Here is a 114124-nt window from a genome sequence, read left to right on the forward strand (position 1 = left end):
TTCGTTGATCGCCTGCATCTCCTCGTTGGAAGCCTTGAGCTCTTCGCTGGAGATTTCCGACTGTTCGATGGTGTCCTGCAAATGCAATTTGGTGCGTTGCAGCTCACGTTCCAGATTCGAGAGCACTTGGCTTTCAGTCTGCAGCACCGTGGTCAGCGCCTGCTCGTGCGCGTCGATCTCCGTTTCATCGAAGGTCACCAGCACGCACTCGCTGTCGAAGTCGTCGTCCTTGTATGGCTGCGCAATCAGCGTGATGCGGTACTGACGCTCCTCGCGCTTGAGCAGCACTTCACGCGAGCGCACGGTGAGGTTGCTTTGCTGCACCTGGAACAGCGTCGTGCGGATTTCCAGGCGCAGTTCCGGCAGGATCAGCGTCAGCAAGTTGCGTGACAGCTCGCCGCCGACATGCCGCAGGAAGCGCCCGGCGGCTTCGCTCATGTGAAGGATATCGGCGTTGGTGTCGACGATGATGCTCGGCGGGGCGAAGCGTTCTATGGCGCGGCGGTGGATATCGGCAAACGAGAGCTTGACGGGCTCGATGGCTTTCGATGGCGGTCGGGAAACGCTGGTGCGCATGTAACCGCCACGTGGCATGGTCGGGGTGCGGCGGCTGTTCGCGGTACCGGTCTTGGCGCGGAAGATGCGGTTGCGCTTGTCCACTGGCGCGAAAAGTTCATGGCAGGCATCGGCGCTTTCCGAAGTGCCGAGAAACAGGAAACCACCCGGTCGCAGGGCGAAGTGGAACATCTGCAGGATTTCCCGCTGCACCTCGCGATCCAGGTAAATCAGCAGATTGCGGCAAACGATCAGGTCGATCTGCGAGAACGGCGGATCGGACAACAGGCTGTGCTTGGCGAACAGCACTTTCTCGCGGATTTCCTTGCGGATCCGGTAGTGGTCATCGTCTTTGACGAAATAATGCCGAAGGCGTGTTGGCGGTACGTCGGTGACGATGGCTTGCGGATAGGTGCCGGCGCGGCCAGTGGTGATCGCGCGTTCGTCGATATCGGTGGCGAACACTTGCAGGTTGGCCTTGCTGCTTTGTACCTGCATCTGATCATCGAGCAGGATTGCCAAGCTGTAGGCTTCTTCGCCGGTCGAGCAGCCGGCAGACCAGACGCGCAGTTCTTCTTTTTCCGACGAGTCGGCAACCGATTGCACCAGTTGCGGCAGCACATCGCGCTCAAGGGCTTCGAAGGCTTCGCGGTCACGGAAGAAGTTGGTCACGCCGATCAGCATGTCGCCGAGCAGGGCCTTGGATTCTTCCGGGGTATTTTGCAGGTAGTCGTAATAGGCGCCGAGGTCAGACTGGCTGGTGACCTGCATGCGCCGCTCGATGCGGCGCAGCACGGTGGCGCGCTTGTAGTGTTTGAAATCATGGCCGGTGCTGCTGCGCAGGTACAACAGGATTTCATGCAGGCGTTGTTCGGCGATCGACGCTTCGTGTTCGTTTGCAGGCTTCAAGGCTTTCAAGTCGGGATCATTGGCGCTGGGTAATTTGATGTTCTGAGAGTTGCGCCACAGCTCCATCAGTTTCTGCGGCATCTCGACCACTGGCAGTATCAGATCGACCATGCGCGTCTCGATGGCGGCGCGCGGCATGCCGTCGAACTCGGCGTCTTCCGGCACTTGTACCAGCGTCACGCCACCCTGTTCCTTGATTCGCGACAAGCCCACCGCACCATCGGAACCGGTGCCTGAAAGCACCAGGCAAAAAGCCCGCTCGCGATGCACATCGGCCAGATCGCGGAAGAACAGGTCGATGGCAGTGTGGCGCGCTTGCGGTGAGCCAGCGGGGCTGACGCGCAGGTAGCCGTCATTCATCGTCAGCGAGTGCGCCGGAGAAATCACGTACACGCAGTTCTTTTCGATCAGCACCGGCTGCGTCACTTGCAACACCGGCATGCGCGTCGATTCCTGAATGATCTGGTCGGCGATGCTCTGGTGATCGGGCGACAGGTGCAAAATGATCACGAACGCCATGCCGCTGTCCTTCGGCATATGCTCGAAAAACAGCTTGATTGCTTGCAGGCCGCCCGCCGAGGCGCCGATGCCCACCACCGGGAAATTCAGGTGGCTGGGGGTCAGGTCCTTGCGTTCGGGCGCAGAGGGCGAGGCAGGGGTTTTCGAGGTCATCACTTCGGCCTTTTTTTGTGGCGTTACAAGCGTATCGCGGACGTCCGGGGGCGCAGGCAATTGAGCAGAATAAACCTCATTTGCGAATCTGCCTGCACTTTTGAAGGACAAATGTGCTGCCTGTGTTTTTGACATCCGGTGATTGGCAACCGTGCCGATTAATTTGCCGGCGTGATGATCGGTGGTCAGTCGTCGTTGATTTCGACTTTGCCAAAGCTCCCACTGACCTCGGTTACATGCCGACGGCCGAAGACTTCGTAGGTAGTCCCGCTGGCCTCTACGCCCGGCTTGCGCACGGCCAGTTGGGCGAATAACCCAGTCTTTTCGCTGTAACTGCCGAACCAGTCAATCAGCGCCCCGATGTAGCATTCGCCGCCGATCATTACCGGCAAATCGGCGATCTTTTCGATGGTGTAGTGCCCTGGACCGTAGCTGTAGTAATCGTCTTCGCCGGCGCCCGTCGGAGGAATGGGGCAAAGGGGCGCGTCAGGGTTTGAGCCCGATGCGACTTTCATTGCCTGAGTGATGGCGTGGTCGAGTGCCGCGCGCAAATCCGCTTCGAGCTCATAGGTGCTGGTGCCGTCTTCCGTATGTTGCGTGGTTGGCACTTGCAGGGAGTAAGCGTAACGCACGGACACCGTCGGTACCTGACGGTTGATCTTCAGCGGATTGAGCAGGTACAGATTATCGACACCATAGGCGCCGTTTCGGTAAGCGGCATAAATTCTGTCGTGAAGCCTGATCCAGCTGATTGCCTGATTAGCGCCACGGTCGTTGGTGTAGAACAGCGAGCTTTCCGGCTCGACCGATCTTTTGACGAACCGCTCGCCCGTGCGGCGCCAGGTTTCCACGTAGGTGAACAAGCCGGTGCCGCCTGCGTATGTGTCGACGATAAGGTCGCGCTGGCCATCATTGTCCAGATCCAGCAGTGCGTAAGAAGTCCGTCCGGTCTCGGCGGCGCCTCCGATGCTTGAGGCTTTCAATGCTTGCCACTCATCCTCGCTCACGCCTTTGGGACGCGACTTGGGGAAGTTGGTTTGCTCGCCGTAACTGTCGACTGGATCGCCCGCGAACGATGTCTGCGAAGACTCGAAAGCCCGTGCGGCCAAGGCATGTTCCAGCGCAAATTCCGGGTGGTTTTTGCTCTCGGCACGAATGCTTTCCTGCAGATCGTTCATCGCCTGAAGATCCACGGCGTCCGGCTGCCACATTGCGGCTTGCGTCCACTGTGCCTGCAATGCTTGCAGGCGCTGGCGGTAGCTGCCATCCAGGCAAGCGACATCGACTGCGCAGGCATTGCGGGTTTTTAGCCAGGCGCGCTGGGTGCGCTTGAGCTCAGGTTGCGTCGCTGTGGCAGTTGTCATCAGTTGGCGATACAGCGTGCCCATCTGCGCGTCTAGCTCATACAGCGATGTATTCGCGCAAATCGTGTTTTCCACGTCGTTCGCCGCTTTTTTGCAATCCATCGCCGCCGCTGTCGCTTGCTGGATAAAAACAAGCAAACACGCTGACATGATGTAGCGTCCCTTGATGTACACGATTCAGTCCTTATGCAAATCCTTGAGCAGGCGCGCAGAGTAATACTCCAGGCAACATTCTTGAAGCACCACCCTCAGGCCCGGGCATTTTTGGCCGATAACCCGAACGGTGAGTTCAGACTCCAGCGAAATCGCTTGATGGCGCATGGCCTCCGGCTATCATCTGCGCGCCTGAAATCGCCTCGGTTCGTTTTCTTCAATTGCCTGGAAATCTTCGATGTCGTCGTATCACCAAAAAAGCTTTCTGATCGTCGATGATTTTTCCGATTTCCGCAGTTCCGTGCGTTCGATGTTGCGTGAGCTCGGCGTCAAGGATGTCGATACTGCCGACACTGGCGAGCAGGCGCTGAAGATGTGCTCGCAGAAGTCCTACGATTTCATTCTTCAGGACTTCCACCTCGGCGACGGCAAGAAGAACGGCCAGCAGGTGCTCGAAGACCTGATGTCGGAAAAGCTCATCAGCCACGAAGCCGTTTTCGTCATGGTCACCGCCGAGACCAGTCAGGCGATGGTGCTCAGTGCGCTGGAGCACGAGCCGGATGCCTACCTGACCAAACCGTTCAATCGTTCCGGACTGGCCCAGCGCCTTGAGCGTCTGGAGCAACGCAAGACGTTGCTCAAACCGATTCTGCAGGCCCTTGATCGCGGTAAGCCGGTCGAGGTGCTCAATGCCTGTATTGCCCTGTGCAAACAGGACATCCGCTATTCGCCGCTGTGCCTGCGCTACCGCGCCGATGCGCTGCGCGACATGAATCAGAACGAAGCGCTGGAGCGACTCTACGACGGCATCATTGCCGACCGTCCGTTGCCGTGGGCCTTCGCTGGATTGGGCAAGTTGCTGTTCAAACGCGGGCAGGTCTCGCAGGCCAAAGAGGTCTATGAAAAGGCCTTGAAAGTGTTCCCGATGATGCCGGCGCTGTATGACGGCATGGCTGATGTGCTGGTGGCCGAAGGCGACAGCAAAGGCGCGCAGCGGGTGCTGGAAGAAGCGATCCGGCTGTCGCCGCTGGCGGTGCGCCGTCAGGCTTTGCTCGGCAAACTGGCGATGGCCAACGAAGATTTCGAAACCGCCTCGCGGGCTTATCGTCAGGCCGTGGCGCAGGGCGCGCAGTCGCGTTTCAAGGACCCGGAAAGCAATCTCGGCCTGGCTCATGCGCTGATCAGCAAGGGCAGCGATCGCGGCCTCGACACGCGCACGCGGCTGGAGATCAACACCACCCTCAGTGCCGTGGCCAAGGAGAACCCGAGCGATCCCGGCCTGCAAATTCGCGCGCGGCTGATGAAGGCCACCAGCCTGTTGCTCAACGACGCCGAAACCGCCGACAAGCTCACCGAACAAGCACTGATGCGCCTCGATGGCATGGAGCAATTCATGAGCCCCGAGGCGGCGTTGCTGGTGGCCAAGCAGTTGCAGATGCTCGGTCAGGCCGAGGCGGGCACTTCGATGCTCAAGAGCTGCGCGGAGATTTACGGTGATGACCCGGCGGTGATGAAAGACATCGCCAAACTCACCGACGATCCGACCATTCTCAGCTCGAGCAACGCTGCGGCCGATCTCAACCGCCAGGGCGTGCGCGTGTACAAGACCGGCAATCTGGTCGAGGCCCGCGAGGTGTTCCGCAAGGCGCTCAAGCTGCAACCGAAAAACATCAGTATCGCGCTGAACCTGGCCCAGTCGCTGCTGCACGGCACCGACACCAGTGTGCCGTCGGCGGAGCTGGAAGAATGTCGGGCCTGCCTGAAACTGGTGGGCCTGATGCCCGACACCGACGCGCGGTTTGCGCGTTATCAGAAGCTGAAAAGCAAGGCGTTTGGCGAATGAACCCAATTGATCCGGCGCTGGATTTTTCCACGGTGATTGCCTCCACCGTCCACGACATGAAGAACTCCCTGGCCATGCTGATGCAGGCGCACAGCCAATGGCTCGCGCGTCTGCCGAAAGAGCTGCGCGACGGCTCGGAGCAGGGCGTGATCGACTTCGAGTTCGCCCACCTCAACGGCATGCTGGTGCAGTTGCTCGGGCTGTACAAACTCGGCGTCAACCAGTTGCCGCTACAGCCGGCCTATCACGAACTCGACGATTTCATCGAGGCGCAACTGGCCGCGCATCAGGAAGTGTTTGCCAGTCGCGGCATCATCGCCACCTATGAAGTCGATCCGTTGAGCCCGCTGGGTTTCTTCGATCGCGAGCTGATCGCCTCGGTGCTTGGTAACTGCATCAACAATGCGATCCGTTACGCCCGCGAGTCGCTGCTGATTACTGTCAGTGATGAAGCCGGGCAACTGGTATTGAGCATCAACGACGACGGCGACGGCTATCCAGCAGAGATGCTCGAGCGTCAGGCCGATTATGTGCAGGGCATCAATCACAGCAGCGGCAGCACCGGGCTGGGTCTGTATTTCGCCAATCGCATCGCCGCGCTGCACCAGCGCAACGGCGTGGAAGGGCGCACCGAAATCAGCAATGGCGGGCCGTTGGGTGGTGGGGTGTTCAGCCTCTACTTGCCCTGAGGTCTGGTGTAGGAGCTGCCGAAGGCTGCGATCTTTTGATTTTAAAAAGCAAGATCAAAAGATCGCAGCCTCGTTGCACTCGTCAGCTCCTACGGCTCCTGCACAAGATCGGGATTTTTGTGGGCGCTGCTTGATATTCCGAACAGCCGCAGCCTATTTTGTCCGGGTCGCCGTTCGCGGCTCGCACAACAACAAGGATTGCGTCATGACAACCGATGGCCAGGGTTCACTCGCGCAGCGATTGACCGGCATTGATGAGATTGAATGTGTCACCCCGGATCTGAACGGTGTGCCACGGGGCAAGGTGATGACCGCCGAGGGTTTCCTCGAGGGGCGGCGTTTGCAGTTGGCGCGGGGTGTGCTGCTGCAATGCATCATGGGCGGCTATCCGCCGGCGCGGTTCTACGGCAGCGATGACGGCGATCTGGCGCTGGTCGCCGATCCTGCGCAGATTCACCGTTTGCCCTGGAGCGACGAGCCGCGCGCCATGGCGATTTGCGACGCCGACGAACTGAGCGGGGGGAGCTCAAGTCTCTCGACCCGTGGCCAGCTCAAAGCGGTCATCGCCCGTTACGCCGCGCACGGTCTGGCGCCTGTTGTGGCGACCGAACTGGAATTTTTTGTCTTCGCACCGAACACCGATCCGACTCAGCCGTTCCGTCCGCCGGTAGGCCTCGACGGCCGTCGCGAGGATGGCCAGTCGGCGTTCAGCGTCAGTTCCAACAACGGTCTGCGGCCGTTCTTCAGCGAAGTGTATAAATGCATGGCCGCCCTCGGCCTGCCACGCGACACCTTCATGCATGAAATGGGCGTCAGCCAGTTCGAGATCAATCTGCTGCACGGCGACCCGCTGCTGCTGGCCGATCAGACGTTCCTGTTCAAGCACCTGCTCAAGGAGGTCGCGCTCAAGCATGGCCTGAGCGTGGTGTGCATGGCCAAACCGCTGGCGCACACGCCGGGCAGTTCGATGCATATTCACCAGAGCATCGTTGAGATCGGCAGCGGCAAGAATGTCTTCACTGACTCGAACGGCGAGCCGACGTCGATGTTCCGCCACTTCATCGGCGGACAACAGGCAGGCCTCGCCGATTTCACCGCACTGTTTGCGCCCAACGTGAATTCCTATCAGCGCCTGTGTCATCCGTACGCGTCGCCGAACAATGCCTGCTGGTCCCATGACAATCGCGCCGCCGGCTTGCGTATTCCCGCCAGCTCGCCGGTCGCACGTCGGGTCGAAAACCGTTTGCCGGGCGCCGACGCCAACCCTTATCTGGCGATCGCCGCCAGTCTGGCTGCGGGTTTGCACGGCATCGAACAGGAACTGGAGCCGAGCGCGGCAATCCAGGGTGAGTTCGCCGTGCCGGATAATCTGGCCTTGCCGTGTACCTTGCACGCCGCGCTGGAGCGTCTGAAACGTAGCCAGTTGGCGAGGGAACTGTTCGGGTCGGAGTTCATCGAAGGCTACATCGCTTCGAAGACCATGGAGTTGACCAGCTTCTTTGATGAAATCACTCCCTGGGAGCGCCGTGTGCTGGCCGCCCAGGCCTGACGTATCGCTGTTGCCGGGCTGTCGTTCTGACCGCCCGGTATTTACTGCAAGGAGCCGCTCGGAACGCCGATGCGCCAAATCTGGAAATCCTTTCGAGCGCTGTATTTCGCCTCGCTGATGATGTTGATCGGCTCAGGCCTTCTTTCTACTTATCTGGCTTTGCGTCTGGCTGCCGACAACGTCGACGGGCTGTGGGTCGGTGCGCTGATGGCGGCCAACTATTTCGGTCTGGTGCTGGGCGGCAAGATCGGCCATCGCCTGATTGCCCGGGTCGGGCATATCCGTGCCTACTCGGCGTGTGCCGGGATCGTCGGCGCGGCGGTGCTCGGCCATGGTCTGGTGGACTGGCTGCCGGCGTGGCTGGTGCTGCGGACGATCGTCGGTCTGGGCATGATGTGTCAGTACATGGTCATCGAGAGCTGGCTCAACGAGCAGGCCGACGCCAATCAGCGTGGACTGGTGTTCAGCGGTTACATGATCGCCTCTTATCTGGGCCTGGTGCTGGGCCAGCTGATTCTGGTCATGCACCCCGGCCTCGGCCTGGAACTGCTGATGCTGGTGGCGCTGTGCTTTGCCCTGTGTCTGGTGCCGGTGACGCTGACCCGACGGATTCACCCGGCGCCTCTGCACCCCGCGCCGATGGAGCCGCGCTTCTTTATCAAGCGTGTGCCGCAATCGCTGAGCACGGTGCTCGGCGCCGGTCTGATCATCGGTTCGTTCTACGGTCTGGCGCCGCTGTATGCCTCGCAACAGGGGCTGTCGACCGAGCAGGTCGGTCTGTTCATGGGTAGCTGCATTTTTGCTGGTCTGCTGGTGCAGTGGCCGTTGGGCTGGTTGTCCGACCGTTATGACCGCGCGCTGCTGATCCGCTGCTTTGCCGGGTTTCTGGCCGTGGCGGCGTTGCCGTTGGCGATCATGCCGCAGGTGCCGCTGGAGGTGTTGTTCGTCGTTGGTTTCTTCTGTTCGCTGGTGCAGTTCTGCCTGTATCCGCTGGCGGTGGCGTTTTCCAACGACCACGTCGAAGGCGATCGCCGCGTGTCACTGACCGCCATGTTGCTGGTGACTTACGGTGTTGGCGCGAGCATCGGGCCGCTGCTGGCGGGTGTGCTGATGAAGTTTCTCGGCAGTCAGAGCCTGTATGCGTTCTTCAGTTTCTTCGCGCTGGTGCTGGTCTGGCGGATTCGTCCGAAAGCGGTGACCAACCTGCACCAGGTCGACGACGCACCGCTGCACCACGTGGCAATGCCGGACAGCATGTCGAGCTCGCCGCTGGTGGCGGCGCTTGACCCGCGTGTCGATGAGCAGGTGGTGCAGGAGCAGATGGTCCAAGACCCGGCGCCGGTCACTCCTGAGCCTGAGCCTGAGCCCGAAGCGCAGCCGGAAGCAGTCGTTGAAACCGAACTGGACAGCGGCAATGAAGACAAGCCTGCGCCGGATATCAGCGGTGGCAGGCCCTGAGTCGAAGGTAAACATCGGCGCATAAAAAAGGGCAGTCCTGTGCGGGACTGCCCTTTTTATTGGTCACTGCGACTCAGAGATCGTCTTTGTCGAAACGCCGTGCTTCACGCTGCAACTGGTAAACGAAACGCTCGACGTTGCGCGCAGCCTGGCCACTGATGTTGTGGAAGCGCAGACCGGCGAAGGTGATGTTGAGTTTTTCTTCGAAGTGCAGGTAGCGCAGTTCGACCGATGTTGGCTGGTTGCCGAACAGCGGCGGGGCGATCAGGCGATCGTAGACCTGGCCCAGTTGCAGGCGATCAGTGATGTCGCCTTCGAAGCGGAATTTGCAGCCAGTGGCGGAGATATCCAGCAGCTTGCCGTGCAACGGCGTCTTGAGCTTTTCGCCGCCCAGTTCAACGCTGACCAGATCGGTGAGCTTCAACGCAGCGCGGAAGGCGTTACGGCGCTGGTGGTAAACCACTTCAGTCGGCAGGTCGCCGGTGTAGAAGCGATCACCGTCGGATTCTTCGATGTTCAGCGTGCCGTTGCATTCCCAGGCAATCCGCACGCCGTCATGAAAGCCTTCGACCTTGAACGGTTCGCCCGCTTGCAGGAAGCGCTCGCCATCGCGCGGGATCATTTCGTCCAGCGCGATCGTTGCGGTTTCGCGGTCGACCTTGATCAGGTAACTCTGAAAACGCTGGCTGCGTTCATGGAAGGTGATGATCAGCGGATCATGGCTGTCTTGCAGCTGGCGCAGGTTGCTGGAGATTTCCAGTGGCGTGGTGAGCACCTTCGGAGGCTGCGGAGCATCATCCGCGCTTAGGGTGTTGGACACGGTTCTTTAATCTCCAGACAAAATAAGACTACGACTGGCCAGTATTTTGCCAGCATGTTGCGCAAGTGGATAGTGCAGGGCCAGCGAATGGCTCATGCCTGGCTGAGCGTTCGCGGCTTGACCGGTTTGGCAAAGGTCCCGCTGGCGTCGTACAGCGCTGGCGGCTCACCGCCGGTGAGGATCTTCAGCTGGTTGGCCGTGGTCGCCTGCTGGATCTGGATCGACTGGCCGTTCTTGATGTTGGCCGCCTGGCATTGGGCGATCAGCGCGGTCAGGGCATCGCCCTGGGTCAGCAACTGGTCGCCAATGCTCGACTGGCTGGCCAGTTGCTCAAGACCTGTGCGGTCGGTCGGCAGGTTGAGGCTGGCGAGGATTTCGCTGCGCTTGCGGCCATGCTGCTCGAGCAGAATGATCAACGCTTGCTTGGTCGCCAGAATTTCTTCCAGCAACGGCATGTCGCGACCATGCAAAGCGAGGGATTCGGTTTGCAATAACTCCAGCAATTGTTGCGCTGGAGCAAAGTCGTCGTTGATCAGTTGCAATAAGTTAGTGTCGTGCATGGCTGGCCTTGGGGTTTAAGCGTCCAAAAGCCTGGCGCCGGCAAAAGCCTAGCGCTGGGCTTCGAAGTTGAGCAGTTTGCTGGCTACACGGTTGCTGTCGACTTTATAGCTGCCATCGGCAATCGCGGCTTTCAACTCGGCCACTCGGGCTTTGTCGACAGCAGGCTGATCGCGCAGCTTGTCAGTGACCTTCTGCAACTGTTGAGCCTCATTGCTGAGGTGTACCGACTCCCCGCTTTTGGCGACATTGGCCTGTTCGGCCTGGGTATTCAGCGGCGCGGAGGGGCTGTTTTCAGCGCTTTCCTTGGCGTTGCTGGTACGTGTGCTGCCGGTTAGTGACGAGGAACTGTTCAATCGGTTGAAATCGATAACCATGATAAAAAACCTCTGGGAATTTGGACGCTTGCCATGTTTTCGGCTATCCCCTGAAAAACTTTAGGCCCAATCAACCATAAGCTTGCATGCGCCGTTGCGAGACCTGCTGCGGCACAGTTTAGGGAAGCGACGGGATCGGCGCCAGTTTTCTCCACGAGGCTTTTACATGGCCACTTCGACCTGTCCCGGCGCAATCACCTGCGCCTTGATAACTCTTTGAGAATTAAGGTTTTTTACTCGAATCTGTTCTTTCATGCCGCCATTGGAGAGCGCTTCGCCCGGCATGCGTACGGCAAGGGTGCCGCTGCGCGCAGTGATCACCACCTGGTCACCCTTGCGCACCACTTCGGCCTGTTCCAGATGCACCAGAGTGATGACCTGATCGGCGACCGTTGGTCGGGTAAGTTTCTGCCCGATCGCTTCGTCGACCGAGGTCAGGAAACCCTGGTTGATCGTACTGACGTCGCGCTCGCGCAAGGTCACATCCTGCGGCTCGATAATGCCGGCGCGTTTCAGCGGACGAGTGGTCGTCACGATCTCGCGAAACAGGCGGACTTGAGCGGGTACGAACACCGTCCAGGGCGAACTGCCTTCGCAGCGAACCTTCACCGTGACGCGGCCCAGCGGGCGTGCCGGGCTCTCCAGCGTGGCTGTCAATTCCTTGTCGCACATTGGCATGCGCATGCGCGGGTCGAGCTGGTTGACTTCGATTTCGTAGCGGCCTTCGGTTTGACTGGAAGCCAAATAGTCTTCTACGGTGAATTCAAGAAAGCCCTGAGTCACGCCGATAAGCATATCAGGCAAGGTAACCGCATCTGCATGGGCAGGACTGCCAGCAAGCAAGCAGCAAACGGCGGACACCGCGCAAAGCCCTTTGCGAAGGGAGGATGTCAGGCGTCGGGAAAATGTCGTTTGAGCGTTCATACGAGTTAAAAAGCAAGCGCCGTGCCGTTTAGCAATGAATGTGCGTCGCAACAACACTTGGCGTTGGTGTAGGAGTCTGGGCATGGCTGGTGTAATGGATTCGGTGAACCAGCGCACGCAACTGGTAGGGCAGAATCGCCTCGAGCTGCTGCTGTTCCGTCTCGACGGGCCGCAGCTCTACGGGATCAACGTGTTCAAGGTACGGGAAGTGTTGCAATGCCCGTCCCTGACGTTGATGCCCAAATCCAGTCCTGTCGTGTGCGGGGTAGCGAATATACGGGGAGCGACCATTCCGATCCTGGATCTGGCAATGGCAACGGGCTCCGGTGCGTTGAAAGACAAGAACAGTCCGTTCGTGATCATCACGGAGTACAACACCAAGACCCAGGGTTTCCTGGTCCGCTCGGTGGAGCGCATCGTCAACATGAACTGGGAAGAGATCCATCCGCCACCCAAGGGTACCGGTCGCGATCACTACCTGACCGCTGTGACCCGGGTCGACAATCAGTTGGTCGAAATCATCGACGTCGAGAAGGTGCTGGCCGAAGTGGCGCCGACGCCGGAAGCGATTTCGGTGGGCGTGGTCGATGTCGAGACGCAGACCAAGGCGTTGTCGCTGCGGGTGCTGACGGTCGATGACTCGTCGGTGGCGCGCAAGCAGGTCACCCGTTGTCTGCAGACCATCGGTGTCGAAGTGGTGGCGCTGAACGACGGCAAGCAGGCGCTGGATTACCTGCGCAAGCTGGTCGACGAGGGCAAGAAGCCGGAAGAAGAGTTCCTGATGATGATTTCCGACATCGAGATGCCGGAGATGGACGGGTACACCCTGACGGCGGAAATCCGCGGCGACGCACGCATGCAAAAGCTCCATATCATCCTGCATACTTCGTTGTCGGGGGTATTCAATCAGGCGATGGTGAAGAAAGTCGGTGCTGATGACTTCCTGGCCAAATTCCGTCCTGATGACCTCGCATCCCGGGTAGTCGACCGGATCAAAGCAGCAGATATCAGCTAGGGGCCTTCTGCCCCTGGCGGTCAACACGATTTAAGAGGCGGCATCATTGTCTACGGGTAATTTGGATTTCGAACAGTTCCGGGTCTTCCTGGAAAAAGCCTGTGGCATTCTGCTCGGTGAAAACAAGCAGTATCTGGTCTCGAGCCGTCTCAACAAACTGATGGAGCAGCAAGGCATCAAGTCCCTGGGTGAGCTGGTACAGCGCATCCAGACCCAGCCGCGCAGCGGTTTGCGCGAGCAGGTGGTCGATGCCATGACGACCAACGAAACCCTGTGGTTTCGCGACACCTATCCGTTTGAAGTCTTGAAGAACAAGGTACTGCCGGAAGCGATCAAGGCCAGCCCCAACCAGCGTCTGCGGATCTGGTCAGCGGCCTGCTCGTCGGGGCAGGAACCGTACTCGCTGTCGATGTCGATCGACGAGTTCGAGCGCAGCAACCTGGGCCAGTTGAAGATGGGCGTGCAGATCGTTGCCACTGATCTGTCGGGCCTGATGCTCAACAACTGCAAGACCGGCGAGTACGACAGCCTGGCGATCGGTCGCGGTCTGTCGCCGGAACGCCTGCAACGCTACTTCGACCCGAAAGGGCCGGGGCGCTGGGTGGTCAAGGCGCCGATCAAGAGCCGGGTGGAATTCCGCTCGTTCAACCTGCTCGACAGTTACGCAGCGCTGGGCAAGTTCGACATCGTGTTCTGCCGCAACGTGCTGATCTACTTCTCTGCCGAAGTGAAGAAGGACATCCTGTTGCGCATTCACAGCACGTTGAAGCCGGGTGGGTACCTGTTCCTTGGCGCTTCGGAAGCGCTGAACGGATTGCCGGATCATTACCAGATGGTTCAGTGCAGCCCGGGGATTATTTACAAGGCGAAATAAGCGGTTCGCGGCAGTACAAAAAACGGGAGGCCCCAAAAGGCCTGCCGTTTTTTTATGCCCGAATTATTTCCACGAACACCACAAACCCCCTGTGGGAGCGAGCCTGCTCGCGAAAGCGGTCTGTCCGTAAGACAGTTGGCGCCTGACACGCCGCCTTCGCGAGCAGGCTCGCTCCCACAGGGATCTGCGCTGACCTGGCAAGGACGGCAAGCGGCAGAAAAGCGGCATCCGGCGGTAACCGGTTGCCGCTTTTCTGGCATTGCCGCTTAGCCTGTTTGGCGCAAAGCCCCGGAATACGGGGCTTTGTTCATTTGGCACGGCGCTTGCTAAAGCTCAGATACGAAAAACCGGTCACCTGAAGGTTCCCGACATGAGCATCAGCTTCGACAAAGCGCTGGGCATTCACGAAAAGGCACTGGGCTTCCGCGCCCAGCGTGCCGAAGTGCTGGCCAACAACATCGCCAACGCCGACACCCCGAACTACAAGGCGCGGGATCTGGATTTCTCCAAAGTGCTCGAAGCACAGACCGAGAAGACCAAGACCGGCGGCCACTTTGCCCTGAACATGACCAACAGCCGGCACATCGAGGCTGAAGGGCTGGGCAATGGCGACGAGTCGCTGATGTATCGCACGCCGATGCAGCCTTCGATCGACCAGAACACCGTCGACGCTCAATTGGAACAGTCGAACTACGCAGAAAACGCCGTCGGCTTCCAGGCCAGCTTCACCTTGCTCAACAGCAAATTCAAAGGGCTGGTGTCAGCCCTGCGCGGAGAATAATCCATGTCCCTGTCCAGCGTTTTCAACATTGCCGGCAGCGGCATGAGCGCGCAGACCACGCGTCTGAACACCGTGGCGTCGAACATCGCCAACGCCGAAACCGTTTCGTCGAGCATCGACCAGACCTACCGCGCCCGTCATCCGGTATTCGCCACCATGTTCCAGGGCGGCCAGGCAGGCGGCAGCAATTCGCTGTTCCAGAACCAGGACGCTGCCGGGCAGGGCGTGCAGGTGCTCGGCGTTGTCGAAGACCAGAGCAATCTTGAAGCGCGCTACGAGCCGAACCATCCGGCCGCCGACGCCAAGGGCTACGTCTACTACCCGAACGTCAACGTGGTGGAAGAAATGGCTGACATGATTTCCGCGAGCCGCTCGTTCCAGACCAACGCGGAAATGATGAACACCGCCAAAACCATGATGCAGAAGGTACTGACCCTCGGTCAGTAATAAGGGGCGACTGCCATGAGCGTTACGGATACCACCAGCAGCCTGAGCATGAACGACATCCTGGCCAACTCGTCGAAGAAGGCCAGCAGCACTACGTCGGGCGGCATCGCTTCGGCGACCAACAGTGCCACCGGCGGCCAGGCGCTGGGCAAGGATGCTTTCCTGCAATTGCTGGTCACCCAGCTGAAAAACCAGAACCCGCTCGACCCGCAGGACAACAGCGCTTTCGTTGCGCAACTGGCGCAGTTCAGCAGCCTTGAAGGCATTACCACGCTGAACTCCACCGTCAGTGGCCTTGCCGGCAACTACAACTCGTCGCAGGCGCTGCAAGCGTCGTCGCTGGTCGGTCGCAACGTGATCGTGCAGACCAACACCGCGCAGCTCGATGACCCGAGCAAAGGCCTGACCGGTTCGGTCACCGTGCCTTCGTCGATTGCCGGCGGCACCGTGACCATTACCGACAAGGACGGCAAGACCGTGCGCACCATCGACCTGGGCAGCCGCGCTGCCGGCGATGCCAGTTTCACTTGGGACGGCAAGGACACCGCCGGCACCGTGGTTCCGGTCGGCACTTACACGTTCAAGGCCAACGCACCGATCAACGGCACCGCGACCGACCTGGCGACCTACCTGCCAGCGACCGTCAACAGCGTGACGATCAGCCAGACCGGTGGCGAGCTGATGCTCAACCTGGCCGGCAAGGGCACCGTTGCCCTGTCCAAAGTACAAACCATTGGTATATAGAGCCGACTAACCCGGCACGAAGGAGTGGAACATGTCTTTTAACATCGGCCTTAGCGGTCTCTATGCCGCCAACAAACAACTCGACGTCACCGGCAACAACATCGCCAACGTCGCCACCGCCGGTTTCAAATCCTCGCGGGCAGAATTCGCAGACGTGTACTCGGCCACTCGTTTGGGTACCGGTACCAAAGTGATCGGCAACGGCGTGCGCCTGGCCAATGTGTCCCAGCAGTTCACCCAGGGTGACATCAACAACACTGGCAACGTGCTGGACATGGGGATCAACGGTTCCGGCTTCTTCACCATGAGCAACAACGGCTCGATCTCGTACACCCGTGCCGGTACGTTCAAGGTCGACGACCAAGGTTTCATTACCAATACCGACTACACCTCGCGTCTGCAGGGTTACGGTGTGGATGCCAATGGCAAGATCATCAACGGTGTGCTGACCGATTTGAAGATCGATACTTCGAACCTCGCGCCGAAATCCACTTCGGCGGTGACCTCGAGCATCAACCTGAATTCGTCGGCACCGAAAATCATCGATACTGGCGCCACTGCCGTCGTGTTCGATCCTTCCAAGCCTGAGACTTACACCAAGTCCTTCAGCACGCCGATCTATGACACTCAGGGCAACTCGCACGTCATGGATCAGTACATGGTCAAGACCGGCGACAACGTCTGGAAGGTCTACACTCTGGTTGATGGTCGCAACCCGGACGCTACCGGTACCAACCCTGTCACCACGCCGCCGGTGGCTTCGACGCTGACGTTCGACAGTTCAGGCAAACTGGTTCAGGTGAGCACGCCTAACCCGGCTGATCCGACTAACCCGATCATTAGCAGCGATCTCACGTTGAAAAACTGGGTGCCGGGCACCGTGACCAATGGCAACTTCACGCCTAATGGCGCAGCGGCGAACCCGAATGGCGTGACCATTTCCATGGCCAGCACCACCCAATACAACGCCGACACCTCACGCACGATCCCGACTCAGGATGGTTACGCTACCGGCCAGATCACCAACCTGACCATCGACGGCACCGGTACCCTGTTCGCTAACTTCAGCAACAACCAGAACAAGGCCATCGGCCAGGTCGCATTGGCCAGCTTCACTAACGAGCAAGGTCTGCAAGCTGTCGGCGGCACCAGCTGGAAGGAAACCTTTGCTTCGGGTATCCCGGGTTATGACGCTCCGGAAACCGGCACGCTGGGCTCCATTCAATCCAACTCGCTGGAGGAGTCGAACGTCAATCTGACCAATGAGCTGGTTGATCTGATAAAAGGCCAGAGCAACTATCAGGCGAACGCCAAGACCATTTCGACGCAGAGCACGATTATGCAGACCATTATTCAGATGACCTGATTCGGGTTTCTGAGCTGGTTTTTTGGGCCCCTCGGTTTTGAGGGGCTTTTTTTTTGGCCGTGTCGGCCTTTGGGCCGACCAGGTTCTTGGGGTTTTGGGGGTATATCCGTTTTTGCGGGTGTTGCGGATTACGGTTCCGCCCTTACGGCGGGTCACCTTTTTCAAACGCCAAAAAGGTAACCGAAAAGGCTTGCTCCTGCGTTCGGCCCTCGCAGGCTCGGGTTCCTTCGCTACGGGATCGATCCGGGCGCAGCGCCTCCGGTTTGCTTCGCTGCACCTCCCCTCGCTGTGTCTGGCTGCGCCAGACGGTCGCTGCGCTCCCACGCCCGGATCAAGCCCTCCGCTCAGCCTTCCGACGTCGCCCGTGGATCAAGATCAAAGGCACTCGAGCTTGCGCTCATTGTTGAGTGGTGAAGAGCGTGTGGTCTGCTTTGGATCTGTGTTGGATTCGCCCCTCACCCCAGCCCTCTCCCGAGGGAGAGGGGGCCGATCTGTGTGGTGTTCAAAACCTGCATTCGACTCGGTGTCTCAGGTCGGCGTACCCGCCTGTACAACTCGGTCAGTCCCCTCTCCCTTCGGGAGAGGGCTAGGGTGAGGGGCTTTTGATCTTCTGCATATTTGCATTCGACTCGGTGTCTCAGGTCGGCGTACTTCGCCTGTACAACTCGGTCAGTCCCCTCTCCCTTCGGGAGAGGGCTAGGGTGAGGGGCTCTTGATCTGGCTTGCTTTGGCTCCGGCTTTTGACCTTCCGCCCCTTCGGCAGGCTTCGTTACGGGATTGATCCGGGCGTGGGAGCGCAGCCAAACACAGCGAGAGGAGGTGCAGCGAAGCAAACCGGAGGCGCTGCGCCCGGAGCGATCCCGTAACGAAGGTACCCCGAGCCCCAGCGAGCGGGCCGTACGCCGGGACAAAGCCTTTTGGGTTACCTTTTCGCTGGGCCGGCACTCCGGCGTTTGGAAAAGGTGACTCGCTGTAAGAGCGAAACCATAAGAAGCCGTTACCGCAGCAACGGATATTCACCCGAACCCCAAACCCCCAAAAAACAAAACCCCCGACACACCAGCAGTCTGTCGGGGGTTTCTTTTGCCTGAAGATTTCAGGCGTCTCGCAACGCCTGATCTCAGCTCAGCTTATTGGCAAGCTTCGCAATCCGGCTCGTCAATCGCGCAGGCCTTTGGCACTGGCGCCGGACCTGCCGGAGCGGCCAGGACCGAATCGTCGCCGTGGTTGCCGCCGCTGGAAACAGCGTTCAGCTTACCGGTGTTGATGGTCGACTTCTCGGTGCTGGTCGCGGCCAGGGCACGGAGGTAGTAGGTGGTTTTCAGACCACGGTACCAGGCCATGCGGTAGGTCACGTCGAGCTTCTTGCCCGATGCGCCGGCGATGTAGAGGTTCAGCGACTGGGCCTGGTCGATCCACTTCTGACGACGGCTGGCGGCGTCAACGATCCACTTGGTGTCCACTTCGAACGCGGTCGCGTAGAGCTCTTTGAGTTCTTGCGGGATGCGCTCGATCTGCTGCACCGAACCGTCGTAGTACTTCAGGTCGTTGATCATGACCGAGTCCCACAGACCGCGAGCCTTCAGGTCGCGAACCAGGTACGGGTTGATCACGGTGAATTCGCCCGACAGGTTCGATTTCACGTACAGGTTCTGGTAGGTCGGTTCGATCGACTGCGAAACGCCAGTGATGTTGGCGATGGTCGCGGTCGGTGCGATGGCCATGATGTTCGAGTTACGGATGCCTTTCTGTACACGGGCGCGAACCGGTGCCCAGTCGAGGGTTTCCTTCAGGTCGACATCGATGTACTTCTCGCCGCGCTGCTCGATCAGGATCTGTTGCGAATCCAGTGGCAGGATGCCCTTGGACCACAGCGAACCGTTGAACGTCTCGTAGGCGCCGCGCTCGTCGGCCAGGTCGCAGGAAGCCTGGATCGCGTAGTAGCTGACCGCTTCCATCGACTTGTCGGCGAACTCGACGGCAGCGTCGGAGCCGTAGGCGATGTGCTGCAGGTACAGAGCGTCCTGGAAGCCCATGATGCCCAGACCGACCGGACGGTGGCGGAAGTTGGAGTTCTTCGCTTGCGGCACCGAGTAGTAGTTGATGTCGATCACGTTATCGAGCATGCGCACGGCGGTGTTCACGGTGCGTTGCAGCTTGGCGGTATCGAGCTTGCCGTCGACGATGTGGTTCGGCAGGTTGATCGAGCCCAGGTTGCAAACGGCGATCTCGTCCTTGTTGGTGTTCAAGGTGATCTCGGTGCACAGGTTCGAGCTGTGGACCACGCCGACATGCTGCTGCGGGCTGCGCAGGTTGCACGGGTCTTTGAAAGTCAGCCATGGGTGGCCGGTTTCGAACAGCATGGAGAGCATCTTGCGCCACAGGTCTTTGGCCTGGATGGTCTTGAACAGCTTGACCTTGCCCGGGTACTCGGTCAGCGCTTCGTAGTACTCGTAGCGCTCTTCGAAGGCTTTACCGGTCAGGTCGTGCAGGTCCGGTACTTCCGATGGCGAGAACAGGGTCCACTTGCCGTCATCGAAGACACGCTTCATGAACAGGTCAGGGATCCAGTTGGCGGTGTTCATGTCGTGGGTACGACGACGATCATCACCGGTGTTCTTGCGCAGCTCGATGAACTCTTCGATGTCCATGTGCCAGGTTTCCAGGTAGGCACACACAGCGCCTTTGCGCTTGCCACCCTGGTTCACGGCCACAGCGGTGTCGTTCACCACTTTGAGGAACGGCACCACGCCTTGCGACTTGCCGTTGGTGCCCTTGATGTAAGAACCCAGCGCACGGACAGGCGTCCAGTCGTTGCCCAGGCCGCCAGCAAATTTCGACAGCATGGCGTTGTCGTGGATCGCGTGATAGATGCCCGACAGGTCATCCGGCACGGTGGTCAGGTAGCAGCTCGACAGCTGTGGACGCAGGGTACCGGCGTTGAACAGCGTCGGGGTCGAAGCCATGTAGTCGAACGAGGACAGCAGGTTGTAGAACTCGATCGCACGGTCTTCTTTCTGCTTCTCTTCGATCGCAAGACCCATGGCCACGCGCATGAAGAAGATCTGCGGCAGTTCGAAACGCACGCCATCCTTGTGGATGAAGTAGCGGTCGTACAGGGTCTGCAGGCCCAGGTAGGTGAATTGCTGATCGCGCTCGTGGTTGATCGCCTTGCCCAGTTTTTCCAGGTCGAAGGTGGCCAGCACAGGGTTCAGCAGTTCGAACTCGATACCTTTGGCGATGTAGGCCGGCAGGGCCTTGGCGTACAGGTCGGCCATTTCGTGATGGGTGGCGCTTTCGGCGACTTCGAGGAAGTTCAGGCCTTCGGCACGCAGGGTGTCCATCAGCAGGCGGGCGGTGACGAACGAGTAGTTCGGCTCGCGCTCGACCAGGGTACGGGCGGTCATCACCAGGGCGGTGTTGACGTCGGTCAGGGCCACGCCGTCGTACAGGTTCTTCAGGGTTTCGCGCTGGATCAGGTCGCCATCGACTTCTTCCAGGCCTTCGCAGGCTTCGGTAACGATGGTGTTCAGGCGGCCCATGTCCAGCGGCGCGAGGCTGCCGTCGGCGCGGGTGATGCGGATCGACGGGTGCGCGTTGACTGCTGCTTCGGCAGGAGCGTGCGCTGCGCGCTCTTTCGAACGGCCGTCACGGTAGATCACGTAGTCACGCGCGACTTTCTGCTCGCCGGCGCGCATCAGGGCCAGTTCGACCTGGTCCTGGATTTCTTCGATGTGGATGGTGCCGCCCGATGGCATGCGACGCTTGAAGGTCGCGGTGACCTGTTCGGTCAGGCGCGCAACGGTGTCGTGGATTCGCGACGAGGCGGCAGCGGTGCCGCCTTCAACTGCGAGGAACGCTTTGGTGATAGCGACGGTGATCTTGTCATCGGTGTAAGGAACGACAGTGCCATTACGCTTGATCACGCGCAGCTGGCCAGGCGCGGTGGCTGCCAGATCCGAAGTCGAATCGGCGGCCTGCGGCAAGGTGCCCTGCGGGTTCTCGCGAGTTGTGTCGGTTTGCATGGGGGGTGGTCTCCACATTCTCTATGTTTGTTTGGCACCGTCATGGTGCTCACCGTTCTGTACCGAAGCACTGCAACCGACGGGCGTCGGCATTACAAACTTCGGAACAGTAGGAAAAAGGCTGCAACGCCGCATCCTTGCCGAAGTTTTGGTGGCAAACCGAAGCTCGCTACCGAATTCCTTCGCGGGTGGCAGTCATGACTGCAACACCCATACCGTTTTGTCCGTTTCGGACCAAATAAAACGGTGCCATCCGCCAGTGCGGTTTGGGCTTGAAAAAACTCGCTTGTTCTACCGGAAACTGGCCATAAAGCACTTGAGTTTCAGGTCTGAAATGTGGTTGGGCGTTTTAGGTGAAAACCCTATATGTAGGGTCTCCGTTTTCGCCGTGCTACAAGATAATGCGTTTCAGGGGGGGATTGCAACGTACTACCTGTGGATAAGCCTGTGCGTAATTTGTGTAAGAAACAGGGAAAACGCGTGTAGGCCGCGAACCTGCTGAGCCAGACCGTTTGTCACTGTTTTTTTGCCTGGAAAAACGCTTCAGCGGTTTTTTAAGGGCGCGAACCCTATCACAGAATTCCGCCTTGTCCGAACGCATTTACCGACTTGTTTTCCGGGTGAGCGGCGTTTATACAATCGCTGGGCGCATGGGCATTTTTATCCTCCTGAAACATGACAGATGATCGGGAGGTACACGCAGGATTGTGGGAGCGAGCCTGCTCGCGAATCGATTGACCACTGAGCTGGTGCAACAGACGCTTTCGCGAGCAGGCTCGCTCCCACAGGTTTTGTCCGTGTCAGGCGATTGTCTTTCTTCTTTGAATAAAAACAGCAAGCAGAGGTCACCGGTGGAGCAACAAACCTGGCAGGTATTGATCGTCGAGGATGACCAGCGACTGGCCGAGCTCACCCGTGATTACCTGCAAGCCAATGGCCTGCGCGTGGAGATCGAAGGCAACGGCGCGCTGGCGGCGGCGCGGATCATCAAGGAGCAGCCGGATCTGGTGATCCTCGATCTGATGCTGCCCGGCGAGGATGGCCTGAGCATCTGCCGCAAGGTGCGCAGCCAGTACGACGGGCCGATCCTGATGCTCACCGCGCGCACCGATGACGCTGATCAGATCCACGGCCTCGACCTCGGTGCCGACGACTATGTGTGCAAACCGGTGCGTCCGCGCTTGTTGCTGGCGCGCATCCAGGCGTTGCTGCGCCGCAGTGACACACCGGAGCCGGCCGCGGAAAAATCCCGGCGTTTGCAATTCGGTCCGTTGGTGGTCGACAACGCATTGCGTGAAGCCTGGCTGAGCGACAACGGCATCGAGCTGACCAGCGCCGAATTCGACCTGCTGTGGCTGCTGGTGTCCAACGCCGGGCGGATTCTGTCCCGGGAAGAAATCTTCACTGCCCTGCGCGGCATTGGCTATGACGGCCAGGACCGCTCAATCGACGTGCGCATCTCGCGCATCCGCCCGAAAATCGGCGACGACCCCGACCATCCGCGCCTGATCAAGACCATCCGCAGCAAAGGCTACCTGTTCGTCCCGGAAGCCTGCGCAGACCTGGCGCTGTGAACTCGATCTTCCTGCGCATCTACGGCGGCATGTGCGCCGCGCTGATTCTGGTGGCGGTACTCGGCGTGCTGGCGCTGAACCTGCTCAATCAGGTGCGCAGCGAGCAATACCGCGAGCGCCTGGCCCACGGCACCTTCTCGCTGATGGCCGACAATCTGCAACCGATGAACCAGACCGAACGCCATCGCGCGCTGCTGGTGTGGGAGCGGCTGCTCGGTATTCCGCTGACGCTGAAGAAATTCTCTGAAACCGACCTTGATCTGGCCCAGCGCACCCGTGTGCTGCGCGGTCAGGCGCTGGTCGAGCAGACCGGGCCTCACGCGGCCAAGGTCTATCGGCTGATCAGCGAAAAAGAGCAAATGATGCTGGTGGGCGAGGTGCAGCAGATCAGCGAGCAACTGGCCCGGGCGACCATTTACCTGCTGGCCGATGAACTGGTGCGGGTACCGGTCGGCGAACAGCCCAAACGTCTGGCGCAGATAAAACAGGAAAAGGGCTTTGGCTTCGATCTGCGTCTGGTCACGGTAAATGACGCCGACATGGACGAAGACCAGAGCCGCCGCGTAGCCGAGGGCGATACGGTGATGGCGCTGGGCAAGGGCGGCGATTCGATCCGTGTGTTTGCCGGCATGGTTGGCACGCCGTGGGTGCTGGAAATTGGCCCGCTGTATCAGATGAATCCGTACCCGCCGGAGTGGCTGGTATTGATTGCCGCGCTCGGTCTGACCCTGATCGGCCTTATCGTTTATCTGTTGGTGCGTCAGCTCGAGCGACGTTTGCGCGGCCTCGAAGCGGCGGCCACGCGCATCGCCAAGGGCAGCCTGGAAACCCGTGTGCCGGCGCGCGGTGCCGACTCGGTCGGGCGGCTGGCGTTGGCGTTCAATGGCATGGCCGAGCACTTGCAACAGTTGCTGGCGATCCAGCGTGAACTGGTGCGCGCGGTATCCCATGAACTGCGCACGCCGGTGGCGCGGCTGCGTTTCGGTCTGGAAATGATCGGCACGGCCACCACTCCGCAGGCGCTGGAAAAATACCGCGAAGGCATGGATCACGACATCGAAGACCTCGATAAGCTGGTCGACGAGATGCTCACTTACGCACGCCTGGAGCAGGGCTCGCCGGCGCTGACCTTCCAGCGCATCGATCTGGATGCGCTGGTCAATCAGGTAATCGCAGAATTGGCGCCGCTGCGCGCCGAGGTCACGGTACAGCGCGGATTGTGTCTGTCATCGGCCGACAACGACGGCGCCTGGGTCGAGGCCGAGCCGCGTTATTTGCATCGGGCGCTGCAGAATCTGGTGGGCAACGCGATGCGCCATGCGCATTCGCAGGTGACGGTGAGTTATCAGGTCGGTCAGTTGCGTTGCCGGATTGACGTCGAGGACGACGGGCCGGGCGTGCCGGAGGTGGCATGGGAGCGGATCTTCACGCCGTTCCTGCGCTTGGACGATAGCCGCACGCGGGCCTCGGGCGGGCATGGTCTGGGACTGTCGATTGTGCGGCGGATCATTCACTGGCACGACGGCCGCGCGATCATTGGCAAGAGCAAGAGTCTGGGTGGGGCGTGCTTCAGTCTGAGCTGGCCGAGGAATCAGGAGCGCCGCTGAGATTCGGGATACCGCCTTCGCGAGCAGGCTCGCTCCCACATTTGAAATGCAATCCCCTGTGGGAGCGAGCCAGCTCGCGAAGGCGCCATAACAGGCAATGCAAAACTTCAGGCAGGAATGCTGACCAGACTCAGCAACTGCCCATCCTGCACTGCAAACTGCGCCTCCAGCTCCGATCCGTTGCGCCATTCGCTCGACAAATCCGTCAACAACCGCAGCCTGACCTGTCCCGCCTCAGTCCATTCCAGCACTTCGGCATGCTCGAAATAAAAGCGCTGCTGCACGATCGGGTAGAGCGCCTTGAACAAACTCTCTTTGACCGAAAACGTCAGGGTCACCCGCAGCGCCAGTTGCTCCTGAGAACCCGCCGCCATGCGCTGCAATTCCGCCGGGGTGAGAATTTCCCCGGCCAGACGTTCGGCGCGCTCGTGGCTCAACAGGTTTTCCTGATCCATGCCCAAGCCGCGCCAGTGCTGTTTGTTGGCGACAATCGCCGCCGCACGGCCAGTGCTGTGGGTGATCGAACCGCAAATGTGCGCCGGCCAAACCGGCGCGCGGTCTTCGCCGATCGGTGGGACGATATTCAGGCCTTCGAGTTGTTGCAGCGCGGCGCGGGCGCAGATGCGCCCGGCGAGAAACTCGGCTTGGCGCTTGGCCACCGAGCGCTGAATGCTCGGTGGCGCCGGCACAGCGCTGCGCTGGAAGTCATCGCCAAGCAGGCGTGCCGGGTCGAAGTAGGTACTGAGCAGCACGGTATCGGCCAGGACCGTCGGCAACGGCCAATGGCTGTCGAGCGCAGTGCAGCAGGCGGGCAGGGCGGGGGTGGTATGCATGGCGGGCATTTTGCCGGTTAGTCGAGGCAAGGTCGAGAACGGCGGTGAAGCCTTCGCGAGCAGGCTCGCTCCCACAGGGGATCTTCTGCGCGACAGATATCCAGTGTGGGAGCGAGCCTGCTCGCGAAAGCCGCGCCTCGGCGTTACTGACTCAACCGAAAATTTTCTTGAAGAACGCCTGCATATCCGCCCACGACTTCTCGTCCGCCGCCTTGTTGTAACCAATGTCCGGCCCGCCATGCTCGCCATGGCTCAGGCGATCGGCATCCGGATTGCTGAAGCCATGCTTGGCGCCATCCAGACTGACGAACTGGTAGTCCGCCCCGGCCTTGTCCATCTCCGACTTGAACGCGGTGACGTGGTCCTGAGTGACCATGCTGTCCAGCGCACCGTGCTCGACGAGGATTTTCGCCTTGACGCTGCCCGGAGTCGCCGGGGTCTTGGTTGCCAGCGCGCCATGGAAACTCACCACGCCGGCCAGCGGCACACCCTGACGCGCCGCATTCAGCACCACGGCGCCACCGAAGCAATAGCCGATGGCGGCGATTTTGTTCGGGTCGGTCTGCTTTTGCTTCTTCAACAGATCGAGCCCGGCGGCGAAACGTTTACTGGCGGCATCGGCGTCCTTGGTCGCTGCCTGCATGAAAGCCATGGCGTCTTTCGGGTGCTCGGTGTTCTTGCCTTCGCCGTACATATCGATGGCCAGCGCGCTGTAGCCGAGTTCGGCGAGATCCCGCGCGCGGCGCTTGGCGTAATCGTTCAGCCCCCACCATTCGTGGACCACGACAACGCCGGGGCGTGGGCCTTTGATCGCGTCGTCATAGGCGTAGTAGCCGATCAGTTGGCTGCCGTCGGCGCTTTGGTAGGGGATTTCTTCAGTCTTGATCGCAGCCTGGGTGAAGCTGCTGACCGCCAGCAAAGTGAGGGCGAGGAACAGGCGCATGGTCGGGTCTCCTTATTGAAAGTGGTCAGAACAGCCTAGTCGATCCGGTTCAGGTCAGGTTCAGAGACGGTTCAGGGGCCGTACAGGGGCGGCTCAGTAACCTTGCGCCATACCCAAACAGCACTGTGAAAGAGGAAATACCCATGACTCGTTTAAACAAATTGCTGCTGGCTTTTACCCTGTTAGGCTCCAGCATCGCGGCGAACGCCGACGACACCAGCAACTTCGCCGGCCTGACGTTCGGCCAGACCAGCGACAAGATCGACAAGTCCCACGCGCTCAACAACAACCTCGGCAACCCCAACGTCACCGGGGCCATCGACGGCAACAACACCTACGGCATGCGCCTCGGTCAGCAAAACAGCCAGGGCCGCTACTACGCCACTTACGACAACGTTTCCGGCTCGCACAATGGCGTTAAACTGCGCCAGGAAAATCTGCTCGGCAGCTATGACCTGTTCTACCCGGTGGGCGGCAGCACCAAGTTGTTCGGTGGCGCCACGGCCGGTCTGACCAAGCTGACGCAGGATTCGCCAGGTTTCAGCCGTGACAGCGATATCGGTTACGCCATCGGTGGTCAGGTCGGTGTGTTGCAGCAGGTTTCGCAGAACACCTCGGTGGAACTCGGTTACCGTTACCTGCGCAGCAACGCCAGCACCGAAATGAAAGAGAGCGGCGGCAGCAAACAGGGCTCGCTGGACTTGACCAGCAGCGCGCAGACCTACCTGTCGGCCAACTACTATTTCTAAGCGGTTGTCGCAGTTTGAAGTGTGGGGGGCGAGCCTGCTCGCGAAAGGTGTATCAGCCGACACTTGCTTGGCTGATCCACCGGATTCGCGAGCAGGCTCGCTCCCACAGGTAGTTGCCTGGAGAGTTCAAGAGATAGGGAGAAAAGCATGAAACTGTTGGTCGTCGAAGACGAGGCGCTGTTGCGTCATCACCTGCAAACCCGTCTGACGGAGAGCGGTCACGTGGTCGAGTCCGTGGCCAATGCCGAGGAGGCGCTGTACCAGACCGGCCAGTACAACTTCGATCTGGCAGTGATCGATCTCGGCCTGCCGGGCATGGGCGGGCTCGACCTGATCCGCCAGTTGCGCTCGGGCGGCAAAACCTTCCCGATCCTCATACTCACCGCGCGCGGCAACTGGCAGGACAAGGTCGAAGGCCTCGCCGCCGGTGCCGACGATTACGTGGTCAAGCCGTTCCAGTTCGAAGAACTCGACGCACGCCTGAACGCATTGCTGCGGCGCTCCAGCGGTTTCACCCAGTCGACCATCGTTGCCGGGCCGTTGCTGCTCGACCTCAATCGCAAACAGGCCAGCCTCGATGAACAACCGCTGGCGCTGACCGCTTACGAATACCGCATCCTCGAATACCTCATGCGCCACCATCAGCAGGTAGTGCCCAAGGATCGCTTGATGGAGCAGCTGTATCCGGATGACGACGAGCGCGATCCGAATGTCATCGAAGTGCTGGTCGGCCGTCTGCGCCGCAAACTCGAAGGCCCGGCCGGGTTCAAACCGATCGACACCGTGCGCGGCCTTGGCTACCTGTTCAATGAGCGCTGCACTTGATCCGTTCCCTTCGCGTTCGCTTGATGCTCGCCGCCACCACGTTGGCGGTGTTGTTCATGCTTGCCTTGCTGCCGGCGATGCAGGGCGCGTTCAGCCTTGCCTTGCAGGACTCTATCGAGCAACGGCTGGCCTCTGACGTCACCACACTGATCTCCGCCGCGCGGGTGGAAAACGGTCGGCTGGTGATGCCGTCGCAATTGCCCGACGAGCGCTTCAATCTCACCGATTTCCGCTTGCTCGGCTATATCTACGACCGCGACGGTAAATTGGTGTGGCGCTCGAAGGCCACCCAGGAAGAACAGATCAACTACAAACCGCGTTACGACGGCCTCGGCAACGAGTTCGCGCGGATCCGTGAAGCCAGCGGTCAGGAGTTCTTCGTCTACGACGTCGAAGTCAAATTGCTCGGCGGCAAAAGCGCAGCGTTCAGCATCGTCGCTCTGCAACCGGTGCGTGAATACGAAACCACCCTCGAAGGCCTGCGCGAAAATCTCTATCTGGGCTTCGGCGCGGCCTTGCTGGTGTTGCTGGCGTTGTTATGGATCGGCCTGACCTGGGGCCTTAAGGCCTTGCGCCGCTTGAGCCAGGAACTCGACGAAATCGAAGGCGGTACTCGCGAAAGCCTGACGGAAAAACACCCGCGTGAACTGCTGCGCCTGACCGGCTCGCTCAACCGCTTGCTGCTCAGCGAACGCCAGCAACGCAGTCGCTACCGCGACTCCCTCGACGACCTCGCCCACAGCCTGAAAACCCCGTTGGCGGTGCTGCAAGGTGTCAGCGAAGACATGGCCCAGCGCCCCGCAGACCGCGACCAGGCCTGGGTCCTGCAAAGTCAGATCGAACGCATGAGCCAGCAGATCAGCTACCAACTGCAACGGGCCAGCCTGCGCAAAAGCGGTCTGGTGCGCCATCAGGTGCGCCTGCAACCGGTGCTCAAAAGCCTCTGCGATACGCTGGACAAGGTCTACCGCGACAAACACGTGCGCGTGACCTTTGATCTGCCGGAGCACTGCTACGTGCCGATCGAGCAGGGCGCCTTGCTGGAAATGCTCGGCAACCTGCTGGAAAACGCCTATCGCCTGTGCCTCGGCGAAGTGCGGGTCAGCGTGCGCGAGTCACTGGCCGGAATCGAGTTGTGTGTCGAGGACGATGGCCCGGGCGTGCCACTCGATCAGCGCGCGCGGATTCTCGAACGCGGCGAACGCCTGGATGCCCAGCATCCGGGGCAGGGCATCGGGCTGGCGGTGGTCAAGGACATCATCGAAAGCTACAACGCGCGTTTGGCTTTGGGCGATTCACCGATGGGCGGGGCGGCGTTCAGGATTCATTTTCCTGCGGTGTGATTGCGAGCTGCCCTCACCCTAACCCTCTCCCAGAGGTAGAGGGGACTGACCGAAGTGTCTTTGGAAAATTATCGACCTGAGCGATTTGCAGCGAATATGGATTCAATAGAGAGCTTGCAGGTCGGCGTATTTCTCAAGCATCCCCCAATCAGTCCCCTCTCCCTCCGGGAGAGGGTTAGGGTGAGGGGCTTTTGATTTAGCGCCTCATTGCTCCTGTGCCCGATAAGCCCCCGGTGTCAGCCCTGTCCATTTTTTGAACGCCCGGTGAAACGCCGATGGCTCGGAAAATCCGAGCTGCTCGGCAATCTGCTGCAACGACAAATCCGCCCGCCCCAGATGATAGATGGCGATATCCCGCCGCAGCTGATCTTTCAGCTCCTGAAAACTGCTGCCTTCCTCGCGCAAATGCCGGCGCAAGGTCTGCGGGCTGATATGCAAATGCGCGGCGACGGCTTCCAGATCAGGCCAGTGCGCAGCGTCACGACTGAGCAAGCGGCGCAGGCGGCTGCTCAGGCTGTCGCCGTCGTCCGGGCGTGAGAGCAGGTCCGCGGGGGAGCGTTCGAGAAAATGTTTGAGCGTGCGTTCGTCCTGCAACAGCGGCATGGCCAGATAGCGACTGTGAAACAGCAGGCTGCTTTGCTCGGCATCAAAGGTCAGCGGGCAGGGGAACAGCAGGTCGTATTCGCTGCCGTGCTCGGGGCGCGGATAGCTGAAAGTCGCTTGCTCCAAGCGTATCCGCTGGCCGATCAGCCAACTGCCGAGGCGGTGCCAGATCACCAACAGGCTCTCGCTGAGAAAATGATCCGGGTCCCACAACTGCGCGTCGTCCAGGCTCAAACGCACCCAGTCGTCTTCGCGACGCAGGGTCAGGCGTGGGGCGTCGGGGAACAGGCTGTAAAACAACAAGCCACGTTGCAGAGCCTTCTCCAGGTTGCGGCAGTGAATCGAGGCGTGGCACATCATGGCGAAGCTGCCGGGCTTGCTCGGGGCATTACCGAAACCCAGGTATTCGTCGTCCAGCGCCAGCCACAGCCCTTGAATCAGCCGGGTGAACTGCTCCGGGGCAATGCGCGCGCGGGGCTCGTCGAGCAACTCCGGGCTGATCCCCAGTTGCTGCAACAGGCCTGAATAATCCAGGCCGCGCCGGCGTGCGCCGCCAAGAGCGGCACGGGCGAAATGGCTGGCGATGGTGCGTTCGCGCATAAGCGGCAATCCTTGTTCATGCACCGATCGTAATGGCGGGCCGGCAACGCCACAAGGCGGATTTCCGCCAAATTGCAGGACGCCGAACGCTCAGTTGGCGGAAATCCGCCATACCTCAAGTCACTGATTGGTGACAGGAAAATCCCCCAGCCCCTGATATCAAAAGGCTTGCTGCCATTCGCACCAATCTGGCACGACGTTTGCGATACAAGCGACAGAAGCGTGCATTTCTCCCACCGGGAAGAATGCCGTTCCAACAACAAATCCCTCCAGTGCAGGAGGGTTCGCAATTAAGGTTCAGCGCTCGACAGATGGATGTTGCCGCTGGACGCTTGAGGAAACCTGCAATGACGACTCGTCAGCCACTGTACAAATCCCTGTATTTCCAGGTGATCGTTGCCATCGCCATCGGCATCCTGCTTGGTCACTTCTATCCGCAGACCGGTGTGGCCCTCAAGCCACTGGGTGACGGCTTCATCAAGCTGATCAAAATGGTCATCGCCCCGATCATCTTCTGTACTGTTGTCAGCGGCATCGCCGGCATGCAGAACATGAAGTCGGTGGGCAAGACCGGCGGCTACGCGCTGCTGTACTTCGAAATCGTTTCCACCATTGCCCTGCTGATCGGTCTGGTCGTGGTCAACGTTGTGCAGCCGGGCGCCGGCATGCACATCGACGTCAGCACCCTCGACGCCTCGAAAATCGCCACCTACGTGACGGCCAGTAAAGACCAGAGCATTGTCGGTTTCCTCCTCAATGTGATCCCGAACACCATCGTCGGCGCGTTCGCCACCGGTGACATCCTGCAAGTGCTGATGTTCTCGGTGATCTTCGGCTACGCCCTGCATCGCCTGGGTTCGTACGGTCGTCCGCTGCTGGACATGATCGATCGCTTCGCCCACGTGATGTTCAACATCATCAACATGATCATGAAACTGGCGCCACTGGGTGCGTTCGGTGCCATGGCGTTCACCATCGGTGCCTACGGTGTCGGCTCGCTGGTGCAACTGGGCCAGTTGATGATCTGCTTCTACATCACCTGCGTTCTGTTCGTCGTGCTGGTGCTGGGTGCGATCTGCCGGGCTCACGGTTTCAGCGTATTCAAGCTGGTGCGCTACATCCGTGAAGAACTGTTGATCGTACTGGGCACGTCCTCGTCGGAATCGGCACTGCCACGCATGCTGATCAAGATGGAGCGTCTGGGCGCGAAGAAATCCGTCGTGGGTCTGGTGATCCCGACCGGTTACTCGTTCAACCTCGACGGTACTTCGATCTACCTGACCATGGCCGCCGTGTTCATCGCCCAGGCGACCGACACGCACATGGACATCACCCACCAGATCACCCTGCTGCTGGTGCTGCTGCTGTCCTCCAAAGGCGCGGCCGGTGTGACCGGTTCGGGCTTCATCGTCCTCGCCGCTACTCTGTCGGCGGTAGGTCACCTGCCGGTTGCCGGTCTGGCGCTGATCCTCGGTATCGACCGCTTCATGTCCGAAGCCCGCGCCCTGACCAACCTGGTCGGTAACGCTGTTGCGACCATCGTCGTCGCCAAGTGGGTCAAGGAACTGGACACCGATCAACTGCAGACCGAGCTGGCTTCCGGCGGTCGCGGTATCTCCGACGAGCGTGAAGAAGATGACCTGGGTGTGGCTGAAGGCCCAACCCCGAGCAATGTGAAGTAAGCATCGCTTGCACAGAAAAACCCGCTTCGGCGGGTTTTTTCTTGCCCAGGATTTGAGCGCAACGGTCACACCTGCTGACATTTGCGGTGATTGCCGCATCGACAATGGCTGCCTAGGCTGAGTGCATCGCCCAAGGAGTTTGCCCATGTATGCACCGCTGGCCTCACTGAAGATTCTCGATTTCTCGACCTTGCTGCCGGGGCCGTTCGCCTCGTTGCTGCTGGCGGACATGGGCGCCGAGGTGCTGCGCATCGAATCGCCGACGCGTATGGATCTGCTGCGGGTGCTGCCGCCGCATGATGGCGGTGTCTCGGCCAGTCACGCCTACCTCAACCGCAACAAGCGCAGTCTGGCGCTGGACCTGAAACAGCCCGAAGCGCTGCAGATCATCAAGCAACTGCTGGGCGACTACGACATCGTGCTCGAGCAGTTTCGCCCCGGGGTGATGGAGCGTCTGGGCTTGGGTTATGAAGCGTTGAAAGCGATCAATCCAAAGCTGATTTATGTGTCGATCAGCGGTTACGGCCAGACCGGGCCGTACAAGGAACGCGCCGGGCATGACATCAACTATCTCGCGCTGGCCGGGCTTGCCAGCTACACCGGACGCGCCGACAGCGGGCCGTTGCCGTTGGGCATGCAGGTGGCGGACGTGGCGGGCGGCTCGCTACACGGAGTGATCGGCTTGCTGGCAGCGGTGATTGCCCGTCAGCAAACCGGGCAGGGCACTCATTTGGATGTGAGCATGACCGACTGCGCGTTCAGCCTGAACGCCATGGCCGGCGCGGGCTATCTGGCCTGCGGCGTGGAACCGGGTCGGGAAGACCAGATGCTCAATGGCGGCAGCTTTTACGATTATTACTGCACCCGGGATGGGCGCTGGATGTCGGTGGGCAGTCTGGAGCCGGCCTTCATGCAGCAATTGTGCACGGCGCTGGGCCGGCCGGAACTGGCGGCGCAAGGGTTATCGCCCAGGCCTGAGCAACAACAGGCCTTGAAAGAGGCGTTGCGCATCGAATTCGAACGGCATGATTTTGCAGAACTGTGTGAGTTGTTCGCCGGGGTCGATGCCTGTGTCGAGCCGGTATTGAGTCTGGGCGAGGCGCTGCGCCATCCGCAAATGCAGGCGCGGAAGCTGGTGACTCAGGTGCCGCGCGGCGATGGCACGACGCAGGCGCAGATGGCGTGTCCGTTGAAATTTTCTGAGGCGTTGCCGGAGCCAAGGCATGTTGGCGCGGGGTTGGGGCAGCATACGGACGAGGTGTTGGGGGAGTTAGGGTTGAGTGCTGAGCGGATCGCCGAGTTGCGTTCGGCCAGGGTGATTCTGTAGCGCTCATGCCGCCGCCTTCGCGAGCAGGCTCGCTCCCACATTGAAATGCATTCCCCTGTGGGAGCGAGCCTGCTCGCGAAGGGGCCCGCCGATACTCTACAAAACTGTCATTCCACCCGCATTTCACCACTGAACACCAGCGTACTGCGGCAGCGCCGGCACAGATACCGCCGCCCTTGCCGCACCAGGCCATGGCGCTGGGCGGTAAACGGGAAATCACTGTCGGGGCACGGGCATTTGTAGATGTAGCGGGTCACGCTGCGCCGCTTGATTTCATAGGTGTGGCAGCGGTCCGGCGGCAGTTCGTAGACGCCGCGCATGATCAGTTGCCACTCCTCGCCATGCGGCTGGATGCGGTCGCCGAACAGTTGATGCGCGATCAGGTGAGCGACTTCGTGAGCGACGGTCTGCTTGAGGAAGTGCTCGGTGTTTTCCCGGTACAGCTGCGGATTGAAGCGCAGCAGGTTCTCGTGCAGATGCGCGACACCGGCTTTCTGCCCGCGCAGCTTGAGGCTGACGACGGGGCGTTTGAAGGAGCGTTTGAAAAAGGATTCAGCGAGTTGGTAACAATCTTCGACGCGGGTATTGAGTTGCTCGGGCATGCTTGATGGATCTCCAGGGACGCCGAGTATGCCGCAACCCCGGCGACTTGCGAATCGCCGACCTGCCGAATGGTCGTTGCCCAACGAGAAGGCCGCCTTGCGGCGGCCTGTATTGGCAGATGTTGTTTTTCTCAGGCAGGAAACAGGTCAGTTGGTATAGACCGGGCCGACACCCAGGCCCCAGACAATCACGGTGAACGCCATGATCGCCACCAGCACCACCAGGCCGACGGCGAGCACCGAGCTGGAAAACAGGAAACCTTCATCCGAAGGGATGTTCATGAAGGTCGGCAGGCCGACATACAACAGATACACCGTGTAGCAGATGGCCGCTGTGCCGACGATCATCCCCAGCCACATGTGCGGATACAGCGCCGCCAGACCGCCGACGAACAACGGTGTCGCGGTGTATGTGGCAAACGCCACGCAACGGGCCAGGCTTGGATTGGCGTCATAGGTGCGCGCCATCCAGTGCACGAAGGCGCCCATCACCGCGACCCCGCCGAGCATCGCCAGGTACGACATGATGGTCATCCACAAGGCGCTTTCAAACGTGAGCATCACCGGCGCGCGATTGCCGATCACCCAACCGACCTGGGTCGTGCCAATGAACGCCGAGACAGCGGGGATCGCCGCCAGAATCAGCGTGTGCGTCAGGTACATGTGGCTGATGCTTTCCTCTTGGTCGCCACGGATCTCCTTCCATTCCTGATCGGGGTGGGTAAACAGTCCCACTACGTGATGGATCATGCCATTCACTCCTCTTGTCATTGCCATCGCCCCCCAACGGAGCGCCTACGGGCCAAGATGGCCGAGCAAATACAGGTCTTTAGATGTGTGCGACCTTATGTCGCAGTATAGAAAGGACTCCAGCGCACCGGTATGGCCAACTTAGAGCAAATTGCGCTGTAAACATGAGGCTTAATCGCCTCGGGGTCTTGAGGGGAAGGCATTGTTGAGGTCGAAACTCTTTTGTGGCGAGGGGATTCATCCCCGTTCGGCTGCACAGCAGTCGCCAAGCCATTCACCGCGCAGTGCCAGGCATTACGAGTTCTCAGGTTTTGGGGCTGCTTCGCAACCCAGCGGGGATAACTCCCCTCGCCACAGATGCTTCGCGCTACCGGGGTTTTTGCGTAAAATGCCGGCCTTTCGTCACACCTCACGGATTTCGCGTCATGGGCACTCTTACGGTCAACCAGAACAAACTGCAAAAGCGCCTGCGCCGCCTGGCCGGCGAGGCGGTCGCCGATTTCAACATGATCGAAGACGGCGACAAGGTCATGGTCTGCCTGTCCGGGGGCAAGGACAGCTACACCATGCTTGACGTGCTGATGCACCTGCAGAAGGTTGCACCGATCAGGTTCGACATCGTCGCGGTGAACATGGACCAGAAACAGCCGGGCTTTCCTGAGCACGTGCTGCCGGCCTATCTGAAAGAACTGGGCATCGAGTACCACATCGTCGAGAAGGACACTTACTCGGTGGTCAAGGAACTGGTGCCGGAAGGCAAGACCACCTGTTCGCTGTGCTCGCGCCTGCGTCGCGGCACCCTGTACACCTTTGCTGACGAAATCGGCGCGACGAAAATGGCCCTCGGTCATCACCGCGACGACATCGTCGAAACGTTCTTCCTCAACATGTTCTTCAACGGCACTCTGAAAGCGATGCCGCCGAAACTGCGCGCCGACGATGGTCGCAACGTGGTGATTCGCCCGCTGGCGTACTGCAACGAGAAGGACATTCAGGCCTACTCGGACCTCAAGCAATTTCCGATCATCCCGTGCAACCTCTGCGGCTCGCAGGAAAACCTGCAGCGCCAGGTGGTCAAGGAAATGCTCCAGGACTGGGACCGCAAGACCCCGGGCCGCACCGAATCGATTTTCCGCAGCCTGCAGAACGTGGTGCCGTCGCAACTGGCCGACCGCAACCTGTTTGACTTCACCAGCCTGAAGATCGACGAGACCGCGGCTTCGCGTTTCGTCAATGTCGTCAATCTGTAAACACAACCTGTAGAAGCGAGCCCTGTGGCGAGGGGATTCACCCCCGCTGGGGCGCGAAGCGGCCCCAAAATCTCGGGGTCTGCTGCGCAGCCCAGCGGGGATGAATCCCCTCGCCACAGGGGCGTGCTTCTGCAGGTGTTATTCATTTCCAAACCTCAGGAGAGGGCATGCGCGATTACAAGTGGCTGCACGAATACTGTCTGAACCGTTTCGGTTCGGCGGCTGAACTGGAAGCCCATCTGCCCGTTCCCAAGACCCCCGCACAGCTGCGCAAGATCCGCGACGACCGCTACCTCTCGACCATGGCCCTGCGGGTTTTTCGCGCCGGGCTCAAGCACAGTCTGGTCGACGCCAAATGGCCGGCGTTCGAAGAGGTATTCTTCAAGTTCGATCCGGAAAAAGTCGTGCTGATGAGCGCCGAACACCTTGAGCGCCTGATGCAGGACGCGCGGATCATCCGCCACCTCGGCAAGCTGAAAAGCGTGCCGCGCAATGCGCAGTTCATTCTCGATGTGGAAAAGGACAAGGGCAGCTTCGGCGCGCTGATCGCCGACTGGCCGGTGACCGATATCGTCGGCCTGTGGACCTACCTGAAAAAGCACGGCCACCAACTCGGCGGGCTGTCGGCGCCACGCTTTTTGCGCATGGTCGGCAAGGACACGTTCGTGCCGAGCTACGACGTGGTCGCGGCGCTGAATGCGCAGAAGATCGTCGACAAAGTGCCGACCAGCCTGCGTGATCTGGCGACGGTGCAAAACGCGTTCAACCAATGGCACGAACAGAGCGGCGGACGGCCGATGAGCCAGATTTCGATGATGCTCGCCTATACCGTCAACCATTAAAACCGCGTCGCTGCATTCGCGAGCAGGCTCGCTCCCACCCCTGGAATGCATTCCCTGTGGGAGCGAGCCTGCTCGCGAAAGCGGTTGTTCAGGCGACGCTGATCTCGCCTTCGCCAGCCAATTTGCGATTCAACTGATAGCGCCAGCGCACATACAACAGCGCCGAGCAGAACACCGCCAGGCTCGCGGCCATTTCCAGCAGGCCGAACAGCTGCCGGTTGGGGTCGTACGCCGCCAGGGCGCCTTTGATGAAATACAGGTTCACCACAAAACACATCCACGAATGGCCACGGGCGCTGCCCATGATCATCGCCGGGGCGAGGACCAGCCACGGGATCAGCTCGACCAGCAGAATCACCCACGGCCGCGCGCCATGCAGGTCGGCGAACACCAGGTAATAAGCCGCCAGCAAACCGGCGAGGGCGAAAAAGCTCAGCAGGCTGAGCACGCGCATCGCCTTGACCCGTGGCTCAAGCCACTCTATTGAGGGCAGGACTTTCGGCTTCTTCGCCATCAGCCCACCAGTTTCTGCGCGGTTTTCGCCAGGCGCAGACCGAGTGCGCGACACAGCGCCACTTCGTGCTGGTCGAGACCGTTCTTGCCGTCGGCACCGGCGTGATGGCTGGCGCCATAAGGCGTGCCGCCACCCTCGGTTTCGAGCAGGGCCGATTCGCTGTAGGGCAGACCCGTAATCAACATGCCGTGGTGCAGCAGCGGCAACATCATCGACAGCAGCGTGGTTTCCTGACCGCCGTGCAGACTGGCAGTGGAGGTGAACACGCCGGCCGGTTTGCCGACCAGCGCGCCAGTCAGCCAGAGGTTGCTGGTGCCGTCGAGGAAGTACTTGAGCGGCGCAGCCATGTTGCCGAAACGCGTCGGACTGCCCAGGGCGAGGCCGGCGCAGTTCTTCAGATCATCGAGGCTGGCATAAAGCGCGCCTTCAGCGGGAATCTCCGCCGCCACCGCTTCGCACTCAGTGGAAATCGCCGGCACCGTGCGCAGACGCGCTTCCATGCCGGCCTGCTCGATACCACGGGCGATCTGCCGGGCCATCTCGTTGGTCGAACCGTTGCGGCTGTAATAGAGAACCAGAATGTACGGCGTGCTCATGGCAACAACTCCAGCACGTTTTCCGGCGGGCGACCGATGACGGCCTTGTCGCCGACTTCCAGAATCGGCCGCTCCATGAGTTTCGGGTGTGCGGCGATGGCGTCGATCAGCTGCTGCTCGCTGAGGCTGGCGTCGGCCAGGTTCAGGGTTTTGTATTCCTCTTCACCGCTGCGCAGCAGCTGCCGCGCGCTGATCCCGAGCTTGCCGAGCAGGGCCTTGATCTGCGCGGCGCTGAGCGGCGTTTCCAGGTAGCGCACGACAGTCGGAGTCAAGCCGCGGGCTTCGAGCAGTTCCAGCGCGCCGCGGGATTTCGAGCAGCGCGGATTGTGATAAAGCGTCAGATCGGTCATGGCGGGTCGCTTCTGGCGTAAAGTGGCGGCTATTCTAACTGTGCGGCGCGCAATCCAGAACCGTCAGAGGCGATGGGTCGCAGGCGCTTTCGAATTTTCACAAGGAACACGACATGACACGGCGATTGGCAGCGGCATTGACGATTCTTGGGGCGTTGATGCTGGGGGGCTGCGGCAATGATTACGGCATCGACCAGAACGGCCAGAAGGTAGCGTCCGAACGTCTGGACAAACAATGGGTGGTGCTTAACTACTGGGCCGAATGGTGTGGCCCGTGCCGCACGGAAATTCCTGAACTGAATCATTTGGCTGATGAGCTCAAGAGCAGGAATGTCGGGGTGTTCGGGGTCAACTTCGACAACGTGCAGGGCGCGGAGCTGAAAGAGGCGAGCGAAAAACTCGGCATCAAGTTCACCGTGCTCGCGCAGGATCCGGCCGAGCTGTTCGACCTGCCGCGCAGTGAGGCGCTGCCGGTGACGTTCATCATCGATGACAAGGGCAAGGTGCGTGAGCAGTTGCTGGGTGAGCAGACGGCGGCGGGGGTGATGGCCAAACTGGAGTCGTTGCAGGCTACGCAGTAAACCGCCAGAAGCCCCTCACCCCAGCCCTCTCCCGGAGGGAGAGGGGGCCGACCGAGGTGTCTTTCGTCATACGTCGACCTGAGACACCGAGTTGATTATGGACCCGTCATACAGGATCCAGTCGATTATGGATTCGGCGAAGATTTCCACGTCGACGTAACTCTTCAATATCCCCCAATCAGTCCCCTCTCACTATGGGAGACGGCTAGGGTGAGGGGCTTGGCGATTCAAGCGATCAACCCTCTTCCAGCCACCAGCGCAACGGTTTGCCTTCAGCCGGCCAAAAGCGAACCTGCTCGATCGGCGAAATGTCCCAGCGCTCGACTTTTTCCAGCGCCTGCAAGAAGCGTTGTTCCTGCTCCATCAGCGCCGGGGCGCAGAGCTTGCGGGTCTTGCCGATCTTGCCGAAGCTCAGCTTGTCGCCGTCCTGCGTGTACGGCGCGAACCAATGGTTGCAGCCGCCGTTGCCGTAGGCGCGGCCGTCATCGCCGAGGGTCATGGTCAGATGGCTGTAATCCATCAGTGGCCGCTCGCCGATCCATTCCAGAATGTAGCTGCGGTTGTGCTGCAGTTGCACCGGCTCTGCGGCGCAACCGACCAGGCCGACACCGATCAGTGCGGTCAGGGCGAGGCGTTTCATCACGCAGGCTCCTGGCATTTCGGGCACAGGTGCTTGTCGCCGACGGCTTTCCAGCCCAGCTCGGCGATGCGCGCGGTGGCGGCAGGTTTCTCGGCGGTCTTGCCGAGTTTGGCGTCCACGGCGAATTCGAAGCTCAGCTCTTTCGCGCAGCTGTCGCAGTTGACCTGCCAGGTGTGAATGGCCAGTTCGCCGAACACCGGGCCTGTGGTCATCGCGGTCCATTGGCCTGGCGGATTGATCAGGTGGCGCACCGTCTCGACGGTCAGGCGCATGGACAAATCCTTGCTGCCTTTGAGCGTGACCAACAGGGCATCGCCGATACGGATCGAGCCACCGTTGCCGGTCACCTGATAGCGGCCCGGAACCAGGGCGCGGCATTCGGTGAGGGTGTGTTGCGGGTTCATCAGGGTGTAGCGGAAATCGTGTTCGACCATGGGTCCTCCAAATATGCGCGACATGCTAGCACGGGCTCGATTGCAGAATGATGCACGCGTGCGACCTTCGATCCGGTTCAAATGCAGCGACAGTCATGGCAAACTGCCGGCCCCCGAATCTGAAGGAACGGAACATGGCGCTGATCGAATGTTATGAATGCAAGCGGAGCATCAGTTCCGAAGCGCTGGTGTGCATTCACTGCGGCGCGCCGATGGCCGAACATGCCGCCATGCAGGCGCAATCGACGGCGACACCGGTGCAAGCCTCGACGATTTCCTTCGGCAGCCTGCCACGCAACAACGCAGTGCCCGAGGCGGTTGCGCCGCCAGTGTCCGAGCCTTTACCCAAAGTGATGCCGGCAGCGGCGGGGCGCCGACGTCGTCAGCAGGCTGCGGAACAGGCACGCCAGGAACAACAACCGCTCAACGCCGATGGCAGCCGCCCGGTGGAGGGCTGGCTGAAAATCATGGTGTTTCTGCTACCGGCGTTTTTCGTCTGGTTCCTGCTGCGCAACGGCCATTCAAGCAAGCAGCGCCTGCTCGGTTTCGGCTGGCTGGTCTTGCTGATCCTGGCGTCTTCGCTGTCCAAGTAAAACCGTTCAACCCTCGACCTGGTTCTGCGGCGCACCTGCCGCCCAGGTCGCGATGTTGTGCAGGGTGGTCGCGGCAATCGCGCCCAGCGCCTCGCGGGTCAGAAACGCCTGATGCGCGGTGATGATCACGTTGGGAAACGTCAGCAGACGCGCCAACACATCATCCTGCAACGGCAGGTCGGAGCGATCCTCGAAAAACAGCTGCGCCTCTTCCTCGTAAACATCCAGCCCCAGATAACCGAGTTGGCCGTCCTTGAGCGCGTCGATCAGCGCTGGCGTGTCCACCAGCCCGCCACGCCCGGTGTTGATCAGCATCGCCCCGGCCTGCATCTGCGCCAGTGAGTCGCGATTGATCAGGTGCTTGCTCTGCTCGTTGAGCGGGCAATGCAGGCTGATGATCCGTGATTGCGCGAGCAACTCTGGCAGGCTCAGATAACGTGCGCCCAACGCCAGCACCTCGGGATTGGGATACGGATCGTAAGCGAGCAGTTCACAGCCGAAGCCGTGCATGATTTTCGCGAACGTTGCGCCGATCTGTCCGGTGCCGACGATGCCGACGGTCTTGCCGACCAGATCGAAACCGGTCAGGCCATGCAGGCTGAAATCGCCTTCGCGGGTGCGGTTGTAGGCGCGATGCAAGCGACGATTGAGGGCGAGGATCAGCGCCACCGCATGTTCCGCCACGGCATGCGGTGAGTAGGCCGGCACACGCACGACGGCCAGACCGAGGCGTTTCGCCGCGGGCAAATCGACGTGGTTGTAACCCGCCGAACGCAGGGCAATCAGCCGCGTGCCCCCGGCAGCAAGGCGTTCGAGCACCGGGGCGCTGAGGTCGTCATTGATGAACGCGCAGACCACTTCGTGTTGCTCGGCCAGCGCCGCCGTATCGAGGCTGAGCCGCGCCGCTTGAAAATGCAGTTCAAGCCCGGCCGGGCAGTCGGCGGCGAGGAAGCTGTCGCGGTCGTAGGTCTGGCTACTGAAAATGATCGTGCGCATGAATCCTCCTGGAACATCGACGCGGGCCGCAATGGCCCGCGACAACTGTAGCGCTTTGCGCGCGCCGTGCCTTGCCGTGGATCAGGCGCTGATGCGCGCCTGCGCCGCGAGTCGATTGATCGAGCGCTCCAGTTCATCCAGTGCGGCGGCGGCTTTCGGATCGTCCTGCTTGAGCAGGGTTTCGCTGCGCTGGCAGGCGGCGCGCAGTTGTGGCACGCCGCAATAACGGGTCGCGCCATGCAAGCGGTGCACGCGTTCGAGCAGGGCATTCTGGTCGTGGCTGTCACGCGCTGCGCGTATCGCTTCGCGGTCGGCTTCCAGCGACGCCAGCAGCATAGCGAGCATGTCCGCCGCCAGATCCGCCTTACCGGCCGCCAGACGCAAGCCTTCTTCGTGATCGAGCACCGGCAGTTCCTGCTGACTCCCCGTGCTGTCGCCGCTGCGCTCCGGTGCCTGATTGCGCAGCGCCAGTCCGGTCCACTTCAACACCACCTGCGCCAGTTGCCGCTCGCTGATCGGTTTGGTCAGGTAGTCATCCATGCCGCTTTGCAGCAGCGCGCGTTTTTCATTGGCCATGGCGTGGGCCGTGAGGGCGACGATCGGCAGCGGCGTGCAATGCCGCTCGCTTTCCCACTGGCGAATGGTTTCAGTGGTCTGGCGGCCATCCATGCCTGGCATCTGCACGTCCATCAACACCAGATCGAAAGATTCGCTCTGCACGGCTTTGACGGCCGCGTAACCGCTTTCGACCGCGAGCACGCGGGCGCCCATGTCTTCGAGCAGGGTCTGCACCAGCAACAGATTGGCCGGGTTGTCGTCGACACACAGCACGCGCGGCGCACGGCTGGACAGCGGTTCGCCCGGTTCGCTGCGGGTCTGGCGCGGATTGACCAGATCGGACAGCGCCCGGCGCAATTTGCGCGTACACGCCGGTTTGGCTTGCAGCTGGCTGTGCGGGTTGGGCACCGACAGGTGAAACAGCGTCTGCTCGGTGGTCGGGCACAGCACCAGCACTTTGCAGCCCAGGTGTTCGAGGTCCCAGATGTGCTGGTTCAAGCGTTCCGGGAGCATGTCGTTGCTGGTGATGCCGATCACTGCCAGATCGATCGCCTGATCGGTCTGATGCGCGCCGGTGACGCCATTGCTCAGGCTCTCCAGAGTATTGAACGGCGTAACTTGCAGTCCGCAGTCTTCCAGCTGATGTTGCAAGGCCTGACGCGCCAGTTCGTGATTTTCCAGCACCGCCACACGGCGCCCGAGCAGCGGCGCGGCGGGCAGGTCTTCGGCATCGTCGCGGGTCTTGGGCAGGCTCAGGCTGATCCAGAATTCCGAACCTTCGCCCGGCGTGCTGTCGACGCCGATCTCGCCGCCCATCTGCTCGATCAGGCGCTTGGAAATCACCAGCCCCAGCCCGGTTCCGCCGGGTTGGCGCGACAGCGAATTGTCGGCCTGGCTGAAAGCCTGAAACAGCGCGCGGACATCCTGACTCGACAGACCGATGCCGGTGTCCTGAATGCTGATGCGCAGTTGCACGCTGTCTTCGTGTTCCTCTTCGAGCATCGCCCGGGCGACGATGGTGCCTTCGCGGGTGAACTTGATCGCGTTGCTGACCAGATTGGTGAGGATCTGCTTCAAGCGCAGCGGATCGCCGACCAGCGACAGCGGCGTATCGCGATAGACCAGGCTGACCAGCTCGAGCTGCTTGGCGTGCGCGGCCGGGGCGAGAATGGTCAGGGTGTCTTGCAGCAGGTCGCGCAGGTTGAACGGAATGTGATCGAGTACCAGTTTGCCGGCCTCGATTTTCGAGAAGTCGAGAATCTCGTTGATGATTCCCAACAGGCTGTCGGCGGACTTTTCGATGGTGCCCAGATAGTCGAGCTGGCGCGGGGTCAGTTCGCTTTTCTGCAAAAGGTGAGTGAAGCCCAGAATGCCGTTGAGCGGCGTGCGGATCTCGTGGCTCATGTTGGCGAGGAATTCGGATTTGATCCGGCTGGCTTCCAGCGCTTCTTTGCGTGCCAGGTCCAGTTCGATGTTCTGGATCTCGATGGTTTCCAGGTTCTGCCGCACGTCTTCGGTGGCCTGATCGACGCTGTGCTGCAATTCTTCACGGGCGTTTTGCAGGGTGCCGGCCATGCGGTTGATGCCGGAGGCCAATTCATCCAGTTCCTGACTGCCGAGGGGCGGCAAGCGGGTTTCCAGATGACCGTCCTTGAGTTGCGCAACTGCTTGTTTGATCTGGCTCAGCGGACGATTGATGGTGCGGCCCATGCGCAATGCGAGGAGGGCGGCGCCGGCAAGTCCGGCGGCGATCAGCAGCAGGCTGGCGAACAGGCTGCGATAGCCGCGCAGCAACATGCCGTTGTGCGACAGCTCCAGCTCGACCCAGCCGAGCAGGCGTTCGGATTCTTCGGGAATGATTTCGCCGGCGAGGTTGCGGTGCTTGCCGAACACCGGCATCAGGTAGCGCGTCGCATCATTGCCGCTGCGTCGTTGCAGCAGCGCGCTGTCGCCGCTTGGTGCCTGATTGAGCATGGTCGGGCCGGCGTGGGCCAGTGGCGAGCGGTCCGCCGCGAGGAAAGTCACCGCGCGCACGTCGGGTTGTTCAAGGGACTGGGTGGCGATGCGTTCAAGCAGATCGGCGTCGCCGTGACCCATTGCCGGCGCCACCAGCGGCGCCAGTTGCTCGGCGATCATTTCGCCGCGCTGCATCAATTGGCTGTGCAGGTCGGTCTGCTGCGTCCAGGTGAAATAGCCACCCAGCACCAGCGCCATCAGGCTGGTCGGCAACAAGGTCAGCAACAGCACGCGACCTTTGATTCCCAGTTTCTTGAGCACGCCTATCTCCCGCATCCCGCTGATCTGTTGACACATGCGTGCATCCGGCACGCGACATGGGCGCAGTGTAGCGATTTGCAGGCGGGCAATCTTGCGGAAAATGCAGCGCCGCCCACGCACTCGTTCGTCCGACAGGCCAAGCTTGTGTTGCCCGCTGTCGGACAATCTTGAATAATCCGCCAACTGAGAATTACTTGCAGATACTCATGACTCCTGTTTCCGTTGGCCAGCCACGCATCCTTTCCATTGAAGACGATCCGGTCCTCGGCGCGTATGTGCACGAGCATCTGGGCCGCAGCGGTTTTCAGGTGACCTGGTGCCAGAACGGCCAGGAAGGTCTGAACATCGCCCAGCGTCAGCCTTTCGACGTGGTGCTGATGGATATTCTGCTGCCGGGGCTCGATGGTCTGAAGCTGTTGACGCAACTGCGCCAGAGCCACTCGACACCGGTATTGCTGATGTCGGCGCTGGGCGCCGAGGCCGATCGCATCAGCGGTTTCCGCCTCGGCGCCGATGACTATTTGCCCAAGCCGTTCAGCATGGCCGAGTTGCATGTGCGCATCGAAGCGATCCTGCGGCGAGTGGCACTGGATCGGCGCCCGCCTGCCGTGGCCGCTGCGCAGGTCGGTGGAGCCCTGCGTTTCGATGAACAACAATGCGACGTGTTCTTCGGCGAGCAAGCAGCCGGGCTGACCCGCAGCGAATTCCGTCTGCTGGAAACCCTGCACCGCAACAACGAGGAAGTGCTGAGCAAGGCCTTTCTTTATCAGCACGTCCTGCAACGCGGCTTTGCGGCGCACGACCGCAGCCTCGACATGCACATCAGCCAGATCCGCCGCAAACTCAAAGCCATCGGTTACACCGAGCGCGAAGTGCGCACGGTGTGGGGCAAGGGCTACGTCTTGAGCGGCGCCGATGAAACTGTCTGAATTGCCGGGGCGGCATTCGCTGTTCTGGAAACTGGCATGCCTGCTGGTAGCGTTCTGTCTGCTGATGATCTGGTTGAGCTGGTCGTGGGGCCGCTACATGGAGGAGCGCAATCAGTTCCTTTCCAGTGACGCGCGCAGCACCCTCAGCCGTTACGCCGCGCAAGCCGAACAGGCGTGGCAGCGCGGCGGGCGCAATGGCGTCGATGACTGGTTGCAGAGCATGGAGTTGCGCGAGGCCAGTTGGGTCGGTGTGATCGGTGCTGATTTGCAGTCGCTGAGCAGCCAGCCGTTGAACGCCGCGGAGGTGCAGCACCTGACTTTCCTGCGCGGCCTCGACTGGCCGATCCACAAGAAGGGCCGGCCTTGGTTGCGGGTGCCGTTCCCCCAGGATCCGACCGTCGGCATTCTCGTCATTGAATTGCCCGAGCGTTTTGTCCCGGGCAAGTACCGGGTGTTCTGGCGGGTGATCACCAACGGTGTGATTCCCGGGCTGTTCACTCTGTTGCTCTGCGTCGGCCTGTATCGCCTGTTGGTGGTCCCGCTGAACAACCTGCGCGAACAGGCCAACGCCTGGCGCGCCGACCAGTTGAATGTGCGCCTGTCGAGCGGCATCACCCAGCGCCCGGATGAACTCGGTGAGCTGGCGCGGGCCTTCGATTCCATGTCCGAGCGCCTGCAAAGCACAGTCGCCCTGCAACAGCAGTTGTTGCGCGACCTGTCTCACGAACTGCGCACGCCGCTGAGCCGCCTGCGCGTGGCCAGCGAAAGCGAACAGGGCCTGGCGCAATTGCGCGAGCGCATCGGCCGCGAGGTCGACGGCATGCAACGTTTGGTCGAAGACACCCTGCAACTGGCCTGGCTCGACACCGACCGCTCGCCGTTGCCCGATGAAGCGATCCAGATTCAGGCGCTGTGGGAAATGCTCACCGACAACGCCTGCTATGAAAGCGGCTGGCCGAGTCTGCAACTGCAATGCTCGGTCGAGGCATCGTGCTGGGTGCGCGGCAACCTCAATACCCTGGCGCAGGCGCTGGAAAACATCCTGCGCAACGCCATTCGTCACTCTTCCGAGGGCGGCATCGTGCGGCTCGATGCACGGCGCGATGGCGAGTATTGGCATTTGTGGCTGGAGGATCAGGGCGGCGGCGTGGCTGACGAAGATCTGCAGCGAATCTTTTCGCCGTTCATTCGATTGGACGGATCAAGGCCCGGGGATGGTGGCTTTGGCTTGGGCTTGAGCATTGCCCGCAACGCGGTGCAACGGCAGGGCGGGTTGCTCTGGGCGGAAAACACCGGGGCGGGGTTGCGGTTGAATTTGTGCTTGCTGGCGGATGATGGCGTCGCCCATGCGGACGCCTTCGCGAGCAGGCTCGCTCCCACAATGGCTGTGCATTCGCCGCAGATCGCATAAGCAACATTCATCCCCTGTGGGAGCGAGCCTGCTCGCGAATTCCAAGCAGCACCACGAGAACTGAGTGTTGCGCAAATAAAAGTCTCACCACTGGTGAGACTTTTGTTCTTTATTCCCATAAACCATAAGCACCGCACTTTGCGTGATATGGCCTGCGCGGGTTTGCCGGTATGATAGGCGCCCCCGCACGTCTGGATTGCGAATACGCCATGACCTTGCAGTACCCAACCATCGCCGATTGCGTCGGCAACACGCCGCTGGTGCGTTTGCAGCGCCTGCCCGGCGCCACCAGCAACACCCTTTTGCTCAAGCTCGAAGGGAACAACCCGGCGGGTTCGGTCAAGGACCGCCCGGCGTTGTCGATGATCACTCGCGCCGAGTTGCGCGGGCAGATCAATCCCGGCGATACGCTGATCGAGGCGACCTCCGGGAATACCGGTATCGCGCTGGCGATGGCCGCTGCGATCAAGGGTTACAAGATGATCCTGATCATGCCGGACAACTCCAGCGCCGAGCGTAAAGCGGCGATGACCGCGTATGGCGCCGAGCTGATTCTGGTGACTCAGGAAGAGGGCATGGAAGGCGCCCGCGATCTGGCCCAGCGTATGGAAGCCGAAGGCCGTGGCAAGGTGCTCGACCAGTTCGCCAATGGCGACAATCCTGAAGCGCACTACACCACCACCGGCCCGGAAATCTGGCGTCAGACCCAGGGCAGCATCACCCATTTCGTCAGTTCGATGGGCACCACCGGCACCATCATGGGCGTGTCGCGCTACCTCAAAGAGCAGAGCGACAGCGTGCAGATCGTCGGCCTGCAACCGATGGAAGGCTCGGCCATTCCCGGCATCCGCCGCTGGCCGCAGGAATACCTGCCGAAGATTTATCAGGCTGACCGCGTCGATCGCATCGTCGACATGGCGCAAAGCGAAGCCGAAGACGTTACCCGGCGCCTGGCCCGCGAAGAAGGCATCTTCTGCGGCGTGTCCTCGGGCGGTGCAGTGGCAGCGATGCTGCGCTTGTCCAGAGAAGTTGAAAACGCGGTGATCGTCGCGATCATCTGCGACCGTGGCGACCGTTACCTGTCGACCGGCATTTTCGACGCGCCGAACTGATGGCCAAACACGAGAGAGGCCTGCGCTTCCAGCCCACCGGCGGCAGCAAGGCGCCACAGATCCCGACCGGTAAAAAGCAGCGCTTGAGTATCGAGCGCCTGGCCAATGATGGTCGCGGTATCGCGTTTTTTGAAGGCAAAACCTGGTTCGTCCTCGGCGCCCTTGCCGGTGAAGAGGTCGAAGCACGGGTGCTCGGCGCCCACGGCAAAGTGGTCGAGGCGCGCACCGAACGGGTATTCACTGCCAGCGAATTGCGTCGTCCGGCAGCGTGCGCGCACTTTGGTCGCTGTGGCGGTTGCAGCGTTCAGCACTTGCCCCACGACGAACAACTCGCCCTGAAACAGCGCATGCTCGCCGAGCAATTGTTGCGGGTGGCCGGTGTCGAACCTGAAGAATGGGCGGCGCCGCTGACCGGCCCGGAATTCGGTTACCGTCGGCGCGCGCGGATCGCCGTGCGCTGGGACATGAAGGCAAAAAAACTCGAAGTGGGTTTCCGCGCTGCTGGCAGTCAGGACATCGTCGCGATCAGCGAATGCCCGGTGCTGGTACAGCCCTTGCAGCCGATCATGACCCGCTTGCCGGAGATGCTGCGGCGCTTGAGCAAACCGCAGGCGCTGGGCCATGTCGAGCTGTTCAGCGGCTCATCACTGGCGGTATTGCTGCGGCACATGGCGCCGTTGTCCGAAGCGGATCTGAGCATCCTCAAGGATTTCTGCCAGTTCCACGAGGCGCAGTTGTGGCTGCATGGCGAAGGTGAACCGCAACCGGTCGAGGCCGGTCAGAGCCTCGGTTATCGCCTGGAACAGTGGGATCTTGAGCTGGCTTATCGGCCGGGTGACTTCGTTCAGGTCAACGCCGGGGTCAACGAAGCGATGATCGCCCAGGCGCTGGACTGGCTGAAACCGACGGCTGAAGAACGCGTGCTCGACCTGTTTTGCGGGTTGGGAAATTTTGCGCTACCGCTGGCCAAAAGCGTGCATGAAGTGGTGGCTGTGGAGGGCGTGCAGACCATGGTCGAGCGCGCCGCTGCCAACGCCGTCAGTAACAATTTGCATAACACAAAGTTTTTTCAAGCCGATTTATCCCAGCCTTTGAGCGATGCCCAGTGGATCGGAAACGGCTTTTCTGCGGTACTCTTGGACCCACCGCGTGACGGTGCTTTCGAGGTGGTGCGCAAGCTCGCGACCCTGGGTGCCAAGCGGTTGGTATATGTGTCGTGCAACCCGGCCACGCTGGCGCGCGACACGCAGGAATTGATCAAGCAGGGCTACCGGTTAAAACGTGCCGGGATTCTCGATATGTTTCCTCAGACGGCACATGTCGAGGCCATGGCGTTATTTGAAGCGAGCCAGGACGGCTCGTCTGAATCCGTCTGATCTGTCCGCGCAGCGCTCGCCTGAGCCCCGCGAGCGCGAACGGACACTGAGGATCAGCGATTTGACGCATTGAATCTGCGTCGTAGGGAAGGTAAAGCAGCATGGTACAGGTGAGAGCACACCAGCCGATCAACACCGACGGCAGTATCAATCTCGAGGCCTGGCTCGATCACGCGGTCAGTGTCGATCTGGCACTGGATCGCGAGGCCTTGAAAGAAGCCTGCGAGTTCGCTCGCGAGGCCGAACAGCAGTCCAATGCGAAGAAGAACCTGTGGGCCGAAGGCTCCGGCAGTTTCAGCACGGGCCTTGAGATCGCCGAGATCCTCGCCGACCTCAAGCTCGATCAGGATTCACTGGTCGCCGCCGTGTTGTATCGCGGCGTGCGCGAAGGCCAGATCGAGCTGGCGGCCATCGGCCAGCGCTTCGGTCCGGTAGTGGCCAAGCTGATCGACGGCGTCCAGCGCATGGCGGCCATCAGCGCCAGCCTCAGCCCACGGCAATCGATGGTCATGGGCACGCAAGGGCAGGTCGAAAACCTGCGCAAGATGCTCGTGGCCATGGTCGATGATGTACGCGTTGCGCTGATCAAACTGGCCGAACGCACCTGCGCCATTCGTGCGGTGAAAACCGCCGACGATGAAAAGCGCAACCGCGTCGCTCGCGAAGTCTTCGACATCTATGCGCCACTGGCGCATCGCCTCGGCATCGGTCACATCAAATGGGAACTGGAGGACTTGTCCTTCCGCTATCTCGAACCCGATCAATACAAGCAGATTGCCAAGTTGCTCCACGAGCGGCGGCTGGACCGCGAGCGTTTCATCAGCGACGTGATGACCCAGCTCAAGGACGAACTGCAGGCCACCGGCGTCGACGCCGACATCAGCGGCCGGGCCAAACACATCTACTCGATCTGGCGCAAAATGCAGCGCAAGGGTCTGGAATTCAGCCAGATCTATGACGTTCGCGCGGTGCGCGTGCTGGTGCCGGAAATGCGCGACTGCTATACCGCGCTCGGTATCGTCCACACTCTGTGGCGGCACATCCCGAAAGAATTCGACGACTACATCGCCAACCCGAAAGAGAACGGCTACCGCTCGCTGCATACGGCGGTGATCGGCCCGGAAGGCAAGGTCCTCGAGGTGCAGATCCGCACCCATTCCATGCACGAGGAGGCCGAACTCGGCGTCTGCGCGCACTGGCGCTACAAGGGCACCGACGTCAAATCCGGCTCGAACCATTACGAAGAGAAAATCTCCTGGCTGCGTCAGGTGCTTGAATGGCACGAAGAGCTGGGCGATATCGGCGGTCTGGCTGAACAGCTGCGCGTCGACATCGAGCCTGATCGGGTTTACATCTTCACTCCCGACGGGCACGCCATCGACTTGCCGAAAGGCGCGACGCCGCTGGACTTCGCCTATCGGGTGCACACCGAAATCGGCCACAACTGCCGGGGCGCGAAGATCAACGGCCGTATCGTGCCGTTGAACTACAGCCTGCAGACCGGCGAGCAGGTCGAGATCATCACCAGCAAGCACGGCACGCCGAGCCGCGACTGGCTGAACCCGAACCTCGGTTACGTCACCACCTCGCGGGCGCGGGCGAAGATCGTCCACTGGTTCAAGTTGCAGGCTCGCGATCAGAACGTTGCGGCCGGTAAAACCCTGATCGAGCGCGAACTCAATCGCCTCGGTTTGCCGGCGGTGGATTTCGACAAGCTGGCCGAAAAGGCCAACATGAAAACCGCCGAAGACATGTTCGCCGCCCTCGGCGCCGGCGATCTGCGTCAGGCGCATCTGGTCAACCTTGCGCAGCAATTGGTCGAACCGGAGCGTGGCAACGAGCAACTGGAACTGATCCCGCGCAAGGCCACCGGTTACAAGCCGGGCAAGCGCGGCGATATCCAGATCCAGGGCGTCGGCAACCTGATGACGCAGATGGCCGGCTGCTGCCAGCCGCTGCCGGGCGATGCGATTGTCGGTTACATCACTCAGGGCCGTGGCGTGAGCATTCACCGCCAGGATTGCGCCTCGGTGCTGCAACTGGGCGGGCGCGAGCCGGAACGGATCATTCAGGTCAGCTGGGGGCCGGTGCCGGTGCTCACCTATCCGGTGGACATCATCATCCGCGCCTACGACCGTTCCGGCCTGCTGCGTGACGTCTCGCAGGTGCTGCTCAACGAGCGCATCAACGTGCTGGCGGTCAACACCCGCTCGAACAAGGAAGACAACACCGCGCTGATGTCGCTGACCATCGAGATCCCCGGTCTGGATGCGCTCGGGCGGCTGCTGGGGCGGATTTCGCAATTGCCGAACATCATCGAAACTCGGCGTAACCGTACCCCGTGATGCAATTGATTGTTCCCTGTGGGAGCGAGCCTGCTCGCGAAGAGGGCGTGTCAGTCGACATCTTTGTTGCAGACACAGCGCTTTCGCGAGCAGGCTCGCTCCCACAATGGTTTCGTGGTGAGACAGAAAAATGATGTACAGCCTTGAAGACCTGCTCCACCTGATGTCCCGCCTGCGCGATCCGCAGTTCGGCTGTCCGTGGGACATCAAGCAAACCTACGCGACCATCGTCCCGCACACCCTCGAAGAAGCCTACGAAGTGGCCGATGCCATCGAGCGTGGCGATCTCGATCACTTGCAGGGCGAGTTGGGTGATCTGCTGTTTCAGGTGGTGTATTACAGCCAGTTGGCCAAGGAAGAGGGGCGGTTCGAATTCGCCGGGGTGATCGACAGCATCACGCGCAAACTGATCCGCCGTCATCCGCATGTGTTCCCGACGGGCGACCTGTACGCGCCGCTCGACGTGCCGCGCTTGAGCGAAGAGCAGGTCAAGCAGCGCTGGGAAGAGATCAAGGCCGAAGAGCGCGCCGAGAAAGCCTCGGCGCCCGAGCAGTTGTCCTTGCTCGACGACGTGCCGGCCACCTTGCCGGCACTGTCGCGCTCAGCCAAGTTGCAGAAGCGCGCCGGGCAGGTCGGTTTCGACTGGCCGGATGCTTTGCCGGTGCTCGACAAGGTGCGTGAAGAGCTCGATGAAGTGCTCGAAGCCATGTCGGAAAATGATCCTGTGGCGGTGGCCGACGAGATCGGCGATCTGCTGTTTTCCGTGGTCAATCTGGCCCGGCATCTGAAGGTCGATCCGGAAACCGCCTTGCGCGGCGCCAATGGCAAGTTTGAAAGACGTTTCCGTTTTATCGAACAGGCATTGCGCGACACCCACCGTCCCATGGAAGATTGCACCCTCGAAGAGTTGGACGCCCTTTGGGGCGAAGCCAAACGCCAGGAAAAGAATGAGCCCAGCTGCGGCTGAGCCGTTGCCCAAGTGAGTAAGCATTGATGAGCCTTTCCCTTCGCGACCAGTTGCTCAAAGCAGGCCTGGTCAACCAAAAGCAGGCCAAGCAGGTCAGCAAAGACAAGCAGAAGCAACAGCGGCTGGCCCACAAAGGCCAGGCCGAGCTGGACGATTCGCAGCGGCGCGCCGCCCAGGAAGCCATGGCCGAGAAGGTCAAGCGCGACCAGGAGCTGAACCGTCAGCAGCAGGAGAAGGCCGAGGCCAAGGCCCGCGCCGCGCAGGTCAAGCAGTTGATCGAAGTCTCGCGTCTGCCCAAGCTGACCACTGAGGACTACTACAACTTCGTCGACGACAAGAAGGTCAAGCGCATCTCGGTCAACACGCTGATGCGCAACAAGCTCAGCAGCGGTTCGCTGGCGATCGTGCACCACAACGGCGGCTATGAAGTGATTCCCCGTGAAGCGGCGCTGAAGATCCAGGAGCGCGACCCGCAGCGCATCGTCCAGCTCAACGTGCAGACCGAAGAGGTCAGCGCTGAGGACGATCCGTACGCGGCGTACCAGATCCCTGACGATCTGATGTGGTAAATCCACGGCTGTAACAACGACGAACCCCGCTCATGGCGGGGTTTGTCGTTTTCAAATGCTGTGTTGTTTCAGGCGGACTTCAGTTCTCTTTGCTGTTCCTGCACTTCCAGTTCGGCCTTGTAGTTATGGGCATCTATTTCGTTGTGGAACATGCCGACCAGCAAGTCTTGTTGATGCACATCCCAGATACGGATGCCGGCGGCCAAGCCTTCGTGGGACATGTGTGAATCGTCGCGTTCAGTTACTTTTACAGTCATCTGCTAGCTCCAAATCTCAAGTTACTGCACCAAGGCGTGTGCAGGACTCTGTTATAGGATTTGTTAGTCAGCTAAGTAAACCGCCAATTGGCGCAAGGTGTTGTTGCGGATTTCGCAACAAAGCTGGAGGCCGCGTAAGCCGCGACATTCGGTCGCAGGGTAGTAAGTTTCATGACAGAAGTTTCATCTCCCGACACCCCGGAAACCAACTGTGGGAGCGAGCCTGCTCGCGAATTCGGTGAGTCAGACGACGATAGGGTGACTGGAGTATCGCCTTCGCGAGCAGGCTCGCTCCCACAGGGTTTTGCGGTGTACCTGCTATTTTCTGCAGGCCAAAAAAAACGCCCCGAACCAGTCGGGGCGTTTTCATGTGTGGCTCAGCAGCGGGGAATTACTTGCCTTCCCAGCGCTTCAGCACCAGCGTGGCGTTGGTGCCGCCAAAGCCGAAGCTGTTGCTCATCACGGTGTTGATGGTGGCGTTCTCGCGGGTCTTGGTCAGCACCGGCAGATCGGCCACTTCCGGGTCGAGCTCGTCGATGTTGGCGGAGCCGGCGATGAAGTTGCCTTCCATCATCAGCATGCAATAGATCGCTTCGTGCACGCCGGCGGCGCCCAGGGAGTGACCGGACAGGCTCTTAGTCGAGCTGATCGCTGGAGCCTTGTCGCCGAACACTTCACGCACACCTTTCATTTCCGCGACGTCGCCGACCGGAGTCGAAGTGCCGTGGGTGTTCAGGTAGTCGATCGGGGTGTCGACGGTGGACAGCGCCTGTTGCATGCAGCGGATCGCGCCTTCGCCGCTCGGGGCAACCATGTCGTAGCCATCGGACGTTGCGCCGTAGCCAACGATCTCGGCGTAGATCTTCGCGCCACGGGCCAGAGCGTGTTCCAGCTCTTCAACGACAACCATGCCGCCGCCGCCAGCGATGACGAAACCGTCGCGGTCCTTGTCGTAGGCGCGGGAAGCTTGTTCCGGCGTGTCGTTGCGCTTGCTGGACAGAGCGCCCATCGCGTCGAACAGGAACGACTGGCTCCAGTGCTCTTCTTCACCGCCACCGGCGAAGACGATGTCCTGCTTGCCCATCTGGATCTGTTCCATGGCGGTACCGATGCAGTGAGCACTGGTGGCGCAGGCAGAAGCGATGGAGTAGTTCAGGCCCTTGATCTTGAACGGCGTGGCCAGGCAAGCGGAAACGGTGCTGCTCATGGTCCGCGTGACGCGGTACGGGCCGACGCGCTTCACGCCTTTCTCACGGAGGATGTCGAGCGCTTCCATCTGGTTCAGCGTGGAGGCACCGCCGGAGCCGGCGATCAGGCCGGTGCGCGGATTGGACACCTGCTCTTCCGTCAGGCCGGAGTCAGTGATGGCGTCTTTCATGGCCAGGTAGGCGTAAGCCGCTGCATGGCCGACGAAGCGATAGATCTTGCGATCGATCAGCTCTTCAAGGTTGAGGTCGATGGAGCCGGAAACCTGGCTACGCAGACCCATTTCAGCATATTCCGGGTTGAACCGGATGCCAGGGCGGCTTGCACGCAGGTTAGCGGAGACGGTCTCTTTGTCATTGCCCAGGCACGAAACGATGCCCAGACCAGTGATAACGACGCGGCGCATGCGAATAACCCTTAGAAGTTGTCAGTGGAGGTGAACACGCCGACGCGCAGGCCTTCGGCGGTGTAGATTTCGCGTCCGTCGACACTGACCGAACCATCGGCGATGGCCATGTTCAGCTTGCCCTTGAGGACGCGTTTGATATGAATGTTGTAAGTGACTTTCTTCGCGGTCGGCAGCACCTGACCGAAGAATTTCACTTCGCCCGAACCCAGCGCACGGCCGCGGCCCGGCAGGCCTTGCCAGCCCAGGAAGAAACCGACCAGTTGCCACATGGCATCCAGACCCAGGCAGCCCGGCATCACCGGATCGCCTTCGAAATGGCAGGCGAAGAACCACAGGTCAGGGTTGATATCCAGCTCGGCGACCAATTCACCTTTGCCGTACTTGCCGCCTTCTTCGCTGATATGGGTGATGCGATCCACCATCAGCATGTTCGGGGCGGGCAGTTGCGCGTTACCTGGGCCGAACAGCTCACCGCGACTGCAGCGCAGCAGGTCTTCCCGAGTAAAGGCGTTTTGTTTGGTCATGCGAGCTCCTCAATAATCCCATGCGGCAGGTGGGGCAGATCTTCCCGACCGTTCAAGGCATTCATGCCTCGAACCGGCAGCCTACTCATAGACTATTGCGTTGTGGTGAAAGTCACAGCACCAAGGACATGAATGTACACTTGTGCACTGAAATTTTTAATCAAGCCCCTTTTGGGGCTCGTTCGGGTGCCTAAGACTGCCGCACTTTCGCTTTTCACGCCAGTCGCAGATGGTCGAAAGGCCCACACTACGACACCCAGCGCTGCAAAATCTGCTGCAGGTCATTGCGTTTGAACGGCTTGGCCAGGTAATCGTTCATCCCCGCTGCCAGACAGGTTTCGCGATCGCCCTGCAAGGCGTTGGCGGTCAGCGCGATGATCGGCACATCGCGGCGTCCGGGGAGGTCGCGGATCTGCCGCGTGGCCTCGTAGCCGTCGATGATTGGCAGGCGGCAGTCCATCAGAATCACTTCGAATTCGCCGTCCTCGGCACTGCGTACCGCCTGCGCGCCATCGGTCGCCACGCTGACCGCGAAGCCGAGACTGCGCAACATCGCCTCGATCACGGTCTGGTTGACCGGGTTGTCTTCGACCAGCAGCACATGGCGTCCTTCGCCCTGACCGATGCCGTTCAACGCACGCGGCGTAGCCAGCGCTGGCATTGCCTGCTTATATAGCGCCAACGGAATTTCCAGAGTGAACACCGAACCGCGTCCTTCCTCACTCTGCGCGCGCAGGGTGCCGCCCATGCGTTCGGCCAAAGTCCGCGCGATCGGCAGACCGAGACCGGTGCCACCATAACGGCGGGAGATCGAGCTGTCGGCTTGCTGGAAGGCATTGAACATCAGCTCCAGACTCTGAGAAGAAATGCCGATGCCGCTGTCGCGCACCGAGCAGGTGAACCACAGTAGTTCGTGATCCAGCGACTGCCATTGCGCCTCGATGCTGACCCGGCCCTGCTCGGTGAACTTCAAGGCGTTGCCGACCAGATTGACCAGAATCTGCCGGATCCGTGTCGGATCGCCCTGCACCTGCAAGCCGCGCATATCGTCGGGAATGCGCAGATTCAGCGCCAGGCCTCGCTGCACCGCGCTGTGCTGGAACGACTGGGCGCAGGCGCCGATCAGCTCGGCGAGGTTAAACGGGATGTGCTCCAGCTCCAGCTCCGAACGTTCGATCCGCGAGAAGTCGAGAATGTCATTGATGACCTTGAGCAAATGCTCGGTGGACTCCGAAGCGAGCGCGGCGTATTCGACCTGCTCCTCGGTCATCTCGGTGGTTTCGAGCAATTGCAACATGCCCAGCACACCGTTCATGGGCGTGCGCAGCTCATGGCTCATCATCGCCAGGAAATCCGATTTGGCGTTGTTGGCCTTTTCTGCTTCCTCGCGGGTCTGGATCAGTTGCGCCATCGCCTGCTGCTGTTCGCGGCTGGCCTGTTCCAGCGCCTGGGCGAGGTTATTGATGTGTTGCGACAGCGCACCCAGTTCAGTGTCATCGACAATCGGCAGCGGGGTTTTGTAATCGCCTTCCTGAATCGCCTTGACCGCATCGCCGATGTCGCGGATCGGCTGCGACAGACTGCCGGCCAGACGACGGGCGACGACAAAAGTGAAGAGCAGGGCGAACAGCGCGAGAATTCCGGCCTTGAACAGGATCTCCTGCTGGCGCTGACTGAACGCATCGTTGGACAGGCCGACGATCACTCGCCCCAGATAATCCTCGCCGGCAGCGCTGTTGCTGACCTTGCCGTCCTGGAAAAAATCATTGTGCAGGGCGATCCGCTGCAAGCGCACCGGCGCTTGGAACACTTCAACCTGATGCGGGCGGCTGTGGCTATCAGCCGGTTGTTCGACATACACCAGAATCCGGTTGGCGCTGTCCTGCACTTCGAGAAAACGCACGTTGGGCGTGGCCAGTGTCGCCTTGAGCAGGCTTTCCAGCACTTCGTTGTTGCCGGAGATCACCCCGTATTCCGTGGCCGGGGCGAGTTGGTTGGCGATCAGTTGGCCGGTGTGGTTCAGCTCCTGGCGCAAATCCTGGATGCGCACGAAGGTAAAGAAGCTGATCAACAGCAACGTCAGCAACAGCGCCGGCCCGAGGCTGATCAGCTGCGTGCGGGTGTTGATGTCCCAACGGCGACGGAAATTCATGGGCGGCGCTCTCCTTCGGCCAAGGCACTGGCGACAGATGCTTCATTCAGCGGTTCGATGCCTAAGGAACGAGCCACCTGCGCATTACTTGAGACTTTGAAACGAGCGGGGTAAAGCGTTCGCGGCCATGCGCTGGTGGGCTGATCGAGCAAATGGTCGAGGACCGCCAGCCAGTCGCTCTGGTCGCTGTAGGTACTGGCGAGGCTGCCAGCGCGAACGAATGCAATGTTGGGGCCGATCAGCGCAACCTGCCGCGAGTAGCTGCTGAGCAGGAGGTTTTTCGCCGTTTGCGAGTTGTACAGATCGGGGTCATCCAGGCCGAGCAAGACGTCGCTGCTTTTCAGCACCGCTTGCAGCGGACGGCTGTCGTGGATGTTGTCCCAGCGCTGGCTGACAATCTCCAGGTTCAACGGCCGTGCAGCCGCGCGCAATTCGTCAATGAGGAATTCGCCGTGCTCATCAAACAGCACGCCGACCCGCCGCGCCTGCGGCAAGATCCGCCGGATCAGTTGCAGTTGCCGGCTCAGCGGCGGGTCGCTCCAGAGCAGGCTCAGGCGCGCCGGTTGGGCATCGGCGAAACGCTGGCGCGCCTGCAAGCGGCTGATGCGCAACACCAGCGTCGACGGGCCTTGTGAGTCTTGCAGACGCCAGTCGAGGCTGGGCAGATCGAGCAGGATCAAGCGCAGACTGGCTGGCAGTTTGCCCGGAGCCGGCAAACTGGCCAGCGGCTGAAACCGCACATTGTCGGTCGGGCGCAGTTCACTCAGCGCTTGCACGAAGGCCTGCACGCCGGGGCTTTCCTCGGCGCCGGTCAACAGAATATCCGCCGCCTGCACCGCGACGCCGTGCAGCCACGCGGTCATGAACAGGCAGAGCCCGGCCAGCCAGTGGCCCAGGGTGGGCGTCTTCCGTGACGGGCCGGTGCGCATCCTAGAACTCCAGCTCGGCACTGAAATACATCACCCGGCGTTCATCGTAATTATTGTCGACGAAGGTGTTCGGCTGATGGTCGAGGCGCTGTTGCAGCACGCCGGCCAATTGCAGCTGAGCTTTGCCAATGGCGATGCGTTTGGCGATGCGCGTGTCGACGCGTTCGAAGCGATAGCCGTTGAGCGCGTTGTCGCCGTAATAGAAGAGGGCGCTGTTCCAGCCATGCCCCCAGTTGTGCAACCAACCGGCGGAACCGCTGTTGCGCGAGGTGAACTGTTGGTCCAGCGGATTGCTCGCCTCGGCGTCGACGAAGGCGTAGGTCAAACGCAAGCGGTCGGCGCTGCTAAGGCGCCAGTCGAGTTGCGTTTCGGTGCCGCGAAAGCGCGAGCTGTTGGCGTTGCTGGCGATGTACTGGTTGTTGCGCAGCGGTTCGCTGATCATCCCGGTGATTTCGTCGTAGAACAGCTTCACGTCCACGGCCAGCCCGAGCTCGGCGAAGTAACCGTTGTAGCCCAACTCGCGAGAACGCATGTGTTCCTGATCGAGATCGCCGGGGCCACGGGTCTTGACGAAATAGCGCGCCGACGACTGGCCGTAGGCCGAGGGTCGCAGGTTGTTGACCTGATAGCTCCAGTTGACGTTGTTCTCGAACATGTCCGGCGAGCGGATCGCCTCTGAGTACACCGCGCGCAGGCCGTGACGCGGGTTGATCAGGTAGTTGACCGCGAAGCGCGGGGTCAGCGAACTGCCGATCAGTTGCGTGTCCTCGAACATCGCCCCGCCCTGCACCAGCCAGTGCTCGGTGGCGCGCCATTCCAGTTGGCCGAAGGCGCGCCAGGTGGTGTCGTCAAGGGTGCCGTTGAAATAGGTCTCGGAATCGGCGCGGTCGTAGCGGTAATTCAGGCCGCTGACCAGGCGCAGGCTGTCGGACAGGCTGAGGGTGTCCTGCAGCTCGAGGTCGTAGCGCGATTCGCGGGCGCTCTGGTCGATATCGCCGCATAAGGTCTGACTGGCGCCGTTGCGCCATTGCTCGAGCACCTGATTGGCCAGCGCCATTTCCTGCGGCGTGCCGGGTGCCGCGCCGGGGCCGGTGAACTGGTTGATGTTGCGCGCCAGCCGTTCGGTGTAATTCGGGTTGAGCTGCCACAACTGCGCCAGCTCGGGGCTGAACGACACCTCGGCATCGCAGGCGCGCCAGACTTGCTGGCGATCCCAGTGCTGCGCCGAACCTTGCACATAAAGGCTGTGTTCGGGGTTGATATCGAGGTTCCAGCGCACCGAACCGGCGTAATCCTTGGCCACCACGTCGGAATTGTTCCCGGCGTCGGTAATCCCCGAGAACACCGGGCGGTAGGTATAAGGCCGCTGATTGCTACCGTCCTTGGCGTTGAGCTGCCAGTCGAGGCTTTGATCTTCATTGAGATCATGGCTGACCGCCAGACTCAGACGATTCAAGCGCCGACTGTCGCGATAATCGGCGCCGTTACGGTCGCTGTCGAAACCGTCGTCTTCCTGGCCGGACAGCGACAGGCGCAGATCGCCGCCATCCCAACCGGTGCCCTGACTGGCATAAAAGTCGTTGATGCCACGCTGGCCGCGAGTGATCTTCAAACGCGTGCCATGGCTGTCGGCCGGGTGGCGGGTGATGATGTTGATCACCGCCATCAGCGCGTTGGCACCGTAGCTGACCGTGTTCGGGCCGCGAAACACCTCGATCCGCTCGATGTCTTCCATCGCTACCGGGATATCGCTCCAGTCCACCGTCGCCAGGCCGGCGCGGTACACCGAGCGGCCATCGATCAACACCTGCATGCGCCGTGCTTCGCTGGCGTTGGTGCCGTGGTAATTCACCGCCGGCTGATTGCCGTTGATGCTGCCGACCATCATCCCGGGTACCAGTCGCAGCAATTCGCTGATGTCGCGGGCACCGCTGGCGCTGATCAGTTCGCTATCGAGAACGGTCATGCTTCCGGGCACTTCCGCCGGCGTCTGCTTCAGTCGCGTGGCCGTCAGCACCTGCGGCAGCGTCTGGCTGTCGACGAACAGGTCGTCCGCCAGCACTAGCGGGCTGAACAGCAGCGCCAGGAGCAGCGGCGAGCGCGGGGGAGGAGGGCCAGAAAACACGACACAGCCTGCAGAGAGAAGAATTGGCGCGCATGTTAACCGAGGGCGGCGACTTTTCCAGTGACGTTGCAGGCATTTTCCTAGGTTTTATTGGTCTTCTTCCTACAAATGTCGGTAATTGTTGCTGGGGCTGGCCGCCACCGGGTCGCCCCGTATAATGCCCGGCATCGCCACTGGTATGGATTAACGGATTGCATATGACTGAACAGCGCCCGATTGCGGTCCTGGGAGGCGGAAGTTTTGGTACCGCCGTGGCCAATCTGCTGGCCGAGAACGGCCATCAAGTCCTTCAGTGGATGCGTGACCCCGAGCAGGCCGAGGCCATCCGGGTCAATCGCGAAAACCCGCGTTATCTCAAAGGCATCAAGATTCTCCCGGGCGTGACTGCTGTCACCGACCTGCAAACCACTCTCGATGCCTGCGATCTGTGCTTTGTCGCGCTGCCATCCAGCGCCTTGCGCACGGTACTCGCCGCCCACGCCGAGCGTTTGAGCGGCAAGATGCTGGTCAGCCTGACCAAAGGCATCGAAGCGCAGACCTTCAAGCTGATGAGCCAGATTCTCGAAGAGATCGCCCCGCAGGCGCGCATCGGCGTGTTGTCCGGGCCGAACCTGGCGCGGGAAATTGCCGAGCACGCACTGACCGCCACGGTGGTCGCCAGTGAAGACGAAGAACTGTGCAAAGCGGTGCAAGCCGCCCTGCACGGGCGCACCTTCCGCGTTTACGCCAGCGCCGACCGTTTCGGTGTCGAGCTGGGCGGTGCGTTGAAAAACGTTTACGCGATCATCGCCGGCATGGCGGTGGCGCTGGAAATGGGTGAGAACACCAAGAGCATGCTGATCACCCGCGCCTTGGCCGAGATGACCCGCTTTGCGGTGAATCAAGGCGCCAACCCGATGACCTTCCTCGGTCTGGCCGGGGTTGGCGATCTGATCGTCACCTGTTCGTCACCCAAGAGCCGCAACTATCAGGTCGGCTTCGCCCTCGGTCAGGGTTTGAGCCTCGACGAAGCGGTGTCGCGTCTTGGCGAGGTCGCCGAAGGGGTCAACACCCTCAAGGTGCTCAAGGCCAAGTCCCAGGAAGTCGGCGTGTACATGCCGCTGGTCGCCGGGCTGCACGCGATCCTGTTCGAAGGACGCACGCTGGAGCAGGTCATCGGTCTACTGATGCGTGCCGAGCCGAAAACCGACGTCGACTTTATTTCCACCAGCGGTTTCAACTGATTCAGCTGTTACACGGACAGGAAGCAAGCCATGAACGATCCGAAAAGCGAAACCCAGTACGAATCCATCCTCCTGCGGGTGTTGTGGATGATCGTTTATCTGCTGGTCTGGCAGGTCGCGCAGTTCATCCTCGGTGCTGTGGTCTTGGTGCAACTGATTTACCGCCTGATCTACGGCGCACCGAGCGCCAGCCTGATGAATTTTGGCGACAGTCTCAGCCAGTTCCTCGCGCAGATCGGCCGCTTCGGCACGTTCCACAGTGACCAGAAGCCCTGGCCGTTCGCCGACTGGCCAGCGCCGCGCACCCCGGAAGGGGAAGCGCCGCACACCGTCGCCCCGGCCGCGCATCCGGTGCGCGATGAGGAGCCCAAGCTATGAAAATCTGGGTATTGCGTCATGGTGAGGCGGTGCCTCACGGCTCGAAAATCGATTCCGAGCGCGAGCTGACCGAGCATGGTCGTAACGAAGTCCTGCGCAGCGCGGCGCATTTGGTGGGCCAGCCGCTGACGGCAATTTACGCCAGCCCTTATGTGCGGGCGCAGCAGACCGCGCAGATCGTGCGCGAGGCGCTGGGGTTCGAGCCGGAGATTCGCACGGTCGAGTGGCTGACGCCGGAGAGCGATCCGGACAAGGTCGCCGAGCAATTGGTGTCCGTCAGTAATGTTTTGCTGGTCAGCCACAACCCATTGGTGGGCAATCTGCTCAGCTATCTGCAGCATGGCGCCGGGCATCCGTCGGAGAAGGTCAGTACAGCGGGGCTGGCGGAGCTTGAGCACAGCGAACTGCTGATTGGCTCGATGAAGCTCAATAGCCTCAAGCACCCTTAACGCCATATCCCTGTGGGAGCGAGCCTGCTCGCGAAGGCGGCGTGTCATTCACCCTTTTTGGGGCTGACATACTGCATTCGCGAGCAGGCTCGCTCCCACATTGATTTCTGCCAACCCATGAAATTATTTGTTTGAAAATTCCAACCAAGCACTTGCTTGGTTGACTACGCTTGCTCCAGACAAAAAAAAACAGGAGCGAGTCGCATGTCTGCCGCCTTCCGTTTGCCGCTGGACGTGTTCTACGAACGGGAAGCCCGGCACCCGCGCCAGCGCTTTCTGGTGCAGCCCATCGGCGGTGGTCAGGTGGAGACGCTGACGTGGGCCGATGTCGGCCATCAGGCCCGTTGTACGGCGCACTGGTTGCGCGCGCGGGAGCTGCCGCCCGGCAGCCATATCGCCCTGATCTCGAAGAACTGCGCGCACTGGATCATCGCCGACCTGGCAATCTGGATGGCCGGGCATGTGTCGGTGCCGCTGTACCCCAATCTCACCGCCGAGTCCGTGGCACAAGTGCTGACTCATTCGGAAAGTGCGCTGGCGTTCATCGGCAAACTGGATGACTGGGCAGGCATGTCGCAAGGCGTGCCGGCGGGCCTGCCGACCATCAGCCTGCCACTGCATCCGCCGGGCGAGTTCGATTACAGCTGGGCGGATCTGCAGAGCTGTTCGCCAATCCAGGACGATCCACGCCCCGCCGCCGAACAACTGGCGACGATCATCTACACCTCCGGCACCACCGGCCTGCCCAAAGGCGTGATGCACAGTTTCGCCAATCTTGGTTTCGCCACCAGTCGCGGCACGCAGCTGTTCGGGCTCAACGAGAACGATCGGCTGCTGTCGTATCTGCCGCTGTGCCACGTTGCCGAGCGCATGTTTGTCGAGTTGGCGTCGATCTACACCGGACAGACAGTGTTCTTCGCCGAAAGCCTCGACACGTTCATCACCGATCTGCAGCGCGCACGGCCGACGGCAATGTTTGGCGTGCCGCGTATCTGGACCAAATTCCAGATGGGCGTGTACAGCAAGATCCCGGCAAAGCGTCTGGATTTTCTCCTCGGGCTGCCCTTCATCGGTAAACGGGTCGGGCGCAAAGTGCTCGCCGGGCTTGGGCTGGACGCCTTGCGCGTGGCATTGTCCGGCGCCGCGCCGGTACCGCAGACCTTGCTCGCCTGGTATCAGAAACTCGGCCTCGATGTGCTGGAGGTCTATGGCATGACCGAGGGCTGCGGTTATTCGCATATCTGCTTGCCGGGGCAGTACAAGCAGGGCTGGATCGGCCAGCCATGCCCGGAAGTCGAGGTGCGCATCGATGAGTCCGGCGAAGTGCAGGTGCGCAGTCAGGCCAACATGTTCGGCTATTTCAAGGAACCGCAGAAAACCGCCGAGACGCTGACTGCCGACGGCTTTCTGCGCACCGGCGACAAGGGCGAGCAGGACAGCGAAGGGCGCCTGCGCCTGACCGGGCGACTCAAGGAAATCTTCAAGACCAGTAAAGGCAAATACGTCGCACCGGCGCCAATCGAAAACCGTCTGGCCGTGCATTCGCGCATCGAACAGGTGTGCGTGGTTGGCGATGGCCTGAGTGCGCCGCTGGGCTTGTGCGTGCTGTCGACGGTCAATCAGCAAGAGCCTCGTGCCAGCCTGCACGCGAGCCTGGAAAAGCTGCTGGAAGAGGTCAACGCCGCCCTCGACAAGCACGAACGCCTGCGCCGGCTGGTGGTGGTCAAGGACAACTGGGCGGTGGATAACGGCTTCCTCACGCCGACCCTGAAAATCAAACGCAACGTCATCGAGGATCGCTATGGCGCGCGCTTCGAAGAATGGAGCGCGCGCAGCGAGGCAGTGCTGTGGCAGGATTGAGCGTCGATTACAACAACAAAGGAAGTCTGCGATGAGCTTGTGGCGTACTACTCCCGACATTGAACAGTTGAACGCAATTCAGAAGAACACCATTGGCGAAGTGCTGGATATTCGCTTCGAAGCCTTCGACGAACAGTCGCTGACCGCGAGCATGGTCATCGACCATCGCACCCACCAGCCTTACGGTCTGCTGCATGGCGGCGCATCGGTGGTACTGGCGGAAACCGTGGGTTCGATGGCCAGTTATCTGTGTATTGATGCCAGCAAATTCTATTGCGTCGGCCTGGAGATCAACGCCAACCACTTGCGCGGCTTGCGAAGTGGGCGAGTGACGGCGGTGGCCACGCCGATTCACATCGGTCGCACCACGCATGTCTGGGACATCCGTTTGACCAGCGACGAAGGCAAGGCCAGTTGCGTGTCGCGCCTGACCATGGCGGTGGTGCCGCTGGGGGAACAGCCGCCGCTGCGTTGATGGTAGCGGTCGGACGCTGGCATCACCTCACTTAAAAGTTGAGTTGTGCTCGGGAGTATCTTCGCTGGCCCGGACTGGTCTCGCTAACGACGTAGTATTGGTCGACATCGGTCGGTGGGCTCTCGCGAACGATGCCGGCGCCGACCTCGTTCTTTTCAAGGTCCCAGAAGGTGGTACCCAGCTCAGCGCTCAGGCCGGGCTTGGCGATCGTGACAAACGTCGAGCGTATGTCTCCGACTGCGCTCACCACTGCACGGCTAACCGCCGTTCGGGTATGTACGTCGAGTGTGTCGTAGCCAGGGATCTGGGACACGGCCAGATTGGCGATTTGCCCCAGAGATAAAAAGAAATGTCGGCTGCTGTAGTCGACGACGGCGTTCTCCTGATTGAAGGTCGGTTCGCGATTGTTCGACGGTCGGGTCGGGGTTCCCCGCAGCCCTCTCACGGCCGAGGCACCGGCAGCACTGGCGGCCGTGACTGCCGAGACGGCAAGAACTGACTGCAACACATTACCGGTTGCGTCGCTCCCAAACAGCATTGAGCCACCGAATCCGGTGGCGCCCGCTGCCAATCCTGCCCCAACCACGCTGGCCGCTCCCGTGAGCGGATCGACACGGCCCACCGCCGGGTTGCTCGGACCGGCATTGGCGAGATACTGCGCCGACACCTCACGAAACAGCGTACCGAAGGCGCTGCCAATCTGCCCCGCCGCTGCCGGATTGCCGCGTGGATCGAACATGCCGAGCAGGGATGGCGCGGCGCCCAAGGCTGCACCTATCACGACACCGCCGATTTTCGCAGCCAGGGGGCCCCAATCGGCCGGCGGACTGATATGCATGGAGCTCTGCGCCCAGTTGGCACCGGCATAGCCACTTATGCCACCCGTTACGGCGCCCGCCAACGCACCTCCAATGCCCACCGCAACGTTGGTCGGAGGCAGGACACCGACGAAAGCCGCTTGTGCGGCGGCGGCAAAAGCTGCGCTAACAAACTCGCGCGTGGCCGTCGCGCCCGCTGCCTTGGCGGTATCCCAGCCTGTCAGCCCCTGGCGGTCGACAAACCTGACGGGATTGCCGCGCACCATTAAATACAGGTTCATACCATCGCTGATACCCACCGGGTCCGGGCTGATCCAGCGCATCAACCAAGGCGCATAGAAGCGTTGGCCATAATAGTAAAGGCCCGTGGCATCCAGCTCCTGGCCTGCGTAGCGGCGGGTCTTGTAGCGGGCCTGTACCTGGTCGGGGCCTGCCCACCACGAGGTGCCGCCGTAGGGAAAATAGTTTTCCTCGCAAATGGTGTTGCCCTGATCGTCGAGGACCAGCATGTTCGAGCCAAGATGGTTGCTGAACTGGTAGCGATATTGATCGGCAACCTTGTCCTTGTCCCAGTGCAGGATTTCAACAGCACAGCGTCCTGCCTGTACGGAAATGACGTGCAAGGTTTCATCGGCCCGATGGCGTATTTCCAGCCCTGGCAGATAGCGCGTTTCATACGATTGCGCGAGTGCTGGCGATTGTATGAGGCGGATTTTGCGCTTGCGCTGGCCCGCGCCGTCGTAAACATAGCGTTCGCAGTCGTTTGCAGCCTCCTTGCGCATGACCTGATCGACCTGGAGCAATCTTCCGCCAGCACTCCACTGCAATAGCTGCCCGGGCTGGAGCATTTTCCGCTTGCCGTTGATATCGAAGGCGGCGGAAATGTCCGGTTCGTCGGGCAGCGCGCCGCTGATCGTTTGCTCCAGGCCGCGATTGCTGTATCGGGAAATCGCCGTGCGCTGCGTCCAGCTCTTGCTTGCGGCACTGTGAGCCAGGGTGATGAGGTTGCCTGCCGCATCATACGTGTAGGTCTGGCGATAGTTCTCGAGCTGTGCGGAATCTGGCGGGGAGCTGAAGACCGGCTCCTGGGGACCATTGACGGTGCTGCTTCGCTGCCAGCCCGTGGCACAGATCAATTGGTAGAGGCTGTCGTAGATAAACGAGGAAACAGGTTTGATGGTCTGGTTGCGAAAAAAACGCGTGGGCCGCGCCTTGTCCTCGACACTGAGGATGTTGCCGGCTGGATCGTAGCAATAGACCAGATGTTGCAGGGCAGGGCGCCCGTCCTTTTCGGCAATGATCTGCAGAAGCCAGCCGCTCTGTGGATCGTAGAGATTCTGGCTGATCACGCCGTTAGCGGCGGCCTGACGCAAAACCTGATCGCTCGCGTTGTACTGGATGTCATGCAGTAACAGTCTGGGCTGTGAATCCTGCGCGACTTTCAGACTGATCTGGTTCAGTTGCCCGCCTACGTCGAAATGGAGCTGCTTCTGATTGCCCATGGCGTCTTGCTGGCTGATCGTTTCATTTAGGGCGTTATAGCCGATATGGGTAGCTGCACCGCTCCCGGGTTCGTGGAGCAGGTCTCTCTCTGCCAGGGATTGCGGCCAGTCTGGCTCGTCGGGTTCGCCGAGAAAATGCCGTACACAGCTGAGCTGTGCACTCTTGATGGAATATTCAGGAAGAAATTCGCTGCCAGCACTGTCGTCATGGCGAACGATTCGGCCGCATTGGTTGTGCACTGCGCACGACGGCGAGCTGTCGCCATAACTGAAAAAACCACTGGTTCTGGCACTCTTCCCCCGCACTTGTTCAATGATACTGACCGGGCGCAGCAGCAAATCATAGTCGGTCAACGTCTGCGTCATCAGTCCGTCCCAGTCGATGAGCCGCTGTCCTGCTGCGCCCGGCAATGTCAGCCGCAGTGCGCCATCAACGCTGTCGCTGGAAAGGGACATGCCTGTGAGGCTGCAAATCACGGTGAGGTTGGGGCGGGCCTCGGGTTCGCGCTGTTGCAGCGCATAGAGGCGTGGATCGCAGGCCTCAGTCAATTGACCTGCAGCGTTGTAGCGTTGGCGATAGATACGCGGATCGATCGGCCCGCCGGGCGTTTCACGACAATAGGACACCGTGGCAATGCCCAGTCCTCGTGAATCCATCACGGAAAGTGTTGGCGTATGAGTGTGCATGACGCAGCATCCCGGGTTCGTGACCTGATTGGTTTATCAGGCAAGGGAGGTCAGCGGTCAACTGTCAGAAATTACAGGTCGGGGAAGATTGCGACGACTGGTCGAACGGCTGTATGGATAAAACAACATCGCCACTATTCGTGGCCGTTACGGTCATTGCTGTTGACGCGGGTCTTGCGGACAATCGTCGTTATGTTTTGCCCACTGGATTTTGCCCGCATGTCGCAACCGATCTTTTTCGCCCACGCCAACGGCTTCCCTTCGGGGACCTATGGCAAGTTGTTCGCGGCGCTGGCGCCGGAGTATCGGGTCGCGCATCTGGAGCAGCACGCCCATGACCCGCGTTTTCCGGCAGACGACAATTGGTACAACCTGGTCGATGAACTGATTCATCACCTCGAGCAGCAGGAACAGCCGGTGTGGGGCGTTGGCCATTCCTTTGGCGGTCTGCTGCACTTGCACGCGGCGTTGCGCTGTCCCGAGCTGTATCGCGGCGTGGTGATGCTCGACTCACCGGTGCTGACCCGCACCGATCAGTGGGTGATTCGCGCGGCCAAGCGCTTTGGTTTCATCGACCGGCTGACCCCGGCCGGGCGCACCCTCGGGCGCCGTGAAGAATTCGCCGATCTCGACAGCGCTCGCAGTTACTTTTCCGGCAAATCCCTGTTTCGTGGTTTCGACCCGGAATGCTTCGATGCCTACCTGCAACACGGTTTGCATCAGGTCGACGACAAGCTGCGTCTGCGTTTCGACCCGGCCACGGAAATCAGCATTTATCGCGGCGTGCCGCATACCAGTCCGGGGCGCACCCGGCAGTTGCAGGTGCCGCTGGCCATGGTGCGCGGGCACATGAGTCGCGTGGTTATGCGCCATCACACACGTTTCGTCTCGCGCCTGCCCCAGGGCGAGGCGCTGAGCATGCCCGGCGGGCACATGTTTCCGCTGGAGCGCCCGCAAGATACGGCGCGGCTGCTCAAGAATCTGTTCATGCGCTGGGAACAGCGACAGGACAAGAATTGCGCATGAGCCCGACCTGCGAAGAAGTGCGCCTGAACCTGCCGCACATCGAATTGGCCGCGCATCTGTTCGGCCCCGAGGACGGCTTGCCGGTGATCGCGTTGCACGGCTGGCTCGACAACGCCAACAGCTTTGCCCGGCTGGCGCCGAAGCTGCACGGTTTGCGTATCGTCGCGCTGGACATGGCCGGCCACGGTCATTCCGCTCATCGGCCAAGCGGCGCCGGTTATGCCCTGTGGGACTACGCCCATGATGTGCTGCAAGTCGCCGAGCAGCTGGGCTGGAAGCGTTTCGGCCTGCTCGGGCATTCGATGGGCGCGATTGTCTCGATGGTGCTGGCCGGTTCGCTGCCCGAGCGCATCAGTCATCTGGCGCTCATTGATGGCGTGATTCCTCCGACAGACAAAGGTGAAAACGCCGCCGAGCGCATGGGCATGGCCTTGCAGGCGCAACTCGATCTGCGGGAAAAGCGCAAACCGGTCTATACCACCCTCGAGCGTGCCATCGAGGCGCGGATGAAAGGCCTGGTGGCAGTCAGTCGCGAAGCCGCTGAATTATTGGCCCAGCGCGGTTTGATGCCGGTGCCCGGCGGTTACACCTGGCGCACCGACAATCGCCTGACCCTGCCATCGCCGCTGCGCCTGACGGAAGAACAGGCGATGGCGTTTGCCTCGCGCGTCAGTTGCCCGGCGCATCTGGTAGTCGCGGCGGATGGCATGCTGGCCAGGCATCCTGAGTTGCTCCAGCGTCTACCCTTCGGTCACGAACAGTTGCCGGGCGGGCATCATCTGCACCTGAATGACGAGGCTGGCGCAGGTCTTGTAGCAGACTGTTTCAATCGCTTCTTCGCCATGCCTTGACTTGCTACCGGCAACTGCCGAGGCTGGGCGGGTTGAAACAGGAGACAAACTTGATGGATTTCTATACCGCTGCGACCCCGACCCGCCCAGCCATGACCGTCCGGTGAGCCTGACTATGCGGCCACTCAGTCTTTTCGCGCTGTGCTGCTTCAGCTCCTTGTCCTTTGCTGCCGATGTGCCGGGCAGCCAGGATCTGCAAATCGTGCCGCGTCTGGCCGATGCTCAGATTGTCGACTATCGCCCGGCGGCCGAGCTGGAGCGCATCTACCCGCTGGGTTCGATTCGCAAGATCAGTGGCCAGTTGCGTTATGACGGCCAGGTCACCGCTCGCGGCCAGACCACCTCGGTGACCTACGAGCTGCCGCCGGAACATTCCGCCACCGAAGCCTTCACCGCCGCCCGCGAAGCCCTGCAACAGCAGGATGCCGAGTTGCTGTTCTGGTGCCAGGCCCGCGATTGCGGCGAAAGCAGCCTGTGGGCCAACGAAGTGTTCGGCAACGCCAAGCTGTATGGCTCCGACGAGCAACAGGCCTATCTGTTGCTCAGGCTGGCGGCGCCAAAGGACAACACGCTCGTGGCGCTTTACAGCATCACTCGCGGCAATCGCAAAGCCTATCTGCATGTCGAACAGTTCGAGGCGACTGCGCCGTTGGGCGAACTGCTGCCGACCTCGGCGACCCTGCTGCGCCAGTTGAAAAGCACCGGCGAGCTGGATTTGCCGAAACTGGTCGATGAGCCGGATGCTACCTGGCTGCGCCTGATTTCCCGGGGGCTGAATCTCGACACGACCTTGCGGGTCACGGTTTCCGGGCCCAAGGCCGAAGCCTGGCGCCAGGCGCTGATCAATCAGGGCGTACGGGCGGCGCGTCTGGAGACCGGCAATCTCGAAGGCTCTGGCCTGCGCATCGACCTGTTGCGATAAGCTGTGCCGGGCGAGCACGCACGCAGTGTTCGCCTACTCTTTCGCTGACTGACTTTGCCGGGACTTTCCATGCTCAATAACGATCGCCTGCTGGTGCAGATTCTGCTGCTGGTGTTGTTTGGTGCCAGCCTGTGGGTGATGGCGCCGTTCTGGTCGGCGCTGTTCTGGGGCGCGGTGCTGGCGTTCGCCAGTTGGCCGCTGATGCGTTTGCTGACCCGTGTGCTCAATGGCCGCGAATCGCTGGCTGCGTTGATCCTGACACTGGGCTGGATGTTGCTGGTGGCGGCGCCGCTGGTGTGGCTGGGCTTCAACCTTGCCGATCATGTGCGCGATGCCACGGCATTCATCAAGGATGTGCAGGTCGACGGTTTGCCGGAAGCGCCCACCTGGCTTGGTAGCGTGCCTTTGGTTGGTGAGCGACTGGTGGCGATGTGGGACAGCATCGATCAACAGGGCGCGGCGTTGATGGTCTCGATCAAGCCTTATCTGGGCCAGGTCGGCAACTGGCTGCTGGCGCGCAGTGCGCAGATCGGCGGCGGGATTCTCGAGCTGACGCTGAGCCTGGTGTTCGTGTTCTTTTTCTACCGTGACGGGCCGCGACTGGCGGCGTTTGTGCACAGTCTGTTGCAGCGCTTGATTGGCGATCGTGCCGGTTATTACATCGAATTGGTGGCGGGCACGGTGCAGCGCGTGGTCAACGGCGTGATTGGTACGGCGGCGGCGCAGGCGGTGCTGGCGTTGATCGGCTTTTTCATTGCTGGGGTTCCTGGGGCGCTGGTGCTGGGGATCGTCACGTTTATGTTGAGTCTGATTCCGATGGGGCCACCGCTGGTGTGGGTGCCGGCCACGGCTTGGCTGGTGTGGAAGGGTGAGTACGGGATGGCGATCTTTCTCGGGATCTGGGGGACGTTCATCATCAGTGGCGTGGACAATGTGCTCAAGCCGTATCTGATCAGCCGTGGCGGCAATCTGCCGTTGGTGATTGTGTTGCTCGGGGTGTTTGGCGGGTTGATTGCCTTTGGCTTTATCGGGTTGTTTATTGGGCCTACGTTGTTGGCGGTGGCTTATAGTCTGTTGACGGATTGGAGTAAGAGTCAGGCTCGGGTCTAGGCGGGGCTCGACGGGGCTTGGCGGCCTTTGGGCCGACCATGCTTGGGTTTGTTTGGTGTGAATATCCGAATGTTTCGCTGCGGCGGCTGGCGGTTTCGCCTGACGGCGACTTACTTTTTTACAAGCGCCAAAAAAAGTAAGCAAAAAACGCTAGCTCCTGCGTTCGGCCCTCGCAGGCTCGGGGTCCTTCGCTGCGGGATCGATCCGGGCGCAGCGGCTACGGTTTGCTTCGCTGCACCTCCTTCCGCTGTGTCTGGCTGCGCCAGACGGTCGCTGCGCTCCCACGCCCGGATCAATCCCTCCACTCAGCCTTCCGACGTCGCCGGTGGATCAAGATCAAAAGCACTCGAGCTTGCGCTCATTGTTGAGTGGGGCGGCTTCGCCGCGGGCAGCTGCGCTGCTTTGCTTTTGCTTTTGCTTTTGTGGGAGCGAGCCTGCTCGCGAAGGCGGCCTGGCAGCCAACCCATCTCTCTCTGAAACCACTCGATCCCTGTGGGAGCTGGCTTGCCAGCGATAGCGCCCTCACATCCAGCCAATATCTACCGAATACACTCAGTTTCATTGTGGGAGCGAGCCTGCTCGCGAAGGCGGCCTGGCAGCCAACCCATCTCTCTCTGAAACCACTCGATCCCTGTGGGAGCTGGCTTGCCAGCGATAGCGCCCTCACATCCAGCCAATATCTACCCAATACACTCAGTTTCATTGTGGGAGCGAGCCTGCTCGCGAAGAGGCCGATACATTCAACCCAGGCATTGAATCATCAGACGCTTTCGCGAGCAGGCTCGCTCCCACTTCAAGTCGGCTGAGCCTCAGCCCCGTGGCAAGCGGACAACGGCGGTCAGCCCACCACCCGATGTTTCTTCCAGATCCAACCGCCCACCCAGCCGCTGCGCGGCTTCGCGGGCGATGGTCATGCCCAGTCCTACGCCGCCGGAGTTGCGGTTACGCGAGCCTTCCAGTCGGTAGAACGGTTCAAACACGGCTTCACGCTGGGCCTCAGCAATCCCCGGCCCGTGATCAATCACCCGAATCAGCAGTTCTTCGCGCTGTTCCAGCAGTTCAATCCTTGCCTGTCCGGCGTAGCGCAGGGCGTTGTCCAGCAAGTTGTTGATGCACGAGCGCAGCGCCATCGGCTGTACTGACAAGGGCGAGCAATGGCCGCTGACCTGTACATCGGCGCCCTGGTCCTGGGCGTTCTCGCACAGCGATTCGACCAGCGCCTGCACGTCCAGCAACTGCAAGGCTTCGCTGGTGCGTTGTTCGTGCAGATAGGTGAGGGTGGCGTCGAGCATGCCGATCATGTCGTCCAGATCCTGGCGCATCTGGCTTTGCAGCTTGTCGTCGCTGATGTTTTCCAGGCGCAGTTTCAGCCGTGACAGTGGCGTGCGCAGGTCGTGGGAGACGGCGCCGAGCATGCGCGCGCGTTGCTGGACCTGTTCGCGGATGCGCCGTTGCATGAGGTTGAAGGTGTACGCCGCTTGCCGGGCTTCGCGCGGGCCGGATTCGTCGAGGGGGTCGCTGTCGAGGTCTTCGCTCAGGCGCTCGGCGGCGTCGCTCAGGCGCTGGATCGGCCGGCTGAGCAGCTTGGCGCCGTACCATGCGGCAATCATCAGGGTGATGAACTGAAAGGTCAGCGGCACCACCGGGCCGCCGAACCAGGGGCGTGTTTGCCTCGGTGGGTAAGCGGCGTCGTGCATTGGCGGTTGGCCGTCGATGTTCGTTGAGAACTCTGGCGGTGGTGGGGGCGGAGGAGGGCCGTAGAGCCTGAACCAGGCGAAGGCCAGCAGGTGCGCCAGGACAATCGCCACAAACAGCACCCCGAACAGGCGACCGAACAGGGTGTCGAAGCGCGCTTTCATCAACCGATGTCCCGCGCGTCGAACAGGTAACCCTCGCCGCGCACGGTCTTGATCAGTTGCGGGGCTTTCGGGTCGTCGCCGAGTTTCTGTCGCAGGCGCGAGACCAGCAGGTCGATGCTGCGGTCGAAAGCCTCGATCGAGCGACCACGAGCGGCGTCGAGCAGTTGTTCGCGGCTGAGCACGCGGCGCGGGCGTTCGATGAAGACCCAGAGCAGGCGGAATTCGGCGTTGGACAAGGGCACTACCAGGCCGTTGTCGGCGACCACTTGGCGCAGGACGCTGTTGAGGCGCCAGTTGTCGAAGCGAATGTTCGCGCGCTGTTCGCTGCGGTCGTCGCGCACGCGGCGCAGGATGGTCTGGATGCGGGCCACCAGTTCGCGTGGTTCGAACGGTTTGGCCATGTAATCGTCGGCGCCCAGTTCCAGGCCGATAATGCGGTCGGTGGGTTCGCAGCGGGCGGTGAGCATCAGGATCGGAATGTCCGATTCGGCGCGCAGCCAGCGGCACAGCGACAGGCCGTCTTCGCCGGGCAGCATCAGGTCGAGGACGATGACGTCGAAATGTTCCCCCTGCAGCGCCTGGCGCATCGCCGCGCCGTCGGTGACGCCGCTGGCGTGAATGTTGAAACGGGCGAGGTAATCGATCATCAGCTCGCGGATCGGCACGTCATCGTCGACGATCAGCGCGCGGATGCTCCAGCGCTTGTCGTCTTTGCTTTCATCCGTCACGGTTGTCGGGGTGTTGTGCATGGGGCTGTTCGCTGCCAGTGGTGGTTTCAGCATAGGCGTCCGGCCGGGAGGCGGGAAGTGCTGTTGTAAGGACGTGTTGCGCCGGGCGAGGCTAACCCGTATGCGTGTTGCCGGCGTGTCGGCTGTGTATCGGAGTCGACACAATAGCCGCGCGGGCTAAGCTGATAACGGCCAGCGCGACGATTTGCCGATCATCGGGTGCCGCGCTGCCGCCGGTTCCGCTACAATGCGCGCCGTTTTCGACCAGCCTGAGAGCCCATCCATGTCCGCCTGCCAGACTCCTATCATCGTCGCCCTGGATTTCCCCACCCGTGACGCCGCACTGAAGCTGGCCGACCAGTTGGACCCGAAACTGTGCCGGGTCAAAGTGGGCAAGGAACTGTTCACCAGTTGCGCGGCGGAAATCGTCGGCACCCTGCGCGACAAGGGTTTTGAAGTGTTTCTGGATCTCAAATTCCACGACATCCCCAACACCACTGCGATGGCCGTGAAAGCCGCTGCCGAGATGGGCGTGTGGATGGTCAACGTGCACTGCTCCGGAGGCCTGCGCATGATGGCGGCCTGCCGCGAGGAGCTGGACAAGCGCAGTGGTCCGCAACCGTTGTTGATCGGTGTGACCGTGCTCACCAGCATGGAGCGCGAGGATCTAGCTGGTATCGGTCTGGATATCGAGCCGCAGGAACAAGTGCTGCGTCTGGCGGCGCTGGCCGAGAAGGCCGGGATGGACGGTCTGGTGTGTTCGGCGCTGGAAGCGTCGGCGCTGAAAGCCGCGCACCCGTCGCTGCAACTGGTGACCCCGGGGATTCGCCCGGCAGGCAGCGCGCAGGACGACCAACGGCGCATTCTGACCCCGCGTCAGGCGCTGGATGCCGGTTCCGATTACCTGGTAATCGGCCGTCCGATCAGCCAGGCGGCGAACCCGGCGCAGGCGTTGGCCGCAGTCGTAGCCGAAATTTCCTAAAGCTTATTGAAGATCCGACTGTGAGAGCGAGCCTGCTCGCGAAGAGGGAGTGTCAGTCGGCATCATTATCGACTGATCCACCGCTTTCGCGAGCAGGCTCGCTCCCCCATTGGTTTCAGGCTGGCCTTAAACCTTCAGAACCAACTTGCCAAAGTTCTCGCCGTTGAACAGTTTCATCAGCGTCTCGGGGAACGTCTCCAGCCCATCAACCACATCTTCCTTGCTCTTGAGCTGCCCGTTGGCCATCCAGCCGGCCATCTCCTGCGCGGCGCTGGCGAACTGCGCGGCGTAGTCCATCACCACAAAACCTTCCATGCGCGCGCGATTGACCAGCAGTGACAGGTAATTGGCCGGGCCTTTGACCGCTTCTTTATTGTTGTACTGGCTGATGGCGCCGCAGATCACCACCCGCGCTTTCATGTTCAAGCGGCTCAGCACCGCGTCGAGAATGTCGCCGCCGACGTTATCGAAATACACGTCCACGCCCTTCGGGCATTCGCGCTTCAGACCGGCCACGACGTCTTCGGCCTTGTAATCAATGGCGCCGTCGAAGCCCAACTCGTCGATGAGGAATTTGCACTTGTCGGCCCCGCCGGCGATGCCGACGACGCGGCAGCCTTTGATTTTGGCGATCTGCCCGGCCACGCTGCCCACCGCACCGGCCGCGCCGGACAGCACCACGGTGTCACCGGCTTTCGGTGCGCCGACGTCGAGCAGGGCGAAGTAGGCGGTCATGCCGGTCATGCCCAGTGCAGACAGATAGCGTGGCAATGGCGCGAGTTTCGGGTCGACCTTGTAGAACCCGCGCGGCTCGCCGAGGAAATAATCCTGCACACCGAGGGCGCCATTGACGTAATCGCCGACGGCGAAGCCAGGATTGTTCGAAGCGATGACTTTTCCCACGCCCAGTGCGCGCATGACCTCACCGAGGCCGACCGGCGGGATGTAGGACTTGCCTTCGTTCATCCAGCCGCGCATGGCGGGGTCGAGGGACAGGTATTCGTTTTTCACCAGAATCTGTCCCGCCTGTGGCTCGCCGACCGGTACTTCCTGATAAGTGAAAGTCTCGCGGGTCGCGGCGCCCACCGGGCGTTTGGCGAGCAGGAACTGGCGATTGGTCTGGTTGGTCATGACGGGCACTCGAATGGAATGAAGCCTTGTTGATAGCTCTTCAACGGCGATGTCGCAAGGTTGGCTGATACGGCGAATGCGAGTCGATCCAGTGCAGTGATGGTTACGGGGCGGGTTTCATCACTGCGGCGCATGCGCCGGTAAACAGCGATTGCATAGTGCTGACGCGCTTCCGCCGCCCTTGGCTATGCTGCGACGCAACATCTCCCAGTTTTTTGCATTCGAGGACATCTCCATGAGCATGACGTTTTCCGGTCAGGTGGTTGTAATCACGGGAGCCGCCTACGGCATCGGCCGCGCGACAGCCTTGGCGTTTGCCGCCGAAGGCCTGAAAGTGGTGGTGGCTGACCTGGATGCGGCTGGAGGCGAAGGCACGGTGGCGCTGATTCGTACCGCCGGTGGCGAAGCGTCCTTCGTGCGCTGCGACGTGACGGTGGAAAGCGATGTAAAAAATCTGATGGGTGAGGTGATCAATACCTACGGTCGTCTCGACTATGCCTTCAACAACGCCGGGATCGAAATCGAGAAGGGCAAACTCGCCGACGGTACGCTGGACGAGTTCGACGCGATCATGGGCGTAAACGTCAAAGGCGTCTGGCTGTGCATGAAGTATCAGTTGCCGTTGCTGTTGGCGCAGGGCGGTGGCGCGATCGTCAACACGGCGTCGGTAGCCGGGCTGGGCGCAGCGCCGAAAATGAGCATCTACGCGGCGTCGAAACATGCGGTGATCGGCCTGACCAAGTCGGCGGCGATCGAATACGCGAAAAAGAAAATCCGCGTCAACGCAGTGTGCCCGGCAGTGATCGATACGGACATGTTCCGCCGTGCCTACGAAGCCGACCCGAAGAAGGGCGAATTCGCCAACGCCATGCACCCGGTCGGGCGCATTGGCAAGGTTGAGGAAATCGCCAGCGCGGTGCTGTATCTGTGCAGCGATGGCGCAGCCTTCACCACTGGGCATTCGCTGGCGGTGGATGGCGGCGTGACAGCGTTCTGAAAGTTGCCGTAATTTTAAGAACCCGCCTGCGTGCGGGTTTTTTGTACCTCGCGGTTGGTCCGTGTGAATACCGCTAAACAATGTGTATCAAACCGTTAGAACTGCCGCATTTGGCGGCGTTGTCGCACAGCCTCGGCGGTGCGGCTGTGATTTACTGCTGCCAGCAAAACTGACAGGAGTTTGCGAGCTCATGGAACTGAGAATTGACCGACAGGCAATGGTGCCGGTCGTGCAGCAGATCGTCGACGGAATGACTGACTGGATTGTGCAAAGCGGTATCCCGCCGGCCACCCGGTTGCCCTCCGTACGGCAAATCGCCCGGGGTAATCTGCTCAGCCAGTCGTGTGTCGTCGAAGCCTGCGAGCGCCTGGTTTCGCAAGGTGTGTTGACTGCGCGTCAGGGCGCGGGATTCATCGTCGCGGCCTCGCCGCCGTTGCGCGAAACGGACTCGGAACTGGCAGTGTTCGAGGGCCGCCATGCGTGGTGCGATGAGCTGAGCGCTTCGACGGGCCGCTTGATCTTGGGGCAAGGAGGCTTGCCGCCGAGCTGGCGTGAGCCCGACGACCTCAGCTACGCATTACGCGAGGTGGCGCGCACCGACATGGCCAGTCTGTTCAACTACAGCTCGCCGCTGGGGCTGCCTGCGTTGCGCGAGCAAATTGCCAAGCGCCTGAAACTGCTGCACATCGACGCCTGCAGTGCTCGGCTCATGAGTACCAGCGGTGCCAGTCATGCGCTCGATCTGATCGTGCGCACCCTGTTCAAGGCCGGCGACTGCGTGGTGGTGGAAACGCCCGGTTATGCACCGTTGTTTGACCTGCTGCGCCTGCACGGCGTACAGATGCTCGAAGTGCGTCGGACACCGAGCGGGCCGGACATCGACATGCTCGAGTCAGTGCTGCGTCAGTTTCGTCCCGCTGCCTTGTTCATCGGCAGCCATCACCACAATCCCACTGGCAGTTGCCTGACGCCTGCGGTGGCCCAGCGCATCGTGCAGTTGAGCAAGACCTACGACCTGCGCGTGATCGAAGATGACGTCTACGCTGATCTGCACACCGGCAGCGGTACGCGGTTGGCGGCGCTGGACCATGGCGGCCGGGTCATTTATGTCGGCAGCTTCTCCAAGACACTGAGCAGCTCATTGCGGGTCGGTTTTGTCCTGGCAGACATCGAGCTGCTGAAGCGCCTGGCGGAGGTCAAGATGATCAGCGGCCTGGGCTGTTCGAGGCTGGCCGAGGCGGTGCTGGCCAGGCTGATGGCGACCGGTGCGTATCGCAAACTGGTGCAGCGCCAGCGCCAGCGCTTGAATGCCGATCGCGCGGCGGCCTTGCAGGCGCTGGAAGATGCCGAGTGGGAAGTGTTCGGCAAGCCGGTAGGCGGGCTGTTTATCTGGGCGCGGGCACGCTTGCGCGACCAGACGTCGGTGCGCAGGCAGGCCCAGCGTTGCGGGCTGGAGTTATCGGCAGCGGATGCCTTCAGTCCCAGCGGTGAGTGCGGTGACTGGCAGCGCATCAATGTGGCCTGTGCCTGCGACCCGCGGGCTCGGCAGTTTTTTCGCAATACTTGCGCGGATCGACCTCAAGCATTCTGAAAACGACGCGGGCGTAGCTTTTTGCCATTATTCCGACGCCAGAGTCTTGTGCTGGTTCGAGCCCGTTGCGAATCTTCGGCAACAGACTTTGGCAGGGGACTACGCGCAATGATTTCGGCCGTGCAAGGACGTTTTGCCAACCTCGGTATGGCGAAAAAACTCAGTATCGGATTCGTGCTGGTCTTGCTGCTGACTGCATTGGTCGCGGCGATCGGCGTCTGGTCGCTGCAAACCATCAGTCTGCGTTTCGACGGCTTGAAGCAGATGTCCGCGCTCAACAGCGGCCTGCTCAAGGTGCGCTTGCTCGAGCAGGAGTACGCCCTGCGCGGCAATCCGAAAACCGCCGATGCCTTGCGCGAGGGCGTCGATGGGCTGATCGTTCTTGCCGGCGAGCTCAAGGCACATTCCCCGGCCAATGTGCCGGTGATGAGCGATGTCGAGCAAGCGCTGGGCGCGTATCGCAAGGCCTTCGATGAGTTCGTCTCGCTGAGCCAGGCCAAGGACCTTGCGCTGGAGATGGCCAGTTGGTCGGTGTCCAGCGTGGCCAATAACCTCGACGTGTTGCAGAGCGGGCTGGCCGACGATGGTGCCTACACCTTGAAAGACACCGAGGGCAAGGACGGCGCGCAGTTCATCGAACAGGCGAATCAGGTCAGTCAGGTCTCGCGACTGATGCTGCAGGCGATGAATGAAGCGCGGGTGCGTCTGGATCAGAGCCGCAAGGGCGATGCGGACAATGCCGGTCAAGGCAACATCGAACAGGCCGCGCAAGCGCAGGAGCAAGCCGAGGCGTTGAAAAGCACGGTCAAGGACGAGGGCTATCTGACTGTGCTCAACGAAGTGTCGGGGCATATCGCCGGATTCAACGAGAAACTGGCTGAATACACCGGGTTGCTGGCGCAAGAAAAAACGGTTTATGACCAACTGCATCAGCGTGCCGCGCAGGTGGTGGACCGGGTCAATCAGGCCTACGTCGCCGAAGACGCTTCGATGCAGGCGGAGCTGAAAAAGAACACGGTGTTGATCATTGGCTCTTCGGCGCTGGCCTTGTTGGTCGGATTACTTGCCGCGTGGGTGATCACGCGCCTGATCGTTGCGCCGCTGCGCAGTGTCATTCGTGTGGCGCAGCAGATTGCTGCGGGTGATCTGACGGCGAAGGTCGAGGTGACGCGCCGCGATGAAATGGGACAATTGATGTTGGCCATGCAGCAGATGGCTGCCGGCCTCGGCACGATTGTCAGCGGCTTGCAGGCCGGCATCGAGCGCTTGGCCGGTTCCGCGCAATCGCTGTCGGCGGTGACCGAGCAGACCAATCTGGAGGTCAACAGCCAGAAGGAGGAAACCGAGCAGGTCGCCACCGCCATGAACCAGATGACCGCCACCGTGCATGACGTCGCGCGCAATGCCGAAGAGGCGGCGCTGGCTGCGCAGACGGCGGATGACAAGGTCGAGAGCGGCCAGCAGGTGGTGCGCCAAAGCATGGCGCGGATCGAGCAGTTGGCGGATTCGGCGACCTCGGCCAGCTCCAGCATCGAGAGCCTCAGTGCCGAGATTCAGAATATCGGCACGGTGCTGGAGGTGATCAAGAGCGTGGCCGAGCAGACCAATCTGTTGGCGCTGAACGCGGCAATCGAGGCGGCGCGGGCTGGCGAGCAGGGCAGGGGATTCGCGGTGGTGGCCGATGAAGTGCGTGCACTGGCGCGGCGCACGCAGCAATCGACCGAGGAGATCGAGCGCCTGGTCAGTGCCTTGCGAGCGGCGGCGCAGTCGTCGGTGCAGCAGATTCGCAGCAGTGGCGAACTGGTGAAGCTGGCGGTCAGTGATGCGTTGCAGACCGAGAGTGCGCTGGGGAGTATTGCGGCGGCGGTGTCGTTGATTCAGCAGATGAATCAGCAGATCGCGGCGGCGGCGGAGGAGCAGAGTTCGGTGGCGGAGGAGATCAATCGCAGTGTTACGCAGATTCGAGCGAGTGCGGATCACTCTTCCGTGGCCATGCGCGGGAATGCGGCTTCGAGTGTTGAGCTGGCGCAGTTGGGCGGCGAGTTGCGCTCGATGGTTGGGCATTTTCGGCTTTGAGTCTTGGCGGCCTTTGGGCCGGCCAGGCTCTCGGCTTCGCCGCGTGGGGATGGCCCGGGTTTGCTTTTGCTTTTCTGTGGGAGCTGGCTTGCCAGCGAAGGCGGCCTGACAGCCGACCGATTTTTACCTGAGAACACTGCTTCCCGATCTGGGAGCGAGCCTGCTCGCGAAAGCGATCTTCAATTCACATCCTCTTTCAAGTCACCCACAAAAAAGCCACCAATAACGGTGGCTTCTTTACCAGTATTCCCGACTCAGTCGTAAATCACTTTCTTCTTCCAGTCCGCATCCGCTTCGACATCCTTCAAACCGGCAGTCAATTGGTTTTCTTCACCTTCCACCGGGGCAATCTTGTCCATGACCTGGGCGTTGGCTCGGGCGAGGAGTTTTTCCAGGTATTGCAGTTGCTCGGCATACATCTGCGGGTCCTGCTGTTTGCGCAGATATTGCACGCCGCGTTCGAAGGCGAGGCGGGCTTGGCCGGGTTGGTTTTGTTGCAGGGACTGTTGGCCGAGGTTGTTGAAGAATTCGATGTGCAGCAGCACGAGGATGTGGCGCACTTCGCGGATCCACTGCTTGGCTTCGTTCGGTGGCAGGAAGCCGTCGTGGGCGGCGCGGGTGATCTGGCCGTGCAGGGCTTCGAGGAGGAAGCGCACGTCTTTGGCTTTGGCTTCGGTCAGGATCGGCGCGGGCGGGTTGTTCACCGGTATCGATTCGCCCTGGGCAACGAGGGCGCTGAGTTCGGTGATGCGGGCCTTGGTCGTCGCGCTGGTCTTTTCCAGATTGAGCAGGCGCTGGCAGACGTTGAGTTCCAGGCGGGTCAGCAGCAGTTTCAGCGCCGGGGTCATGAACTGGCCGGGGAAGGTTTCGGTCAGTTCGCCGCAGCGGCGCAGGCGGTCGTTGAGTTCGACTTTGGTGCGGGCCTTCTCCAGCTTGTTGTTTTCCACCACATGGTTCATGTAGCCAATGGCGATCAGAATTGCGATCCCGGCTACGACTAGCAGGGTGATCATGAGTGGTGTCACCGGTAAGACCTCTTTATAGGGTTCGCATGCGAGTGTAGTGGCTGGGCATTTAGGCGCCTAGCGCCGCTCGACGGGTTTGATCGGCTGCTGCAATCTATATCGGCCGCCGGCTGTATAGATGAATGCTGGCGCTTGATGTGCAGATTGCCATCACTGTGTTGTGGACTATAACGTCTTGGCGAGTGGCGGAATATAGGCGTCAGGTTTCAGACGACGGAAAAGCCTTACGCGGCCCGTAATCCAGGTCGAAGTCATTGATTTAAATAAATTTATATCAAGGGGTTGACGACCCCTCAATCCATCCATAGAATGCGCGCCACTTGCAGCGTAAAGCACACAGCGAAACGCGGCAGGGAGTGAATGTTGTAGTGTGTCCCCTTCGTCTAGTGGCCTAGGACACCGCCCTTTCACGGCGGTAACAGGGGTTCGAGTCCCCTAGGGGACGCCAATGCGGGAATAGCTCAGTTGGTAGAGCACGACCTTGCCAAGGTCGGGGTCGCGAGTTCGAGTCTCGTTTCCCGCTCCAATTTTAAACAGCAGTGCTTTCGGGCGGTGCTGAGTGAAACCAGAACCAAGTCTTCGGATGCGGATCTGGACACCGAAACACACACCATGTGTTCCGGGTAGCGTGTCCCCTTCGTCTAGTGGCCTAGGACACCGCCCTTTCACGGCGGTAACAGGGGTTCGAGTCCCCTAGGGGACGCCATTTGCGGGAATAGCTCAGTTGGTAGAGCACGACCTTGCCAAGGTCGGGGTCGCGAGTTCGAGTCTCGTTTCCCGCTCCAATTTCACAAAAACGCCGATCAGTGATGATCGGCGTTTTTGTTTGTGCGCGTTTTGTGGCGGCAATAAAAAAGGACCTTTTCACAGGCCCTTTTTTATTTTGCGCCCGGTCATCAATGATCGGGCTCAGGTAGAGCTTTACAGCTTCGGCAACTGCCCGACACGCCCCATCATTTCCGTGACGATCTGCAGATCCAGCAGGAACTGCTCGACGGTCTTGAACTCGCCATCGGTGTGGCCGGTGTACTTGGCCTCAGGTCGCGCCAGGCCGAATTGCACGCCGTTCGGCAATTCGTGAACCGACGTCGCGCCGGCGGAAGTACCGAATTCCGACTTCATGCCGAGGTTTTCGCTGGCTACGGCAAGCAGCGCCTTGACCCACTCACCCTCGGGGTTGCGATACATCGGTTCAGCCACCGAGTAATCGAACGCCACGGCAACATGAGTCTTCTTGCTCCAGGCATCCAGTTTCTCAGCGATCTCAGCCTTGAGCTTTTCCGGTGACTTGCCCTTCGGTACGCGCAGATTCACCGCCAGCTTGAAGGTTTTGTCATCCTCACCGACGTAGGTCAGCGAGGTGGTCAGTGGCCCCATGAACGAGTCGGAGAAGCCCACGCCGAGTTTTTTGCCCAGGTAGTCCAGGCCCCAGTTGTCATCGGCATAACGTGCGGCGTCGGTGAACTGGTTGTGCTTGAGCGCGACTTTGCCGTCCAGGCTGTTGATGAAGCTCAGCATTCGCGCGACCGGGTTGACGCCGGACTCTGGTTCGGAGGAGTGCGCAGAAACTCCCGTCACGGTCAGTTTGACGTCTTTGCCATCAACCTTTGCCGCGACTTCGAAGTCGCCGCCGTTGGCTTTGGCATAGGCGTCGCCGGCTTTTTGCAGACTGGCGGCAAGCTCGGCTGGCTTGTCGGTTACCAGTGTGACCACCGAAGCGGACGGAATCTGGTTGGTCGCTTTGCCGCCAGTCATCGAAATGATTTCCGCGCCGTTGCCTTCGCCTTTGCGTTTGGCAAAGTTGGCCATCACGGTGCCGTAACCTTTTTCGGCGATCACCACCGGATAACCGCCGTCCAGCGCCATGTTGTAGTTCGGCGTCGGGTTGCGTTCGAAGTAATAAGGAATGGCATCGCCGCTGGTTTCTTCAGTGGTGTCGACCAGCAACTTGAAGTTACGCGCCAGTGGCAGTTTCTCGTCCTTGATCACTTTCATGGCGTACAGCGCCACGACGATAGCGTTCTTGTCATCCTCGGTGCCGCGACCGTACATGCGATCGCCAATCAGCGTGACTTTGAACGGGTCGAGTTTGGTGCCGTCCTTCAGCACCCAGTTTTCCGGCGTCACCGGCACCACATCGGCGTGCGCGTGAATGCCAACGACTTCGTCGCCTTTGCCGTCCAGAGAAATTTCGTAGACACGGTTATCGACATTGCGGAACTTCAAACCGAAGGATTCGGCGAGTTTCTGGATCTCGCCGGCAATCTTGATGAATTCCGGGTTGTCGTGTTGCTCCACGCCGTCCTTGCGGAAGGTCGGGATCTCGACGAGTTGGCGCAGGGTTTCCAGCGCGGCCTTGCCATATTTCACGCGGGTATAAATGCCCAGCAGACGGTGAATTTCATTCTGCTGTTCGGCGTTCAGGGTCTTGTTGTCGAGGAAGGCGCTGATGGAGGGGTTGAGCTTATCCGTCTTGGCCAGGTCGCTTTGCGCCAGGCTGCCAAGGAAGCTGCGGAAGTCCGTCAGGTTCTTGCCGTCGAAGGATTTCAGGATCGCCGCGCTTTGCTCGGCAGTGATGTTGGCTTGTGCGGCGCTGGTAAACGCTGTGAGGCTGGCCATGACGAGCGTGGCAGCGGCCAGTTTTTTCAGGGAAAAGACCATGTAACAGGCATTCCTTTGCTAGAGATTGGGAAAATATGTCTGACGCTTGCGGCAGAAACATTTTGCAACCTACCACCATGAGCAGGTGAAGAGGGAGTCACAAACTTGATCTGTCGCACAGAAATGCAAAAGAGGCGCACAAATGAAAAAGTCCCGGCAACTGATGCCGGGACTTTTTTGTGCGAGTTACATCGACAGCATCAGGCGTCCGGCAAACAGAATGAGGATGACGCCCATGCTGCGCTCGAACCAGTGTCCAAGGCGCATGAACAGCAGGCGCACTTTGTTGCTGGAGAAAAACAGCGCGACGATCACGAACCACAGCGCGTTGACGAAGCACATCCACAAGCCATAAAACGCCTGGATCTGCAGCGGTGTGCTGGCGCTGATGATCGTGGTGAAGATGGCCAGGAAAAACAGCGTGGCCTTGGGGTTGGTGGCGTTGGTCAGAAAACCGGTGCTGAATGCCTTGAACAGTGACTGTTCCACCAGCGGCTCATCGGCGGTTTTTTCGCCTTCGACGCTGCTCTTCGGTTTGCTGCGGATCAGGCTGATGCCCAGATAGAGGATGTACGCACCGCCGACCATTTTGGCCACAGTCAGCAGCCACGGCGTGGTGTGCATCAGGGCGCCGACGCCGAGCAGGGTATACAGCACGTGCACGGAAATCCCCGCGCCGATGCCCAGCGCAGTGCAGATGCCGACGAGCCGACCGAAGCGCACGCTCTGGCGGATGGTCACGGCGAAGTCCGGGCCGGGTGCAACGACGGCGAGGAAGTGGATAGTCGCCAATGCGAGAAATTCGCCCAGGTAGTTGGAAAGCATGTCAGCTCCAGAAAGTCAGAGGGGAGGCATTGCCGCGATAGCCGACAAAGAACGACAGGCTCAAACGCGGGTCGGCGACGCCCGGGGTTACCGAGTGCATGCGCCGCGAATTGAACATGATGAAATCGCCGGGCTGCGGTCGCACTTCCAGCGCGGGCGGCCCCAGCAACGACGGCTCGATGCCGTAGCTGTCGCCGCGCATTTCGTCGAATTGATCCGGGGTGATGTGGTCTTCCCACATCTGCAAAGCGCCACCCTCGGTGGGCATGTTCAGGTAGACGTTGCAGGCGAATTGCGCTTCCAGGCTGCGTGCCTGAAAACTGTCCGGGGCGTCTTTGGCGAAGATGTCGTGATGAGCAAGAAAGCACACGCCGGGTTTGACCACGCGCGACAAGCCGACATACATCTTGCGCCCGTAGAGATTTTCCAGATGCGCGCCGGCAGGCCAGGATTCGTCGAGCATGCAGCGCAACGTGTCGATCGGCGAAGAGTAGGGCGCGCAGCGCTGGCGCAGTTCGGCGATGTTGCGGGTGGCGCGTTCGAAGTAATCCTCAATCAGCAGCGGCTGGTTTTCCGCCTCGTAGAAGGCCATGCCGATGCGGCCGATACTCGGCGCGTTGATGTAGCCTTCAAAGCCCGGGGCGAGGATCTTGTCGCCGATCTCGATCGCTAGCGGCTCGGGGAGAAAGCGTTTGACGCGGATGGCGAGGACTTCTTCGTTGGCCAGTTTTTTTATGCACGTCTCATCGAGACGCTCGACGTCTAGCATCATTTGTTTTAGGTCCATCTATCGATAGTCAACGGAACCGGCGAGTGCGGTTCCCCGGCGTCGGACGTTGCGCGACGGCAACGTCCGAAATGCTCAATCCACGCTGTAGTGGACGGACAACGTGCCTTTCTTCTGCGAAAGCGACGCGATCGTGACTGTGCCCAGATCCTTCAGGCTGCGTACGTGGGTGCCACCGCAGCCATAGGCCGGCAGTTCACCAAAACTGATTTCCCGCGCACCCTCGCGCAGTGAAGTCAGACGCGGCAGATCGTGTTCGATCCACTGCTCGATACCGGTTTGCACGGTTGGCGCATCGACTTCTTCCGCGCCATCGCCCGGTTTGAATTGCACCCGGCCTTCGTCCGGCCAGTGGTGCGCCTTGATCGGCGTCCAGCCCATGGCCTGAATGAAATGACCGATCAGGTGCCCGGCCGAGTGCATGCGCGTATTGAAGCGGCGGCGCTCTTCATCGATACGGATGACGGTCATGCCCAGCGGCAGCGGGCGGTCGACGAAATGCACAATGCGCTCCGGTTCCTGCACCACGCGCGACACCCGGCTTTCACCGATCCAGCCGGTGTCGCAAGGCTGACCGCCGCCCTGGGGGTGAAACAGGGTAGCGCGCAGCACTACGGCGAATTCGTTCTCGTGGGGTGTGCAGTCGAGGACTTCGACATTCGCCTTGAGGTCGTCACTGTGAAAAAACAGGCGAAGCGTCATTTTCCATGCCCTGATCGAAGTTCTGTTTTTATTATATGAATCGTGCAATAACGTGATAATCCATTCGAACATCAAAGGACTTGTGCGTTGTGAGCATCAATCTTCCGCTGCCGCTGCTGGGTGAAATGGCGATTTTCGTCAAGGTTGTCGAGACCGGCAGCTTCTCTGAAGCGGCCCGGCAGATGGGGTCGTCTCCCTCAGCGGTCAGCCGCAGCATTTCCCGATTGGAAAAGGCGTTGGCCACGCGCCTGCTGCAACGCACCACGCGCAAACTGCGCTTGAGCGATGGCGGTGAGGAGGTGTTCAAGCGTTGCCAGGAAATGGTCAGCGCGGCCAGGTCGGTGATGGAAATCAGCGGCCAGTTCACCCACGAAGCCGAAGGGCTAGTGCGGGTCAGCGTGCCGAAAGCGGTGGGGCGCTTTGTGATTCATCCGCACATGCCGGAGTTTCTGCGCCGCTATCCCAAGGTTGATGTGGAGTTGTTGCTGGAAGATCGTCAGGTCGATCTGATCGATGATCATGTCGATCTGGCGATTCGCATCACTGATCGTCCGCCGGCGGGTCTGGTCGGGCGGCAGTTGCTGACCATCGATCATTTGCTTTGCGCCACGCCGCAATACCTGGCCGAACATGGCACGCCGACGCATCCTCACGATTTGCTCAACCACAGTTGTATTTATCTGGGCGAAACGCCGAGCGATGCGCGCTGGAAGTTCAAGAAGGGCAGTAAAGCTGTCACGGTCGGGGTGCGTGGGCGTTATGCCGCCAATCACACGGGTGTGCGCTTGGGGGCGGTGTTGCAGCACATCGGGATTGGCAGTCTGCCGTATTTCACGGCGCGTTATGCGCTGGAACAGAAGTTGATTGTGCAGGTGTTGCCGGACTGGACGTTTCTTGCTTCCTATCATGGCGGGTTGTGGTTGCTGCATTCGCCGACGCGTTATCTGCCGCCGAAGTTGCGGGTGTTTATTGATTATCTGGTGGAGTGTTTGCAGAAGGAGCCGACGTTGGGTAGGCCCGGGAAATCTGCCGGTGGGAGCAATGCGGCTGTGGCGTATGAGCTGCCGGAGAGTGAGGGGTTGCTTTGAGGTTTTTTTGTGGGGGGCTTGGCGGCCTTTGGGCCGACCATGCTCTGGTGGTTTGGGTGAATATCCGTTGCTTCGGTTGTTGCTTCTGGCGGTTTCGCCCTTACGGCGAGTCACTTTTTCAGACGCCAAAAAGTAACCAAAACGCTAGCTCCTGCGTTCGGCCCTCGCAGGCTCGGGTTCCTTCGCTGCGGGATCGATCCGCTCAGCCTTCCGACGTCGCCTGTGAATCAAGATCAAGAGCGGTACTCGAGCTTGCGCTCATTGTGTTGAGTGGTGAAAAGCGTGTGGTCTGCTTTGGATCTGTGTTGAATTCGCCCCTCACCCAAGCCCTCTCCCCGAGGAGAGGGAGCTGATTTGTGTGCTTTTCAAATCCTGAGTTCAACTCGGACTTTCACATCGACGTAACTCGCCCAAACGCCTCACCCTAGCCCTCTCCCTCCGGGAGAGGGCTAGGGTGAGGGGCTTTTGATCTTGAAAAAAAAGGCCCGCATGGAATCACCAGTGCGGGCCTTTCGATTACCTGTCGAATATCAATGCTTGCTGTCCTGCGCCGACATGGCCAGCAGTTGTTTTTCCTGGTTCCAGTCGAACGGTTCGTCGTTCTGTTCGGCTTCGTAGCGGCGTTCTTCGAGGGCCTGGTAGAGGTCGATTTCTTCGTCGGAGAGGTAATGCAGGCAGTCGCCGGCGAAGAACCACAGCAGGTCGCGGGGGATCAGGTGGGCGATTTGCGGGTAGCGGCTGATGACTTGGGTGAGGATGTCCTGGCCCAGGTATTGGCTTTCGATAGGGTCGATCGGCAGGGAGGCCAGCAGTTCGTCGAAGCGCTCGAGGAACAGGGCATGGCTTTCTTCGGGCACTTGTTCGGCCTCACCTACGGCGACCAGGATACTGCGCAGGTGGTCGAGCAACACGAGATGATCGGCAACGACGTTGGACACGAGATAAGTCCTCAAGAGCAAAACGGGCGCGGGAGTATAAAGCCCTCGCGCCGTTTTTTCACATAAACCGGGATCAGCGGACTTTGCCCGCTGCCTGGCTCAGTTCCTCTTTGGCGAAATCATCGACGTCGATCACCTTGCGGCGGGCCGCTTCGGCGTCGCGCAGGCTTTGCGCTTCGACGGCTTGCAGCACGCCGGCTTCCAGCGCGGCATCGATGGCATGTTCGCCGGCTGCCGGTTTGACTTGGCCGCTCTTCAGTGCGGTGTGCAGTTTTTTGTGCAGCGGTTGCGCGGCATTGAGCAGGTCACTGGCGTGTTGCAGCGCGCCCACGGCATCGTCCGCCGATTGCGGGCGGTAGCAGCCGGCGAGCAGTTCTTCCAACGCCGGATCGCCCTTGGCGCGACCGATGACCGCAGCGACTTCAGCGCCGAGTTTGTCCGATGGGCCTTTGTGACGGCGACCAAACGGGAAGACGATGACCCGCAGCAGGCAGCCGAAGACTTTGTTCGGGAAGTTGCTCAGCAGTTCATCCAGCGCACGCTCCGACTGGCCGAGGCTTTCTTCCATGGCCCAGCGGAACAGCGGCTCCATGTACGCCGGCGAATCCAGGTCGTGATAACGCTTGAGCGCGGCGGAGGCCAGATACAGGTTGCTCAGTACATCGCCAAGGCGAGCCGACAGACGTTCGCGGCGTTTCAGTTCGCCGCCCAGGAGCATCATGCTGAAGTCGGCGAGCATGGCAAATGCGGCGGCCTGACGGTTCAGCGCGCGGAAATAGCCTTGGCTGATCCTGTCACCCGGCGCATGTTCGAAATGACCGAGCCCAAGGTTCAGCACCAGTGTGCTGGCCGCGTTGCTGACGGCGAAGCCGATGTGCTTGAGCAGCAGGCCATCGAATTCCTTGAGTGCCTGATCTTTGTCCTGGCGACCGGCCAGGGCCATTTCCTTGAGTACGAACGGATGGCAGCGAATCGCGCCCTGACCGAAGATCATCAGGTTGCGCGACAGGATGTTCGCGCCTTCGACGGTGATGAAGATCGGCGCGCCGTTCCAGCTGCGGCCGAGGTAGTTGTTCGGCCCCATGATGATTGCTTTGCCGCCGTGCACATCCATGGCGTGGCTAATGCATTCGCGGCCGCGTTCGGTGAGGTGATATTTGAGGATCGCCGACAGTACCGAAGGTTTTTCCCCGAGATCCACCGCGTTGGCGGTGAGCATGCGGGCGGCGTCCATCATCCACGCGTTACCGCCGATGCGCGCCATGGCTTCCTGGATGCCTTCGAACGCGGACAGCGGAACATTGAATTGCTCGCGAATCTGCGCGTACTGGCCGGTGACCAGACTGGTGAACTTGGCCGCACCGGTACCGACGGCTGGCAGCGAGATCGAACGCCCGACGGACAGGCAGTTCATCAGCATCATCCAGCCCTTGCCGAGCATTTCCTGACCACCGATGAGGTACTCCAGCGGAATGAACACGTCCTTGCCGGAGTTCGGGCCGTTCATGAACGCGGCGCCCAGCGGCAGGTGACGACGACCGATTTCCACACCTGCGGTATCGGTCGGGATCAGCGCCAGGCTGATGCCGAGGTCTTCCTCTTCACCGAGCAGGTGATCCGGGTCATAAGCCTTGAATGCCAGGCCAAGCAGGGTCGCAACCGGGCCGAGGGTGATGTAGCGCTTTTCCCAGTTCAGGCGCAGACCGATGACTTCCTGTCCTTCCCACTGGCCTTTGCAGATGATCCCGGTGTCGGGCATCGCGCCGGCATCGGAACCGGCCAGCGGACCAGTAAGGGCGAAGCACGGGATATCGTCGCCACGGGCCAGGCGCGGCAGGTAGTGATTACGTTGTTCATCGGTGCCGTAATGCAGCAGCAATTCGGCCGGGCCGAGGGAGTTCGGAACCATCACGGTAGAGGCGAGGTCACCGCTGCGCGTCGCCAGTTTCATTGCCACTTGGGAGTGGGCGTAGGCGGAGAAGCCTTTGCCGCCGTATTCCTTGGGAATGATCAGGGCGAAAAAGCCGTGTTCCTTGATGTGCGTCCAGGCCTCGGGCGGCAGGTCCATGGACTGGCCGATCTGCCAGTCGCTGACCATCGCGCAGAGTTCTTCGGTCGGGCCATCGATGAACGCCTGTTCTTCTTCGCTCAGTTGCACTTTTGGATAGGACAGCAGTTTGTCCCAGTCCGGCCGGCCGCTGAACAGCTCGCCGTCCCACCATACGGTGCCGGCATCGATCGCGTCGCGTTCGGTCTGCGACATCGGCGGCAGGGTTTTCTGGAACCAGTTGAACAGCGGCGCGGTGAAGTGCTTGCGACGCAGGTCAGGCAGCAACAATGGCGCGGCCACTACCGCCAACAGGACCCAGAAAACAAACAGCAGCCAGCCCGGCGCGTGACTGAAAATCCCCATGGCGACCAGATAGGCCGCCACGATGCCCAACGCGGGCAGCGGGGCGATGCGTCGATGGGCGAGATACGCCATGCCGACGATCAAAACCAGTATCCACAACAACAGCATATTCAGTCCTCCGTGAACCAAGGCAAATCGACCCTCCAGAGCTTAGACGGCATCTGCAAACAAGGGCGGTCAGAGCATGGTGATTGAAATCGTGGGAAACCCCGGATGGTTTTCGTAGGTTCGGTGGGCAACACGTGTGGGAAATCGTTCGTTGCTGCGCAGCTTTGCTTTCAGGTTTGGCCGAAACGTCGTTATCTCTGTGCTCAGGCTGTCGCTAGACTCGTGACTCATCCAGGAGATTGCCGTCATGCACGAGTATCTGAGCCCCGGCCGCTTCATCGATAGTGACCACCCGGCGGTGGTGGAGTTCGCCGAGCGGCATCGCGGCGCCAGTAATGATCCGCGTGAACAGGCGATCAGTCTGTATTACGCCGTGCGCGAGGCGGTGCGCTACAACCCGTACACCTTCAGCCGTGATCCGCAAACCCTGCGCGGCAGTTACGCACTGGCAGCGGGGGAGAGTTACTGCGTGCCGAAAGCCACGCTGCTCGCCGGTTGTGCGCGGCATTGCGGGATCCCGGCGCGCATCGGTCTGGCCGATGTGCGCAATCACCTGTCGACGCCACGTCTGCTCGAGTTGCTGAAAAGCGATGTGTTTGCCATGCATGGCTACACCGAGCTGTTTCTCGATGGTCGCTGGGTCAAGGCGACGCCAGCGTTCAACCAGCAACTGTGCGAGCTGTTCAACGTCGCAGCGCTGGAATTCGACGGGGTCAACGACAGCGTTTTCCACCCGTTCAACCGTGATGGCGCGCAGTTGATGGAATATCTGCTCGATCACGGCCAGTTCACCGACGTGCCGGAAACCTTCTTCTTCGAGCACCTGCAAAAGTGCTATCCGCATCTGTTCAGTGAGCAACTTCCGGTGCTGCTGGGCGACATGCAGGCCGATTTGAGTCGCACCTGATCCGGCGTATGCTGACCGTCCACTCACTTGCAAAGAGGCGGTCATGCTGAAGATCTGGGGACGGAAAAATTCATCGAACGTCAGAAAGCCCTTGTGGGCTGCCGAAGAGCTGGGCCTGGCGTACGAGGCCATCGATGCCGGCGGCGCGTTCGGTGTGGTCGACACGCCCGAGTACCGCGCGATGAACCCCAATGGCCGGGTGCCGGTGATCGAGGATGACGGTTTCGTGCTGTGGGAATCCAACGCCATCGTTCGCTACCTGCTGGCCAAACACGCCCCGGACAGCGCCTGGTATCCGGCGGATGCGCAAGCCCGCGCCACGGCGGACAAATGGATGGACTGGACCACGTCGAGTTTCGCCGGGCCGTTTCGCACGGTGTTCTGGGGTGTGCTGCGTACGCCTGCGGAGAAGCAGGACTGGAAGGCGATCAACGCCGCGATCAAGGAATGCGATGAACTGCTGAACATGGCCGACCACGCCTTGATCAGCCAGCCTTATCTCTCCGGCAATGACATCGGCATGGGCGACATCCCGCTGGGCAGTTTCATTTATGCCTGGTTCGAAATGCCCATCGAGCGCGCTCCGCAACCACATCTCCAAGCCTGGTATGAACGCTTGAAACAGCGTCCGGCCTATCAGAAAGCGGTCATGACCGCGTTGACTTGATAATTACTATCGACACACTTGACTGTACTTGTGCGGCGGCGGCAAGCACCATTGCGAACTTGCGCCGCGGTTGTTTCCCTCGCCGCCCGCCCTTATTTACTTCTTTCCTTCCTTCTTGGTGCGTAAATCCGATATGAGTTCCGCTCTGTCCATCCGGCAGCTAACCAAAACCTACGGCAACGGGTTCCAGGCCTTGAGTGGTATCGATCTGGACGTCGCCGAAGGTGACTTTTTCGCCTTGCTTGGCCCTAACGGTGCCGGCAAATCCACCACCATTGGCATCCTCTCGACCCTGGTCAACAAGACCAGCGGCACCGTGAATATTTTCGGCCACGACCTGGACAAGAACCCGGCGGCGCTCAAGCGCTCGATCGGCGTGGTGCCGCAGGAATTCAACTTCAACCAGTTCGAAAAGACCTTCGACATCGTCGTGACCCAGGCCGGTTACTACGGCATTCCGGCGAAAGTCGCCAAGGAGCGCGCCGAGCAGTACCTGACCCAGCTCGGCCTGTGGGACAAGCGCGATGTGCAGTCGCGTTCGCTGTCCGGCGGCATGAAACGGCGTTTGATGATCGCCCGTGCGCTGGTGCATGAACCGCGCCTGCTGATCCTCGATGAGCCGACTGCGGGCGTCGATATCGAACTGCGCCGTTCGATGTGGACCTTCCTCACCGAGCTGAACCAGAAAGGCATCACCATCATCCTGACCACGCATTACCTGGAAGAGGCCGAGCAGCTGTGCCGCAACATCGGCATCATCGACCACGGCACCATCGTCGAAAACACCAGCATGAAACAGTTGCTGGGCCAGTTGCATGTGGAAACCTTCTTGCTCGACCTGAAGAACGATTTGCACGCCGCGCCGCAGTTGCTCGGCTACCCCGCCCGGTTGCTCGACGGCCATACCCTCGAAGTCCAGGTCGATAAATCCATGGGCATCACGGCGCTGTTCACCCAACTGGCGCAGCAGAACATCGAAGTGCTGAGCCTGCGTAACAAAACCAATCGCCTCGAGGAGTTGTTCGTGTCCCTGGTGGAGAAAAATCTGTCGAAGGTGGCGGTATGAGTTCCGAGTTCGGTCCCAACCTCGTCGCCCTGCAAACCATTGTCTACCGCGAGGTCAAACGCTTCATGCGGATCTGGCCGCAGACGCTGCTGCCGCCGGCGATCACCATGGTTCTGTACTTCGTGATCTTCGGCAACCTGATCGGCCGGCAGATCGGCGACATGGGTGGCTTCACCTACATGGAGTACATCGTGCCGGGGCTGATCATGATGTCGGTGATCACCAACTCCTACGGCAACGTGGTCTCGAGCTTCTTCGGCAGCAAGTTCCAGCGCTCGATCGAAGAGCTGATGGTGTCGCCGGTGTCACCGCACACGATCCTGATCGGCTTCACCATTGGTGGGGTATTGCGCGGTCTGGCGGTGGGTCTGATCGTGACGATTCTGTCGCTGTTCTTCACAGATTTGCAGGTGCATCACCTCGGCGTGACCATCCTGGTGGTGGTGCTGACCGCGACAATCTTCTCGCTGCTGGGCTTCATCAACGCGGTGTTTGCGCGCAACTTCGATGATATTTCGATCATTCCGACCTTTGTGCTGACCCCGCTGACTTACCTGGGCGGCGTGTTCTACTCGATCACTTTGCTGCCACCGTTCTGGCAGACCGTGTCGCTGGCCAACCCAGTGCTGCACATGGTCAACGCCTTCCGCTACGGCATCCTTGGTGTCTCGGATATCCGCATCGGCATCGCCATTACCTTCATGCTGGTGGCGACCGTGGTGCTGTATCTCGGCTGTGCGCGGTTGCTGGTGAGCGGGCGTGGGATGCGTACCTGATCCCGACCGCGTCGCTTTCTTCGCGAGCAGGCTCGCTCCCGCATTGGAATGATGTTCTCTGTGGGAGCGAGCCTGCTCGCGAAGGGGCCAGCCCAGACACAACAAAAAACGGCCTCCCATCGCGGAGGCCGTTTTGCATTCATTTCTGCCGGTTTTTCTTGCGCCGCCGCCATTGCCGCGCCACCCACCAGCGCCAGTACAGCATCACCAGAAAGTAGGCGAGGACGCCCAGCACCAGACCGACAACCACCGAGCCCAGCAAAAACGGCTGCCACAACGTCGACAGCTCACCGCTGATCCATTCCCAGGTCAGCTCGTCCGGCAGATGCCGCGCCGGCACATCCATCAGGAACGCCCCGGCCTGGTAGGTGCAGAAAAACACCGCCGGCATGGTGATCGGATTGGTCAGCCAGACCAGACTCACCGCGATCGGCATATTGCCGCGCACCATCACCGCCAATGCCGCCGCCACCAGCATCTGCGCGGGGATCGGCAGGAACGCCGCAAACAGGCCGACCGCCATCGCCCGGGCGACCGAGTGGCGGTTGAGATGCCAGAGGTTCGGGTCATGCAGCAACGTGCCGAGAAAGCGTAAGGATTTGTGTTCCCTGATGCTCGTCGGGTCGGGCATGTAACGTTTGAATAAGCGCCGGGGCATAAGGCTTCTCGGTCGGTTAAGGCGGCAAGTATGTCTGGATTCTACGAACCGCCCATTCAGACTTTGTGACAATTGTTGACGACGGTGGTGCCGCAGACCCGCTATGCCTAAGGAGGGAACTCTCAAGGACGGGCATATGCGCACAGGGATGATGGCGCTGGCAGTCGGTCTGCTGGCCCCGGTTTTTTTGCCGGCCTTGCCGCCGGTCGGCTTGCTGATAGTGCTGCCAGTGGTGGCGCTGATGCTGCTGCCGTTTCGCAGCTATCCATTGGCTTTTTTGCTGTTTGGTTTCACGTGGGCTTGTTTCAGTGCGCAGTGGGCGCTGACTGACCGCTTGCCACCGGGCCTGGACGGCGAAACCCGTTGGCTTGAGGGGCGTGTGGTCGGCTTGCCGCAACACAACGATGGCGTGGTGCGTTTCGAGCTGGCTGATGCGCGTTCACGCCACGAAAAGCTGCCGTCGCTGCTGCGCCTGGCCTGGTACGCCGGGCCGCCGGTCAACAGCGGCGAACGCTGGCGACTGGCGGTGAAATTGAAGCGCCCGAGTGGCTTGCTCAACCCGGACGCCTTCGATTACGAGGCCTGGCTGCTGGCGCAACGGATCGGGGCAACCGGCACGATCAAGGATGGCCAGCGCCTGGCTGAGGCCCGGCATGCATGGCGCGACGGCGTTCGCCAGCGTCTGCTGGCGGCCGATGCGCAAGGACGAGAGGGCGCGCTGGCGGCGCTGGTGCTTGGTGACGGTTCAGGCCTCAGTCGCGAGGATTGGCAGGTGCTGCAAGACACCGGCACCGTGCATTTGCTGGTGATTTCCGGCCAGCACATCGGTTTGCTGGCAGCGGTGATGTATATGCTGGTCGCCGCGTTGGCGCGGTTCGGAATCTGGCCATTGCGCTGGCCATGGTTGCCGTGGGCGTGTGGCCTGGCCTTCGCGGCGGCGCTGGGTTACGGCTTGCTCGCCGGTTTCGACGTGCCAGTGCAGCGCGCCTGCGTGATGGTGGCGCTGGTGCTGCTGTGGCGTCTGCGTTTTCGCCATCTTGGTGCGTGGTGGCCGTTATTGCTGGCGTTCAATGGCGTGCTGTTGTTCGATCCGCTGGCCAGTTTGCGTCCCGGCTTCTGGCTGTCCTTCGCGGCGGTGGCGGTGTTGATATTCACCTTCGTCGGGCGGCTGGGCGCTTGGCGTTGGTGGCAGACCTGGACCCGCGCGCAGTGGCTGATCGCGATCGGCTTGTGTCCGGTGTTGCTGGCGCTGAGCCTGCCGCTCAGCGTCAGCGGGCCTGTAGCCAATCTGCTGGCCGTTCCGTGGGTCAGCCTCGTGGTGCTGCCGCCGGCATTGCTCGGCACGCTATTGCTGCCCGTGCCTTATGTTGGCGAAGGACTGTTGTGGCTGGCCGGTGGTTTGATCGACTGGCTGTTTATCGGTCTGGCGCTGATTGCCGGGCAATGGCCGGCGTGGATACCGGCCGCCATTCCATTGTGGGCGTTGGTCCTGGGCAGCCTTGGCGCTATTTTATTGCTGTTGCCCCGTGGCGTGCCGATGCGTCCGTTGGGCTGGCCGCTGCTGTTGCTCCTGGCACTGCCGCCCCAAGAGCGAATAGAAGAAAGGCAAGCCGATGTCTGGCAAATCGACGTCGGCCAAGGCTTGGCCATCCTTGTTCGCACCCGCCATCACGCGCTTCTCTATGACGCCGGCCCGCGTTTCGGCGAGTTCGATCTCGGCGAGCGAGTGGTATTGCCAGCGTTACGTAAACTCAATGTGCAAGCGCTCGACTTGATGCTGCTCAGCCACGCTGACGCCGATCACGCTGGCGGCGCCCGGGCGGTCATGCGTGGATTGAACGTGCGCCGCGTGGTCAGCGGCGATCCGCCGAACCTGCCGCCGGAGCTGAACGCCGAAGCCTGCGCGAGTGGCGAACAGTGGCAGTGGGATGGCGTGCAGTTCCAGCTCTGGCAATGGTCGGCGGCCGATGACAGCAACCAGCGCTCCTGTGTATTGCAGATCGAAGCCAACGGTGAACGCCTGCTGCTCACCGGCGACATCGACATTCACGCCGAGCGCGTTCTGCTCGACAGCCCACTGGCCGTGCCGACGCAGTGGCTGCAATCGCCACATCACGGCAGTCGCAGTTCATCATCGATGGCTCTGCTCAAAGCCTTGCAGCCCGAAGCGGTACTGATCTCCCGTGGCCACGGCAACTCCTTCGGTCATCCGCATCCAACCGTGCTGGCGCGCTACCGCAAGCAAGGCCTGCGCATCTACGACAGCGCCGAGCACGGTGCCATTCATCTGCAACTGGGCAGCTTCAAACCGCCGTGGACGATGCGGCAACAGCGGCGTTTCTGGCGCGATCCGCCGGTCCCGGGCCGTTGATCGGTGCCAGCATGGGTGCCACCTCACGGTCGTCGGGGCGGCGGGTCTTAATCGCGGATCGGTATGGTAAAGTGGCGCACTTTTTCGAGGGGACTGTCACTGTGTGGGAATTGGTCAAATCCGGCGGCTGGATGATGTTGCCGATCATTCTGAGTTCCATCGCGGCCATGGCGATCGTCGCCGAGCGCCTGTGGACACTGCGCGCCAGTCGCGTCACCCCCGAGCATCTGCTGGGTCAGGTCTGGGTCTGGATCAAGGACAAGCAGCTCAACAAGGAAAAACTCAAGGAATTGCGCGCCAACTCGCCGCTGGGTGAAATCCTCGCCGCAGGCCTGGCCAATTCCAAGCATGGTCGCGAGATCATGAAAGAGTGCATCGAAGAGGCTGCTGCGCGGGTCATACATGAGCTCGAACGCTACATAAACGCCCTCGGCACCATCGCGGCCATGGCGCCGTTGCTCGGCCTGCTCGGCACCGTGCTGGGCATGATCGACATTTTCAGTGCCTTCACCGGGTCCGGCATGACCACCAATGCTTCGGTATTGGCCAGCGGTATTTCCAAAGCGCTTATCACGACCGCAGCGGGCCTGATGGTCGGGATTCCAGCGGTGTTCTTCCACCGGTTTTTGCAGCGCCGCATCGACGAGCTGGTGGTCGGTATGGAGCAGGAAGCGATCAAACTGGTGGAAGTGGTGCAGGGCGACCGTGATGTCGATCTGGCCGAGGGCAAAGCGTGAAATTCCGTCGCAAGCCCCGGGAAACCGTAGACATCAACCTCGCGTCGCTGATCGACGTGGTGTTTATCCTGCTGCTGTTTTTCGTGGTGACTACCACTTTCACTCGGGAAACCCAGTTGCGCGTGGATCTGCCGGAAGCGGTCAGCGGTTCGCCTGCCGAAGATCAGCAGGTCAAACAGCTGGACGTCGCGATCAGTGCCGAAGGCGTGTTCTCGGTGAACAACAAGATTCTGCCGAAGAATGATCTGGCGACGCTGATGGAAGCCATGCAGAAAGAATCCAACGGCGACACCAACATGCCGTTGTCGATCAGTGCCGATGGCAAGGCCCAGCATCAATCAGTGATCACCGCCATGGACGCGGCCGGCAAGCTCGGTTTCAGCCATCTGCGCATGACCACGGTCGAGGCGGCGCCGAAATCCTGATGAGCCTGTCCGATCGCCTGCTCGCCGCGTGGTATCAGGGGCATCCGGCCCTGACGCTGCTGCGGCCACTGGAAATGCTGTATCGCCGTGTGGTGATCAACAAGCGTCAGCGCTTTCTCGATGGTCAAGGCGAGATCTACCAGTCGCCCGTACCGTTGATCGTGGTCGGCAATATCACCGTTGGCGGTACCGGCAAGACGCCGATGATTCTCTGGCTGATCGAACATTGCCGACGCCGTGGACTGCGCGTCGGCGTGGTCAGTCGCGGTTACGGCGCCAAACCGCCGCAACTGCCGTGGCGGGTCGAGGCCGAGCACAGCGCCGAGATTGCCGGTGACGAGCCGTTGCTGATCGTCCAGCGCACCGGCGTGCCGCTGATGATCGACCCTGATCGCAGCGCCGCCGTCAAAGCCTTGATCGCCAGTGAGCCGCTCGACCTGATTCTGTCCGACGACGGCATGCAGCATTATCGTCTGGCGCGGGATCTGGAGCTGGTGCTGATCGATGCCGCACGGGGCCTGGGCAACCAGCGCTGTCTGCCGGCCGGGCCGTTGCGTGAGCCGGTCGAGCGCCTGCAAAGCGTTGATGGCGTGCTGTTCAACGGTGCCCTTGATGATCGCGACGATGGTTTCGCCTTCCGCCTGCAACCTACGGCCCTGGTCAATCTGCGCAGCGGCGAGCGTCAGTCGCTCGAGCATTTCCCGCCCGGGCAAGCGCTGCATGCGGTGGCCGGGATCGGCAACCCGCAACGTTTCTTCAATACCCTCGAAGCGCTAGACTGGCGGCCGATCGCCCATGCATTTGCCGACCACGCCGAGTACAGCGTGCAGGCGTTGAATTTCACCCCGTCATTGCCGTTGGTGATGACCGAAAAGGACGCGGTGAAGTGCCGTGCCTTTGCTGCTGCCGACTGGTGGTATCTGGCGGTCGATGCCGTGCCGTCGCCAGCCTTCGTGGCCTGGTTCGACACTCAGCTGATGCGCCTGTTGCCGGATCGTCTGCTGCCTTAACTCTTTTATTTCTGGGAATGTTCATGGACACCAAACTGCTCGACATCCTCGCTTGCCCCGTGTGCAAAGGCCCACTCAAGCTCAGCGCCGACAAGACCGAACTGATCAGCAAGGGCGCCGGCCTGGCCTATCCGATCCGCGACGGCATCCCGGTGATGCTGGAAAGCGAAGCGCGCACCCTGACCACCGACGAGCGTCTGGATAAATGACCACAGCCTTCACCGTTGTCATCCCGTCGCGGTTCGCCTCGACCCGTCTGCCGGGCAAGCCGTTGCTGGATATTGCCGGCAAGCCAATGATCCAGCATGTCTGGGAACAGGCAAGCAAAAGCAGTGCGACCCGCGTCGTGGTCGCGACTGATGATGCGCGTATCGTCGAGGCCTGCAGAAGCTTCGGCGCCGAAGTGGTGCTGACCCGTGAAGATCACAACTCCGGCACCGATCGTTTGGCCGAGGTCGCAGCGAAACTCGGTCTTGCGCCTGATGCGATCGTGGTCAACGTCCAGGGCGATGAGCCGCTGATTCCGCCAAGCGTGATCGATCAGGTCGCCGCTAACCTTGCTGCCCATACCGAAGCGCGCATGGCCACGCTGGCCGAGCCGATCGAAGACGTGGAAACCCTGTTCAACCCCAACGTTGTGAAGGTTTCCAGCGATATTAACGGTCTGGCCCTGACGTTCAGTCGTGCAACCTTGCCGTGGGCACGCGATGCATTTGCCAAGAGCCGCGAGCAGCTGCCGCAAGGCGTGCCCTATCGCCGCCACATCGGCATCTACGCCTACCGTGCCGGGTTCCTCCACGACTTCGTTAGCTGGGGCCCATGCTGGCTGGAAAACACCGAATCCCTCGAGCAACTGCGTGCCTTGTGGCACGGCGTGCGCATCCATGTTGCCGACGCGCTGATCGCGCCGCCGACCGGTGTCGACACCGTTGAAGACCTTGAGCGGGTTCGTCGCCTGCTGGGGGCCTGATGCGCGTTCTGTTTGTGTGCCTGGGCAACATCTGCCGTTCGCCCACCGCTGAAGGCGTGTTGCGCCACAAGTTGCGTGAAGCCGGGCTGGCGGATGTGGTCGAAGTGGCCTCCGCCGGCACCGGTGACTGGCACGTCGGCAACCCGCCGGACAAGCGCAGCCAGGCGGCGGCGAAACTGCGCGGTTATGACTTGTCGACGCAACGCGCGCAGCAGGTCAGCCGGGCCGATTTCGCCAGCTACGACCTGATTCTCGCCATGGACAACAGCAATCTGCGCAACCTCAAGGCCTTGCAGCCGTCCACCGGCAGGGCCGAGCTGGATCTGTTTTTGCGTCGTTATGCCGGGCTGGTCGATGAAGTGCCGGATCCGTATTACGACGGTGATCAGGGTTTCGAGCAGGTGCTTGATCTGATCGAAGCGGCCTGCGACCAGTTGCTGATCGAAGTGAAGGGCCGTTTATGAGTTTACAGGTGCAACCGCAAGTATCTTTGCAGGCCTTCAATACGTTTGGCGTCGATGTGCGCGCGCAGCTGTTTGCCGAAGCCCACAGTGATGACGATGTCCGCGAAGCGCTGACCTATGCCGCGTCCCGTGACGTGCCGTTGCTGGTTATCGGCGGTGGCAGCAACTTGCTGCTGACGGCGGATATTCCAGCGTTGGTATTGCGCATGGCTACGCGCGGCATCCGCGTGCTCAGCGACGATGGCAGTCGCGTGGTGGTCGAGGCGGAAGCGGGCGAACCGTGGCATCCGTTCGTGCAGCACACGCTGGCCCAGGGTTTTGCCGGGCTGGAAAACCTCAGCCTGATTCCCGGCACCGTCGGCGCCGCGCCGATGCAGAACATCGGTGCCTATGGTGTCGAGATCAAGGACGTGTTTGCCGGCCTGACTGCGCTGGACCGCGAGAGCGGCGAGCTGCGGGATTTCAGCCTGGAGCAGTGCAATTTCGGCTACCGCGACAGTGTGTTCAAGCAGCAGCCGGGACGTTGGCTGATCCTGCGGGTGCGCTTCAAGCTGGATCGCGCAGCGCACCTGCATCTGGAATACGGCCCGGTCCGTCAGCGCCTGAGCGAGCAGGGCATCGAGCAGCCGACGCCCAGCGACGTCAGCCGCGCCATTTGCAGCATCCGCAGCGAAAAACTGCCGGACCCGGCGGTGCTCGGCAATGCCGGCAGTTTTTTCAAGAATCCGCTGGTGCCTGCCGCTGTGGTCACGCAGATCAAAGCACAGCACCCGGATCTGGTGGCTTACCCGCAAGCGGACGGGCAGATGAAACTGGCCGCTGGCTGGCTGATCGAACGCGCCGGCTGGAAAGGTTTTCGCGACGGCGATGCCGGCGTGCACAAGTTGCAGGCGCTGGTGCTGGTCAACTACGGCACGGCCACCGGCCTGCAACTGCTCGACCTGGCGCAACGTATCCAGAAAGACATCGCCGAACGGTTTCATGTCGAACTGGAAATGGAGCCCAATCGGTATTGAGGCAGCTGCAAGCTTCAAGCTGCAAGCTTCAAGCTTCAAGCGGCAAGCTACACTGCGTCATGAGCGCCAAGCCGCTTCTACTTGCAGCTTGTAGCTAGAAGCTTGCCGCTAAAAAGCCCTGTATAAGCAGGGCTTTTTTGTTAATGCTGGGTTAACTTAGCCGCCTAACGATACCAATCATTTGCTTCACCCAAGGCGCGGTTGCGAGCTGCAATCTGCGAGCGAATCAGACGCGCCTTCACTTTGAGCTTGCAGCTTGCAGCTTGCCGCTAAGATGTAACCCATAACCACTAAAAAATATGCGGGCGTGCCCATGATTACCCTGAAACTCAACGGTCAAGACCACTCCCTCGATGTCACCGAAGACATGCCGCTGTTGTGGGCGATTCGTGACGTCGCCGGATACAACGGCACCAAATTCGGTTGCGGCATGGGCCTGTGCGGCGCCTGCACCATCCATATCGACGGCTTGCCGGCACGCAGTTGCATCACGCCGATCGGCTCGGTGATCGGCCAGAACGTCACCACCATCGATAATCTCCACGCCGACCCGGTAGGCAAGGTCGTGCAGCAAGCCTGGCTCGACAGCGCCGTGGCTCAATGCGGTTATTGCCAAGGCGGGCAGATCATGTCGGCTACCGCTCTGCTGAAAACCAACCCCAACCCGAGCGACGAGCAGATCGAAGAAGCCATGGTCGGCAACATCTGCCGCTGCGGTACTTACAACCGGATCAAAACCGCGATCCGCCAGGCCTCCACCCATCTGAAGGAGGTGAAGGCATGAGCCGCGTCCCGAATGATTTTGCCCTGAGCAACCTCAGCCGCCGTGGTTTTCTCAAAGGCGTCGGCGCCACTGGTGCGCTGGTCCTCGCCGCGAGCTGGGGCTGGCAGGATGCGCTGGCCGATGACGCTGCGAAGAAGTTTGGCGCCGATGGCATGCCGAATGGCTGGATCGACGATCCCAAGGTCTACGTGAGCATTGCTGCCGATGGCAGCGTCACCGTGGTGTGCAACCGTTCGGAAATGGGCCAGGGCGTGCGCACCAGCCTGAGCATGGTGGTTGCCGATGAACTTGAGGCCGATTGGGCGCAGGTCAAAGTGCAGCAGGCGCCGGGCGACGAAGTGCGCTTCGGCAACCAGGACACCGATGGTTCGCGCAGCATGCGTCACTGGTACGAGCCGATGCGGCGTTGTGGCGCCGCCGCGCGGACCATGCTCGAACAGGCCGCTGCTGCGCAGTGGAAAGTGCCGGTTGGCGAATGCCATGCGCAACTGCACAAGGTCATTCACAAACCGTCCGGCCGCGAACTGGGCTACGGCGAACTCGCCGCTGCCGCCAGTGCGCTGGCAGTACCGGCGCGTGACAGCCTGCGTCTCAAGCAGCCGTCGGAGTTTCGCTACATCGGTAAGGAAGGCACCAAGGCCATCGACGGTGCCGATATCGTCAATGGCCGCGCAGTGTACGGCGCCGACGTGCATTTCGACGGCATGCTCTACGCCACTATCGCTCGCCCGGCAGTGTACGGCGGCAAGGTCAAAAGCCTCGATGACAGCGCCGCGCTGAAAGTCCCCGGCGTGCTAAAAGTCATGCAGATCGAAGGCCGGCCATTGCCGTCAGAGTTCCAGCCATTGGGCGGCGTCGCGGTTGTGGCCAGCAATACCTGGGCAGCGATCAAGGGCCGCGAGGCGCTGAAGATCGAATGGGACGACGGCCCGAATGCCAGTTATGACTCGATTGCCTATCGCAAGGAGCTTGAAGCCGCGTCGCTGAAGGCCGGCAAAGTGGTGCGCAACACCGGCGACATCGACAAGGCCTTGAGCGGCGCCGCCAGCACTCTCGAAGCCTCGTATTACCTGCCGCACCTGGCGCAGGCACCGATGGAACCGATGGTCGCCATCGCCCGTTACAAGGACGGCGTATGCGAGGCCTGGGCGCCGAGTCAGGCACCGCAGGTCACCCGTGAGCGCATCGCCGAGCGTCTTGGCGTGCCGTTCGAAAAGGTCACCTTCAATGTGACATTGCTGGGCGGTGGTTTCGGGCGCAAGTCGAAACCGGACTTCGTCGTTGAAGCGGCGATTCTCGCCAAGGAGTTTCCGGGCAAGGCTGTACGGGTGCAGTGGACCCGCGACGACGACATCCACAATTCGTATTTCCACACCGTGTCGGCGGAATATCTCAAGGCCGGCATCGACAAGAACGGCATGCCGTCCGGCTGGCTGCATCGCACCGTGGCGCCAAGCATCACCGCGTTGTTTGCGCCGGACATGAACCATGAGGCGGCGTTCGAGCTGGGCATGGGCTTTACCAACATGGCCTATGCGATTCCCAACGTGCGCCTGGAAAACCCCGAAGCCAAGGTACACACCCGCGTCGGCTGGTATCGCTCGGTGTCGAACATTCCCCACGGCTTTGCGATTCAGAGCTTCGTCGACGAACTGGCGCACAAGGCCGGGGAAGATCCGCTCAAGTACCAGATCAAATTGCTCGGCCCGGACCGGCAGATCGATCCACGCACCTTGAGCGAAGAGTGGAACTACGGCGAATCGCCCGAGCGTTACCCGATTGACACCGGGCGCATGCGCACGGTGCTGGAAACTGCCGCCAAGGCCGCCGGTTGGGGGCGCAAACTGCCCAAGGGTCGTGGTCTCGGTCTGGCGGTGCATTACAGCTTCGTCACTTATGTCGCGGCGGTGATTGAAGTCGAGGTCAAGGACGACGGTTCGCTGATCGTGCACAAGGCCGACATCGCCGTGGACTGCGGGCCGCAGATCAACCCTGAGCGCATCCGTTCGCAGTTCGAAGGTGCGTGCGTCATGGGCCTGGGCAACGCTGTGCTCGGTGAGATCAGCTTCAAGGACGGCAAGGTCCAGCAGGACAACTTCCATATGTACGAGGTCGCGCGCATGTCGCTGGCACCCAAGGAAGTCGCCGTGCATCTGGTCACGCCGCCGGGTGACGTGCCGTTGGGTGGCGTTGGTGAGCCGGGTGTGCCGCCGATTGCCCCGGCGCTGTGCAATGCGATCTTCGCCGCCACCGGCAAGCGCATCCGCAATCTGCCGGTGCGGTATCAGTTGCAAGGCTGGCAGAAGGCGCAAGCGTAATGGACAGCGTCGATCTCAACGTCCTGCGCAGCGTCCTCGAGTGGCGCCGCGCCGGACAGCGGGTGGTGCTGTTCAGCGTGGTGCAGACGTGGGGCACCGCGCCGCGCTCGCCCGGCGCCATGCTCGCCTTGCGCGAGGACGGCGTAGTGATCGGTTCGGTGTCGGGCGGCTGTGTCGAAGATGACCTGATCGCGCGGCTGCACGACGGCCGCATTGCCACCGATGGTCCGCCAGTGCAGATGATTACCTACGGCGTGACCCGCGAGGAGGCCGCGCGTTTCGGCCTGCCTTGCGGCGGCACTTTGCGCCTGACCGAAGAGCGCGTCGGTGACCCGGCGTGGGTGGCCGAGCTGCTGCAGCGTTGCGAAAACCATGAAATCGTCGCCCGGGAACTGAACATCGAAACCGGCGAGGTGCGCCTGGCTTCGGCGAGCAAGTCCGATTCGCTGGTGTTCGACAGCAAGACTCTGCGAGCGATTTATGGTCCGCGCTGGCGCTTGTTGCTGATCGGTGCCGGGCAGTTGTCGCGCTACGTCGCCGACATGGCGCGGCTGCTGGATTTCGAAGTGCTGATCTGCGATCCGCGCACCGAGTTCGTTTACGGCTGGGAAGAGCAGCATGGCCGTTTCGTCCCCGGCATGCCGGATGAGGCTGTGCTGAACATCCAGACCGACGAGCGCACGGCGATTGTCGCCTTGACTCACGATCCACGCCTGGATGACATGGCCTTGCTCACTGCGCTCGACTCGCCGGCGTTCTACGTCGGCGCCCTCGGTTCCCGGGTCAACAGCCAGAAGCGCCGGGAAAATCTGGCTCAGCTAGGCTTGTCGCAAGCGTCGATTGATCGCTTGCATGGGCCGATCGGCCTGCACATCGGCAGTCATTCGCCGGCAGAGATCGCCTTGTCCTTGCTGGCGGAAATTGTCGCGATCAAGAACGGTGTGGAGCTGAAACAGAAAAAACCGCTGGAGGGTGCATGAGCCAATCCACCGCAGTGATTGTGCTGGCGGCGGGCGAGGGCAAACGCTTTCGCCAGATCGCCGGCCCCGACAAAGACAAATTGCTCGCTGACTGCACAGGGCGTGATGGCGCCGTGCGCTCGGTCATCGAGCAGGTGCTGGTGAACCTGCCGGCCAGTCTCGCCAAGCGCGTGCTGGTCACCACCGAGGCTCGACCGCAGGCGATGCGCATGGCCCAGGCTTATGGCTGCGACGTGGTGTCGATCGAATCGACCGGCATGGGTGACAGCATTGCCGCAGGTGTTGCCGCTTGCCCGGGCGCTGATGGCTGGTTGATTGTGCTCGGCGATATGCCGTTTATCTTGCCTTCGAGTATCGAGCGAGTGCTCGCGGCGATGGCTGATGACGCGGTGAGCGTGCCGGTGCTGGGTGGGGAGTTTGGTCATCCGGTGGGGTTTGGTCGTTCGTTTGGCGCGCAGTTGCAGGCGCTGACCGGTGATCGTGGTGCACGGCCGTTGTTTGCGCAGGGTAGGGTGGTAGAAGTGGCGGTGGATGATCCTGGCGTGTTGTGGGATATCGATGTGCCAGAGGCGCTGGTTTTCAAAAGCCCCTCACCCTAACCCTCTCCCAGAGGGAGAGGGGACTAACCGAGTTGCTTGTCCGAGATGCACCGACTTGTAATTTCTGAGTCGATCTCGGGTTTGAAAAGCTTGAAGATCGGCTCCCTTTCCCCCTCGCCCCCTTGGGGGAGAGGGCTGGGGTGAGGGGGAGCGATCCAAAGACTTGCATAGAAAATCGAAGCGCATAAAAAAGCCCCGCCAGGCTTTCACCAGGCGGGGCTTTTTATTGGCTTCAGGAATTACACGAGTGGTTTAGGCTCGTGCTCTTTTTCCTGGGCTTCTTCGCGCTGTTCAACCGCGTCCTGAACGGAGCGTGGTGCTTCAGCGATCACCGCTTCAACCGATGCTTCTTCCGCGACCGGGGCAGGGGCTGCCTCGACCACTTCAGCCGCAGCGGCTGGTTCGGCAGCCACTGGCGCTGCAGCGGCAGCCAGTTCGGCTTCCTTCTGCAGACGCTCGGCTTCACGCTTGCGACGACGCACTTCACGCGGGTCGTTTGGCGCACGGCCGTTTGGCGTCAGGGCGCTGACCGGAGCCGGTGCTTCAACCACAGGGGCTGGCGCTTCGACTGCGGCTGGTGCTTCTTCAACCTGAGCTTCGGCAACCGGAGCTTCAACCACTGGTGTCGGCGCCGGCTCTGCTGCTGCAACTACTGGCTCGGAAACCATGGCTTGCGGCACTTCGGCTTCAGCGACTGGCGCTGGGGCTTCGGTGACGGCTGGCTCGGCAACCCAGTTGAACGCAGTCTGCTCTTCGCGAACTTCACGCACGGTCTTGGTCACGTTTTCGCTGACGGTTTCTACCGCTGGCTCAGTGATGGCCGTTGGTGCTTCGACGACAGCTTCCGGTTCGGCAGTTGCTTCAGCCTGAGGTTGAGCTTCGCGGACCGGAGCGACTTCGATTTCCGGTGCAGCAGTCACTTCCACTGGTGTGGTGGCTTCGACAGCCGGCGCTTCGACTGGAGCGGTTTCCAGTGTGGCGGCGGTGGCGCGTTCAGCCTGCTCGTGGGCTTGGGCTTCTGCCGGAGCGCTGATGGTGCTGCTGGCAACAGCGGCGGTGACGGCCAGGCCAGCGGCCAGATCGGCAGTGCTTGGCTCGCCAGCGTTTTCAGCGGACTCGGACTCTTCCGAACCTTCGATCACGTTGCCGTTGGCATCACGTTGACGCTCGCGACGGTTGCTGCGACGGCGCTGACCACGGGAGCGACGACGTGGACGATCGCCTTCGGCGTTATCCTGACCGTCTTCCGGCAGTTGCTCTTCGTTGTTGCTGTTCACTTCTTCTTCAGCGACGGCAGCAGCGGCCTGCTCGGCACGCGGTTGACGCTCTTCACGCGGCGGACGCGGAGCGCGTTCTTCGCGTGGCTGACGGGCCGGACGCTCTTCAGCGGTCACGGCAGCAACAGCTGCGGCTGCGGCTGGCGCGGCGTCCAGCGGCTCGCGCAGTTCACGCACGCGTTCTTCACGCTCGCCACGCGGCTTGCGATCTTCACGTGGGGCACGCGGTGCACGTTCTTCACGCGGGGCACGTGGTGCGCGCTCTTCGCGGGCTACCGGCGCTTCGCTGCGGGTTTCACGCGGCTCGCGGGCTTCACGTGGCTGGCGCTCTTCGCGCGGCTCGCGTGGTGCGCGCTCTTCACGTGGAGCACGTTCTTCGCGCGGCTTGCGTTCTTCATCGCGGCGACCGTTGCGGTTGCGGCTCTGCTGACGACCGTTGCGGCGCTCTTCGTTGCGGGCAGGGCGCTCGGTGGCAGCCGGTTTCGCAACCGCGACCGGTGCGGCTGGCTCTTCCTTGGTGGCGAACAGGCTGACCAGCGACTTCACCAGGCCCTTGAACAGGCTTGGCTCAGGCGCGGCAGCGGGTGCCGGAGCAGGTGCGGCAGGGGCAACTTCAGTCGGCACCGGTGCGTTGGCACGGGCCGGCGCAGTTTTCACTGCAGCTTCCTGGCGAACCAGAGTGCGGGTCGCAGCGGCTGGCTGGACTTCTTCGACTTCGGCAGCGGCGGCAGCGATTTCGTAGCTGGACTGGTTGGTCGCAGCTTCCGGGCTGTCGTCACGCAGACGCTGTACTTCGAAGTGCGGCGTTTCGAGGTGATCGTTCGGCAGAATGACGATGCGGGCACGGGTGCGCAGTTCGATCTTGGTGATCGAGTTGCGTTTTTCGTTGAGCAGGAACGCGGCGACCGGGATCGGCACTTGCGCGCGAACTTCGGCGGTGCGGTCTTTCAGAGCTTCTTCTTCGATCAGGCGCAGGATGGCCAGCGACAGCGATTCAACGTCACGGATGATGCCGGTGCCGTTGCAACGCGGGCAGACGATGCCGCTGCTTTCACCCAGCGATGGACGCAGGCGCTGACGGGACATTTCCAGCAGGCCGAAACGCGAGATGCGACCGATCTGCACGCGGGCGCGGTCAGCTTCCAGGCATTCGCGGACTTTCTCTTCCACGGCGCGCTGGTTCTTGGCCGGGGTCATGTCGATGAAGTCGATGACGATCAGGCCGCCGATGTCGCGCAGGCGCAACTGACGGGCGATTTCTTCGGCGGCTTCAAGGTTGGTCTGCAGGGCGGTTTCTTCGATGTCGCTGCCTTTGGTGGCGCGCGCCGAGTTGATGTCGATGGACACCAGGGCTTCGGTCGGATCGATGACGATGGAGCCGCCGGAAGGCAGTTCGACGACGCGCTGGAATGCGGTCTCGATCTGGCTTTCGATCTGGAAACGGTTGAACAGCGGCACGCTGTCTTCGTACAGCTTGATCTTGCTGGCGTACTGCGGCATCACCTGGCGGATGAAGGTCAGGGCTTCGTCCTGGGCTTCAACGCTGTCGATCAGCACTTCGCCGATGTCCTGGCGCAGGTAATCGCGGATGGCGCGGATGATCACGTTGCTTTCCTGGTAGATCAGGAATGGCGCGGAGCGATCCAGCGAGGCTTCTTTGATGGCGGTCCACAGTTGCAGCAGGTAGTCGAGGTCCCACTGCATTTCTTCGCTGCTGCGGCCCAGGCCGGCAGTGCGCACGATCAGACCCATGTCGGCCGGAGCAACCAGGCCGTTCAGCGCTTCACGCAGTTCGTTGCGCTCTTCACCTTCGATGCGACGGGAGATGCCGCCGGCACGCGGGTTGTTCGGCATCAGTACGAGGTAACGACCGGCCAGGCTGATGAAGGTGGTCAGGGCGGCGCCCTTGTTGCCACGTTCTTCTTTCTCGACCTGAACGATGACTTCCTGGCCTTCGCTCAGGACGTCCTTGATGTTGACGCGGCCTTCTGGGGCTTTCTTGAAGTATTCGCGGGAGATTTCTTTGAGGGGCAGGAAGCCGTGGCGCTCGGAGCCGAAATCGACAAAGGCAGCCTCAAGGCTTGGTTCGATGCGAGTGATACGGCCTTTATAGATGTTGGCCTTCTTCTGCTCGCGTGCACCGGATTCGATGTCCAGGTCGTAGAGGCGCTGGCCATCTACCAGTGCAACACGCAACTCTTCGGGTTGAGTTGCGTTAATCAGCATTCTTTTCATGTAGTACCGTCGGTTTCCGGGCTGCCGGAAACGGCGTTCGGCACACACGACTTCTCACGGTCGGTGTCAGGTGCGTCGGGAGTGGTTGGCCATTCCCGTGTCCAGCGATGTGCGGCCAATTGGGCCGATACCGCGACGTACGCGTCCTGCTTGCTGTGGCTACTTAAGCACTCAGTCAGGAGGAGGAATCAACCAGCGGCTGTGGACGAGATGAAGCGTCTTGATCAAAGCTTGTTGCTACACAGTCCGGCGGTTGTGCATCTCCACCCTACACGTATCCCTGATAATTCGGGTGCTGCCGCGCGCAGAATCCGCAGCGGGTTGGCATTTACCGTGAGCTCCGAAAGGGGAGGTCACGCATCATGGCTAATTCAGGCGATGTTTCCGAAGCAATCGCTCGGGGTCATTCGCAGTCGACTGCACTTTGTGAACTGGCCTTGAATGTTGCCTGCCGGGCGAGTGAGAACTCTGCTCGGCGGTGTAATTCAGGCCTCATGTCACCTGCGCTCGTTACAACCGCAAACTCCACCGTTACGTAGCGAAAGCCCCGTAGGACGGCCTCGCGCCCTGGTGAATTGCGTTGGTCAGGGCCGGTCTTTGACCGTGGTTCCGCTGTCCAGGCCGCTTTTGGCGGCGTTCGCGACTATAGCAGCAATGATTAAGTGCTTCAATTCCATAAAAATTGTTATCATCCGCGGCATGACAACTACTGCCCCTTCGACTCCAGGCGTTCAACTGCTTGAAGTCTCGCCGGAGTATGCCGGCCAACGAATCGACAACTTTCTCCTCGCCCGGCTCAAAGGCGTGCCCAAGACCTTGATCTACCGCATTTTGCGCAAAGGCGAAGTGCGTGTGAACAAAGGTCGGATCAAGCCCGAATACAAGCTGCAGGCCGGCGACATCGTGCGCGTGCCGCCGGTTCGCGTGCCTGAGCGCGACGAACCGGTGCCGCTGGCCCAGGGGCTGTTGCAGCGCCTGGAAGCCTCGATTGTCTTCGAAGATAAGGCCCTGATCGTGATCAACAAGCCCGCCGGCATTGCGGTTCATGGCGGCAGCGGGCTGAATTTCGGCGTGATCGAAGCCTTTCGTCAGTTGCGTCCCGACGCCAAGGAGCTGGAGCTGGTTCACCGTCTCGACCGTGACACCTCCGGCCTGCTGATGATCGCCAAAAAACGCAGCATGTTGCGCCATCTGCACGAGCAGCTGCGTGGCGATGGCGTCGACAAGCGCTACATGGCGCTGGTCCGTGGCAACTGGGCAACCTCGATCAAGCAGGTTCGCGCACCGTTGCTCAAGAGCAATCTGCGCTCCGGCGAGCGCATGGTCGAAGTTAACGATGAAGGCAAAGAAGCCCTGACGCTGTTCAAGGTGCTGCGCCGCTTCGGCGATTTTGCCACCATGGTCGAGGCGAAACCGGTTACTGGTCGTACCCACCAGATTCGCGTGCACACCTTGCATGCTGGCCATTGCATTGCCGGTGACAGCAAGTATGGCGACGAGGATTTCACCAAGGAAATCCGCGATCTGGGCGGTAAGCGCCTGTTCCTGCACGCTTACATGCTGACCGTGCCGCTGCCCGACGGCGGCAAGCTGAATCTGCAAGCGCCCGTCGATGAAATGTGGGCCAAGACCGTGGAGCGATTGAGTGCGCCCATCTGATTACAAGCTGTTGATTTTCGACTGGGACGGCACCCTTGCCGATTCCATTCATCGGATCGTCGAGGCGATGCACTCGGCGTCCGGGCGTTCCGGTTTCGAGCTGCGCGATGACTTCGCCGTCAAAGGCATCATCGGTCTTGGCTTGCCGGAGGCGATTCGCACGCTGTACCCCGAAATCAGCGACGCAGAAATGCTCGCGTTTCGTGAGTATTACGCCGATCACTACATCGCTGCCGAAGCCGTGCCGTCGCCGCTGTTCGAGGGCGTGGTCGAGTCGATGGCATCGTTTCGCGAGCAGGGTTATCACCTGGCGGTAGCGACCGGCAAGAACCGTCGCGGGCTGGATCGGGTGCTCAAGGCCAATGGCTGGGAAGATTATTTCGATATCACCCGCGCTGCCGATGAAACTGCCAGCAAGCCACACCCTCTGATGCTTGAGCAGATTGTTAGCCACTGCGGCGTACGCCCGCAGCAGGCGTTGATGGTCGGTGATTCGTCGTTCGATCTGCTGATGGCGCGCAACGCGGGGATGGATTCGGTGGCGGTCAGTTATGGCGCGCAATCGATCGAGTCCCTGCAACAGTTCGAGCCGCGCCTGTCGATCGACCGTTTTTCTGAATTGCACGCCTGGCTGGGTCAGCGGGCTTAATACGTTTTTGCTGAGGTAGATGGCATGACCGACGAATGGAAAGCACCGGCCAAGGCAAGTGCCGACGACGGTGACGCGAAAAGCTGGAAGCTGTTGGAAAAGACTTTGCTGGCCGGCGTGCAGGAACAACGCCGTTCGCGGCGCTGGGGGATTTTCTTCAAGCTGCTGACGTTTGTTTATCTGTTTGTTGCGCTGCTGCTGTTCACGCCGCTGATGGACATGGAAAAAAGCGCCACCCGCGGCCCGAACTACACGGCGTTGATCGAGATCGACGGCGTAATCGCCGACAAAGAGCCGGCCAGCGCTGACAATATCGTTGGCAGTCTGCGCGCGGCGTTCGAAGACAAGAAGGTCAAGGGCGTGGTCCTGCGCATCAACAGTCCGGGCGGCAGTCCGGTGCAGTCCGGTTATGTCTATGACGAGATCAAGCGTTTGCGTGGCCTGCATCCAGAGATCAAGCTCTACGCAGTGATTTCCGATCTTGGTGCTTCGGGCGCCTATTACATCGCCAGCGCGGCGGATCAGATCTACGCCGACAAGGCCAGTCTGGTCGGCTCGATCGGCGTGACAGCAGCGGGTTACGGTTTTGTCGGCACCATGGAAAAGCTCGGGGTTGAGCGTCGCACCTACACCTCGGGTGAGCACAAGGCATTTCTTGATCCGTTCCAGCCGCAAAAGCCTGAAGAAACCGCCTTCTGGCAAAGCGTGCTCGACACCACGCACAAGCAGTTCATCAACAGCGTCAAGCAGGGTCGTGGTGATCGCCTGAAGGACAAAGAGCATCCGGAGCTGTTTTCCGGGCTGGTCTGGTCGGGTGAGCAGGCGCTGCCGCTGGGTCTGA

Annotated in this window: 99 protein-coding genes, 4 tRNA genes and 1 pseudogene (2 of these 104 cut by a window edge); 66 read left to right on the forward strand and 38 right to left on the reverse strand. The window is 60.9% G+C overall.

From position 1 onward, the window contains the following. Nucleotides 1–2136, reverse strand: the 5' portion of a protein-coding gene (locus tag KVG85_RS01035; protein ID WP_217862772.1) for a CheR family methyltransferase. The gene continues 2001 nt to the left of window position 1, outside the view; 2136 of the gene's 4137 nt are visible here — the first part of the coding sequence; its start codon is at nucleotides 2134–2136; its stop codon lies beyond the left edge, outside the window. A gap of 185 nt (nucleotides 2137–2321) precedes the next feature. Continuing rightward, nucleotides 2322–3674, reverse strand: a complete 1353-nt coding sequence (locus KVG85_RS01040) for a lysozyme inhibitor LprI family protein (protein ID WP_217862773.1) — start codon at nucleotides 3672–3674, stop codon at nucleotides 2322–2324. Between the two features lie 217 nt (nucleotides 3675–3891). Between KVG85_RS01040 and KVG85_RS01045 the strand changes: the two genes are divergently transcribed. The 4 genes from KVG85_RS01045 to KVG85_RS01060 all read left to right on the forward strand — a co-directional run bounded on the left by KVG85_RS01045 (nucleotide 3892) and on the right by KVG85_RS01060 (nucleotide 9192). Next, nucleotides 3892–5496, forward strand: a complete 1605-nt coding sequence (locus tag KVG85_RS01045; protein WP_016773603.1) for a tetratricopeptide repeat-containing response regulator — start codon at nucleotides 3892–3894, stop codon at nucleotides 5494–5496. Beyond that, complete coding sequence (locus tag KVG85_RS01050) at nucleotides 5493–6185, forward strand: sensor histidine kinase (RefSeq protein ID WP_016773604.1); 693 nt, start codon at nucleotides 5493–5495, stop codon at nucleotides 6183–6185. The genes KVG85_RS01045 and KVG85_RS01050 overlap by 4 nt, the downstream gene beginning before the upstream one ends. Nucleotides 6186–6492: 307 nt before the next feature. After that, nucleotides 6493–7734 carry a glutamine synthetase family protein gene (locus KVG85_RS01055; RefSeq protein ID WP_172834031.1) on the forward strand — a complete coding sequence of 414 codons (1242 nt, stop codon included), beginning with the start codon at nucleotides 6493–6495 and terminating at the stop codon, nucleotides 7732–7734. Nucleotides 7735–7803: 69 nt separating this feature from the next. After that, complete coding sequence (locus KVG85_RS01060; RefSeq protein ID WP_217862774.1) at nucleotides 7804–9192, forward strand: MFS transporter; 1389 nt, start codon at nucleotides 7804–7806, stop codon at nucleotides 9190–9192. A 73-nt stretch (nucleotides 9193–9265) separates the two neighbouring features. Here KVG85_RS01060 and KVG85_RS01065 read toward each other — a convergent pair whose 3' ends face one another. The 4 genes from KVG85_RS01065 to flgA all read right to left on the reverse strand — a co-directional run bounded on the left by KVG85_RS01065 (nucleotide 9266) and on the right by flgA (nucleotide 11871). Continuing rightward, nucleotides 9266–10012, reverse strand: coding sequence for a flagellar brake protein (locus KVG85_RS01065; protein ID WP_217862775.1), 747 nt, complete (start codon nucleotides 10010–10012; stop codon nucleotides 9266–9268). 92 nt (nucleotides 10013–10104) lie between these two features. Then, nucleotides 10105–10572: a flagella synthesis protein FlgN gene (locus tag KVG85_RS01070; RefSeq protein WP_016773608.1), complete on the reverse strand. Its 468-nt coding sequence runs from the start codon at nucleotides 10570–10572 to the stop codon at nucleotides 10105–10107. Between the two features lie 48 nt (nucleotides 10573–10620). Then, nucleotides 10621–10947, reverse strand: a complete 327-nt coding sequence (flgM, locus tag KVG85_RS01075) for a flagellar biosynthesis anti-sigma factor FlgM (protein WP_016773609.1) — start codon at nucleotides 10945–10947, stop codon at nucleotides 10621–10623. Nucleotides 10948–11109: 162 nt separating this feature from the next. Continuing rightward, entirely contained in the window at nucleotides 11110–11871 is a 762-nt protein-coding gene (flgA, locus tag KVG85_RS01080; RefSeq protein ID WP_073472167.1) for a flagellar basal body P-ring formation chaperone FlgA, read from the reverse strand. An 82-nt stretch (nucleotides 11872–11953) separates the two neighbouring features. Between flgA and KVG85_RS01085 the strand changes: the two genes are divergently transcribed. The 6 genes from KVG85_RS01085 (at nucleotide 11954) to flgE (ending at nucleotide 17098) form a co-directional block, all read left to right on the forward strand. After that, complete coding sequence (locus KVG85_RS01085) at nucleotides 11954–12886, forward strand: chemotaxis protein CheV (RefSeq protein ID WP_016773611.1); 933 nt, start codon at nucleotides 11954–11956, stop codon at nucleotides 12884–12886. 46 nt (nucleotides 12887–12932) lie between these two features. Continuing rightward, complete coding sequence (gene cheR, locus KVG85_RS01090; protein ID WP_016773612.1) at nucleotides 12933–13760, forward strand: protein-glutamate O-methyltransferase CheR; 828 nt, start codon at nucleotides 12933–12935, stop codon at nucleotides 13758–13760. A gap of 370 nt (nucleotides 13761–14130) precedes the next feature. Next, the gene (gene flgB / locus KVG85_RS01095; protein ID WP_016773613.1) at nucleotides 14131–14541 is read left to right on the forward strand and encodes a flagellar basal body rod protein FlgB; all 411 of its coding nucleotides are present in this window, start codon (nucleotides 14131–14133) and stop codon (nucleotides 14539–14541) included. A gap of 3 nt (nucleotides 14542–14544) precedes the next feature. Next, on the forward strand, nucleotides 14545–14988 hold the full coding sequence (flgC, locus tag KVG85_RS01100) for a flagellar basal body rod protein FlgC (protein ID WP_016773614.1): 444 nt from the start codon (nucleotides 14545–14547) through the stop codon (nucleotides 14986–14988). A gap of 15 nt (nucleotides 14989–15003) precedes the next feature. Beyond that, entirely contained in the window at nucleotides 15004–15732 is a 729-nt protein-coding gene (gene flgD, locus KVG85_RS01105) for a flagellar hook assembly protein FlgD (protein WP_016773615.1), read from the forward strand. Nucleotides 15733–15763: 31 nt separating this feature from the next. Next, nucleotides 15764–17098: a flagellar hook protein FlgE gene (gene flgE, locus KVG85_RS01110; RefSeq protein WP_125926494.1), complete on the forward strand. Its 1335-nt coding sequence runs from the start codon at nucleotides 15764–15766 to the stop codon at nucleotides 17096–17098. Between the two features lie 1130 nt (nucleotides 17099–18228). On the opposite strand, the gene KVG85_RS01115 is transcribed toward flgE, so the two are convergent. After that, nucleotides 18229–21123 carry a ribonucleoside-diphosphate reductase subunit alpha gene (locus KVG85_RS01115; RefSeq protein WP_024013986.1) on the reverse strand — a complete coding sequence of 965 codons (2895 nt, stop codon included), beginning with the start codon at nucleotides 21121–21123 and terminating at the stop codon, nucleotides 18229–18231. A gap of 851 nt (nucleotides 21124–21974) precedes the next feature. Here KVG85_RS01115 and KVG85_RS01120 point away from each other — a divergent pair. Beyond that, on the forward strand, nucleotides 21975–22697 hold the full coding sequence (locus tag KVG85_RS01120; protein ID WP_024013985.1) for a response regulator: 723 nt from the start codon (nucleotides 21975–21977) through the stop codon (nucleotides 22695–22697). Further along, nucleotides 22694–24304 (forward strand): ATP-binding protein, encoded by a 1611-nt coding sequence (locus tag KVG85_RS01125; protein WP_122707485.1) that lies wholly within the window; start codon nucleotides 22694–22696, stop codon nucleotides 24302–24304. Before KVG85_RS01120 ends, KVG85_RS01125 begins: the two co-directional genes overlap by 4 nt. A 107-nt stretch (nucleotides 24305–24411) precedes the next feature. On the opposite strand, the gene KVG85_RS01130 is transcribed toward KVG85_RS01125, so the two are convergent. Together KVG85_RS01130 and KVG85_RS01135 are read right to left on the reverse strand one after the other, a co-directional pair. Beyond that, complete coding sequence (locus KVG85_RS01130; RefSeq protein WP_217862776.1) at nucleotides 24412–25137, reverse strand: 4'-phosphopantetheinyl transferase family protein; 726 nt, start codon at nucleotides 25135–25137, stop codon at nucleotides 24412–24414. Between the two features lie 151 nt (nucleotides 25138–25288). After that, nucleotides 25289–26080, reverse strand: coding sequence for a dienelactone hydrolase family protein (locus tag KVG85_RS01135; RefSeq protein WP_122700232.1), 792 nt, complete (start codon nucleotides 26078–26080; stop codon nucleotides 25289–25291). Between the two features lie 143 nt (nucleotides 26081–26223). Between KVG85_RS01135 and KVG85_RS01140 the strand changes: the two genes are divergently transcribed. The 3 genes from KVG85_RS01140 to KVG85_RS01150 all read left to right on the forward strand — a co-directional run bounded on the left by KVG85_RS01140 (nucleotide 26224) and on the right by KVG85_RS01150 (nucleotide 28997). Then, nucleotides 26224–26829 (forward strand): membrane protein, encoded by a 606-nt coding sequence (locus KVG85_RS01140; protein ID WP_041479569.1) that lies wholly within the window; start codon nucleotides 26224–26226, stop codon nucleotides 26827–26829. 147 nt (nucleotides 26830–26976) lie between these two features. Then, nucleotides 26977–27654, forward strand: a complete 678-nt coding sequence (locus KVG85_RS01145) for a response regulator transcription factor (protein ID WP_016773623.1) — start codon at nucleotides 26977–26979, stop codon at nucleotides 27652–27654. After that, nucleotides 27651–28997, forward strand: coding sequence for an ATP-binding protein (locus KVG85_RS01150; protein WP_073472181.1), 1347 nt, complete (start codon nucleotides 27651–27653; stop codon nucleotides 28995–28997). Before KVG85_RS01145 ends, KVG85_RS01150 begins: the two co-directional genes overlap by 4 nt. Before the next feature lie 204 nt (nucleotides 28998–29201). On the opposite strand, the gene KVG85_RS01155 is transcribed toward KVG85_RS01150, so the two are convergent. After that, nucleotides 29202–30200 (reverse strand): AraC family transcriptional regulator, encoded by a 999-nt coding sequence (locus tag KVG85_RS01155; RefSeq protein ID WP_217862777.1) that lies wholly within the window; start codon nucleotides 30198–30200, stop codon nucleotides 29202–29204. A gap of 347 nt (nucleotides 30201–30547) precedes the next feature. On the opposite strand from KVG85_RS01155, the gene KVG85_RS01160 reads away from it, so the two are divergent. Continuing rightward, nucleotides 30548–31882 carry a dicarboxylate/amino acid:cation symporter gene (locus tag KVG85_RS01160; RefSeq protein ID WP_110646689.1) on the forward strand — a complete coding sequence of 445 codons (1335 nt, stop codon included), beginning with the start codon at nucleotides 30548–30550 and terminating at the stop codon, nucleotides 31880–31882. A gap of 145 nt (nucleotides 31883–32027) precedes the next feature. Continuing rightward, a complete protein-coding gene (locus KVG85_RS01165) occupies nucleotides 32028–33209 on the forward strand; it encodes a CaiB/BaiF CoA transferase family protein (protein WP_217862778.1) in 1182 nt (393 codons plus the stop codon). 107 nt (nucleotides 33210–33316) lie between these two features. Here KVG85_RS01165 and KVG85_RS01170 read toward each other — a convergent pair whose 3' ends face one another. Both KVG85_RS01170 and KVG85_RS01175 read right to left on the reverse strand, forming a co-directional pair. After that, on the reverse strand, nucleotides 33317–33811 hold the full coding sequence (locus tag KVG85_RS01170) for a SprT family zinc-dependent metalloprotease (RefSeq protein ID WP_024013976.1): 495 nt from the start codon (nucleotides 33809–33811) through the stop codon (nucleotides 33317–33319). 147 nt (nucleotides 33812–33958) lie between these two features. Continuing rightward, nucleotides 33959–34561, reverse strand: coding sequence for a Yip1 family protein (locus tag KVG85_RS01175; protein ID WP_016773629.1), 603 nt, complete (start codon nucleotides 34559–34561; stop codon nucleotides 33959–33961). A gap of 425 nt (nucleotides 34562–34986) precedes the next feature. Between KVG85_RS01175 and ttcA the strand changes: the two genes are divergently transcribed. Both ttcA and KVG85_RS01185 read left to right on the forward strand, forming a co-directional pair. Further along, nucleotides 34987–35811, forward strand: a complete 825-nt coding sequence (gene ttcA / locus KVG85_RS01180) for a tRNA 2-thiocytidine(32) synthetase TtcA (protein WP_125917248.1) — start codon at nucleotides 34987–34989, stop codon at nucleotides 35809–35811. Between the two features lie 167 nt (nucleotides 35812–35978). Further along, nucleotides 35979–36653: a DNA-3-methyladenine glycosylase I gene (locus KVG85_RS01185; RefSeq protein WP_217862779.1), complete on the forward strand. Its 675-nt coding sequence runs from the start codon at nucleotides 35979–35981 to the stop codon at nucleotides 36651–36653. A gap of 88 nt (nucleotides 36654–36741) precedes the next feature. Here KVG85_RS01185 and KVG85_RS01190 read toward each other — a convergent pair whose 3' ends face one another. The 3 genes from KVG85_RS01190 to arsC are packed head-to-tail and all read right to left on the reverse strand — an operon-like array spanning nucleotide 36742 to nucleotide 38113. Further along, on the reverse strand, nucleotides 36742–37167 hold the full coding sequence (locus KVG85_RS01190) for a DUF2069 domain-containing protein (RefSeq protein WP_024013974.1): 426 nt from the start codon (nucleotides 37165–37167) through the stop codon (nucleotides 36742–36744). After that, a complete protein-coding gene (wrbA, locus tag KVG85_RS01195; RefSeq protein WP_041479575.1) occupies nucleotides 37167–37763 on the reverse strand; it encodes an NAD(P)H:quinone oxidoreductase in 597 nt (198 codons plus the stop codon). Before wrbA ends, KVG85_RS01190 begins: the two co-directional genes overlap by 1 nt. Beyond that, nucleotides 37760–38113, reverse strand: coding sequence for an arsenate reductase (glutaredoxin) (arsC, locus tag KVG85_RS01200; RefSeq protein ID WP_130911305.1), 354 nt, complete (start codon nucleotides 38111–38113; stop codon nucleotides 37760–37762). The genes wrbA and arsC overlap by 4 nt, the downstream gene beginning before the upstream one ends. A 113-nt stretch (nucleotides 38114–38226) precedes the next feature. Here arsC and KVG85_RS01205 point away from each other — a divergent pair, with 113 nt between their 5' ends. Continuing rightward, a complete protein-coding gene (locus tag KVG85_RS01205) occupies nucleotides 38227–38694 on the forward strand; it encodes a TlpA disulfide reductase family protein (RefSeq protein ID WP_217862780.1) in 468 nt (155 codons plus the stop codon). A 235-nt stretch (nucleotides 38695–38929) separates the two neighbouring features. On the opposite strand, the gene KVG85_RS01210 is transcribed toward KVG85_RS01205, so the two are convergent. Next, the gene (locus tag KVG85_RS01210) at nucleotides 38930–39334 is read right to left on the reverse strand and encodes an META domain-containing protein (RefSeq protein ID WP_217862781.1); all 405 of its coding nucleotides are present in this window, start codon (nucleotides 39332–39334) and stop codon (nucleotides 38930–38932) included. After that, the gene (locus KVG85_RS01215; RefSeq protein WP_038367468.1) at nucleotides 39334–39768 is read right to left on the reverse strand and encodes a hypothetical protein; all 435 of its coding nucleotides are present in this window, start codon (nucleotides 39766–39768) and stop codon (nucleotides 39334–39336) included. The genes KVG85_RS01210 and KVG85_RS01215 overlap by 1 nt, the downstream gene beginning before the upstream one ends. A 134-nt stretch (nucleotides 39769–39902) precedes the next feature. Between KVG85_RS01215 and KVG85_RS01220 the strand changes: the two genes are divergently transcribed. After that, a complete protein-coding gene (locus tag KVG85_RS01220; protein WP_217862782.1) occupies nucleotides 39903–40361 on the forward strand; it encodes a hypothetical protein in 459 nt (152 codons plus the stop codon). Nucleotides 40362–40367: 6 nt separating this feature from the next. Here the strand turns inward: KVG85_RS01220 and KVG85_RS01225 are convergent, their stop codons facing one another. Together KVG85_RS01225 and KVG85_RS01230 are read right to left on the reverse strand one after the other, a co-directional pair. Continuing rightward, nucleotides 40368–41357, reverse strand: a complete 990-nt coding sequence (locus KVG85_RS01225; protein WP_217862783.1) for a 2-hydroxyacid dehydrogenase — start codon at nucleotides 41355–41357, stop codon at nucleotides 40368–40370. Nucleotides 41358–41438: 81 nt separating this feature from the next. Beyond that, entirely contained in the window at nucleotides 41439–44192 is a 2754-nt protein-coding gene (locus tag KVG85_RS01230; RefSeq protein ID WP_217862784.1) for a response regulator, read from the reverse strand. 206 nt (nucleotides 44193–44398) lie between these two features. Here KVG85_RS01230 and KVG85_RS01235 point away from each other — a divergent pair, with 206 nt between their 5' ends. From KVG85_RS01235 to KVG85_RS01265, 7 genes are all read left to right on the forward strand, one after another. Continuing rightward, nucleotides 44399–45121: a response regulator transcription factor gene (locus KVG85_RS01235; protein WP_217862785.1), complete on the forward strand. Its 723-nt coding sequence runs from the start codon at nucleotides 44399–44401 to the stop codon at nucleotides 45119–45121. Next, nucleotides 45108–46532, forward strand: a complete 1425-nt coding sequence (locus KVG85_RS01240) for a sensor histidine kinase (protein WP_217862786.1) — start codon at nucleotides 45108–45110, stop codon at nucleotides 46530–46532. The genes KVG85_RS01235 and KVG85_RS01240 overlap by 14 nt, the downstream gene beginning before the upstream one ends. A gap of 209 nt (nucleotides 46533–46741) precedes the next feature. Further along, nucleotides 46742–47644, forward strand: a complete 903-nt coding sequence (gene cysM, locus KVG85_RS01245) for a cysteine synthase CysM (RefSeq protein WP_041479583.1) — start codon at nucleotides 46742–46744, stop codon at nucleotides 47642–47644. Then, the gene (rlmD, locus tag KVG85_RS01250; RefSeq protein WP_217862787.1) at nucleotides 47644–49020 is read left to right on the forward strand and encodes a 23S rRNA (uracil(1939)-C(5))-methyltransferase RlmD; all 1377 of its coding nucleotides are present in this window, start codon (nucleotides 47644–47646) and stop codon (nucleotides 49018–49020) included. The genes cysM and rlmD overlap by 1 nt, the downstream gene beginning before the upstream one ends. A 101-nt stretch (nucleotides 49021–49121) precedes the next feature. After that, nucleotides 49122–51365 carry a GTP diphosphokinase gene (relA, locus tag KVG85_RS01255; protein ID WP_041479585.1) on the forward strand — a complete coding sequence of 748 codons (2244 nt, stop codon included), beginning with the start codon at nucleotides 49122–49124 and terminating at the stop codon, nucleotides 51363–51365. A gap of 133 nt (nucleotides 51366–51498) precedes the next feature. Then, nucleotides 51499–52332 (forward strand): nucleoside triphosphate pyrophosphohydrolase, encoded by an 834-nt coding sequence (mazG, locus tag KVG85_RS01260; RefSeq protein ID WP_024013963.1) that lies wholly within the window; start codon nucleotides 51499–51501, stop codon nucleotides 52330–52332. Between the two features lie 26 nt (nucleotides 52333–52358). Further along, entirely contained in the window at nucleotides 52359–52901 is a 543-nt protein-coding gene (locus KVG85_RS01265) for a DUF2058 domain-containing protein (RefSeq protein WP_217862788.1), read from the forward strand. 68 nt (nucleotides 52902–52969) lie between these two features. Here KVG85_RS01265 and KVG85_RS01270 read toward each other — a convergent pair whose 3' ends face one another. From KVG85_RS01270 to KVG85_RS01295, 6 genes are all read right to left on the reverse strand, one after another. Beyond that, nucleotides 52970–53158, reverse strand: a complete 189-nt coding sequence (locus tag KVG85_RS01270) for a hypothetical protein (protein ID WP_016773646.1) — start codon at nucleotides 53156–53158, stop codon at nucleotides 52970–52972. A gap of 391 nt (nucleotides 53159–53549) precedes the next feature. Then, nucleotides 53550–54770: a beta-ketoacyl-ACP synthase I gene (gene fabB / locus KVG85_RS01275; RefSeq protein WP_016773647.1), complete on the reverse strand. Its 1221-nt coding sequence runs from the start codon at nucleotides 54768–54770 to the stop codon at nucleotides 53550–53552. Nucleotides 54771–54781: 11 nt separating this feature from the next. Next, nucleotides 54782–55297 (reverse strand): 3-hydroxyacyl-[acyl-carrier-protein] dehydratase FabA, encoded by a 516-nt coding sequence (gene fabA / locus KVG85_RS01280; RefSeq protein WP_024013962.1) that lies wholly within the window; start codon nucleotides 55295–55297, stop codon nucleotides 54782–54784. Between the two features lie 247 nt (nucleotides 55298–55544). Continuing rightward, nucleotides 55545–57449 (reverse strand): ATP-binding protein, encoded by a 1905-nt coding sequence (locus tag KVG85_RS01285; protein WP_217862789.1) that lies wholly within the window; start codon nucleotides 57447–57449, stop codon nucleotides 55545–55547. After that, nucleotides 57446–58378: an ABC transporter substrate-binding protein gene (locus KVG85_RS01290; RefSeq protein ID WP_217862790.1), complete on the reverse strand. Its 933-nt coding sequence runs from the start codon at nucleotides 58376–58378 to the stop codon at nucleotides 57446–57448. The genes KVG85_RS01285 and KVG85_RS01290 overlap by 4 nt, the downstream gene beginning before the upstream one ends. Before the next feature lies 1 nt (nucleotide 58379). Continuing rightward, a complete protein-coding gene (locus KVG85_RS01295) occupies nucleotides 58380–60503 on the reverse strand; it encodes a TonB-dependent receptor plug domain-containing protein (RefSeq protein WP_217862791.1) in 2124 nt (707 codons plus the stop codon). A 197-nt stretch (nucleotides 60504–60700) separates the two neighbouring features. On the opposite strand from KVG85_RS01295, the gene KVG85_RS01300 reads away from it, so the two are divergent. From KVG85_RS01300 to KVG85_RS01320, 5 genes are all read left to right on the forward strand, one after another. Then, nucleotides 60701–61726, forward strand: a complete 1026-nt coding sequence (locus KVG85_RS01300) for an NAD(P)H-dependent glycerol-3-phosphate dehydrogenase (protein WP_217862792.1) — start codon at nucleotides 60701–60703, stop codon at nucleotides 61724–61726. 30 nt (nucleotides 61727–61756) lie between these two features. Beyond that, nucleotides 61757–62104 (forward strand): DUF4389 domain-containing protein, encoded by a 348-nt coding sequence (locus KVG85_RS01305; protein WP_016773653.1) that lies wholly within the window; start codon nucleotides 61757–61759, stop codon nucleotides 62102–62104. Next, on the forward strand, nucleotides 62101–62553 hold the full coding sequence (gene sixA, locus KVG85_RS01310) for a phosphohistidine phosphatase SixA (protein WP_217862793.1): 453 nt from the start codon (nucleotides 62101–62103) through the stop codon (nucleotides 62551–62553). Before KVG85_RS01305 ends, sixA begins: the two co-directional genes overlap by 4 nt. Before the next feature lie 204 nt (nucleotides 62554–62757). Further along, the gene (locus tag KVG85_RS01315) at nucleotides 62758–64413 is read left to right on the forward strand and encodes an AMP-binding protein (RefSeq protein WP_217862794.1); all 1656 of its coding nucleotides are present in this window, start codon (nucleotides 62758–62760) and stop codon (nucleotides 64411–64413) included. Nucleotides 64414–64444: 31 nt separating this feature from the next. Beyond that, nucleotides 64445–64888: a hotdog fold thioesterase gene (locus tag KVG85_RS01320; RefSeq protein WP_016773655.1), complete on the forward strand. Its 444-nt coding sequence runs from the start codon at nucleotides 64445–64447 to the stop codon at nucleotides 64886–64888. A gap of 31 nt (nucleotides 64889–64919) precedes the next feature. Here KVG85_RS01320 and KVG85_RS01325 read toward each other — a convergent pair whose 3' ends face one another. Next, nucleotides 64920–67895 carry an RHS repeat domain-containing protein gene (locus tag KVG85_RS01325; RefSeq protein ID WP_217862795.1) on the reverse strand — a complete coding sequence of 992 codons (2976 nt, stop codon included), beginning with the start codon at nucleotides 67893–67895 and terminating at the stop codon, nucleotides 64920–64922. Nucleotides 67896–68114: 219 nt separating this feature from the next. Here KVG85_RS01325 and KVG85_RS01330 point away from each other — a divergent pair, with 219 nt between their 5' ends. From KVG85_RS01330 to KVG85_RS01345, 4 genes are all read left to right on the forward strand, one after another. Then, nucleotides 68115–68921 (forward strand): alpha/beta fold hydrolase, encoded by an 807-nt coding sequence (locus KVG85_RS01330; protein WP_217862796.1) that lies wholly within the window; start codon nucleotides 68115–68117, stop codon nucleotides 68919–68921. Further along, nucleotides 68918–69772, forward strand: coding sequence for an alpha/beta hydrolase (locus KVG85_RS01335; protein WP_217862797.1), 855 nt, complete (start codon nucleotides 68918–68920; stop codon nucleotides 69770–69772). Before KVG85_RS01330 ends, KVG85_RS01335 begins: the two co-directional genes overlap by 4 nt. A 115-nt stretch (nucleotides 69773–69887) precedes the next feature. Then, complete coding sequence (locus tag KVG85_RS01340) at nucleotides 69888–70694, forward strand: DUF4892 domain-containing protein (RefSeq protein ID WP_217864918.1); 807 nt, start codon at nucleotides 69888–69890, stop codon at nucleotides 70692–70694. A 69-nt stretch (nucleotides 70695–70763) separates the two neighbouring features. After that, nucleotides 70764–71804: an AI-2E family transporter gene (locus KVG85_RS01345; protein ID WP_217862798.1), complete on the forward strand. Its 1041-nt coding sequence runs from the start codon at nucleotides 70764–70766 to the stop codon at nucleotides 71802–71804. An 809-nt stretch (nucleotides 71805–72613) separates the two neighbouring features. Here KVG85_RS01345 and KVG85_RS01350 read toward each other — a convergent pair. Next, nucleotides 72614–73663, reverse strand: coding sequence for a HAMP domain-containing sensor histidine kinase (locus KVG85_RS01350; protein ID WP_217862799.1), 1050 nt, complete (start codon nucleotides 73661–73663; stop codon nucleotides 72614–72616). Further along, entirely contained in the window at nucleotides 73663–74412 is a 750-nt protein-coding gene (locus KVG85_RS01355) for a response regulator (protein WP_110645974.1), read from the reverse strand. Before KVG85_RS01355 ends, KVG85_RS01350 begins: the two co-directional genes overlap by 1 nt. 262 nt (nucleotides 74413–74674) lie before the next feature. On the opposite strand from KVG85_RS01355, the gene pyrF reads away from it, so the two are divergent. Next, complete coding sequence (pyrF, locus tag KVG85_RS01360; protein WP_217862800.1) at nucleotides 74675–75373, forward strand: orotidine-5'-phosphate decarboxylase; 699 nt, start codon at nucleotides 74675–74677, stop codon at nucleotides 75371–75373. A 126-nt stretch (nucleotides 75374–75499) separates the two neighbouring features. Here the strand turns inward: pyrF and KVG85_RS01365 are convergent, their stop codons facing one another. Then, nucleotides 75500–76504 carry an NADP-dependent oxidoreductase gene (locus tag KVG85_RS01365; protein WP_041479470.1) on the reverse strand — a complete coding sequence of 335 codons (1005 nt, stop codon included), beginning with the start codon at nucleotides 76502–76504 and terminating at the stop codon, nucleotides 75500–75502. 235 nt (nucleotides 76505–76739) lie between these two features. Between KVG85_RS01365 and KVG85_RS01370 the strand changes: the two genes are divergently transcribed. The 4 genes and pseudogenes from KVG85_RS01370 to KVG85_RS26220 all read left to right on the forward strand — a co-directional run bounded on the left by KVG85_RS01370 (nucleotide 76740) and on the right by KVG85_RS26220 (nucleotide 81168). Next, nucleotides 76740–77501 carry an SDR family oxidoreductase gene (locus KVG85_RS01370; protein ID WP_122746842.1) on the forward strand — a complete coding sequence of 254 codons (762 nt, stop codon included), beginning with the start codon at nucleotides 76740–76742 and terminating at the stop codon, nucleotides 77499–77501. A gap of 190 nt (nucleotides 77502–77691) precedes the next feature. Then, entirely contained in the window at nucleotides 77692–79092 is a 1401-nt protein-coding gene (locus KVG85_RS01375; RefSeq protein WP_217862801.1) for an aminotransferase-like domain-containing protein, read from the forward strand. A gap of 990 nt (nucleotides 79093–80082) precedes the next feature. Continuing rightward, nucleotides 80083–80307 (forward strand): annotated as a pseudogene (locus tag KVG85_RS26215) (HAMP domain-containing protein); the annotation flags it as partial. Continuing rightward, nucleotides 80305–81168: a methyl-accepting chemotaxis protein gene (locus KVG85_RS26220; RefSeq protein WP_371699606.1), complete on the forward strand. Its 864-nt coding sequence runs from the start codon at nucleotides 80305–80307 to the stop codon at nucleotides 81166–81168. The pseudogene KVG85_RS26215 and the gene KVG85_RS26220, both read left to right, overlap by 3 nt. A gap of 254 nt (nucleotides 81169–81422) precedes the next feature. Here the strand turns inward: KVG85_RS26220 and KVG85_RS01385 are convergent, their stop codons facing one another. Further along, nucleotides 81423–82181, reverse strand: a complete 759-nt coding sequence (locus tag KVG85_RS01385) for a hypothetical protein (protein ID WP_039764159.1) — start codon at nucleotides 82179–82181, stop codon at nucleotides 81423–81425. 384 nt (nucleotides 82182–82565) lie between these two features. On the opposite strand from KVG85_RS01385, the gene KVG85_RS01390 reads away from it, so the two are divergent. The 4 genes from KVG85_RS01390 (at nucleotide 82566) to KVG85_RS01405 (ending at nucleotide 82978) form a co-directional block, all read left to right on the forward strand. Further along, a tRNA-Glu gene (locus tag KVG85_RS01390) sits at nucleotides 82566–82641 on the forward strand. A 2-nt stretch (nucleotides 82642–82643) separates the two neighbouring features. Then, nucleotides 82644–82719 (forward strand) — tRNA-Gly (locus tag KVG85_RS01395). 104 nt (nucleotides 82720–82823) lie between these two features. Next, nucleotides 82824–82899: transfer RNA gene (locus tag KVG85_RS01400), tRNA-Glu, on the forward strand. 3 nt (nucleotides 82900–82902) lie between these two features. Continuing rightward, nucleotides 82903–82978 (forward strand) — tRNA-Gly (locus KVG85_RS01405). Between the two features lie 136 nt (nucleotides 82979–83114). Here the strand turns inward: KVG85_RS01405 and KVG85_RS01410 are convergent. From KVG85_RS01410 to KVG85_RS01425, 4 genes are all read right to left on the reverse strand, one after another. Beyond that, nucleotides 83115–84854, reverse strand: a complete 1740-nt coding sequence (locus KVG85_RS01410) for a dipeptidase (RefSeq protein WP_217862803.1) — start codon at nucleotides 84852–84854, stop codon at nucleotides 83115–83117. 186 nt (nucleotides 84855–85040) lie between these two features. Next, complete coding sequence (locus KVG85_RS01415; protein WP_217862804.1) at nucleotides 85041–85679, reverse strand: LysE family translocator; 639 nt, start codon at nucleotides 85677–85679, stop codon at nucleotides 85041–85043. Nucleotide 85680: 1 nt separating this feature from the next. Next, nucleotides 85681–86451 (reverse strand): 2OG-Fe(II) oxygenase, encoded by a 771-nt coding sequence (locus KVG85_RS01420; protein ID WP_217862805.1) that lies wholly within the window; start codon nucleotides 86449–86451, stop codon nucleotides 85681–85683. Between the two features lie 90 nt (nucleotides 86452–86541). After that, on the reverse strand, nucleotides 86542–87168 hold the full coding sequence (locus KVG85_RS01425) for an alanyl-tRNA editing protein (protein ID WP_217862806.1): 627 nt from the start codon (nucleotides 87166–87168) through the stop codon (nucleotides 86542–86544). Between the two features lie 89 nt (nucleotides 87169–87257). Between KVG85_RS01425 and KVG85_RS01430 the strand changes: the two genes are divergently transcribed. Next, nucleotides 87258–88256: a LysR family transcriptional regulator gene (locus KVG85_RS01430; protein ID WP_024013940.1), complete on the forward strand. Its 999-nt coding sequence runs from the start codon at nucleotides 87258–87260 to the stop codon at nucleotides 88254–88256. 530 nt (nucleotides 88257–88786) lie between these two features. On the opposite strand, the gene KVG85_RS01435 is transcribed toward KVG85_RS01430, so the two are convergent. Together KVG85_RS01435 and KVG85_RS01440 are read right to left on the reverse strand one after the other, a co-directional pair. Next, on the reverse strand, nucleotides 88787–89194 hold the full coding sequence (locus KVG85_RS01435) for a PA2817 family protein (protein ID WP_039760212.1): 408 nt from the start codon (nucleotides 89192–89194) through the stop codon (nucleotides 88787–88789). Between the two features lie 73 nt (nucleotides 89195–89267). Then, nucleotides 89268–91715, reverse strand: a complete 2448-nt coding sequence (locus KVG85_RS01440; protein WP_217862807.1) for an acyl-CoA dehydrogenase — start codon at nucleotides 91713–91715, stop codon at nucleotides 89268–89270. 247 nt (nucleotides 91716–91962) lie between these two features. Here KVG85_RS01440 and KVG85_RS01445 point away from each other — a divergent pair, with 247 nt between their 5' ends. From KVG85_RS01445 to KVG85_RS01460, 4 genes are all read left to right on the forward strand, one after another. Continuing rightward, a complete protein-coding gene (locus KVG85_RS01445; RefSeq protein ID WP_217862808.1) occupies nucleotides 91963–92622 on the forward strand; it encodes a transglutaminase-like domain-containing protein in 660 nt (219 codons plus the stop codon). A 43-nt stretch (nucleotides 92623–92665) separates the two neighbouring features. Beyond that, nucleotides 92666–93289, forward strand: a complete 624-nt coding sequence (locus KVG85_RS01450) for a glutathione S-transferase family protein (protein ID WP_076563819.1) — start codon at nucleotides 92666–92668, stop codon at nucleotides 93287–93289. Between the two features lie 133 nt (nucleotides 93290–93422). Next, a complete protein-coding gene (locus KVG85_RS01455) occupies nucleotides 93423–94355 on the forward strand; it encodes an ABC transporter ATP-binding protein (protein ID WP_217862809.1) in 933 nt (310 codons plus the stop codon). Continuing rightward, nucleotides 94352–95131, forward strand: a complete 780-nt coding sequence (locus tag KVG85_RS01460; protein ID WP_039760202.1) for an ABC transporter permease — start codon at nucleotides 94352–94354, stop codon at nucleotides 95129–95131. Before KVG85_RS01455 ends, KVG85_RS01460 begins: the two co-directional genes overlap by 4 nt. A gap of 139 nt (nucleotides 95132–95270) precedes the next feature. Here the strand turns inward: KVG85_RS01460 and KVG85_RS01465 are convergent, their stop codons facing one another. Next, nucleotides 95271–95789, reverse strand: coding sequence for a DUF2062 domain-containing protein (locus KVG85_RS01465; protein WP_217862810.1), 519 nt, complete (start codon nucleotides 95787–95789; stop codon nucleotides 95271–95273). A 136-nt stretch (nucleotides 95790–95925) separates the two neighbouring features. Here KVG85_RS01465 and KVG85_RS01470 point away from each other — a divergent pair, with 136 nt between their 5' ends. From KVG85_RS01470 to KVG85_RS01525, 12 genes are all read left to right on the forward strand, one after another. After that, entirely contained in the window at nucleotides 95926–98160 is a 2235-nt protein-coding gene (locus KVG85_RS01470; protein ID WP_217862811.1) for a DNA internalization-related competence protein ComEC/Rec2, read from the forward strand. Between the two features lie 101 nt (nucleotides 98161–98261). Next, the gene (locus KVG85_RS01475; protein WP_217862812.1) at nucleotides 98262–98897 is read left to right on the forward strand and encodes a MotA/TolQ/ExbB proton channel family protein; all 636 of its coding nucleotides are present in this window, start codon (nucleotides 98262–98264) and stop codon (nucleotides 98895–98897) included. Continuing rightward, complete coding sequence (locus KVG85_RS01480; protein ID WP_016771006.1) at nucleotides 98894–99322, forward strand: ExbD/TolR family protein; 429 nt, start codon at nucleotides 98894–98896, stop codon at nucleotides 99320–99322. The genes KVG85_RS01475 and KVG85_RS01480 overlap by 4 nt, the downstream gene beginning before the upstream one ends. After that, complete coding sequence (lpxK, locus tag KVG85_RS01485; protein ID WP_217862813.1) at nucleotides 99322–100332, forward strand: tetraacyldisaccharide 4'-kinase; 1011 nt, start codon at nucleotides 99322–99324, stop codon at nucleotides 100330–100332. Before KVG85_RS01480 ends, lpxK begins: the two co-directional genes overlap by 1 nt. Nucleotides 100333–100355: 23 nt before the next feature. Then, nucleotides 100356–100541: a Trm112 family protein gene (locus KVG85_RS01490; RefSeq protein ID WP_003179363.1), complete on the forward strand. Its 186-nt coding sequence runs from the start codon at nucleotides 100356–100358 to the stop codon at nucleotides 100539–100541. Next, nucleotides 100538–101302 carry a 3-deoxy-manno-octulosonate cytidylyltransferase gene (kdsB, locus tag KVG85_RS01495; protein ID WP_217862814.1) on the forward strand — a complete coding sequence of 255 codons (765 nt, stop codon included), beginning with the start codon at nucleotides 100538–100540 and terminating at the stop codon, nucleotides 101300–101302. The genes KVG85_RS01490 and kdsB overlap by 4 nt, the downstream gene beginning before the upstream one ends. Beyond that, on the forward strand, nucleotides 101302–101766 hold the full coding sequence (locus KVG85_RS01500; RefSeq protein WP_076563814.1) for a low molecular weight protein-tyrosine-phosphatase: 465 nt from the start codon (nucleotides 101302–101304) through the stop codon (nucleotides 101764–101766). The genes kdsB and KVG85_RS01500 overlap by 1 nt, the downstream gene beginning before the upstream one ends. Then, a complete protein-coding gene (gene murB, locus KVG85_RS01505) occupies nucleotides 101763–102782 on the forward strand; it encodes a UDP-N-acetylmuramate dehydrogenase (protein WP_217862815.1) in 1020 nt (339 codons plus the stop codon). The genes KVG85_RS01500 and murB overlap by 4 nt, the downstream gene beginning before the upstream one ends. 313 nt (nucleotides 102783–103095) lie before the next feature. After that, on the forward strand, nucleotides 103096–103566 hold the full coding sequence (locus KVG85_RS01510) for a (2Fe-2S)-binding protein (protein ID WP_016771000.1): 471 nt from the start codon (nucleotides 103096–103098) through the stop codon (nucleotides 103564–103566). Next, entirely contained in the window at nucleotides 103563–105884 is a 2322-nt protein-coding gene (locus tag KVG85_RS01515; RefSeq protein ID WP_217862816.1) for a xanthine dehydrogenase family protein molybdopterin-binding subunit, read from the forward strand. The genes KVG85_RS01510 and KVG85_RS01515 overlap by 4 nt, the downstream gene beginning before the upstream one ends. Further along, entirely contained in the window at nucleotides 105884–106864 is a 981-nt protein-coding gene (locus KVG85_RS01520; protein WP_217862817.1) for an XdhC family protein, read from the forward strand. Before KVG85_RS01515 ends, KVG85_RS01520 begins: the two co-directional genes overlap by 1 nt. Further along, nucleotides 106861–107463, forward strand: coding sequence for a nucleotidyltransferase family protein (locus KVG85_RS01525; RefSeq protein WP_217862818.1), 603 nt, complete (start codon nucleotides 106861–106863; stop codon nucleotides 107461–107463). The genes KVG85_RS01520 and KVG85_RS01525 overlap by 4 nt, the downstream gene beginning before the upstream one ends. Nucleotides 107464–107702: 239 nt before the next feature. Here KVG85_RS01525 and rne read toward each other — a convergent pair whose 3' ends face one another. Next, entirely contained in the window at nucleotides 107703–110975 is a 3273-nt protein-coding gene (gene rne, locus KVG85_RS01530; protein ID WP_217862819.1) for a ribonuclease E, read from the reverse strand. 699 nt (nucleotides 110976–111674) lie between these two features. Between rne and rluC the strand changes: the two genes are divergently transcribed. The 3 genes in view from rluC to sppA are tightly spaced (at most 24 nt apart) and all read left to right on the forward strand, a layout consistent with a single transcriptional unit that may run on beyond the window. Then, on the forward strand, nucleotides 111675–112634 hold the full coding sequence (rluC, locus tag KVG85_RS01535) for a 23S rRNA pseudouridine(955/2504/2580) synthase RluC (RefSeq protein ID WP_016770994.1): 960 nt from the start codon (nucleotides 111675–111677) through the stop codon (nucleotides 112632–112634). Continuing rightward, a complete protein-coding gene (locus tag KVG85_RS01540; RefSeq protein ID WP_217862820.1) occupies nucleotides 112621–113283 on the forward strand; it encodes an HAD-IA family hydrolase in 663 nt (220 codons plus the stop codon). The genes rluC and KVG85_RS01540 overlap by 14 nt, the downstream gene beginning before the upstream one ends. A gap of 24 nt (nucleotides 113284–113307) precedes the next feature. Continuing rightward, nucleotides 113308–114124, forward strand: partial view of a signal peptide peptidase SppA gene (sppA, locus tag KVG85_RS01545; protein WP_071173216.1) — the 5' portion only. It continues 173 nt past the right edge of the window; 817 of the gene's 990 nt are visible here — the first part of the coding sequence; its start codon is at nucleotides 113308–113310; its stop codon lies beyond the right edge, outside the window.

It is taken from the genome of Pseudomonas triticicola (assembly GCF_019145375.1).
GTDB lineage: Bacteria > Pseudomonadota > Gammaproteobacteria > Pseudomonadales > Pseudomonadaceae > Aquipseudomonas > Aquipseudomonas triticicola.

What these genes read in the sequence shown, in the direction of transcription:
- rlmD (WP_217862787.1), top strand. Translation starts at nt 47,644, where the DNA reads ATGGCCAAACACGAGAGAGGCCTGCGCTTCCAGCCCACCGGCGGCAGC.
- sixA (WP_217862793.1), top strand. Translation starts at nt 62,101, where the DNA reads ATGAAAATCTGGGTATTGCGTCATGGTGAGGCGGTGCCTCACGGCTCG.
- KVG85_RS01190 (WP_024013974.1), bottom strand. Translation starts at nt 37,167, where the DNA reads ATGGCGAAGAAGCCGAAAGTCCTGCCCTCAATAGAGTGGCTTGAGCCA.
- flgM (WP_016773609.1), bottom strand. Translation starts at nt 10,947, where the DNA reads ATGGTTATCGATTTCAACCGATTGAACAGTTCCTCGTCACTAACCGGC.
- KVG85_RS01170 (WP_024013976.1), bottom strand. Translation starts at nt 33,811, where the DNA reads ATGCCCGAGCAACTCAATACCCGCGTCGAAGATTGTTACCAACTCGCT.
- ttcA (WP_125917248.1), top strand. Translation starts at nt 34,987, where the DNA reads ATGGGCACTCTTACGGTCAACCAGAACAAACTGCAAAAGCGCCTGCGC.
- KVG85_RS01210 (WP_217862781.1), bottom strand. Translation starts at nt 39,334, where the DNA reads ATGAAACGCCTCGCCCTGACCGCACTGATCGGTGTCGGCCTGGTCGGT.
- KVG85_RS01365 (WP_041479470.1), bottom strand. Translation starts at nt 76,504, where the DNA reads ATGACCAACCAGACCAATCGCCAGTTCCTGCTCGCCAAACGCCCGGTG.
- KVG85_RS01070 (WP_016773608.1), bottom strand. Translation starts at nt 10,572, where the DNA reads ATGCACGACACTAACTTATTGCAACTGATCAACGACGACTTTGCTCCA.
- KVG85_RS01160 (WP_110646689.1), top strand. Translation starts at nt 30,548, where the DNA reads ATGACGACTCGTCAGCCACTGTACAAATCCCTGTATTTCCAGGTGATC.
- wrbA (WP_041479575.1), bottom strand. Translation starts at nt 37,763, where the DNA reads ATGAGCACGCCGTACATTCTGGTTCTCTATTACAGCCGCAACGGTTCG.
- KVG85_RS01165 (WP_217862778.1), top strand. Translation starts at nt 32,028, where the DNA reads ATGTATGCACCGCTGGCCTCACTGAAGATTCTCGATTTCTCGACCTTG.
- KVG85_RS01085 (WP_016773611.1), top strand. Translation starts at nt 11,954, where the DNA reads ATGGCTGGTGTAATGGATTCGGTGAACCAGCGCACGCAACTGGTAGGG.
- KVG85_RS01335 (WP_217862797.1), top strand. Translation starts at nt 68,918, where the DNA reads ATGAGCCCGACCTGCGAAGAAGTGCGCCTGAACCTGCCGCACATCGAA.
- KVG85_RS01270 (WP_016773646.1), bottom strand. Translation starts at nt 53,158, where the DNA reads ATGACTGTAAAAGTAACTGAACGCGACGATTCACACATGTCCCACGAA.
- KVG85_RS26220 (WP_371699606.1), top strand. Translation starts at nt 80,305, where the DNA reads ATGGCTGCCGGCCTCGGCACGATTGTCAGCGGCTTGCAGGCCGGCATC.
- KVG85_RS01225 (WP_217862783.1), bottom strand. Translation starts at nt 41,357, where the DNA reads ATGCGCACGATCATTTTCAGTAGCCAGACCTACGACCGCGACAGCTTC.
- KVG85_RS01145 (WP_016773623.1), top strand. Translation starts at nt 26,977, where the DNA reads ATGAAACTGTTGGTCGTCGAAGACGAGGCGCTGTTGCGTCATCACCTG.
- KVG85_RS01330 (WP_217862796.1), top strand. Translation starts at nt 68,115, where the DNA reads ATGTCGCAACCGATCTTTTTCGCCCACGCCAACGGCTTCCCTTCGGGG.
- KVG85_RS01235 (WP_217862785.1), top strand. Translation starts at nt 44,399, where the DNA reads ATGACTCCTGTTTCCGTTGGCCAGCCACGCATCCTTTCCATTGAAGAC.
- kdsB (WP_217862814.1), top strand. Translation starts at nt 100,538, where the DNA reads ATGACCACAGCCTTCACCGTTGTCATCCCGTCGCGGTTCGCCTCGACC.
- KVG85_RS01455 (WP_217862809.1), top strand. Translation starts at nt 93,423, where the DNA reads ATGAGTTCCGCTCTGTCCATCCGGCAGCTAACCAAAACCTACGGCAAC.
- KVG85_RS01470 (WP_217862811.1), top strand. Translation starts at nt 95,926, where the DNA reads ATGCGCACAGGGATGATGGCGCTGGCAGTCGGTCTGCTGGCCCCGGTT.
- murB (WP_217862815.1), top strand. Translation starts at nt 101,763, where the DNA reads ATGAGTTTACAGGTGCAACCGCAAGTATCTTTGCAGGCCTTCAATACG.
- arsC (WP_130911305.1), bottom strand. Translation starts at nt 38,113, where the DNA reads ATGACCGATCTGACGCTTTATCACAATCCGCGCTGCTCGAAATCCCGC.
- pyrF (WP_217862800.1), top strand. Translation starts at nt 74,675, where the DNA reads ATGTCCGCCTGCCAGACTCCTATCATCGTCGCCCTGGATTTCCCCACC.
- KVG85_RS01265 (WP_217862788.1), top strand. Translation starts at nt 52,359, where the DNA reads ATGAGCCTTTCCCTTCGCGACCAGTTGCTCAAAGCAGGCCTGGTCAAC.
- fabB (WP_016773647.1), bottom strand. Translation starts at nt 54,770, where the DNA reads ATGCGCCGCGTCGTTATCACTGGTCTGGGCATCGTTTCGTGCCTGGGC.
- KVG85_RS01175 (WP_016773629.1), bottom strand. Translation starts at nt 34,561, where the DNA reads ATGATCCATCACGTAGTGGGACTGTTTACCCACCCCGATCAGGAATGG.
- lpxK (WP_217862813.1), top strand. Translation starts at nt 99,322, where the DNA reads ATGAGCCTGTCCGATCGCCTGCTCGCCGCGTGGTATCAGGGGCATCCG.
- KVG85_RS01115 (WP_024013986.1), bottom strand. Translation starts at nt 21,123, where the DNA reads ATGCAAACCGACACAACTCGCGAGAACCCGCAGGGCACCTTGCCGCAG.
- KVG85_RS01355 (WP_110645974.1), bottom strand. Translation starts at nt 74,412, where the DNA reads ATGCACAACACCCCGACAACCGTGACGGATGAAAGCAAAGACGACAAG.
- KVG85_RS01440 (WP_217862807.1), bottom strand. Translation starts at nt 91,715, where the DNA reads ATGCTGTTGTTGTGGATACTGGTTTTGATCGTCGGCATGGCGTATCTC.
- KVG85_RS01515 (WP_217862816.1), top strand. Translation starts at nt 103,563, where the DNA reads ATGAGCCGCGTCCCGAATGATTTTGCCCTGAGCAACCTCAGCCGCCGT.
- KVG85_RS01050 (WP_016773604.1), top strand. Translation starts at nt 5,493, where the DNA reads ATGAACCCAATTGATCCGGCGCTGGATTTTTCCACGGTGATTGCCTCC.
- rne (WP_217862819.1), bottom strand. Translation starts at nt 110,975, where the DNA reads ATGAAAAGAATGCTGATTAACGCAACTCAACCCGAAGAGTTGCGTGTT.
- KVG85_RS01185 (WP_217862779.1), top strand. Translation starts at nt 35,979, where the DNA reads ATGCGCGATTACAAGTGGCTGCACGAATACTGTCTGAACCGTTTCGGT.
- KVG85_RS01415 (WP_217862804.1), bottom strand. Translation starts at nt 85,679, where the DNA reads ATGCTTTCCAACTACCTGGGCGAATTTCTCGCATTGGCGACTATCCAC.
- KVG85_RS01220 (WP_217862782.1), top strand. Translation starts at nt 39,903, where the DNA reads ATGGCGCTGATCGAATGTTATGAATGCAAGCGGAGCATCAGTTCCGAA.
- KVG85_RS01420 (WP_217862805.1), bottom strand. Translation starts at nt 86,451, where the DNA reads ATGATGCTAGACGTCGAGCGTCTCGATGAGACGTGCATAAAAAAACTG.
- KVG85_RS01290 (WP_217862790.1), bottom strand. Translation starts at nt 58,378, where the DNA reads ATGCGCACCGGCCCGTCACGGAAGACGCCCACCCTGGGCCACTGGCTG.
- flgA (WP_073472167.1), bottom strand. Translation starts at nt 11,871, where the DNA reads ATGAACGCTCAAACGACATTTTCCCGACGCCTGACATCCTCCCTTCGC.
- KVG85_RS01240 (WP_217862786.1), top strand. Translation starts at nt 45,108, where the DNA reads ATGAAACTGTCTGAATTGCCGGGGCGGCATTCGCTGTTCTGGAAACTG.
- fabA (WP_024013962.1), bottom strand. Translation starts at nt 55,297, where the DNA reads ATGACCAAACAAAACGCCTTTACTCGGGAAGACCTGCTGCGCTGCAGT.
- KVG85_RS01520 (WP_217862817.1), top strand. Translation starts at nt 105,884, where the DNA reads ATGGACAGCGTCGATCTCAACGTCCTGCGCAGCGTCCTCGAGTGGCGC.
- rluC (WP_016770994.1), top strand. Translation starts at nt 111,675, where the DNA reads ATGACAACTACTGCCCCTTCGACTCCAGGCGTTCAACTGCTTGAAGTC.
- flgC (WP_016773614.1), top strand. Translation starts at nt 14,545, where the DNA reads ATGTCCCTGTCCAGCGTTTTCAACATTGCCGGCAGCGGCATGAGCGCG.
- KVG85_RS01205 (WP_217862780.1), top strand. Translation starts at nt 38,227, where the DNA reads ATGACACGGCGATTGGCAGCGGCATTGACGATTCTTGGGGCGTTGATG.
- KVG85_RS01410 (WP_217862803.1), bottom strand. Translation starts at nt 84,854, where the DNA reads ATGGTCTTTTCCCTGAAAAAACTGGCCGCTGCCACGCTCGTCATGGCC.
- KVG85_RS01450 (WP_076563819.1), top strand. Translation starts at nt 92,666, where the DNA reads ATGCTGAAGATCTGGGGACGGAAAAATTCATCGAACGTCAGAAAGCCC.
- KVG85_RS01510 (WP_016771000.1), top strand. Translation starts at nt 103,096, where the DNA reads ATGATTACCCTGAAACTCAACGGTCAAGACCACTCCCTCGATGTCACC.
- KVG85_RS01370 (WP_122746842.1), top strand. Translation starts at nt 76,740, where the DNA reads ATGAGCATGACGTTTTCCGGTCAGGTGGTTGTAATCACGGGAGCCGCC.
- KVG85_RS01055 (WP_172834031.1), top strand. Translation starts at nt 6,493, where the DNA reads ATGACCGCCGAGGGTTTCCTCGAGGGGCGGCGTTTGCAGTTGGCGCGG.
- mazG (WP_024013963.1), top strand. Translation starts at nt 51,499, where the DNA reads ATGTACAGCCTTGAAGACCTGCTCCACCTGATGTCCCGCCTGCGCGAT.
- KVG85_RS01525 (WP_217862818.1), top strand. Translation starts at nt 106,861, where the DNA reads ATGAGCCAATCCACCGCAGTGATTGTGCTGGCGGCGGGCGAGGGCAAA.
- KVG85_RS01500 (WP_076563814.1), top strand. Translation starts at nt 101,302, where the DNA reads ATGCGCGTTCTGTTTGTGTGCCTGGGCAACATCTGCCGTTCGCCCACC.
- KVG85_RS01155 (WP_217862777.1), bottom strand. Translation starts at nt 30,200, where the DNA reads ATGCGCGAACGCACCATCGCCAGCCATTTCGCCCGTGCCGCTCTTGGC.
- cysM (WP_041479583.1), top strand. Translation starts at nt 46,742, where the DNA reads ATGACCTTGCAGTACCCAACCATCGCCGATTGCGTCGGCAACACGCCG.
- KVG85_RS01135 (WP_122700232.1), bottom strand. Translation starts at nt 26,080, where the DNA reads ATGCGCCTGTTCCTCGCCCTCACTTTGCTGGCGGTCAGCAGCTTCACC.
- KVG85_RS01045 (WP_016773603.1), top strand. Translation starts at nt 3,892, where the DNA reads ATGTCGTCGTATCACCAAAAAAGCTTTCTGATCGTCGATGATTTTTCC.
- flgB (WP_016773613.1), top strand. Translation starts at nt 14,131, where the DNA reads ATGAGCATCAGCTTCGACAAAGCGCTGGGCATTCACGAAAAGGCACTG.
- KVG85_RS01305 (WP_016773653.1), top strand. Translation starts at nt 61,757, where the DNA reads ATGAACGATCCGAAAAGCGAAACCCAGTACGAATCCATCCTCCTGCGG.
- KVG85_RS01465 (WP_217862810.1), bottom strand. Translation starts at nt 95,789, where the DNA reads ATGCCCCGGCGCTTATTCAAACGTTACATGCCCGACCCGACGAGCATC.
- KVG85_RS01425 (WP_217862806.1), bottom strand. Translation starts at nt 87,168, where the DNA reads ATGACGCTTCGCCTGTTTTTTCACAGTGACGACCTCAAGGCGAATGTC.
- KVG85_RS01340 (WP_217864918.1), top strand. Translation starts at nt 69,888, where the DNA reads ATGCGGCCACTCAGTCTTTTCGCGCTGTGCTGCTTCAGCTCCTTGTCC.
- KVG85_RS01300 (WP_217862792.1), top strand. Translation starts at nt 60,701, where the DNA reads ATGACTGAACAGCGCCCGATTGCGGTCCTGGGAGGCGGAAGTTTTGGT.
- KVG85_RS01375 (WP_217862801.1), top strand. Translation starts at nt 77,692, where the DNA reads ATGGAACTGAGAATTGACCGACAGGCAATGGTGCCGGTCGTGCAGCAG.
- KVG85_RS01490 (WP_003179363.1), top strand. Translation starts at nt 100,356, where the DNA reads ATGGACACCAAACTGCTCGACATCCTCGCTTGCCCCGTGTGCAAAGGC.
- KVG85_RS01315 (WP_217862794.1), top strand. Translation starts at nt 62,758, where the DNA reads ATGTCTGCCGCCTTCCGTTTGCCGCTGGACGTGTTCTACGAACGGGAA.
- KVG85_RS01350 (WP_217862799.1), bottom strand. Translation starts at nt 73,663, where the DNA reads ATGAAAGCGCGCTTCGACACCCTGTTCGGTCGCCTGTTCGGGGTGCTG.
- KVG85_RS01060 (WP_217862774.1), top strand. Translation starts at nt 7,804, where the DNA reads ATGCGCCAAATCTGGAAATCCTTTCGAGCGCTGTATTTCGCCTCGCTG.
- KVG85_RS01320 (WP_016773655.1), top strand. Translation starts at nt 64,445, where the DNA reads ATGAGCTTGTGGCGTACTACTCCCGACATTGAACAGTTGAACGCAATT.
- KVG85_RS01445 (WP_217862808.1), top strand. Translation starts at nt 91,963, where the DNA reads ATGCACGAGTATCTGAGCCCCGGCCGCTTCATCGATAGTGACCACCCG.
- KVG85_RS01385 (WP_039764159.1), bottom strand. Translation starts at nt 82,181, where the DNA reads ATGATCACCCTGCTAGTCGTAGCCGGGATCGCAATTCTGATCGCCATT.
- KVG85_RS01460 (WP_039760202.1), top strand. Translation starts at nt 94,352, where the DNA reads ATGAGTTCCGAGTTCGGTCCCAACCTCGTCGCCCTGCAAACCATTGTC.
- KVG85_RS01285 (WP_217862789.1), bottom strand. Translation starts at nt 57,449, where the DNA reads ATGAATTTCCGTCGCCGTTGGGACATCAACACCCGCACGCAGCTGATC.
- flgD (WP_016773615.1), top strand. Translation starts at nt 15,004, where the DNA reads ATGAGCGTTACGGATACCACCAGCAGCCTGAGCATGAACGACATCCTG.
- flgE (WP_125926494.1), top strand. Translation starts at nt 15,764, where the DNA reads ATGTCTTTTAACATCGGCCTTAGCGGTCTCTATGCCGCCAACAAACAA.
- KVG85_RS01130 (WP_217862776.1), bottom strand. Translation starts at nt 25,137, where the DNA reads ATGCATACCACCCCCGCCCTGCCCGCCTGCTGCACTGCGCTCGACAGC.
- KVG85_RS01345 (WP_217862798.1), top strand. Translation starts at nt 70,764, where the DNA reads ATGCTCAATAACGATCGCCTGCTGGTGCAGATTCTGCTGCTGGTGTTG.
- KVG85_RS01140 (WP_041479569.1), top strand. Translation starts at nt 26,224, where the DNA reads ATGACTCGTTTAAACAAATTGCTGCTGGCTTTTACCCTGTTAGGCTCC.
- KVG85_RS01215 (WP_038367468.1), bottom strand. Translation starts at nt 39,768, where the DNA reads ATGGTCGAACACGATTTCCGCTACACCCTGATGAACCCGCAACACACC.
- KVG85_RS01325 (WP_217862795.1), bottom strand. Translation starts at nt 67,895, where the DNA reads ATGCACACTCATACGCCAACACTTTCCGTGATGGATTCACGAGGACTG.
- relA (WP_041479585.1), top strand. Translation starts at nt 49,122, where the DNA reads ATGGTACAGGTGAGAGCACACCAGCCGATCAACACCGACGGCAGTATC.